This window comes from Kocuria sp. CPCC 205260, assembly GCF_040981045.1.
GTDB classification, from domain to species: domain Bacteria; phylum Actinomycetota; class Actinomycetes; order Actinomycetales; family Micrococcaceae; genus Kocuria; species Kocuria palustris.
The window spans coordinates 168,979-272,086 of sequence record NZ_JAVKPT010000003.1; the positions used below are offsets into that span (position 1 = coordinate 168,979).

A 103,108-nucleotide genomic window follows, 5' to 3' on the forward strand; every position below is an offset into this window, starting at 1 on the left:
CGTCAGCGCGGCCCACGGGCCTAGGATGTTGGATCGATGACACGAATCTTCGGAACCGACGGCGTACGCGGTCTGGCCAATGAGCTGCTCACGGCAGACATGGCCCTGGACCTCTCTCAGGCAGCGGCCATCGTGCTGGGCCACGACCATGCGGCTGATGGCCGCCGTCCCAGGGCTGTGCTCGCCCGGGACGGCCGGGCCTCGGGCGAGTTCCTGGGTGCGGCCGTAGCCGCCGGGCTCGCGGCCTCAGGCGTCGACGTCGAGGACGCCGGCACCGTGCCGACCCCGGCGCTGGCCTACCTGGTGGGCGACACCGAGGCGGACTTCGGCGTGATGATCTCCGCCTCGCACAACCCGGCCCCGGACAACGGGATCAAGTTCCTGGCCGCCGGCGGCAAGAAGCTGCCGGACGCCGTGGAGGACCGGATCCAGGCCGTCTACGACGCCAAGGACTTCCGTCGGCCCACCGGCGCCGGGGTGGGACGCATCCGCACCCTCACCGACGCCGAGGACCGCTACGTGATGCACCTGGTCGCGGCCATCCCGCACCGCCTCGAGGGGCTGAAGATCGTTCTGGACTGCGCCCACGGCGCCGCCTCCGGTCCGTCTCCGGACGCGTTCCGCGATGCCGGGGCCGAGCTGGTCGTGATCGGCGCCCAGCCGGACGGCCTCAACATCAACGACGGCGTGGGCTCGACGCACCTGGGGCCGCTGAAGGAGGCCGTGGTGGCCCACGGGGCGGATCTCGGCATCGCCCATGACGGCGACGCCGATCGCTGCCTGGCCGTGGACGCCCAGGGGCAGGAGATCGACGGCGACCAGATCATGGGCATCCTGGCGGTGGCCATGCACCAGGCCGGGCGCCTGAAGGACGACACCCTGGTGGTGACGGTGATGTCCAACCTGGGTCTCAAGCTCGCCCTGCAGGAGCGCGGCATCCGGATCGTCGAGACCAAGGTCGGGGACCGCTACGTCCTCGAGGCCATGGTCGAGCACGGCTTCAACCTGGGCGGCGAGCAGTCCGGTCACGTGATCATGGCGGACTGGGCTACGACCGGCGACGGCCTGCTCACCGGCCTCATGCTGGCCTCTCAGGTGGCGGGGACCGGCCTGCCGCTGTCCGAGCTGGGCACGGTCATGACCCGCCTGCCGCAGCGTCTGCTGAACGTGAAGGGCGTGGACCGCTCCGCCGCCTCGACCGACGAGGGCGTGGCGGAGGCCGTGGCGGAGTCGGAGAAGCGACTGGGGGAGACCGGCCGTGTGCTGCTGCGTCCCTCCGGAACCGAGCCCGTGGTGCGCGTGATGGTCGAGGCCGCCACGCAGGAGCAGGCCGACGAGGAGGCCACCGCGCTGGCCGAGGTCGTGCGGCAGCGGCTCGCCCTGGGCTGAAGCCCCGGCTGAGACCCGCTGCCTGCTCGACTGAAGCGGCGGCGCAGGATGAGGAGGAGCCCCGACGGCATCGCCCGTCGGGGCGCCTCCTGCTTCTGATCAGCGGCTCCGAGCGCAGAACAAGGCCCCTGCCGCGAGTCGCGGCAGGGGCCTTCTTCTCTCTCCCAGCGCCGCCCGGCGCTGTGCTCTCAGATCATGAGGTGAATGGGGGTGGTGGAGCCTGTGGGGCTCAGACGGACGGCGTGTCCTTGGGCGAGACGCTCTCGGCCTGGCCGGCGCCCGGGACGAGCGCGTCGCGGATCTCGGTGAGCAGGGCGACCTGCGGGTCGACCTCCTCCTCGTCCGGGTTGATGCCGAGGCGCAGGTTGCGGCGCTCGATCATCTTGTTCATCGGCATGACGACCACGAAGTAGAGGGCCGCGGCGATGATGAGGAAGTTGACGATGACGGTGAGCCACGCGCCCAGGCGGACGTAGTTCTCGGTGCCGTTGACCTGGATGGCCAGGAACTGATCGAAGTTGGGGAACCCGATCAGGCCCGAGATCAGCGGCATGATGACCGAGTCCACGAGCGTGGAGATGACGGGGGCGAACGCGCCGCCCACGATGACGGCGACGGCAAGGTCGATGACGTTGCCCTTCATGATGAATTCCTTGAAACCCTGAAGCATGACAGCAACAGTAGCGGTGAAGGACGTGTCAACCTGTTGCCGGGAAGCTTTTTCTCGGATCTCAGATGGTGATTTACGTCACACTGCTCTCCGGTCGCGACCCCGTCGTGACCTGGGGCGTCAGGAGTAGTCCGGTGCGGGGCCCGTTCCGTAGAACTCCTCGAGCGTGGCAGCTCCGGAGTCGGCGAACTCCTGGGCGCGCTCCTCGCCGATGTAGCGGAAGTGCCAGGGCTCGTAGGCGTAGCCCGTGACGTCCTCGCCGTCCTGGGGGTAGCGCAGCACGAATCCGTAGTCCTGCGCGTGCTCGGCGGCCCACTGGGCCGCTGCCGTGTCGGCGAAGCACTCCTGCAGGTCGCAGCCGGAGCCGTCGGCGATGTCCATGACCAGACCCGTCTGGTGCTCCGAGTGCCCGGGGCGGGCCGAGATGGTGTCGGCGGTCTCCTGGCCGTTGACGTCGACCCAGTGCTGATAGGTGGTGACCTGCTCGTCGTAGGGGCGGTAGGCCGAGGTGATGCTCACGGTGATGCCCTCGTCTCGCATGTCCGAGAGCATCTGCTGGGCGGCTCCGGCTGCGTCCTCGCGCAGCTGCTGGCCCTCGATGTCCTCGAGCGGCTCCGGGGCGTAGTCCTCCGGATCCAGCGGGCGCGCCTTGTTGACGACCACATCGGTCGAGGTGGAGGTGTCGACGTCGGCGTCGGACACGGCGGCCGCGCCGGATTCAGCCTCTGCCTCCGCGCCGCCGCTCTGGGCGGAGTCCGCGGCGGCGGAGCTGCTGGAGTCCTCCTGCGGCTGCTCGGATCCGCATGCCGAGAGGCCCAGAAGGCCCAGCAGGGTGACGGAGGCGGCCAGGCGGCGGGGGAGGGGGGTGGTCATGATCGGGCTCCGATGCTCGGGGGCGCGGTGCGGATGTTCGGGGGGTCAGTTCTTGCGCAGCAGGACGCGGCGGATCGAGTGGTCCGAGTCCTTGGAGAGGATCAGCTGCGCTCGGCCGCGGGTGGGCCGGACGTTGCGGACCAGGTTCGGCTCGTTGATGCGGCGCCAGATGTCGGTGGCGACCTCCTCGGCCTCCTCGTCGGAGAGGCTCGCATAGCGGTGGAAATAGGAGTCCGGGTCGGCGAAGGCGCCGTGTCGCAGCTGCTGGAAGCGCTCCACGTACCAGCGCTCGATGTCCTGGGTCCGGGCGTCGACGTAGATGGAGACGTCGAAGAAGTCGCTCAGGGCCAGGGCCGCGCGGTCATCGGGCCCGATCTTGGCGGGGGCCAGCACATTGAGGCCCTCGATGATCACGACGTCCGGGGCGGTGACCACGACCTCCTCGTCCGGGAGGATGTCGTAGGTGACGTGCGAGTACTTGGGCGCCCGGACCTCCAGCGCCCCGGACTTGATCTCGGCCACGAACCGCAGCAGCGCCCGACGGTCGTAGGACTCCGGGAAGCCCTTGCGGTGCATCAGGCCCCGGCGCTCGAGCTCGGCGTTGGGGTGCAGGAAGCCGTCGGTCGTCACGAGCTGGACGTTGGGCGTGGACGGCCACCGGGCCATGAGCTCGCGCAGCAGGCGGGCGGTGGTGGACTTGCCGGCGGCCACTGACCCCGCGATCGCGATGACGAACGGGGTGCGCGCGTGCTCCTGGCCCAGGAACTGATTGGTCGAGTTGTTCAGCGCGGTGGCGGCGGTGTCGTAGAGGGTGAGCAGCCGGGACAGGGGGAGGTAGACCTCGCGCACCTCGTCGGCGTCCAGATGATCTCCCAGGCCGCGCAGGCTCTCGATCTCCGCCTCATCCAGCGGCAGCTCGATCTCATCGGACAGGCGCGACCACGTCAGCCGGTCGAGCTCGACGAACGGCGACAGTCGGTGGATTCCGGGGGCTGTGCTCATCGGCGCCATCGTAGTCCGCCGAGGCGGCGCACCCCGATCCAGGCGGTCCGTGATGACCTCCTGCGAAGGATCGGGGGCAGCGCATCGGGATTAGGCTGGCTCGCATGATCATCGGCAGCGGCATCGACGTGGTGGACATCCAGCGGTTCGAGCGGCAGCTCGAGCGCACGCCCAGACTGCGCGAGCGGCTGTTCGTGCCGAGCGAGCGGGGTCTGGCGCTGCAGTCCCTTGCGGCGCGCTTTGCCGCCAAGGAGGCTGCCGCCAAGGCTCTGAAGGCTCCCCCCGGGATGATCTGGCAGCACTGCTGGATCGAAAAGACCGAATGGGGCGCCCCGATCCTGCGCACCGAGGGCACGGTGGCACGGGAGGCGGCCCGTCAGGGGATCGACCGGTGGCACCTGAGCATGTCCCACGACGGAGGCCTGGCCATGGCCTACGTGATCGCCGAATCGACGGGCTCAGCGGATCCGGAATCGCTCGGCTCGGCGGATCCCGACGACGCCGAGGCGGTGCTGTGATGCGCCCGGGGTTCTCGGGAGAGGCCGTGCGCACGGCCGAGCAGCCGCTGCTCGAGCAGGGCAGGGGCCCGGCGCTGATGGCGGTGGCCGCGCACGGCCTGCAGCTGCACTGCCGGCGCCTCCTGCGCACTCGTCGGGGGCGGGTCGCCGGATCCCGCGCCGTGGTCCTGGCGGGCAAGGGCAACAACGGCGGGGACGGGCTCTGGGCTGCCGCTGCGCTGCGCCGCGCCGGTGTGGCGGTGACGGCGATCCCCACGGCCGACTCGCTGCACGAGGACGGCGCTCGCGCTCTGCGGCAGGCCGGCGGAGTGGTGAACGCATGGCCGCTGGACGACGAGCACGTGGAGCAGGCCCTGGACCTGCTGCTCGGCGCGGACCTGGTGATCGACGCGGTGCTCGGCACTGGGGCCTCCGGCGGGCTGCGCGGTGCCATGGCCGAGCTCGCGCGATCCTTCGACCAGCGCTCGCAGGAGGCAGGGGGGCAGGGGCCCGTCGTCGTGGCCGTCGACGTCCCCTCCGGGCTCAGCGCCGACGGCGGGGCGCTCGAGGGTCCTGTGCTTCCCGCCGCCTCCACCGTGACCTTCGGCGCGGCCAAGACGGCCCAGCTCACCGCCCCCGGCGATCGGCTGTGCGGCCGTGTGGAGGTCGTGCCGATCGGCATCGAGGCGCACCTGCGATCCCCGGACGTCCTGCGGCTCGAGGATCGCGATCTCGAGGCGCTGTGGCCGCGCCCGGTCGGCTCGGACCACAAGTACACCCGCGGCGTCGTCGGGATCGTGGCCGGGTCCGAGGATTACCCGGGGGCCGCTCTGCTGACGGTGCGCTCGGCGCTGGCCGCCGGGACCGGCATGGTCCGCTACCTGGGCGATGAGTCCACGCGCAGGATGGTCAACCTGACGAGCCCCGAGGCCGTGGTCTCCGATGGCGCCCCCGCCGACGAGCATGTGCAGGCCTGGATCTCGGGCCCGGGCGCCGTCGACGAGGCGCAGCAGCAGCGCTGCGAGCAGGCGCTGGCCGAAGCGCTGCAGCGCAGGATCCCTGCGGTGCTCGATGCCGGAGCCCTGGAGATCGCCGGGCGCAGCCTGGCCGACACGCGGCTGCGGCCGTGGATCGTGCTCACCCCGCACGCAGGCGAGCTGGCCGAGCTGCTGCGCTGGTGCGAGGCCTGGGACCGTCTTCCGGAGGGCGTCGCGGCTGCCGAGCGCGAGCAGATCGAGGCGGACCCCGTGCACTGGGCGCGAACGGCCGCCCGGGCGACCGGGGCCACCGTCGTGCTCAAGGGCGCCACCACGACCGTCGCGGCTCCGAGCACCGCGGAGGGCGCGCCGGATCCGGACGACGACCGGGACGGCGCATCCTGCGTCCTGACGGCCGGAGACGGCAGCCCGTGGCTGGCCACCGCCGGCTCCGGGGACTGCCTGGCCGGCATGCTCGGAACGCTGCTGGCCCACGACTCCGCCCAGCCGCAGCGGCTCGAGCGCGCCCTGGGCCCGTGGCTGGCCGACAGCCCGCTGCCCGAGCATCTGCGGGGCGGTCTGCGCGACCGGCTCGCAGGCGACGGGCGCTGGTCGCTGCTGGCGGCGCTGGCCGTGGTGCTGCAGGGGCGCGCCTCGCGGCGAGGAGGAGAGGGCCCGCAGCCCTGCCGCCCCGAGGACATCCGCGCGGCCCTGACCCGCGGGGACGCGGGATCCGGGGCGGATCTGGGCAGCTGAGGGGGGCGAGCGCGAACGGACGGGGGCCGTCCGGCCCTGATGTCGGCACCTGCGCTAGGCTCGGTGCAGTGCGCCGACGCACCGGGAGGCCTTTCCGTCTGCGTCCCTCGAGGGTCAGGCGGCGGATCCCGAACCCCTACACCTTCAGGAGATCATCGTCGTGACCGAAGTCTGGCCCGGAACTGCTTACCCCCTCGGGGCGACCTTCGACGGAACGGGCACCAACTTCGCTCTGTTCTCCGAGGTCGCCGAGAAGGTCGAGCTGTGCCTGTTCGACGACCAGGGCACCGAGGAGCGCATCGAGGTCGAGGCCGTCGACGGCTATGTCTGGCACTGCTTCCTGCCCAACGTCGAGCCCGGTCAGCGCTACGGCTACCGCGTGCACGGCCCGTGGGACCCGTCGCAGGGCCTGCGATGCAACCCCTCCAAGCTGCTGCTGGATCCCTACGCCAAGGCCGTGGACGGCTTCGTGCGCGAGTGGGGCCAGCCGCTGTTCTCCTACGAGTTCGGTGACGAGGACTCCTTCAACGACGAGGACTCGGCCGAGCTGATGATGAAGGGCGTGGTGATCAACCCGTTCTTCGAGTGGCAGGGCGATCGCCCGCCCAAGCGCGAATACCACAAGTCCGTGATCTACGAGGCCCACGTCAAGGGGCTCACGCAGCAGCTCGACGAGATCCCGGAGAACGAGCGCGGCACCTATGCCGGCGTGGCCCACCCGGCGACCATCTCGCATCTGAAGAAGCTCGGCATCACCGCGATCGAGCTCATGCCGGTGCACGAGTTCGTGCAGGACTCCACGCTGCTGGAGAAGGGCCTGCGCAACTACTGGGGCTACAACACCATCGCGTTCTTCGCCCCGCACCACGACTACTGCTCGACCTCGACCCTCGGCGGGCAGGTCCAGGAGTTCAAGGCCATGGTCCGCGCCCTGCACCTGGCGAACATCGAGGTCATCCTGGACGTGGTCTACAACCACACGGCGGAGGGCAACCACCTGGGGCCCACGCTGTCCATGCGCGGGGTGGACAACAACGCCTACTACCGCACCGTCGAGGACAACCCGAAGTTCTACATGGACTACACGGGCACCGGTAACTCGCTCAACGTGCGCCACCCCCATGCGCTGCAGCTGATGATGGACTCGCTGCGCTACTGGGTCACCGATATGCACGTCGACGGCTTCCGCTTCGATCTGGCCTCGACCCTGGCTCGCGAGTTCTACGACGTCGACAAGCTCTCGACCTTCTTCGAGCTCGTGCAACAGGATCCGATCGTCTCCCAGGTCAAGCTGATCGCCGAGCCGTGGGACGTCGGCCCCGGCGGCTACCAGGTGGGCAACTTCCCGCCGCAGTGGACCGAGTGGAACGGCATGTACCGCGACACCGTGCGGGACTTCTGGCGCGGCGAGCCCTCGACCCTGGGCGAGTTCGCCTCCCGCATCACGGGCTCGGCGGACCTGTACGAGAACAGCGGACGCCGTCCGTTCGCCTCGATCAACTTCGTCACGGCCCACGACGGCTTCACGCTGCGCGACCTCGTGTCCTACAACGAGAAGCACAACGAGGCCAACGGCGAGGACAACAACGACGGCGAGTCGCACAACCGCTCCTGGAACTGCGGTGTGGAAGGCCCCACGGACGACGCCGACGTCCTGTCGCTGCGCGCACGGCAGCAGCGCAACTTCATCGCCACGCTGATGCTCTCCCAGGGCACCCCCATGCTCCTGCACGGCGACGAGCTCGGACGCAGCCAGGGCGGCAACAACAACACGTACTGCCAGGACAACGAGATCTCCTGGATCGACTGGGACGCCGCCGACGTCCCGCTCATGGAGTTCACCTCCGCGCTGATCCACCTGCGCCGGGACCACCCCACGTTCCGCCGCGCGCAGTTCTTCGACGGCCGTCCGGTCGAGATGGACGAGCGCACGGACGAGGATCCCATGCCGGACATCGCCTGGATCAGCACCGACGGCTCGGCCATGACGCCGGCCGATTGGGACGAGCCCCTGGCCCGCACGCTCGGGATGTGGCTCAACGGCCATGGCATCGCAGGCAAGGACGCCCGCGGTCGCCAGATCACCGACGTCGACTTCCTGGTGTGGTTCAACTCCTCCCCGGAGGACATCACGTGCACCCTCCCGCCCGCCGAGTACGGATCCACGTGGGAGGAGCTGCTGGACACCGCCGGCGAGCACGGCAACGGCTCGGTGCTCACGCACTCGACGGAGTTCGTGCTCAAGGCCAAGTCCATGGTGGTGCTGCGCCAGTGGGATGAGCCCGAGGACGAGCCGGACACCTCGGTGGCGGCCTCCGTCGCCGCCTACGCGTCCCAGGCCCAGCCGGACGAGTGAGCCGCGAGCCGGGTGATCCCGGCTCGCCTGAGACTGGGGCCGGTCCCGACCGATCGGGGCCGGCCCTCCCACCCAGGACCCGCAGCAGGAGAGGTGCTCCTGCACCAGCACACGAGGAGACCACGTGCGCATTCCCGCCTCGACCTACCGACTCCAGATCACCCCCGACTTCGACCTCACCGCAGCAGCCGAGCAGCTCGAGCGCCTGCAGGCGCTCGGCGCGGACTGGGTCTACCTCTCGCCGGTCCTGCGCTCCGTGGGCGGCTCGGACCACGGCTACGACGTGGCCGATCCCACCGAGGTCGACCCGGCCCGCGGGGGCAGGGATGCCTTCGACCGCTTCTGCCGCTCGGCGCACGAGCTGGACCTGGGCGTGCTGGTGGACATCGTGCCTAACCACCAGGGCGTGGCCTCCCCGCCGGAGAACCCGTGGTGGTGGTCGCTGCTGCGCGACGGACGCGGCTCCGAGCACGCGCAGGCCTTCGACGTCGACTGGGAGTCCTTCGGCGACCGGGTGATGATCCCGGTGCTCGGCGACGACGCCGACGAGGACGGCACTCCGCGCCCGGGTCGGGCCGACCAGGCGCTGGAGCAGCTCGAGGTCGAGCTGCGCGACGGGCAGCCGGTGCTGACCTACTTCGACAACGTCTACCCGGTGGCCGAGGGCACGGCGATGTTCGATGACGACGGCCGGGCCACGGAGCCTGCCCGGATGATCCACGAGCGGCAGAACTACGAGCTGGTCAACTGGCGACGCGGGGATGCTGCCCTGAACTACCGCCGCTTCTTCACGATCGCCACCCTGGCGGGGATCAGGGTCGAGGACCGCCAGGTCTTCGAGGACTCGCACGTGGAGGTCCGTCGCTGGATCGACGAGGGCCTGGTGGACGGGCTGCGCATCGATCACCCGGACGGGGTGCGCGATCCCGCGCAGTACCTCGGCTGGCTGGCCGAGCTCACCGGCGGGCGCTACACCCTGATCGAGAAGATTTTGGAGCCCGGGGAGCTGCTGCCGCGCGAATGGCTGGAGCAGGGCCTGACGGCCGGCACCACGGGCTACGACGCCCTGGGTGTGATCGACCGGCTGCTCGTGGACCCGGACGGGGAGTACCCGCTGACCGCTCTGGACGCCTCCCTGCGCGCCGGCTCGAGCGCCGAGCAGGCTCAGGAGGGCGACTGGGAGCGGATGATCCACGGGACCAAGCGGGCCGTGACGGACGGGTCCCTGCATGCCGAGGTCGAGCGCCTGGCCCGCGAGGCCTCCGTCGAGCCCGCCCTGGAGGGCGTCTCGCACGAGACCCTGGTGGACGCCCTGAGCGAGGTCCTCAGCTGCTTCGGCGTCTACCGCACCTACCTGCCGTGGGGCTCGGAGCACCTGGCCGAGGCGCTGGAGGCCTCGCAGGGCTCCCGTCCGGAGCTGGCCGAGGTGCTCACCGCTCTGGGCCCGGTCCTGGGGCTGGGGGTCGAGGACGAGTCGGAGCTGACTCCGGCGGCACGACGCTTCCAGCAGACCTCCGGCATGGTCATGGCCAAGGGCGTGGAGGACAGTGCGTTCTACCGCTACTCCCGTCTCACCTCGCTCACCGAGGTGGGCGGGGATCCGTCGTCGTTCTCGCTGTCCGCTCAGGAGGCCCACGACGAGTTCGCGCGTCGTCACCGCGACGAGCCGCTGGCCATGACGACCCTGTCCACCCACGACACCAAGCGCTCGGAGTCGGTGCGCGCGCGGATCAGCGTGCTCGCCGAGATCGGGGAGGAGTGGGCCGTGGCGCTCGCCTCCGTGGAGCGCGATGCCCAAGCCAGGGGCGTCGGTCCGCTGGCCGATCGCACGCTGGTGAACCTGGTGCTTCAGGCCATGGTGGGGGCCTGGCCCATCAGCCGCGAACGCGCCGTGGACTACGCCCTGAAGGCCGCCCGCGAGTCCGGGACCGCGACCGCATGGGTCGACGGCGACGAGGCCTTCGAGGCAGATCTCAGCGGGCTGATCGACCTGGTGCTGGAGGACCCGGCCGTGCGCGGCACGGTGGAGGGCATCGTGCGTCGAGTCCAGGCACCGGGCTGGTCGAACGCGCTGTCGCAGAAGCTGATCCAGCTCACCGTGCCCGGCGTGCCGGACGTCTACCAGGGCTCCGAGCAGTGGGCTCCTGCGCTCGTGGATCCGGACAACCGCTGCCCGGTGGACCACGCCGAGATCGCGCAGCGACTGGCCGCCCTCGACGAGCGCCGCGACGATCCCTCGGTGGCGCGCGAGCATTCCGTGCCCGCGGTGGACGAGACCGGCGATGCCAAGCTGCTGGTGACCTCGCGCGCGCTGCGTCTGCGCCGCGACCGCCCGGAGCTGTTCTCGGACTATGCACCGCTGCAGGCGGAGGGCGAGCAGGCAGAACACCTGTTCGCTTTCGACCGCGGCGGTGCGCTGACCCTGGCGACGCGGCTTCCCGTGGGGCTGGAGGCTGCCGGCGGTTGGGGCGAGACGAGCCTGGTGCTGCCCGACGGGCAGTGGAAGGATGCCCTCACCGGTGGGAGCTTCAGCGGCACCGTGCTGGTCGGGGAGGTGCTCGACCTGCTGCCTGTCGCACTGCTGGTCCGCGACTGAGCTGTTCCACCGTCATACCGAACGAGCATTCTCCGAGGCGGGCGCACGCATCGTCTCCCCACCGCAGAACGGAGGACGACATGTCCTACTCCGCAGGAAACGGCCGAGCCCCTCTGGATCGCTTCGACGTCTTTGCCCCGCATGCCGCGGGTGTCGTCGTGCGCATCGACGGGCAGGACCACGAGATGATCAAGGCCCTCGACCTGCCGGGGCACAGCCCGCGCGGGCTGGAGCCGGCTCCCGAGTACGCCTCCGGCGAGCACAGCCCCATGGGCTGGTGGACGCTGCCGGACGAGGCCGCCGAGTCCGTGCCGTCCACGACGGTGCGCTACGGCTACATCCTCTCCAAGGTCCTGGACCCGGGCACGCCCGAGGAGCGCACAATCGAATCGGCCGTGCTGCCGGATCCGCGCTCTATGCGCCAGCCTCAGGGCGTGCACGAGCTGTCATGCACCTACGACCCCGCCGACTTCGAGTGGACCGACCACGACTGGGGCGGGGCCGATCTCGAGGACACCGTGCTCTACGAGATGCACATCGGCACCTTCACCCCGGAGGGCACCTTCGAGGCCGCGATCGAGCACCTGGATGCGCTCGCCGAGCTGGGCATCGACGCCGTCGAGGTCCTGCCCGTCAACGGGTTCAACGGCTCGCGCAACTGGGGCTACGACGGCGTGGCCTGGTACACGACCCAGGAGGAGTACGGCGGGCCGATCGGCCTGCAGCGCTTCGTGGATGCCTGCCACGAGCGCAACCTGGCCGTCGTGCTGGACGTCGTCTACAACCACCTGGGCCCCTCCGGGAACTACCTGCCCGAGTTCTTCGAGGTCTTCACCGCCGGTGCCTCCTCGTGGGGAGAGCAGATCAACCTGGATGACTTCGGCTCCGACGGGGTGCGCGATCATATCCTCGACAATGTGCGCATGTGGCAGGAAGACTTCCACATCGACGGCTTCCGGATCGACGCCGTGCACGCGCTCAAGGACTCCCGCGCCCGCCACATCCTCCAGCAGATCTCGGACCGTGTGGCGGAGACCTCGCAGCGCACCCGTCGTCGTGCCTTCACGATCGCGGAGTCGGACCTCAACGACGTCCGCATGGTCGAGGACACGCAGCGCAACGGTCTGGGCATGGACGGTCAGTGGCTCGACGACTGGCACCACGGCGCGCACTGGGCGCTGTCGGGGGAGTCGCAGGGCTACTACGAGGACTTCGCCTCCCTGGGCGCGCTCGCCAAGTCGATGACCGGCGCGTTCTTCCACGACGGGTCGTTCTCGTCCTTCCGCGGTCGCTCCCACGGGGGGCCCGTCGACCCGCAGCGGCAGAAGCCGTGGCAGTTCGTGACCTACACGCAGAACCACGATCAGGTGGGCAACCGGGCGACCGGCGACCGCTTCCCGCAGACGCTGTCCACGGATCGCCTGATCCTGGCCGCGGCCCTGCTGCTGACCCAGCCGTACACGCCCATGATCTTCCAGGGCGAGGAGTGGGCGGCCTCGACCCCGTGGCCGTTCTTCACCGCGCATCCGGAGCCCGAGCTGGCCGATGCCGTGCGCAGCGGCCGCAAGGCCGAGTTCGCGCGCATGGGCTGGGATGAGGACTCCGTCCCGGATCCCCAGGCGCAGGAGACCTTCGACTCGGCGATCCTGAAGTGGCATGAGCGCGAGCAGGGCGATCACGCGAAGGTGCTCGCCGCCTACCGGGAACTGATCGACCTGCGCCGACGCACCCCAGAGCTGCGCGGCGGCTTCGAGACGATCCGCACCGAGTTCGATGAGGACGGCCGCTGGCTCGTGCTGCACCGCGGCCCGGTGTCCGCAGCCTTCAACTTCGGCGACGACGCCGTGGACGTGCCGCTGGGCGGTGCCGCTTCGTCGGTGCTGTGGAGCCACGGCGCCGAGGAGCCGGCCGGGGAGTCCATCCGCCTCCAGGGCAGCGGCGCAGCGGTGCTCAGGGCCTGAGAGGCTGTGCTGGACGGTCCGCCATGATCCAGCGGCCTCCGCTTCCTCCAGGGAGCGGAGGCCGCTTCGGCTCCGAAGCGGTGCGTCCTGCTGCTCCCATTGCGCTGTCGCCGGGCGGTGGAAGGATGGGCACATGCTGATCTACGGAGATGACACCCGCTGGACGCCCGCCGAGGACCGCTACGAGTCCATGCCCTACCGCACGCTCGGGACCTCGGGCCTGAAGCTGCCCGCGATCTCGCTGGGGCTGTGGCACAACTTCGGCGATGACAAGCCCATGGCCACGCAGAAGCAGATCCTGCGCCAGGCCTTCGACTCGGGCATCACCCACTTCGACCTGGCCAACAACTACGGCCCGCCCAACGGCTCGGCCGAGCTGAACTTCGGCCGTGTGCTCAAGGAGGACTTCGCCGACCTGCGCCAGGAGATCGTGATCTCCTCCAAGGCCGGCTGGGACATGTGGCAGGGCCCCTACGGCTTCGGCGGCTCGCGCAAGTACCTGATCGACTCGCTGGATCAGTCGCTCGAGCGCATGGGCCTGGACCGCGTGGACATCTTCTACCACCACCGTCCGGACCCGGAGACCCCGATCGAGGACACCATGCGCACCCTGGACCGCATCGTGCGCTCGGGCCGGGCGCTGCACGTGGGCATCTCCTCCTACAGCGCCGACGACACCGCCCAGGCCCAGCAGATCATGCGCGAGCTCGGCACGCCGCTGGTCATCCACCAGCCGTCGTACTCGCTGCTCAACCGCTGGATCGAGGAGCCCTCCGAGAACGCGGACGGCCCGGCCGGCGGCAAGAACCTGGTGCAGGTGCTGGGGGAGGCCGGTATGGGCTCGATCGTGTTCACCCCGCTGGCCCAGGGCATGCTCACGGACAAGTATCTGAACGGCATCCCGGAGGATTCGCGCGCTGCTGCCTCCAAGTCCCTGAACCCCGATTGGCTCACGGACGAGAACCTCGAGCGCATCCGCGGGCTGAACGAGATCGCTCAGCAGCGCGGTCAGACCCTGGCGCAGATGGCGATCGCCTGGACCCTGCGCCCGCAGGACGGCGGGCAGGTCACCTCCGCGCTGGTGGGAGCCTCCTCGGCCCGGCAGATCGCCGACAGCGCCAAGGCCGTGGAGAACCTCGAGTTCTCCCAGGACGAGCTCTCCCGCATCGACGAGCTCGCTCGGGACGCCGGGGTGAACATCTGGGCCAAGGCCACCGAGTCCACCAAGGAGTGATCGCGGAGCGCTGACGGGACGAGCGCCGGTCAGCGGCTCGGCTGCACGAAGGGACGCCTCCGTCCGGAGGCGCCCCTTCGTCGTGCCGTCACCCGTTGCGGCGACCGGACGCTCAGCGGATCGGCAGCCCGGCGCGCTCGAGCACGAAATCGGTCAGCGGCGCGTAGGCCTCGGGCGGGATGTTGTCGTCCATCGGCACGACGACCTCGATCAGGCCCTGCTGCTCGCCCACGAACGGGGCAGGGTCATTGCAGTCGGCGATCGCGATCACCCGCGCCCCGCGGGAGCCGGCGGCCCCGGCCATGCCGTGATCGGAGACCACCAGATCGGGCAGGAACGAGGGATCGCCCGCCTGCTCGGCGAGCCGGTCGAGAGCCAGTTCCATCGGCTCCGGGCGGTGCGTGTGCCGCAGTCCGCCGTACTGCTCGACCATCATCACGTCCGAGACCTGCCGCACCTGGCCGTCGTCCCAGGCGATGCCGCCGTGCATGTGCAGCACCTCGGCACCTGCCGCGCGGGCGGCCGCGGCCAGGCGGGAGTAGATCGGAGGCAGGGCCGCGGGATGAGCCGTGGCGAAGAAGATCGTGGCGCCGGGTCGCACGGCGTCGGCGAGCACCGCGGCGTAGCGCTCGAGCGCGGCCACGCACAGCTGGGCGCTGATCGTGTCCACGCCCTCGGTGAAGGACGGGTCGGCGCTGATGCCGACGCGCTCGACCATGAGGCGGAAGACATCGTCGTACGTGGTGCCCGGAGTCGGGGTGACGCCCATGTACTGGTGTTCGGAGGAGTCCAGGAAGCCCTGGATGTTCGCCAGATTCGCCTGCCGGGGCGTGGCCACCGGGCCGGTCGCGTGGAATCGGTCGAGGTGATCTGCCAGGTCCTGGGGGCTCAGCGCTGAAGTCGTCATGGCTGCCACTGTAGGTCCGGGCGTGATCCCCCTCTGCGACGGGGCATAGACCTGCTCGACGTGGGCCCGTGCTGCGGCCGCCCAGGAGAAGCCGCGGGCGCGATCAGCGGCGGCCCGGCCTCGCCGAGCCAGCTCGGCGGGATCTCCCAAGGCAGACCGCAGGGCTTCGGCCCAGGCCTCCGGCGTGCGGTGGCCGACGAGCCAGCCGGTGCGGCCGTCGTCGACCGCCGAGCGCAGCCCGCCCGCATCCGAGGCGAGCACCGGGGTCCCGCAGGCCTGCGCCTCCAGGGCCACCAGCCCAAAGGTCTCGGACGACGACGGCACCGCCCACACGTCCGCCCGGCGCATGGCTGTGGCCAGCTCGGCCACGGGCAGCGAGCCGAGCCACTTGATCCGGTCCTCGATGCCCAGGGCCAGGGCCTGCTTGTGCAGGGAGTCGGTGAAGGCGTCGTCGCCCACCCCGGCCAGCAGCAGGCGGGGGGTCGACGCCGGCCGGTTGGCGGCCAGCAAGCCGAGGGCTTCCAGGAGGACCTGCGGGCCCTTGAGCGGCTGCAGGCGCCCCGCGAAGCCGATCACCGGCTCGTGGTCTTGGCGGGCAGCGGACTGCGGCTCGGAGGACGGAGCATGGGGAGGCTGCGGGCCGTCCGGGCGGAACACCTCGAGGTCCACGCCCGGGGCGATCACGTGGGTCCGGGCGGGGTCGGCGTCGTAGAGCTCGCGCATCTGCTCGGCCTCGGCGGCGGTGTTGACCACCAGGGCAGAGGTCTCGCGGATCAGGCGTTGCTCGGCGCGCTCGCGGACCTCCGGCTCGAGGGACTCCCCGGCGGCCGCCTGCGCGTTCTTGCCGCGGGCACTGGTGTGCAGGGTCAGCGCGAGCGGGATGTCCCAGTCCTGCGCCAGATCCCGGCCGACCTCCCCGGAGAGCCAGTAGTGCCCGTGGAGGACATCGGGGCGGGGCAGCAGCTGCGCAGCGGCGGTCCGCAGAGCCGTGGCGACGGCGGGCAGGTGCCGCGGCAGCTCGTCCTTGGTCGCGCTCGCGGTCTCGGGCAGAGTCACGCTCACCAGCCGCAGCCCCGGCGGATCGCCGACGGGCTGGGCCGTGACGGTCTCCACCGGTCGGGCTTGCCCGGGGTGCTCGCTGTCGCGCCACAAGGTGACCAGGTCCACCGCATGGCCGAGCCGGGCCAGCTCACTCGCCAGGTGCCGGACGTAGACATTCATCCCGCCCGCATCTCCCTGGCCGGGCTGGCGCAGGGGAGAGGTGTGCAGGCACAGCATCGCAATGCGCAGGCACTTCTGCGACGGACCGGTCGGAGCGGCGCAGGGATCTTCGGAGGTGAGCACGCGAACACTCTAGGGCCGCTGGGCGCGCGACTACGGTGCCACAATGGTCCGGTGAGCATCGATCCCCAAGCCCCTGACACCCGCAGCCAGCCGCCTGCCGCGGCTTTCGTCGCGCAGGATGTCCATCGCCCAGGCGCGGCTGCCGAGCGCAGCGCCGTCGTGGACCTCGCCGCGATCCGCCACAACGTGCGGCTGCTGGCCGAGCTCGCCCATCCGGCTGCCCTGATGGCCGTGGTGAAGTCTGACGCCTACGGCCACGGCGCGGTGCCGGTGGCCCGTGCAGCGCTGGCCGCTGGGGCGCACGGGCTGGGCGTGGCGCATGTGCGCGAGGCCCTCGAGCTGCGCGAGGCCGGGATCCGCGCCCCGATCCTGGCCTGGCTGCACACCGTGGACACCGACTTCGAGACTGCGCTGCAGCGGGACATCGCCCTGGGGGTCTCCGGTCCGGAGCTCTTCGAGATCGCCGCGACGGCCCAGCGGATCGGGCGCACGGCTCGGATCCACCTCAAGGTCGACACCGGTCTGGGCCGCAACGGCTTCGCGCTGTCGCAGTGGCCGCAGGTCCTCGAGACCGTCCGCGGGCTGGAGCGAGGCGGTGCGCTGCGCGTCGACGGGATCTTCTCCCACCTGGCCGTGGCCGATCAGCCCGAGCGCCCGGAGACCGATGAGCAGGTCGAGGCCTTCGCCGCCGCCGTGCGGCAGGCACGGGAGGCGGGGCTCGCCCCGCGGTTCACCCACCTGGCGAACACGCCGGCGACCCTGTCGCTCGGGCAGCCGGGTGCGCTCGCGGATCCGCAGACCATGCGCGGGGACATCGTGCGCACCGGCGTGGGGCTCTACGGCGTCTCGCCGTTCGCCGATCGCAGCGCCCAGGAGCTCGGGCTGCTGCCTGCCATGACCCTGCGGACTTCGGTGGCCAACATCAAGCGGGTCCCCTCGGGCCAGGGGGTGTCCTACGGGCTGAGCTACCACACCTCCGAGGCGACCACCCTCGCGCTGATCCCCATGGGCTACGGCGACGGCGTGCCGCGCGTGGCCACCGGGGCCCCGGTCATGATCGAGGGCCGCACCTACCCGGTCGTCGGGCGGATCGCCATGGACCAGATGGTCGTTGACCTGCGGACCACGGAGGACATGAGCCATCTGCTGGGTGCGGAGGCGGTCCTCTTCGGCGGCGAGGGCGCCCCCTCGGTGCGCGAGTGGTCCGAGGCCGCCAGGACGATCGACTACGAGATCATCACCCGGATCTCCCCGCGCGTGCAGCGGGTGCACGTGGACACCCGCGCCGACCTCGCGTTCGACCGGGTGGCGCAGGAGCGTGCGGCCCACGCTCGGGCGAACGCATCCGAGACGGGCCAGGGCCGCGCCGATGACTGAGTCCGACGGCCGCCCGCCGCGCTGGGAGCGCACCGTGCAGGTCGGCTCGGCGATCGAGACCCAGCGCCTGGCCGAGCGGCTGGGACGCGAGCTGCGAGCCGGTGACCTGATCCTGCTGGACGGCCCCCTCGGGGCCGGCAAGACGACCTTCACGCAGGGCCTGGGTCGCGGCCTGGGAGCGGTGGAGGGGATCATCTCGCCCACGTTCGTGCTGGCCCGTCGCCACCCGAACGACGCCCACGGCCCCCGTCCCGGCGCCCCGGGGCTCGTGCACGTGGACGCGTACCGGCTGGCCGATGCGGCCCAGGTCGAGGACATCGACCTCGAGGAGACCCTCGCCGAGTGGGTGACGGTCATCGAGTGGGGGCGCGGCAAAGTCGAGGGGCTCAGCGACTCTCGGCTGGAGATCGAGATCGAGCGGCCGCAGGGAGGGCAGCGCTCGCTGTCGGACGTGCTGGCGGAGTTCGCCGCGGACCACGACGAGGACGAAGCTGCGGCCGTCGACGAGCCGCGGACGCTGCGGCTGCGCGGCATCGGCCCACGCTGGGACCGTGTGCCGAATGCGCTGCACGACTTCGCCGACCAAGACTGAGCTCACGCTGCCCGTGCGCGGGGCGGGTGCTCCGGCGGGCGTCGTCGTCGGCCGGGAGCAGCGTCGGAGCACACAGCGACCCCGGCAGCGCGCAGCGACCAGCGTCGAGGAACCGCCCCCAGGAGAAGCCCATGAGCGATCAGTCCGCCGTCTTCGACGCCCTGCCGGTCGAGGAGAGGACAGGGCTGGACTGCGCCTCCACCGAGACGACCACCGACGAGGACGGCCGCACCGTCCCGCTGATGCACGCCTGCGGCCATGACATGCATGTGGCCGCGCTGCTGGGCGCTGCCGGTGCGATGGCGGCGCGCCAGGAGGCATGGTCCGGGACGTTCATCGCGCTGTTCCAGCCCGGCGAGGAGATCGCCGCCGGCGCCCGCTCCATGGTCGACGGCGGCCTGATCGAGAAGGTCCCCGCCCCCGAGGTGGTGCTGGGCCAGCACGTCATGACCCATGAGGCCGGCACCATCGGCACCAAGGCGGGACCCATCCTCTCGGCGGGCGATTCGATCGAGATCACCCTGCACGGCTCCGGCGCCCACGGCTCCATGCCGCACCTGAGCGTGGACCCGGTGGTGCTCGCCTCCACGATCGTGATGCGACTGCAGACGGTGGTGTCCCGGGAGATCCCGCCGTCGTCGTTCGCGGTGCTGACCGTGGGCTCGATCCAGGCCGGGTCCACGTCCAACATCATCCCCGCCACGGCCACGCTGCTGCTGAACATGCGCACCTACGACGAGGATGTCCGCTCCACCATGATCACCGCCCTGGAGCGGATCGTGCGCGGCGAGTGCGAGGCGGCCGGCTGCCCCCAGGAGCCCGAGTTCCGCTACTACGACCAGTACCCGCTCACCGACAACGACGACGACGTCAGCGCCAAGGTCACCGAGGCCCTGCGCGCCCAGTTCGGCGATGCCGTGTTCGAGCAGAGTCCGCAGACCGCCTCGGAGGACTTCAGCATCGTGCCGAGCGCCTTCGGCGTCCCCTACACCTACTGGACGGTCGGCGGCGTCTCGAAGGGCCGCCTCGAGAGGGCCGAGTCCAGCGACGATCCCGCGGACCAGATCGCCCCCAACCACTCGCCGTACTTCTACCCGGACATCGATCCGACCCTCGAGTCCGGTACCAAGGCGCACCTGGCGGCCGCGCTGGCCTGGCTGGGCTGACCCGCTCTCCGACGAGGCCGCAGCTTCGCAGTCCCTCAGCACTGAGGGAATGCGAAGCTGCGGCCTCGAGCGTCCGGGTGGAGGAATCTCTGATCGGCCGACGGCACTGCGCAGGCGAGGACGGCCCGGGGACCCGCGCGATCTGAGCGGCCCCAGCCGATGCGTCGACGTCTTCAATCACTCGTGACCGGCAGGTCCAGGGGCATTCAGCGCCAGTTCGGGTACGGGAAACCTGAGGCGGGGACGGTGGGGCCTTCCCCCGCAACCCCCTCCCCACGAAGGACCCATGTCACCCACCACGGCCCCGCACACCCTGAACCGACGACGGCTCCTGGAGCTCGGAGGCCTGACCGGCACCGCGCTCGCCCTGGGCATCAGCGCCCCTGCCGAGGCGAGCGAGTCCGGGGAGGTAGCCGGGGCGACGTTCGGGCTGGGAGTCGCCAGCGGCGCACCGCGCCCCGACGGCGCCGTGCTGTGGACGCGTCTGGCCCCGGACCCACTGGCCGAGGACGGGCACGGAGGGATGCCGCTGCGGCCGGCGCCGGTGCGCTGGGAAGTCTCCCGGGACCCGGAGTTCACCCGCGTGGAGCGGCGGGGCAATGCCCTGGCCCAGCCCGAGCTGGCGCATTCCGTGCATCCTCGCGTGGAGGGGCTGGCTCCGGACACGCAGTACTGGTACCGGTTCCGATCCGGCCAGGAGGTCAGCCCGGTGGGGCGGTTCCGGACCCTGCCGGCCCCGGGACAGCAGACCGACGCGTTCTCCTTCGGCCTGGTCTCCTGCCAGGCCTGGTACCACGGGCACTTCACCGCGCACCGCCACCTGGCCCAGGAGGAGGACCTGGACCTCGTGGTCTTCGTGGGGGACTACATCTACGAGTACGGGATCACAGCGGACAACCTGTGGCGCCAGGGCGCGAGCGTCGCGCCGGCGTACGAGGTGGAGATCGAGACCCTCGAGCAGTACCGGCTGCGCTACAGCCTCTTCAAGTCGGATGCGCACCTGCAGGCCGTGCATGCACGGGCGGCGGCCGTGGCGGTGTGGGACGACCACGAGGTCCAGAACAACTACGCCGCGGCGGTCTCCGGCAAGGACGTGTCCCCGGAGGACTTCGAGCATCAGATCGCGGTGGCCTACCGGGCGTTCTACGAGAACATGCCCCTGGACCTCGAGGCCCTGCCCACCGGCCCGGACGCGGACATCACGAGCGGCTTCGACGTGGGCACGCTGGCGCGCTTCAGCCTCCTGGACTCGCGGCAGTTCCGCGATCCGGAGCCTGCCGATGCCCAGGAGCAGAACCGGGAGCAGCGAACGATCCTGGGAGCCCAGCAGGAGTCCTGGATCGAGGGCCGCCTGTCGCAGAGCACTGCGACCTGGGACGTGCTGGCCAACGGGGTCGTGCTCACGGCCGTCTCCGAGGACCGCACCGACATGTGGGACGGCTATCCGGCAGCCCGCCGACGCCTGATGGCGGCCATGTCCGAGGTCTCCAACCCGGTCATGCTCACCGGTGATATCCACAAGCACGTGGCCGCCGAGCTCAAGGAGGACTTCGCGGATCCGTCCTCCGAGACGATCGGCGTCGAGCTGGTCTGCACGTCGGTGGCCTCCGACGGGGACGGATCCGAGACCGATGCCCACACCGCGGACTGGACCCGCCACCCCTACGTGCGCCACTACGACGGGCGCCGCGGCTACGTCCACGTCCGGCTGACCCCGCAGGAGATGACCTCGAGCTTCTGGGTCGTGCCCTGGATCGAGGCCGATGACACAGCGCCCAAGGAGCTCTCGGCGCGCTTCAGCACCCGAGCAGGAGAGCCGGGACTCGCCCCGGCCGGAGAGGACCGAGCATGAGCCCGCGCCCGCAGACCGTCCAGGGCCTCGAGGCCGAGGCGGGGATCGGCCGCCTCGAGCTGCGGTGGCAGGCGCTGGCCTGGGAGCCGCTGATCGATCACTACCGGATCTACTCGGGAGCACCCCGGGGCAGGGGGCGTGAGCCGGACCCGGAGCACCTGGTGGGCCGGACCGTCTTCCCGCGTTTCGTGCTGGACGGGCTGGACCCCGCTGGGGAGCAGCACAGCCTCACGGTCATCGCCGTGAGCGATGCGGGGCGCCTGTCCCTGTCCAGCCGGCCGCTGATCGCAGCCTCGCAGGCCTCGGTCACCGAGACCGGCACGGAGCTGGCCGCGATCGGCTCCTTCGACGGGAGGACCCACGAGCTGCAGTTCGCCCCGAAGGACTACGCGAAGATCCCGAAGGCCTACCCGCAGGCGCTCATCGAGTTGCGCCAGGGCGACGACGAGCCCCGTCAGGCCTGGCCGTACCTGCTGCCCGGTCCCGGCGACGCCTGGGCGGGCCGGAAGTCCTATCGGGTCCGCTGGGTCGTGGAGCTCGACGAGGCCCCGGGCACGACTGATCTGGCGCTGTGGCTCGTGGACACGACCTCGCTGGGCGGGAGGCTGGACATCGCCGTCAACGGGACGTCGGTGCGCGGCATCGAGCTGCCGCGGGGGTCGAACAAGGGCTCGCGGCAGGGCGATGCCACGGCGACCGGCTCGCCGCTCAAGCGCTCGCGCCACGAGCTCGAGCTCCCGGCCGGGGCCCTGCGCGCCGGTGAGAACACCGTCGAGTTCGTCCTCGCCGAGGGCGGCTGGGTGGCCTGGGACGCTCTGGGCCTGTTCGCGCGCTGAGCGGGGACGTGAGGCGGCGGCTTAGACTGACCAGGTGCTTCTGCTGTGCCTCGACTCCTCCTCCGCCGCCTCCGTCGCGCTCCTGCAGATCGACGACGATCCAGGACCCCCTTCCGGCGACCACGACGCCTCGCCCGGGAAGGCTCGGGTGCTGGCCGAGTGGTCGACCGAGGACACCCGCAGCCACGCGGAGGTCCTGACCCCGGCAGTCCAGGACGTCCTGCAGCGGTCCGGGACGGCGCCCGAGGACCTGTCCGGCATCCTGGTGGGCACCGGCCCCGGGCCCTTCACCGGCCTGCGCGCGGGCCTGGTCACAGCACGGGTGCTCGGATTCGCCTGGGACCTGCCGGTCTGGGGCATGACGAGCCTGGCCGCTCTGGCCCTAGACGTCGCGGCGCTTCCGCAGCCGCCGTCGTCCTTCGTCGTGGCCGCCGACGCCCGGCGCCGCGAGGTCTACTGGGCGCAGTGCCGGCTGCAGGGCACGGGGGCGCCACTGCTGGTCGACGGGCCCCGCGTCGGTCCTGCCCAGGAGCTGCCCGAGCTGCCGGTCTACGGCCGCGGTGCCGGCCTCTACGCCGAGCAGCTGCCGCAGGCCGTCGTCGAGCCGGTGCCGGGCGGGCCGCAGCAGGCGCCGTCGCAGTGGCAGGCGAGCGCGGCGTCGCTGGGGATGGCCGCCGCCGAAGCGCTGGCCGCAGGCCAGCAGCTCTCGCAGGATCTCTCCCCGCTGTACCTGCGCGACTCCGATGCCAAGGTGCCCGGTCCCCGCAAGAAGGCCGGAGCATGAGTGGGACGTGGCAGCTGCGCACGGCCACGACCGACGACGTCGCCGCGCTGCACAGCCTGGAGCTCGAGCTGTTCCCGGGCGACGCCTGGTCCGAGGACATGCTCGCCGCCGAGATCTCGCATGAGACCCGCCGCTACCTGGTCGCGCTGCAGGACGAGCGGATCGTCGGCTACGCCGGCGTGATGGTCGTGGCGGAGACCGCCGACGTGCAGAACATCGCGGTGATCCCGCAGCTGCGCGGGCGCGGCCTGGGCTCCGCCCTGCTGCAGGCGCTGCACGAGATCGCGAGTCGGCGCGGTGCGCGGGAGGTCCTGCTGGAGGTGCGCGAGTCCAACGAGACGGCGCAGTCTCTCTACCGGCGCTTCGGCTACGCGGAGATCGCCCAGCGCCCGCGCTACTACCCGGACGGGGAGACGGCCGTGATCATGCTCGCCCCGCTGAGCGCCGACGGAGGTGCTTCCGAGCGAGTCGGCACTCGGCGCCCGCCGAGCACGACCGACCTGACGAGCCACATGGACCTGTCCGCCGCAGCGCACGACGACCCCCGGGAGGACCCGCGATGACCACGACCGACAGCCCCCTGGTCCTGGGCATCGAGACCTCGTGCGATGAGACCGGCGTGGGCATCGTGCGCGGGCGGCGCCTGCTGGCCAATGCCGTGGCCTCCTCGATGGACCAGCATGCCGTCTTCGGCGGGGTCATTCCCGAGATCGCCGCCCGCGCCCACCTGGAGGCCATGACGCCCACGATCGAGGAGGCGCTGCGCACCGCAGGGGTGCGCCTGCAGGATCTCGATGCGATCGCCGTGACCGCAGGCCCCGGTCTGGCCGGTGCCCTCATGGTGGGCGTCTCTGCCGCCAAGGCGCTCGCACTGGCCACGGGCAAGCCGCTGTACGCCGTGAACCACCTGGTCGCCCACGTCTCGGTGGGCCTGCTGGATCCCGACGACGACGGCGCCCCGACCCTGATCGCGGAGGACGGCTCCCTGGTGCCCGGTCTGGGTGCGCTGCTGGTCTCCGGCGGGCACACCGAGATCCTGGCCGTGCGGGAGATCGCCGAGGACGTCGAGATGCTCGGCTCGACCATCGATGACGCCGCCGGAGAGGCCTACGACAAGGTCGCCCGACTGCTCGGACTCGGCTACCCGGGCGGCCCCGTGATCGACCGCGCCGCCGCCGAGGGGGATCCGAAGGCCTTCCGCTTCCCGCGCGGTCTGGCCGCCGGCAAGTACATGGGCAGCGCGGAGGCGCCTGGCCCGCACCGCTACGACTTCTCGTTCTCCGGTCTCAAGACCGCGGTGGCCCGGGTGGTCGAGGCCTTCGAGGCCGAGGACCAGGAGGTCCCGGTCGCCGATGTGGCCGCCTCCTTCCAGGAATCGGTGGCCGATGTCATCACGTCCAAGGCCATGCTGGCTGCGCGCGAGCATGGGCTGTCCACCCTGCTGCTGGGCGGGGGAGTGGCGGCGAACTCGCGACTGCGCGCCCTGGCCGCCCAGCGCTGCACCGAGAACGGCATACGCCTGGTGGTTCCGCCGCTGAGCCTGTGCACGGACAACGGCGCCATGGTGGCGGCTCTGGGCTCGCGGCTGGTCTCGGTGGGGGCGCAGCCGACCGGGCTCGAGTTCACCGCCGATCCCGGGCTGCCCGTGGCCACGGTGTCCATGCCCGCAGCCGCGCTGCAGGCCTGAGCAGGACCGACGGCGCCCGAGCCCTCCCTGTCGGGAGAGCTCGGGCGCCGTCGTCGTGCGGGAGTTCGGCGCCTCAGCCCCGCCGGGCCCGCTGCACGACGTCGAGGGCGGCGGAGCGCAGGTCGCCGTCGTGGGCGGCCACGGCGGCGCGCTGATGAGTGGAGCCGGTGCCCTCGGCGATGATCCGGGCCACCCCGGCGAGCTCCTCGACGCAGCCCAGGTCCACGGCGATCGGCTGCAGGCGCTCGAGCATGTCGGCCAGGTCGTCGGTGACGAGCAGCTCCTCCAGGGCGTTGTCCCGGATGATGATCGCCTCCAGCCCGTAGCGGGCTGCGCGCCACTTGTTCTCTCGGATCAGCCACGGGCGCATCTGCTCGACCTTGCGCCCCGAGTCCACGATCCGCGAGGCCTCCTCGGCCAGGCACTGGGTGAGCGCTGCGATCGCACTCAGATCCCGCACGGAGGTCGGGGAGTCGCAGAAGCGCATCTCGACCGTGCCGTACTTGGGCACGGGGCGGACATCGAGGCGGGATTCGCTGATGTCGTCGATCACGCCGGTGGCCAGCAGATCGGAGACGCACAGCTCGAAGTCCGACCAGGTCTGGAACGAGTAGGGGATGCCCGCGGTCGGCAGCTGCTGGAAGAGCTGGGCGCGGTGCGAGGCGTAGCCGGTGTCGAAGCCGTTCCAGTACGGAGAGTTGGCCGACAGCGCCAGAAGGTGGGCGTAATGGGCCAGCAGGTGGTCCTGGACCGGCAGGGCCTTGTCCTGCGAGTCGACGCCCACGTGGACGTGCATCCCGAAGATCACCATCTGCCGCCCCCAGTACTGAGCGCGGTCCAGGACGGTGAAGTAGCGGTCCTTCTCCACGACCGACTGGTCCTGCCAGCGGGAGAACGGATGAGTTCCCGCGGGGTAGATCTCGATGCCCTGGGGGTCGGTCACCTGACGGATCTCGCCGAGCATCTGCTCGAGCTGGCCCACGGCCTCTCCGACGCTGCGGCACACCCCCGTGACCATCTCCACGGTGTTGTTCAGGAACTCGCCGGTCAGCACGGGGTGATCGCCGTCCTCGGCGCGCTGCGGAACCTGGCTGTGCACGGCAGCGAGGATCTCCTCGGCCCGGGGGACCAGGGCCCCGGTCTCAGCGTCGACGAGGGCGACCTCCCATTCGATGCCCAGTGTCGACTGCGGCGATGAGCTGAATTCGATGTTCATGGCACCTCGCTGGCAGGACGTCCGGGGATCTGCTCGGCGGCGACCGAGCGGATCCCACTGTAGAACAGCGCACGGCCCCAGCCGCACGGATCGCTACCCTGGTCGGCATGCCGCGTCATGAACTTCCCCCCGTCGACCGTCGCACCCCCGCCCTGCCGGACTCCGTAGCTGTCCGTGTACGCTTTCGCACCCGTCGCGCCGGGCTCGGCCTCGTCCTCGCCGGAGGGCTCGCGCTGAGCGCCTGTGGAAGCCAGCAGGCGCCGTCGGAAGGGACGACGGCCTCCGGGGCCGCCTCGGACGGGGCGAGTGCCGCGAGCCCGTCGGAATCCTCCGCCCGCTCCGAGGCCGGCTCCGGTGAGCAGGCCGCCGGAGTGCTGCCCGATGAGCGGACCCGTGCCGCGGCGGAGGAGGCCGTGTCCGAGATGACGCTCGAGGAGAAGGCCGGGCAGGTCCTCCTTGCCACGTGGAGCGGGGCCGATCCCGCCTCGGTCGATGCCCAGATCAGCCAGATCGGGGATCTGCACCTGGGCGGTGTGATCGTCATGGGGGCCAACGTCCCCACCGCCGACGGCCAGGGGATCACCGAGGAGGCCGGTGCCGGCGGCGGCGCCTCGAACGTGGATGTCGAGGCCATGCGCTCGCAGAACGACCGGGTCGGTGCGGCTCTGAGCCCCGAGGAGCGCAGCTGGCCCGGGATCATCGGGGTCGATCAGGAGGGCGGCTCCGTCGCCCGCCTGGCCGAGCCCCTGACCGTCTGGCCCTCCGCGCAGACCGTCGGCGCCGCGGACGATCCGGAGCTGACCCGCGAGGCGGCCGCCGGGATGGGTGCAGAGCTCGCCGGGCTCGGGTTCACCATGGACTTCGCCCCCGTGGCCGATGTGACCAGCCCCGACGACGCCGTCGTCCAGGACCGCGCCTACAGCGACGACCCCGAGATCGTCTCCGAGCAGACCGTGGCCGCCATGAGCGGACTCTCCGATGCGGGACTGATCTCCTCGCCCAAGCACTTCCCGGGCCACGGCTCCGTCAGCACCGACTCCCACGTGGGGCTGCCGGTCCAGCAGACCCCGGTCGAGACCCTGAAGGATGAGGAATGGGCACCGTTCCGGGCCGCGGTCGACGCCGGCGCCCCGACGATCATGATGGGGCACATCGCCGTGAGCGACTGGACCGACCAGGTGCCCGCCACGCTGGAGCCGAAGGCCTACCAGGCGCTGCGCGAGGACCTCGGCTTCCAGGGGGCGGTCGTCACCGACGCCCTCGACATGGGGGCCCTGAAGGACGTCGTGGGACCGGGCCGACCCGTCGACTCGGGGGTCACCACCCCTGCCGGTGCGGCCCTGCAGGCCGGCGCGGATCTGCTGGTGATGCCCGAGGACGAGGCCGCGGCCCACGCGGACATCGTGCAGGCCGTGGAGTCCGGTGCCATCCCGCAGCAGCGCCTGGATGATGCCGCCGCCCGCGTGGTGGCCATGCAGATGAGCTATGACCAGGCCCAGGGGTCGGCTCCGGTCGAGCCCGCGGAGCCGGGCTCGCACCGGGATCTGGCTGCCCGCTTCGAGGGCTGAGCCCGCTGCCCGCCGCGGCGCTGAGGCCGCAGATCGGCAGCTGATCGACGTCGACGACATGCGGAGCTGCGGCTTCGACGAACGGGAGCGCCGAGGCCGCAGGTCCGCAGCCGATCAGCAGCGATGGGGTGCGGTGGTGCGGCATCAGCTCATCGGCTCGACGACCAGGACCGCACGGCGCTCGCCGGTGCGGCCCTGGTCGTCGCTGTCCCACAGCCGCGTGACGATCAGCGTGGCGCGATTCGGCCCGGACGGCTTGAGCTGCCGGCGCAGCTGCTCGGGCGTGACGTCGGTGCCGCGCTTCTTGATCTCCAGGGTGCCGATCCGGTTCTGCTTCACCCAGGACTTGAGCACCTTGACGGTGTGGGGCAGGACCTCGCGCACGCGGTAGGCGCGGGCGAACGGGGTCGACGGGTCCTGGACGTCGGAGGCCGTCAGGTAGGCGATGCGGGGATGGACCAGGCGTGCACCCAGACGATCGCCCAGGTCCTGCACCAGTCCGGCGCGGATCACGGCTCCGTCGGGCTCCCAGACGACGTCGCCGGCGGCGATCGGCGGGACGGCGTCGTCGCTGTCCTCGGAGACCGTCAGGGGTGCGTCGTCGGGGTCTGGGAACGGCTCCGAGGAGATCAGCTCGTGGTGGCCCTGCTCGCCCATGACCAGGGCGGCGCGGCGGATCCCGGGGCGGGCCAGTGCTCCGAACCACAGCACGACCTCGACCACATCGCGGCGGTGGGAGATCCACTGCGTCTCGCACCCCTCTGGAACGGCCGCGTGCGGCAGGCCCGGACCCATCTTCACGCCCACCGGCATCCCGGAATCGGCCAGCGCCTCGACGAAGGACAGGGGAGGGGAGAAAGCTTCCGGATCGAAGATCCTCCGGGAGGCTCCGGCGGTCTCGCGGCGGGCCGGATCGAGCCACAGCGCCTCGGGGCGCCCGCCGGGCAGGCCGTCGAGGTCGAGGCTCTGGACGTCGGCCTGGACCACGCGGGTCTCGGGGAACGGCATGAGGTTCACCGTCGCCACGGCCGCGGTGGTCTCATCGAGCTCCACGGCGGTGACGTCGAGCCCGGCGGAGGCCAGGGTCATGGCGTCGGCGCCGATCCCGCAGCCCAGATCGGCCACGCGGCGCACACCGGCCTGGACGTACCGGCTGGCGTGGACGGCCGAGACGCCCAGCCGGGTGGCCTGCTCGAGGCCGTCCTGGGTGAAGAGCATGTGCTGGGCGAACTCGCCGAACTTGGCGGCCGCGGCGGTGCGCAGCCGCGACTGGGTCATGGCCGCCGAGATCAGCTCGGGGGCGAACCCCGCGGCGCGCAGCCGCGAGATCTGCTGGAGGACCTCGTCCTCCCGATAGGGCCCCAGCGCGTCGAGCAGCCGCATGCCCTCGGGCGTGAGCAGCGCGGCCAGGGACTCGGCGGCGGTCTCGGGGGAGGGGATCTCTTCCACGTCCTCGACCCTAGCCCCTGAGCAGACGGCGATCGACGGACCTGCGCGCCGACGCGAGGATCAGTAGCAGGAGGCGAGCCGGCCGTTGGGGCCGTCGATCACGGTGATGGGGGTGTCGAAGACCTCGGTGAGCACCTCGTCCGTCAGGATCTCCTCCGGGGTGCCGAAGCGGGCGATCTGCCCGTCCTTCACCGCGCAGATGTGATCGGCGTAGTGCCCGGCGAAGTTGATGTCGTGCAGCACGATGATGATCGTTCGGCCGAGCTCACGGCAGGCGGAGCGCAGGAACTGCATCATCTGCACCGAGTGCTTCATGTCGAGGTTGTTCAGCGGCTCGTCCAGCAGCACGTGATCCGTCTCCTGGGCCAGGACCATGGCCACGTAGGCGCGCTGGCGCTGGCCGCCCGAGAGCTCGTCCAGGTACCGGTTCTGCAGCTCGGTGAGGTGCAGGAAGTCCAGGTACTTCGAGATGATCCGCTCGTCCTCCACGTTCAGCCGTCCCCCGGAGTAGGGGAAGCGCCCGAATCCCACGAGCTGGCGCACCGTCAGGCGGGTGACGTAGTGGTTCTCCTGCCGCAGGATCGACAGGATCCTGGCCAGGTCCTTGGACTTCGTCCTGGCGACGTCCATCTCCGCGACCCTGATGACGCCCTCGTCGAGGGAGAGCAGCCGCCCGATCATGGTCAGCAGCGTCGACTTGCCGGCGCCGTTGGGCCCCACCAGCGCGGTCATGCCGCCGGTGGGGATCTCGAGGTCGACCGGGCCGATGCGGACCTCGTCGGTGTAGTGCTTGCGGACAGTGTTCAGGGTGATCACAGGCGTCCCTTTCGCAGGATGACGTACAGGAAGACGGAGCCGCCCACGAGCTCGATGATGATCCCGACGACGCCCTGGGCGTAGAAGACGTGGTTCATCAGGAAGTAGGCCCCGGAGAGCACCACGAAGCCGATGAGCATGGCGACCGGGAAGATCCGTCGGTGGTCGTAGGTGTCGGCGAACTGGTAGGCCAGGGTGGCCACCAGGAAGCCGAGGAAGGTCAGCGGGCCCACCAGGGCGGTCGAGACGGCCATGAGGATCGAGATCAGGAACAGGATCCGGATGGTCTCCCAGCGGTGGTTCAGCCCCAGGTTGTTCGAGACGTCGGCGCCCATGGCCACGACGTTCAGCCGCCGGGCCGACAGCCACAGCGCCAGCCCCGCGGCCAGGCACAGGGGGATCGCGATCGGCAGGAGGCTCGCATCCGCGTTGGACACGGAGCCGAAGAGCCGGGCGTTGAGGACGTCGAACTCGCTGGGGGTCAGCAGACGCTGCATGAAGGTCGACACTGAGCCCAGGCCGCCGCCGATGATGATGCCGACCAGCAGCATGACGTGCATGCTGCCTCGGCGCCCGGCGAGCAGCCAGGTGTACAGGGCGGTGGCCAGCAGGACCATCAGGGTCACCTGGACCACGAACTGGGTCATGCCGCTGAAGGCCACCAGACTGGCGGCTCCGGCGAAGTAGACCACGCCCGTCTGGATCGCCACGTACAGGGACTCGAAGCCCATGATCGACGGGGTGATGATCCTGTTGTTGGTGGCGGTCTGGAAGCTCACGGTGGCCATGGCCTGGCAGAACGCCACCACGCCCATCACGATCACATTGGTCAGCCGCAGCTCGGCGATGCGCCAGAACCCCGGCGTGCCGAACGGCAGCGGGTTGTCCCAGGCCAGCAGGCCGCCGGCGAAGAGCAGGGACAGCGCGAGCAGCACCACGACCACGATGACGTAGCGCCGGCGGGCGGCGGGGGTCGCGAAGGCCCCGGCGCTCGAGCGCTGGGCCTTGGCGGTCGTGGGTCTGGCGAGTGTCATCCGGGGGTCCTCCATCAGGCGCTGCGGCGCTGGCGCAGCAGCAGGGCGACGAACACGACGGCTCCGACGATGCCGAGGATCACGGAGACGGGGATCTCGAACGGGGCGATCAGCGTGCGCCCCAGCAGATCGCACACGGTGACGATCGCGATGCCCAGCAGGCAGACCCAGGGAAGGTTGGAGCGCAGGTCGTCGCCGCGGATCATCGAGACGATGTTGGGCACGATCAGCCCCAGGAACGGCAGATTGCCGACCACGACGGTCACCACCCCGGTGGCGATCGCGATCAGGATCGTGCCGAAGAGGATGATCCGGCTGTAGTTCAGCCCGATGCTCGTGGCGATGTCCTCGCCCAGCCCGGCGGCCGTGAGCCTGTCGGCCACGATGAACACCACGACCACGACGGCCGCCACGATCCACAGGACCTCGTACTGCCCGCGCAGCACCGAGGTGAAGCTGCCGGCGAACCACACGCCGAGGTTCTGCAGCATGTCGGTCTGCAGCGCCAGGAAGGTCGAGACGGAGCCGACCACGGCGCCGAGCATGATGCCGACGATGGGCACGATCAGCGACGAGCGCAGGGACACCCGGCGCAGGAAGAGGAAGAAGACCATCGTGCCGATGAAGGCGAAGAGGATGGCGGTTCCCATGCGCGTCATGAGCGTGGCAGACGGGAAGACGATCATGGCGGTGAGCAGGCCCAGCCCCGCCCATTCGGTCGTGCCGGTGGTCGTGGGCTCCACGAAGCGGTTCTGCGTCAGCAGCTGCATGACCAGCCCGGACATGGACATGGCCGCCCCGGCCAGCACGAGGGCGATCGTGCGGGGAAGGCGGGTGATGCCGAGCATCTCAGCGCCGCCCTCCGAGCCGAGGTCGTAGACCCCCGTGAACAGGGACAGGACCAGCAGCCCTGCGACCGCTGCGGTCGCCAGCCACAGCTTCCAGTCGAGCAGGGCTGCGGCGAGCCCGGATCGTCGGGTGCTCGCCTCGGCGCCGGTGCGGGCTTCGGTCATCGGGGTCCCCTCAGCATGGTCGGGCGGTGCGGAGGCATGCGCCTCGTCCCGGGAGGCCGGGCACGAGGCGCATGCCTCAGCGGCGGCACCTGCATCGGGCCTCGACGCCGGTGCCGCCGCTGACAGATCAGCAGGTCAGCTGCTCTTGGACTCGAAGGCGTCGGCCAGGCCGTTGAAGATCTCGGTGTAGGTCTGGATGCCCTCGTTGGTGTAGGTGTCCGCCGGAGCGTAGTAGATGTTGCCCTCCTTCACGGCGGTCACGTCCTGCAGCGCCTCGGACTGCTCGATGACCTCGGCGGCGGGGGTGGCGCCCTCCTCCGAGCTCACGCCGGCGTCGCGGTCCAGGACCACGATCCAGTCCGGGTCGGAGTCGGCGATGGCCTCGACGGAGATGTCGTCGCCCTGGTGGTCGTCCGAGGCGCCTTCGACCTCGAGGGCCGGGGTGAAGCCGAACTCGTCGAACAGCGGCCCGAAGGTGCGTCCCACGCCCGGGGCGATGTAGCCGATCTCGCCGCCGGAGACGTTGACGGCCATGACGGTGTCGCCCTCCTGATAGGAGTCGGACACGCGCTGGGCGGCATCGTCCAGGCCGCCGTTGAGCGAGTCGGCCTCCGAGGTCTTGTCGAAGATCTCGCCGATGGCCGAGGTCTGGCGCTTGAGCTCCTCGAAGAAGTCCTCGCCCTCGCGGGGCTCGAACTCCACGATCGCGGCATCCGGGACGAGCTCGGCGATCTGATCGTGGTAGTCGCCGAAGCGCTGGCCGTTGACCACCAGGCTGGGCTCCACGCCGGCGATGGCCTCGAGGTCCGGCTCGCGGTGATTGCCGATGTCGACGACGTCATCGCCCTGCCAGCACTCGACCGTCTCCGGCAGCAGGGGCTTGGGCGCCGCGGCCAGCTCGACGTCCCACTCGCACAGGGTCTCGAACGTGCGGTTGTCGGTGGCGACCACGTTCTGCGGCGGCAGCGCGACGGTCTCGGTGCCGAAGTTGTCCTCGACCTCGATGCTGTCGGTCTCCCCGGAGCTGCTCGGGCTGTCCGAGTCGCCGGAGCCGCCGCAGGCGGTGAGTCCGAGGGCCAGGGCCAGGGCCAGGGGCAGGGCGGCCAGTGCGGCGCCGGAGCGGCGGCTGGGTGCAGGCATGGGAGCATCCTCTTGTCTGTCGACGACGTGGTGGCGGAGCAAGGTGAGCCTCACCTTGAGTAGGTCAGGGTTACCTTACTGGCGACCTTAAAGGATTCTCCCAGCTGTTGCCAGGGCTTTCCTCGGAGCCTGCGGGCCGGCTGGGAGTCGTTCCGGGGCGTTCGTTCCTCCGCAGTGTGCAGTTGGCACTCGCCTTGACCGACTGCCAGCGCCGTCTCTAAGGTGGCTTTAGCACTCGCCCTCGGGGGGTGCTAAGGGATTCGGGCCGATCGGCACCGCGACGACGGTTGGCAGATCCTCTGGCGCACCAGCACCGGGGTCCTCGCAGCAGCGGGGAGCAGCACCTCGGCGGGGCGCCGTGACAGCTTCAGCAACACTTCGAATCCATGAGAGAAGGAGACATCGTGTCGATCTCCATCAAGCCGCTTGAAGACCGCATCGTCGTCCAGGTCGTCGAGGCCGAGCAGACCACCGCCTCCGGCCTGGTCATCCCGGACACCGCCAAGGAGAAGCCCCAGGAGGGCAAGGTCATGGCCGTGGGCCCGGGCCGCGTCGACGACTCCGGCAACCGCATCCCGGTCGACGTCAAGGAGGGCGATCTCGTGATCTTCTCCAAGTACGGCGGCACCGAGGTCAAGTACAACGGCGAGGAGTTCCTCGTCCTGCCGGCGCGCGACGTGCTGGCCGTCGTCGAGAAGTGAGCCTGACGACCCCCTGATCACCTCAGGCGGTCCGAGCAGAGGGCGCCCGCCGCGTGCCCCGCAGTTGCGCGGGTCCGCATGGCCGGCGCCCTCTCTCGTCGATCAAGACCCCAGTCATCCCGACGGGCCCGCGCCCGTCGATCCCGAAGGAGAATCCGGCCCATGGCCAAGCAGCTGCTCTTCCGCGAGGACGCACGCAATCAGTTGAAGGAGGGTGTCGACCGCCTGGCCGACACCGTCAAGGTCACCCTTGGCCCGCGCGGCCGCAACGTGGTCCTGGACAAGAAGTGGGGCGCCCCCGTCATCACCAATGACGGCGTGACGATCGCCCGAGAGGTTGAGCTGGACGACCCCTACCAGAACCTGGGCGCCCAGCTCGCCAAGGAGGTCGCGACCAAGACCAACGACGTCGCCGGCGACGGCACCACGACCGCCACCGTCCTGGCGCAGGCGCTCGTGGAGGAGGGCCTGCGCAACGTGGCCGCCGGCGCCGCCCCGGGCCAGATCAAGAAGGGCATCGAGGTCGCCGTCCAGGCGGTCGCCGATCGCCTGCTCGAGGACGCCCGCGAGGTCTCCGGCGACGAGGTCGCCAAGGTCGCTGCGATCTCCTCGCAGTCCGAGGAGATCGGCGAGCTGATCTCCCGGGCCTTCGAGGTCGTGGGCAAGGACGGCGTGATCACCATCGAGGACGGCTCCTCCACGGAGATCGAGCTCGAGGTCACCGAGGGCATGCAGTTCGACAAGGGATACCTGTCGCCGTCGTTCGTCAAGGACGCCGAGCGCCAGGAGGCCGTCATGTCCGACGGCCTGGTCCTGCTCTACCAGGGCAAGATCTCCTCGGCGCAGGAGCTCATGCCGGTGCTCGAGAAGGTCGTGCAGACCAAGAAGCCGCTGACGATCATCGCCGAGGACGTCGAGGGCGAAGCCCTGTCCACGCTGGTCGTCAACAAGCTGCGCGGCACCCTGGACGTCGTGGCCCTGAAGGCCCCGGGCTTCGGCGACCGCCGCAAGGCGATCATGGAGGACCTGGCGGTTCTCACCGGCGGCACCGTGGTGACCTCCGAGCTGGGCATCGCCCTGGACCAGGTCTCCCTGGAGCAGCTGGGCTCCGCCCGCACGGTCACCGTGACCAAGAACGAGACCACGATCATCGACGGCGGCGGCACCGCCGAGGCGATCTCCGAGCGCGTGGACTACATCCGCGGCCAGGTCGAGCGCACCGATTCCGAGTGGGACCGCGAGAAGCTGCAGGAGCGCCTGGCGCGCCTGGCCGGCGGCGTGTCCGTCATCAAGGTCGGCGCGGCCACCGAGGTCGAGGCCAAGGAGCGCAAGCACCGCATCGAGGACGCCGTCTCCTCGACCCGCGCGGCCCTCGAGCAGGGCATCGTGGGCGGCGGCGGCTCGGCGCTGGTCCACGCCTCTGCGGCGATCGACGACGTCAAGGCCCAGCTCGACGGCGACGCTGCCGTGGCCGCGGACATCGTGCGCCGCGCCCTGCGCCAGCCGCTGCGCTGGATCGCGCAGAACGCCGGCCAGGACGGCTGGGTCGTGGTCTCGCGCGTAGAGCAGATGGAGCTCGGGCACGGCTACGACGCCAAGGCCGATCAGTACACCGATCTGCTGGCGGCGGGCATCATCGATCCCGTCAAGGTGACCCGCTCTGCGCTGCAGAACGCGGCCTCGATCGCGGCCCTGGTGCTGACCACCGAGACCTTGGTCACCGACAAGCCCGCGGAGGACGATCAGGACGACCACGGCCACCAGCACTGATCCGGAAGCTGCGGCGCTGACAGCGGCCGAAGCAGGCCGAGGACAGGCCCGGGTCCCGTCGCACTCGCGGCGGGAGCCGGGCCTTCTGCGCACCTCGGACGATGCCGCGGGCGGGCAGCCTGCGCTGGTAGGTTGACGCCCGTATTTCCCCCGGAGGCTGCGCATGCATGCAGGCTTCCGCATGACCCGCTGCCGTGGCCGCAGCACGGAGGAGAAGCATGTCCGAGCAGCAGGAGACAGGCGGCACCGCGGACGACGCCCGCCGCCGGGAATCCGTGGCCAGGTACTCCGGCTTCCGCCCGGAGATCCAGGGGCTGCGCGCCGTCGCCGTGATCATGGTCGTGCTCTACCACGTCTTCCTCGGGCGGGTCTCGGGCGGCGTGGACATCTTCCTGCTGATCTCGGCGTTCTTCATGACGCTGTCGTTCGTGCGCAAGCTCGAAGGCGGGCGCCCGCTGCGGATCGGACGCTACTGGCTGCACACCTTCAAGCGGCTGCTGCCGCTGGCGGTGCTCACGGTGCTGGGCACCCTGGTGCTGGTCGCTCTGTTCTTCCCGGCCTACCGTGTCGAGGAGGCCCTGCGTCAGGCAGCGGCGGCCCTGACCTACACCGAGAACTGGGTCCTGGCTCTCACCTCGGTGGACTACTACGCCGCCGACCGCTCCACGGCCAGCCCGTTCCAGCACTTCTGGTCCCTGTCCGTCCAGGGCCAGGTCTTCCTGCTGTGGCCGCTGCTGTTCGGACTGACCTGGCTGCTGACCCGCGGCCGGTCCCGCCTGCGGCCCGTGCCTGTGCTCGCGGTGCTGTTCAGCGCCATCTTCGCCGCCTCGCTCGTGTTCTCGATCGTCACGACCGCCACCCAGCAGGAGTTCGCCTACTTCGACACCCGAACCCGGCTGTGGGAGTTCGCCCTGGGCTCGCTGCTGGCCTTGGCGCTGCCCTTCATCCGACTCCCGCGGTGGCTGCGCGTGGTGCTGGGGTGGGTGGGGTTCGTCTCGATGGTGCTGGTGGGCCTGCTGGTCGATGTGCAGGGGGCCTTCCCCGGCTGGATCGCCCTGTGGCCCCTGCTCTCGGCGGCCGCCATCATGGTCGCCGGGCAGACGGACTCGCGCTTCGGCCTGGACCGGATCTTCGCCGCCAAGCCGCTGGTGCGCCTGGGGGACTCCTCCTACGCGCTCTACCTCGTGCACTGGCCGCTGCTGATCACCTACCTGGTCATCCGCGACCGCCCGGAGGCGGGGCCGCGCTCCGGGGTGGTGCTGATCGTGCTCTCGCTCGCTCTGGCGATCCTGGCGACCAAGCTCATCGAGACGCCGCTGAAGAGCTGGAAGTGGCCCGAGGCCACCAAGCTGCGCCTGGCCGGAGCGGTCGTCGTGTGTCTGGCGGTCGGTCTGGGGCCGGTCCTTGCCTGGCAGCAGAGTCTGCGCGCGGACGTCGCCGAGGCCCCGGACGGCCCCACGGCCTCGAACCCGGGTGCGCTCGTGCTGCGAGACGACGTGCAGACCGCGCCGGATCCCGACGCCCCGACGATTCCGCTGGCCGCCCAGCTCGACGACCAGGCGCCGGACCGGGGCGCGGCATGCCCGAGCGAATGGGACATCCCCGTCGGATCGCAGCAGTGGTGCCGCGAATCGGTGCCCGCGGAGGACCCGTCGCAGACCGTGCTGCTGATCGGCAACTCGCACTCCGAGCACTGGCTGGACGCCCTGCGGCCGGTGGCCGAGGCGAACGGCTGGCGGGTGGTCAGCTACATCAGGCCCGGCTGCTATTGGACGAGCCACGAGGACCAGCTCGATGACGAGTGCGGCCCCTGGCTCGACGGCTCCATGCCCCTGGTGCATCAGATCGACCCCGATCTGATCATCACCCAGTCGACCTTCACCAACGCCGAGGGCGAGTACTACAAGCCGGACTACGACCAGCGCGTGCGCGAGGTCACGGGCGAGGGCTACCGCGTCCTGGGAGTGCGCGACATCCCGCGGTTCGATCAGGCTCCGCCGGAATGCGTCATGGAGGAGGGGTCCGCGCAGGCTCCGCAATGCCAGAAGACCCATCCCATGCTCGGACAGCCCGATCCCATGCAGCCGCTGGCCGAGGAGCTGCCGCTGTACGCCGAGATGGACATGACCGATCAGATCTGCCCGGAGGGGACCTGCCCGCCCGTCATCGGGAACATGTACGTGCAGTGGGACAGCGGGCACCTGTCCATTCCCTACTCGCGCTCGCTGGCCTGGACCTTCGGCGACCGCCTGGCCGCAGCCCTGGCCGGGGACGGCGTGGTCGTGGAGCACCAGCCCGCTCTGCCGCAGCTGCAGTGAGGGCCGCCTCGGCAGGCGGAGGGGCCGAGGGCCCGTGAAGGGTCCTAGACTGTCCTCTCGAAACCGCACCGCGCCCGGGAGCCGCCGGGGCGTCGGCCGTGCCGTCGATGGAAAGGTCCTCCCCGTGTCAGAAGCCCCCGTCCCGACCGCCCTGTCCGAGGATCCGTTCGGCTTCGTCGGACTCACCTACGACGACGTCCTCCTGCTGCCGGGCAGCACGGATGTCATCCCGTCGGAGGCCTCCACGCGCACGCGCCTGTCGCGGCGCATCGAGCTCGAGACGCCCATCATCTCGGCCGCCATGGACACGGTGACCACCGCCAAGATGGCGATCCAGATGGCCCGCCTGGGCGGCATGGGCGTCATGCACCGCAACCTGTCGATCGCGGATCAGGCCGAGAACGTGGACCTGGTCAAGCGCAGCGAGTCCGGGATGATCACCGATCCCGTGACGGTCAGCCCGGAGGCCACCCTGCGCGAGCTCGACCGCCTCTGCGGCTACTACAAGGTCTCGGGCCTGCCCGTGGTCGAGGACGGCACCCGCCTGGTCGGCATCATCACCAACCGCGATACCCGCTACCTGCCGGAGTCGGACTTCGACACCCGCATCGTGCGAGAGGTCATGACCCCCATGCCTCTGGTCACCGGGCGCGTGGGCATGCCCAAGGAGGAGGCCTTCAAGCTGCTGGCCTCCAACAAGCTCGAGAAGCTGCCCCTCGTGGACGATCAGGGTGCGCTGAGCGGGCTGATCACCATCAAGGACTTCACCAAGGCGGAGCAGTACCCGCGCGCCACCAAGGACGACGAGGGCCGCCTGCGGGTCGGTGCGGCCGTCGGCTTCTTCGGCGACGGGTGGGAGCGGGCCATGACGCTCGTCGAGGCCGGCGTGGACGCCCTGTTCATCGACACCGCCAACGGGCACTCCCAGGGCGTGCTGGACATGATCGCCCGGCTCAAGGCCGAGCCGTCGGCCGCCCACGTGGACGTGATCGGCGGCCAGGCCGCCACCCGGCAGGGCGCCCAGTCGCTGATCGACGCCGGGGCCGACGGCATCAAGGTCGGCGTGGGGCCGGGCTCGATCTGCACCACGCGCGTCATTGCCGGCGTGGGCGTCCCGCAGATCACCGCGATCAACGAATCCGCCAAGGCCGCGATCCCGGCCGGCGTGCCGCTGATCGCCGACGGCGGCCTCCAGCACTCCGGCGAGATCGGCAAGGCGCTCGTGGCCGGGGCGGACTCGGTCATGGTCGGCTCGCTGCTGGCCGGCACCGATGAGTCCCCGGGCGATCTGATCTTCATCAACGGCAAGCAGTTCAAGGCCTATCGCGGCATGGGCTCGCTGGGGGCCATGCAGACCCGGGCCGGGAACACGTCGTTCTCCAAGGACCGCTACTTCCAGGCGGACGTGGGCTCGAACGAGAAGCTGATCCCGGAGGGCATCGAGGGCCAGGTGCCCTACCGCGGCCCGCTGTCCTCGGTGATCCACCAGCTCGAGGGCGGTCTGCGCCAGACCATGTTCTACACCGGCGCCCGCTCGATCGAGGAGATCAAGCACAAGGGCCGCTTCGTGCGGATCACCTCCGCCGGGCTCAAGGAGTCGCACCCGCACGACATCTCGATGACCGTCGAGGCCCCCAACTACAAGCGCTGATCGGACCCGATCCGGCGCTGGAGACAAGGACGCTGACGTGAACCTGAACTACGACATCGAGATCGGCCGCAGCAAGCGGGCCCGTCGGACCTACTCCTTGGACGAGGTCGCCCTGGTGCCCTCGCGGCGCACGCGCGACCCCCGCGAGGTCTCGACGGACTGGCGGATCGACGCCTACACGTTCGAGACCCCCTTCCTGGGCGCGCCCATGGACTCGGTGACCTCCCCGGCCACCGCGATCGCGCTGGGGCGCATGGGCGCCCTGGGCGTCCTGGACCTCGAGGGGCTGTGGACCCGCTACGACGATCCCGAGCCGCTGCTCGAGGAGATCGCGTCCCTGTCGGGCGAGGACCTCCCGGCCGCCACGCGCCGCATGCAGGAGATCTACCGCGCGCCGATCCGCCCCGAGCTGATCACCCAGCGGCTGGGGGAGATCAGGGAGGCCGGCGTCATCGTGGCCGGCGCCCTGACCCCGCAGCGCACGCAGGAGCACTACCGCACCGTGCTCGAGGCGGGCGTGGACCTGTTCGTGATCCGCGGGACCACCGTCTCGGCGGAGCACGTGTCCCAGGCGGAGGAGCCGCTGGACCTCAAGCGCTTCATCTATGACCTCGACGTCCCCGTGATCGTCGGCGGAGCGGCCGGCTACACCCCGGCCCTGCACCTGATGCGCACCGGCGCCGCCGGCGTGCTCGTGGGCTTCGGCGGCGGGGCCTCCATGCGCACCGAGCAGGTGCTGGGCATCCACGCAGCCGGCGCCTCGGCCATCTCGGACGTGGCGGCAGCTCGCCGGGACTACCTGGACGAGTCCGGCGGGCGCTACGTCCACGTGATCGCCGACGGCGGCGTGGGCACGTCAGGGACCATCGTCAAGGCCCTGGCCATGGGCGCCGACGCCGTGATGCTGGGCACCGCCCTGGCTCGGGCCGAGGAGGCTCCCGGGCGCGGCTGGCACTGGGGTGCTGAGGCCCATCACGGCGAGGTCCCGCGCGGCGTGCGCACGCGCGTGGGCACCGCGGGGCCGCTGCAGGAGGTTCTGCACGGGCCCTCGAGCCAGGTCGACGGCAGCTCCAACCTGGTCGGCGCGCTGCGCCGGGCCATGTCGACCACCGGCTACCTGGACCTGAAGTCCTTCCAGCGCACCGAGGTCGTCGTCCACGGCTGAGCCGTCGGGAGCGCGGAAAGGGGCGCGCACCGCTGCGGTGCGCGCCCCTTCGCGCGTCCCGGGAGCGATTCGGCGGCGTCCGAGGGCGTCATTAGACTGAGGCGGTGCTTCGGACCGCCCTCAGACCCAGATCCCTGCTCGTGCTGGCGGTCTGCCTGGGCGTCGCCCTCGTCTTCGTCCTGCTGAGCCGCTGGCAGCTCGAATCCAGCCGGGACGCGCAGACCGTATACGACCCGGGCAAGGAGATCGTCCGCCCGCTGGAGGAGACCCTGGACCCCGGCGCCGCCTCGACCCTTGAGCAGGTCGACACCGCCGTGGAGGCCACCGGGACCTATCTGCCGGATTCGACCGTGCTGATCGAGGACCGCCTGCAGGACGGGCGCTCCGGCTGGTGGGTTGTGGCCGGCCTGCAGATCCCGGGAACGCAGGACGACTGGTCGGGTGCCGATGCAGACCTGGTGCTGCCCGTCGTGCGCGGCTGGACGGATGACCCCGAGCACATCCCGCAGCTTCCCGAGGGGGAGGTCTCCGTGGCCGGGCGGCTGCTGCCGCAGGAGGCCCCGGTCTCCACCCAGGACCAGGAGCCGCAGCGCTACGCCAGCCTGTCGCCGGCCCAGCTGTCCAACGTGTGGGACGTGCCGATCTACTCCGGATTCGTCACCGCCATGGCCGAGGCCCCTGCCGCGCAGCCCGCGCCCCAGGACGGATCGACCGGCCTGGCGGAGGACGACGGCACCCTGCCGGAGCAGGGCGGCCTGATGTCGCCGCAGCTGGAGGCCGTCTCGGTCGATCAGCAGCCCACGGACACCTCGCTGGATCCGCTGAACATCTTCTACGCGGTCGAGTGGGTGGTCTTCGCGGGCTTCGCGATGTGGATCTGGTTCTCCTCCGTGCGCGACGAGCACCGGCGCAGACAGGACCCTGCGGCCTGGTTCGAGCTCGACGGCGAGTCCCTGGCCTACGCCTGGGATCAGGAGGCTCAGCGCTTCTACTACTACGATCCCGTCGCCGGGGAGTACTTCTACTTCGACGACCAGCCCGCCGCGGACCAGAGCGTCCCGGCCGGTGCAGATGACCAACCGGAGGACCGCGGGCGAATCGACCCGCAGAGCGGAGAGCAGCGATGACCCAGGGAGCCCCGCAGGAGGGAACGCCCCGGCCCAAGCAGCGCACCGACGGCGTGCGCGTCACGGCGCCGGAGGGGGCGGATCCGTCGAAGGCCCGCGAGCCGGGCCAGCTGCCGCAGTACTCGGCGCTGCGCACGCGCCGGCGCTTCGGCGGGACCGAGTCCCAGATCAGGTGGTGGCTGAACTTCTACATGGTCTGGGCCTGGATCTCCGGCACGTTCCTGCTGCTGCTCGTGGCCGAGATGATCCTGCGCTACGCCATGGGCTTCGACGTCATTGCCGGGGGCACCATGGCGGGCACGGGGGAGTCCGTGGCTCTGGGCCTGCGCGACAACGAGCTGATGGACATCGAGGGCGGCGTCAACATCTCCACCTGGGTGCTGATCGTGCACGGCTGGTTCTACGTGGTCTACCTGTTCTCGTGCTTCCGCCTGTGGATGCTCATGCGATGGCCGTTCCCGCAGTTCATCGTCATGGCCCTGGGCGGCGTGGTGCCGTTCCTGTCCTTCATCGTCGAGCGCAAGATCCACCGCTCGACCGCCCAGGAGCTGGCCTCGTTCCCCAAGGCGGCCAAGCGGTACTGAGGCGCCGACCGGCCGCAGCCCTGCGGTGACCTAGACTGTCGGCCGTGACATCTCAGCCCAGCACCACGTCCGCATCCGAGACCGCCGATGCAGCCCACGGGTCCCAGGGCCCGGTCCTGGTCGTCGACTACGGAGCCCAGTACGCCCAGCTCATCGCCCGCCGCGTCCGCGAGGCGGACGTCTACTCGGAGATCATCCCGCACACGCTGTCCACGCAGGAGATCCTGCAGCGCAAGCCGTCTGCGCTGATCCTCTCCGGCGGGCCGTCGTCGGTGTGGGCCGAGGGCGCCCCGGTGCGCGATGCCGAGCTCTTCGAGGCCGGGATCCCGATCTTCGGCATCTGCTACGGCTTCCAGGTGATGGCCAACGCCCTGGGCGGGACGGTGGCCAAGACGGGCGCGCGCGAGTACGGCGCCACGATCGTCGACGCATCGCTGGGCGTCGCGGACACCGCGCCCGAGGGCCAGGACGTGCCGGGACCGGATTCGATCCTCACCGGCTCCCCGCGCCTGCAGAAGGTCTGGATGAGCCACGGGGACTCCGTGACCGAGGCCCCCCAGGGCTTTCGCGTGCTGGCGTCGTCCGGCGGCGCCCCCGTCGCCGCGTTCGTGGACGAGCAGCGGCGCCTGGCCGGTGTGCAATGGCATCCGGAGGTCCGCCACACCGAGCACGGCCAGGCCACGATCGAGCACTTCCTCTTCGGGATCGCCGGGCTGAAGCCCACGTGGTCCACCGAGAACATCATCGACGCCCAGGTCGAGCGCATCCGCGAGCAGGTCGGCGACGGCCGTGCGATCTGCGGGCTCTCCGGCGGCGTGGACTCGGCGGTGGCCGCAGCGCTCGTCCAGCGCGCGATCGGGGACCGCCTGACCTGCGTGCTCGTGGACCACGGGCTCATGCGCCAGGACGAGGTCGAGCAGGTCGAGACGGAGTACGTGGCCTCGACCGGCGTCAACCTGCACGTGGCGCGGGAGTCCGAGCGCTTCCTCGATGCCCTGGCGGGAGTCAGCGACCCCGAGACCAAGCGCAAGATCATCGGCCGCGAGTTCATCCGCGCATTCGAGGCCGCCGAGGAGGCGGTGCTCGTGGCCGCTGCGGATGAGGGCGCCAAGGTCACCCACCTGGTCCAGGGGACCCTCTACCCGGACGTCGTCGAATCCGGCGGCGGCGAGGGCGCGGCCACGATCAAGTCCCACCACAACGTCGGCGGGCTGCCCGAGGACCTCGAGTTCGAGCTCGTGGAGCCTCTGCGCGAGCTGTTCAAGGACGAGGTCCGCGAGGTCGGCCGCCAGCTGGGCCTGCCCGAGTCGATCGTGGGACGGCAGCCGTTCCCCGGTCCGGGGCTGGGCATCCGCATCATCGGCGAGGTGACCAGCGAGCGCCTGGAGATCCTGCGCCGCGCGGATGCGATCGCCCGCGAGGAGCTCACCGAATCCGGGCTGGATCAGGAGGTTTGGCAGATGCCGGTCGTCCTGCTGGCAGACGTCCGCTCGGTGGGCGTGCAGGGCGATGGCCGCACCTACGGCCACCCGATCGTGCTGCGCCCCGTGTCCAGCGAGGATGCCATGACCGCCGACTGGTCCCGCCTCCCGGAGGACCTGCTGGCGCGGATCTCCAACCGGATCACGAACGAGGTCCAAGAGATCAACCGCGTGGTCCTGGACGTGACGTCCAAGCCGCCGGGAACCATCGAGTGGGAGTGAGCGGCGGGGCCGCAACGGCCCTGCCGCCTCCCGCAGGCGGCGTCTTGCGCGCCGACTGAGCAGTCCCCGACGCCGCGGCCCGCCCAGGCCGCGGCGCTCACCCATTAGGAGAAGCATGTCCCCCTCGTCCGAGTCCGGAGCCCCCGTTCCGCACGGCTCCGCGTCCTCCCACCGCAGCGGCCAGGAGACCGTCTCGCTGCAGGCCTGGACGCGGCAGATGGACGCCTACACCGGCCCGGACACGCTGCTGGACTTCAACCAGGTCGACAACGTCTGCATCGACCTGACGGAGGCCAACTCCTCCGGGCAGGCGCAGCTGATGATGGGCCGCCCCACCCGCTTGTCCACGATCATGCGCGAGCAGGCGGGGCTGCAGCGGGCGTCGCGCGCGGCGCGGATCCTGCGCACCAAGATCCACGAGCTCTCCGCCCAGCACGGGCTCGATGCCGCCTACCTGGCGGCCGGCACCGCCTCCTGGCTGCAGGCGGAGCCGCGTCCCCGTGCGGAGGACTCCCAGGGCCCGCACGAGGCGGGGGAGCGCGGCCACGGCGACCGGCACTCGACGCAGCGGCGGTTCATCGCCCCGGTCCTGCTCGCCCCCGTGACCATCCGCCCGCGCTCGGACGGCGATGACTTCGATCTGCAGATCGTGGGCCCCGCTCAGCTCAACCCGGCCATGGTCCGGCGCCTGCTGGCCGATCACGGGGTGGACCTGACCACCGGCGAGATCTCCCGCCTGGCCTACGGCACGCGCCGACTGGATCCGGCACCGGTGCTCGAGTCCCTGCGCATGGTCGCCTCCGAGATCCCGGGCATGCACGTGGAGCACCGCCTCCTGGTCTCCACCTTCGCGGACCTGCACGACCGTCCCGCCGATGAGCACGTGCCCGCGCGCACCGACGTGATCCGCGACCTGGCCCGCCTGAAGTCCACGGCCGTCGGCAAGATCCCGCAGCCGCAGCCGCTGCAGAACCGCTCCGCGCCGCTGGATCAGCGCGATCCGGACTCCGAGCTGCTGCTGCTCGACGCCGACAGCTCCCAGCAGGAGGTCGTGGACCTCGCCACGCAAGGCGACTCCTTCGTGGTCACCGCAGCCCCCGGCACCGGGCAGATCGCAACCGCCGTGAACACCGTCGGCGCGCTCGTGGCCCAGGGCCGCTCCGTGCTCGTGCTGGGGGAGCGCCGGGCCGCCCTGGCCGATTTCCACCGAGGCTTCGAGATGCTCGGGCTGTCGTCGTCGGTGCTGCAGCTGGGCTCGCACCTGACGGGCGAGGACGTCGCCGGCCAGCTCGTCGAGTCGATCACGCGCGCCGAGCGCGCCCAGGAGCCGGACCTGCGCGCCCTGCACAACCGGCTGCGCTCCGTGCGCGACCTGCTGGCCGGGCACATGGAGGCCCTGCACCGCCAGCGCCCGCGCGTGGAGGCCTCCGCGTATCAGGCCATGCAGGCCCTGGCCGAGCTCACCTCCCGCCCGGACGGGCCCACCACCCGGGTCCGGTTCTCGCGCGGGGTGCTCGACGCCGCCGCCCACCGCGCCGAGATCACCCGCCAGCTCGAGAGGGCCGCGGAGCTCGGAGCCTTCGACGCCGCGACCCTCGACGGGCCGTGGGAGGGCGCGCGCCTGGTCAATGACGAGGAGACCCGGCAGGCCCGTCACCTGGCCCAGTCGCTGCTGCTCGAGCTGACCACCCTGGAGACCGGGATGCGCACGGTGATGTCGGTCTCGGGGATGCGCGCCGGGGCCACGATCCCCGAATGGGGCCAGCAGCTGCGCCTGCTGCAGGAGGTCGAGTCCTCCCTGCGCTCCTTCACCCCGGACATCTTCGACCGTCCGGTGACGGACCTGATCGCGGCCACGGCGGCCTCGTCCTGGCGGCGCGATCACGCGATCGAGATGTCCGGGCTGCAGCGCTCGCGGCTGCGCAAGGCGGCCAAGGAGTACATCCGACCGGGCGTCCACCTCTCGGACCTGCACGCCTCCCTGGTCAAGGTCCAGTCGGAGCGCGACCGCTGGCGCTCCTGGTCCACCACGATCGAGAAGCCCGAGATCTCGGACGCGGTCGACGACGTCGCCGAGATCCAGCAGCGCTTCATCGAGGACCTCGAGGGCCTGATGATCGCCCTGGAGGGCTCCCGCACGGGCGGGGGCCTGATGGAGCTCGACGTCGCCGAGCTGCGCGAGGTGCTCACCCAGCTGATCGACGATGAGGCCAATCTGGAGACCATCCCCGAGCGGACGCTGCTGCTCGAGGGCCTGCGCGATCGCGGCCTCGGCGAGTTCGTCGAGGACCTGACCTCTCGGCGCGTGCCCGGGCACCGGGTGGCCGAGGAGTTCGATCTGGCCTGGTGGCAGTCCTCGCTGGAGGCCATGGCCGCCGATGACGGCCTGCTGCCCATGACGGACGGCTCGAGCCTGCGCCGCGCCGAGCAGGACTTCCGCCGCGCCGACTCCGCGCACATCTCCTCCGGTCCGCAGCGCCTGATCTGGGCCCAGGCCCAGCGCTGGCGCCGTCTGCTGCGGGAGCAGCCGGAGGCCGCAGGGGAGCTGCGCGACATGCTGCGCCAGGGCAGCGCCCCGCTGCCGCAGCTGCTCAAGGCCTGCGGCGACCTCACCCGTGCGCTGGCCCCCGTGTGGACCGCGAGCCCGCTCGTGCTCTCGGCTGCGCTTCCCGATGACCTCGAGATCGACGCCGTCGTGGTCCTGGACGGGGAGTCGACGCCGCTGGCGGCCGTGCTGCCCGCCGTGACCCGTGCTCGCCAGGTCGTCGTCTTCGGCGATCCCGCCCTGGGCCGCCCGCAGCCCTTCACCGTGGCGCCCATGACAGGGGAGTCCTCCGGGCCGGTGACCGAGGTGGACTCCGCGTTCGACGCGCTCTCGCGAGTCGTCGATCGCCGTCAGCTGCGCGTGCTGTACCGGGACATGGACGCTCACCTGTTCGATCAGCTCAACGCGGACTTCTACGGGGGGCAGCTCACTCGCCTGCCCTCCGGCACCGCGCTCACCGAGGGCGATTCCCGCCTGGAGGTCGAGTACGTCGCCGACGGCTACGGCGAGCTGGCCGCCGGGCACGAGGGCGTGCAGTCCCCGAACGCCGAGGTGCGCCGCGTGGTCCAGCTCGTGATCCGCCACGCGCGCCTGCACCCGGAGCGCTCGCTGGCCGTCGTGACCCCGAGCGCCCGCCATGCCGCACGCGTCGCCCAGGGAGTGAGCGCCGTGCTGGGGCAGCGCCCCGAGCTCGCGGAGTTCTTCCGGCCCGGGCCCGAGTCCTTCCGCGTGGTGGATCTGCATCGGGCCGTGGGGCTGCAGCGCGACACCGTGATCTTCAGCGTGGGCTTCGGGCGCACCGATCACGATCGCGTGCTGCCCTACCTGGGGCAGCTCTCGGACCGTGACGGCCGCCGGGGCTTCGTCCTGGGGATGACGCGCTCGCGGCTGAACACGATCGTGGTCTCGTCCATCCGTCCCGAAGAGCTGGAGCCCAGCTCTCTGCACAACGGCGCTCGCGATCTGCATCGCCTGCTGCTGCGCATCGAGAAGGCCGGGCACATCCGCATCGGCGCCGCCGATGAGCCGCTGCTGGCACAGAAGGACGAGCGGCATGAAGATCTCCAGGACGCCGCCGGGACTTCGGAGGCAGGGGATGCCGGGGCCGAGGCCCCTGAGGCCGAGGCCGCCCACGAGTCGCCGGAGCCCGTCGAGGCCGCTGAGCGGCCCGAGACGCAGGACCGTCCCAAGCGCCCGCACCTCTCGCTGGTGGGGGCTCAGGAGCCCGCCCGGGCCGAACAGGACGACGAGCCCGCGGCCGAGCCGGCCACGCAGCCGATCCTGGTGCACGATCCCATGGAGCTGGCCGACGCCGCCGTCCACGAGGACGCCCTGGTGCAGGACCTCTCGCGCCGTCTGGTGCAGCGCGGCGCGGCGGTGCGCCACCACCACGAGGACGCGATCGACCTGATCGCCTGGTCCGAGACCGCCGAGTCGCTGTCGGCCGGAGCCGTGGTGGGTCAGCGCTCCAGCGGCGACCCGGTGCGCATCCCGGTGGCCGTGGTCTCCGACGGCACCGAGCAGGTGGCCCGCATGTCGGTGCGCGAGCGCTCGCGGCTGCGCCCGCAGCAGCTCGAGCGCAGCGGCTGGAACCACCTCACGCTGTGGACCATCGAGGTCTTCACCCAGCCCGACGCCGTGGCCGGCCTGATCTGCCGCTACCTGGGGCTGCCGGCTGATACCGGCACCACCGGCGTGGACGGGGCCGGGACGACGGGCCGATCGTGAGCCCGCAGGAGCCTCGGCGGCGCCCGCCGCGCGGCACGCGCCGAGCGGTCGGCGGCAGCCCGGCGCCCGGGCCGGATGCCGGGTCCGGCGGCGCTGAGCAGCGCCCTGCAGCCTCGGATCGAGCGCACGAGCCGATCCCCGAGACCCTGGACGAGGTCCCGGACGACGCCCAGCGCGACGACTGGCTCAGCGCTCAGCGGCCTCCGCACTGGGGCTGAGCGCCTCAGCATCCGCGGGCGCTGCAACGAGCACCGGCACGAGCTCGCCCTCCGGGGCAGCCGCCAGGCGCTCGGCCGTGGCGGCATCTGCGCCCACGACCAGAAGGTCGTCCTGGCTCTCCGGCGTGGAGGCCAGCAGGCCGTCGGCAGGCTCAGCCGGATCGGCCACCCAGAGCACCGGCAGCTGCGCGGCCACTCGCGCCGAGGTCTCGGAGGTACCGGTCTGCTCGGAGCCCTCAGCCCCGCCCTCGGACGCGTCGGCGGCATCGCCGTCGGTCCGGTCATCGGCTGCGGCGCTCGGCGAAGGAGCCGGGAGATCGGCATCGGAGCGGATGAGGTCCACGTGCTGACCGGGCCGCACGTGGGTCAGTGTGGCGGAATCAGCCACGCGCAGCGTGACGGCCGTGGTGCCGGGCGGCTGCCCCGAGAGCAGATCCGGTCCGAGCACCGACGGGCCGGTCAGCGGCTGTCCCTCGACGACCGCGCTGGCCAGGGTGCGCCCCACCCATGTCTCGATCTGCTGATCCGCTCCCGGGGAGTCCCCGGCCGCATCTGCGGCCAGTCCCTCGCTCGGGGTGCTGAGGGGATCCGTGCTTGGCTGCCGTGTCCCGACGGAGCTGCCCTGGTCGTCGGGGGCCGGGGCGGCTGCGGTGTCCTCGGCGCCTGCTGCGGACTCGCCGGGCACCAGATCAACCGGGTAGTCGGCCACCCGGAGGTCATCGGCGGACAGGACCGTGCCGGCGCCCAGGGAGCGGGCCGCCACCACCGTGGGCACAGTGCGCTGGGAGGCCGGGCTGATCTGCAGCACCGCGATGGCTGCGGCGATGCTCAGGAGCACAGCGGCGATCAGGCGTCGGCGTCGGGACAGGGCCGTGCGCAGCGTGATCCCCAGCGGATAGCGCGGTCGTTGTGGAGCGGAGCGGGGTCTCCTCCGCGCTGTGCCGCGGCCGCCGAGTCGTGCACGGCGGCCGGGGGAGGGGGCCGAGCCCCGTCGGATCGTCATGCCCGCACGCTAGGCGGGGCCTCGAGTCACGTGGCGCGGCTGCTGTGCCGGTGGGGGAGCGGCGGCCCGAGAAGGCGGTCCGATGCGCGGCTGTGGAGCCTCGGAGCGGCCGCACATCGGAGGCGCAGCCGCGATCAGCGGGTCAGTCCGACGAGCTCGAGGAGGCAGAGCTCGAGGAGCTCGTGCCAGAGGTGCTGGACTCCGAGGATGAAGCAGAGGACGAGGAGCTGCTCGCACGGGAGTCGTTGCGGTAGAAGCCCGAGCCCTTGAAGACCACGCCCACGGAGTTGAACTGCTTGCGCAGCTCGCCGCCGCACTGCGGGCACTCGCTCAGCGGGGCGTCCGAGAAGGACTGGCGGACCTCGAGCTGGTGGCCGCAGCTCTTGCACTTGTACGCGTAGACGGGCATGGAGGGACCTTCCGGACGACGGCGAGGCACGGTGCGTGCCGAGGGCGGGGCCGCGGCGGCCTCTGCTGAGGAGACGACGGCGGCTTCGGATCGGCCTCGATTCTATGCGCCTGTGCTCTCGGCCCTCGCCGCCGAGCCCTGCAGATCGACCAGCCCCGTCTCGGTCAGGGCGAAGTGAAGCCGGGCGTCCCAGGGCTCGCCGGGAACAGCGCCAGGAGGCAGCACCTCCCGGGCGAAGACGCAGGCCGCCGCGGGGGTCCCAGGGGCGAGCGACTGCAGGAAGGCGTCGTAGAACCCGCCGCCCATGCCCAGGCGCAGGCCCTCGGCGTCGACGGCCAGGGCGGGCACCAGGACCAGTCCGAGATCCTGCGGAGCCTCGCTGAGGGGCCCGACCGCCTCGGGCAGGCCCCCGGGCCCGGACGGGGCGAAGCCCGTGGAGTCCAGCCACGGCGTCCACAGCATCCTGCGTCCGGGCTGGGTCACAGGCAGCAGCAGGCTCCGATGCGCCATGTGCTCCCGCAGCGCCTCCGTGAGCGGGGGCTCCTCGGGCAGCGGCAGGAAGGCGAGCACGGGGCCGTCGGGATGCCGGGAGAGCAGCTGCTCGAGCCCGGTGGCAAAGCCGACGACCTGCCGGGAGCGCTCCTGCACGGAAGTCCCCGCACGGTCCGCGCGCAGACGTCGACGCAGCGCGCGCTTGCGCTCACGGACTGAGGGCACTGGCGTCTGAGGGGCGTCGGAGCCGGTCATGAGCCCCATCATGGCAGTTCATGAAGCCGACGCCTCTGTCCACACTGTGGCACCGGCCTCGATGAAATCCGATGTGCTGCTGGGCGCTGCGATGCCCCCTGGGGCGACGAGACGGCGCTGGCAGCGGGGCTGCGAAAGCGGCGGGCACAGCGCGACGGCCCACAGCCGGGAGGCCGGTCCGCCAACACGGCTCGCGGGGTGATGCGACCCATAAGGGGCCCGCAGGGGGCGTTCCGTTAGCCTTCAGGCATGAGCTCTGAGAACCCCAAGCGCACCGTCCGCAAGGCCGTCCTGCCCGCCGCCGGGCTGGGCACCCGCTTCCTGCCCGCCACGAAGGCCACTCCCAAGGAGATGCTGCCCGTGGTGGATCGCCCCGCGATCCAGTACGTGGTGCAGGAGGCCGTCGATGCCGGTCTGACCGATCTGCTCGTGATCACGGGCCGCTCCAAGCGCGCCCTCGAGGACCACTTCGACCGCATCCCGTCGCTGGAGGCCCAGCTCAAGGAGTCCGGCAAGGACAAGCTGCTCGAAGCCGTCGAGCACGCCTCCGAGCTCGGCGACCTGCACTACCTGCGCCAGGGCGACCCCAAGGGCCTGGGCCACGCGGTCCTGCGCGCCAAGACCCACGTGGGCGACGAGCCCTTCGCGGTGCTTCTCGGCGACGACCTCATCGACGAGAAGGAGGACCTCCTCTCCGAGATGATCGAGGTCCAGCAGCGCACCGGCGGCTCGGTCGTGGCCCTGCTCGAGGTCCCGCAGGAGAGCATCGGCGCCTACGGCTGCGCCGACGTCTCCGCGGTCGAGGGCGAGGACTTCGTCCGCGTCAACGGCCTGGTCGAGAAGCCCGAGCCCGCCGAGGCGCCGTCGAACCTCGCGGTCATCGGGCGCTACGTCCTGCACCAGGGCGTCTTCGAGGTGCTCGAGCACACCGAGCCCGGCCGCGGCCACGAGATCCAGCTGACCGACGCCCTGGCCGAGCTGGCCGCCCAGGAGGGCGAGGGCGGCGGCGTGTACGGCGTGGTCTTCCGCGGCCGCCGCTACGACACCGGCGACAAGCTGTCCTACCTCAAGGCCAATGTCACCATCGCCTCGGAGCGCGAGGACCTCGGCCCGGAGCTGCGCGCATGGCTGATCGAGTTCGCCAAGGGCCTCGAGGGCAAGGACGCCGACCAGGCGTGAGCCCGCGGGTTCAGTGGCCCGTGCGGCTGTCCTGGGGCGACCTGCGGCTGCGTCCCCTCGTCGCGCGCGATCGCGGCGAGTGGGATGCGGTGCGGTGGGAGAACCGGGAGTGGCTGGGCCCGTGGGAGGCCACGAACCCAGAGCCCTCCGAGGCGCTGCCGTCGTTCCGGCGCTTCGTGCGGGAGCAGGACCGGGAGGCGCGAGCGGGACGCAGCCTGCCGTGGGTCATCGCGGAGCGGCGCCCGGACGGCTCCTGGCCGATGGCCGGCCAGCTCGCCGTCTCGTCGATCACCGGCGGAGCCGCGCGCAGCGCCTCGATCGGCTACTGGGTCGACGCCACGTGCGCCGGACGCGGGATCGCGCCCATGGCGGTCGCGATGGCCGTGGACTACTGCTTCCAGCATCGTCGCCTCCACCGGGTCGAGATCAACATCCGCCCGCAGAACGCAGCGTCCCTGCGCATCGTCGAGAAGCTGGGCTTCCGCGACGAGGGGCTGCGGCGGGATTACCTGCACATCGCGGGGAGCTGGAGCGATCACCGCAGCTTCGCGCTGACGGCCCCGGAGCTCGCTGCCGGGGGCCTGGTCGAGCGCTTCACCGGCACCAGCAGGCCGATGGTCGTGGAGTCCTGAAGGTGCGTCGCGCGGCGCTTCGCTGCGACGCATTCCCGGCGGAGTATGGGATCATGGGCCGAGCACCTGAACGTGCCGCCGTTCCGCGCCGTCTTCGACCCGCAGCGGATCCGGCACCAGACGAACCGCCTCATCACCTTGAGAATCCGAGGAGCCCGGAAGATGCCGAGCAGCGACACCCAGCCTTCAGCCGGCGTCTTCGACGGCCTGGCGATCAGGTGGGATCGCACCTCAGTGTTCCTGCTGGGCGCCGTGAGCCTCGCGCTGGCCGTTGTGCTGGGTCTTCTGGCCCCCTTCACCGCCGTGACCTGGCCCTGGCCGGTCTTCCTGCTCCTGCTGGGCACGGGCAGCATCGCAGCCCTCGTGTACGTCGCGGATCAGGAGCGCGCCGCTGCGCCGGCTGCCAGCACCTCCGTGCGCAGCGCCCGCAGCGCGCTCGGTGCTGAGGCTGCCGTCGAGGGCCAGCCAGGGCGGGCCGAGGCGCAGGACCGAGCGCTGTTCGACAACGAGCAGCACGTCGCCCGGGAGGCCGAGCGCCGCGAGCAGGCGGACCGCCGGGAACTGGACCTTCCCGAGGATCAGGAGTTCCTGGACGACCTGCGCTTCGAGGACGAGGAGCAGGACGCCGTCCGCAGCGTCGTCCGCTCCTCCACGGCCGCCCCGTACGTCCCGCCGCGCGCCGACCTCCAGCGCTCCGCCGCGCGTCCGGCAGGCGTGCGCACCCAGGCTGCCGGTCAGCTCGTGCCCACCCACGAGGAGCTGAGGGCCGTCGCCCGTCGCGTGGCTCAGGAGTCCTCGCAGGATCGCGGGCAGACCTGGGAGCCCGTCGCGGTGCCCAAGCCCACCTATGCCCGCGTCGCGGTGGCGCCCCGTCCGGCCGTCGAGCCCATGCAGGCTCCGGCCGCACCCAAGTCCTCCGGACGCCCGCTGCGCGAGGCAGCCCAGGCTCCGCAGCCTCAGACCGAGCGCCCCGGCGTCTCGATCGACCTCGACGACGTCCTGTCGCGGCGCCGGGCCTGAGCCGGCCTGCCAGCCCGCATACCCTTCGAGAACGTCGTCGGCCGCATCGCCATCGGGCGAGGCGGCCGACGACATTCCGCTCCCACCCGCAGAAGCCACAGCACCTCCACGACCTCCCGAGAGGAGATCCGGCGATGACCCCCAGCACCCAGCCCGAGATCGAGCGCAAGTACGAGGTGCCCGCAGGGGCCGAGCCGGTGTGGGATGACATGCCGCGCCTCAAGGTGGAGCCGGAGCAGGATGTCCGCTCCCTCGAGGCCACCTACTACGACACCGCCACCGGCAGCCTGGCCGCCTTCGGGCTGGCGCTGCGCCGTCGTCGCGGCGGTCCGGACGAGGGGTGGCACCTGAAGTACCGGGCCGCCGGCGTCAAGCACGAGGTCCACGTCCCCCTCTTGCGCACCGCCGATCGGCTGCCGGCGCAGATGCGCCAGCTGATCTCGGGCCTGCTGGACGATCAGCCCCTCGAGCCTCTGGCCGTGCTGCGCAACGAGCGCCAGGTGCTGCAGGTGCACGACCCGGAGCACGGCCGCGTGGCCGAGATCTGCCTGGACGACGTCCGCGGCACGGAATCCGCCACGGGCATCACCCGGGTGTGGCAGGAGCACGAGGTCGAGCTGGTCAACGGGACCCAGGCAGATCCCCAGGCCGTCTTCGACGAGATCCAGACAGTGCTGCTGGCGGCCGGGCTGCGTCCGTCCGCCTCCGCAGCCAAGATCGCGCGCACCCTGGGCGCCGAGGACGACGCCGAGGCCGTCACGGTGATCGGCCCCGACGGCGAGCAGCTGCCGGGCACCCAGCCGGAGGATTCCTCCGAGGACCGTGCCGAGAAGGCCTCCTCGAAGGGCAAGAAGGGGAAGAAGGACAAGAAGGACGGCGGGAAGAAGGGCAAGAAGGGGAAGAAGGACAAGAAGGACGGCGGCAAGAAGGCGAAGCGGGCCGAGGCGGTCCCGGAGCCGGAGTCCGAGCCGAGCACCGGGCAGATCGTGCGGACCGCGCTGTTCGGAGCCGTCCGACAGATCCAGTGGATGGACTTTCTGGTGCGGATCGGGGCGGAGCCGGCCGTGCACGGCCTGCGCCGCGCGGCGCGCACCTGCGAGGCCCTGCTCATCGGGCTCGGCCCGGATCTGGCGAATCCCCAGGAAGCGGCCGAGGCAGGCCGGATCGTGCGCGAGATGAGCCAGGAGCTCTCCGCGCTGCGCGATGCCGAGGTCGTGGAGCAGCTGCTGCCGCTGCGCGCCGAGGACGCGGGGGAGGCCCTCTCCCGCTCCGCAGCGGCGCATCTGGAGACCATGGCCCGGGAGAATCGTGAGGCCCAGGCCGCCTCCGCGCGCCGTCGGCTGCTCTCGAGCGGTCACCAGCAGTCGCTGCGGGACCTGGCAGAGGTGCTGGGCCGGGCGCGGCTCAGCGACTCCGCCGCCGAGCGCTCGCCCAAGAAGCTCGGCTCCCGCATGGCCGAGCGGTGGCTCGAGACCATCAGGCAGCTGGGTCCCGTTCCCGTCGAAGTGGTGCAGCTCGACGACGTGCTGGTCCACGTCCACGCGGTGCGCCGTGCACTGCGCCTGTTCAGCTTCGGCGCCGAGGTCTTCGACGCCACGCCGCTGCGCGCCCGCAAGTCCCAGACGACGATCCTGCCGAGCGCGGAGGGCTACCTCGAGACCTGCGGCGATCTCATGGACTGCCGCGTGATGGACGTCTGGTACGCCTCCGCGGCGCGCTCGCTCGTGCGCAAGGGCGGCGATCGCTACGGCGTGGGCATCCTGCACGGCCGGGAGCGCGCGCTGCTCGAGGCATCGACCGAGGACAGCGTCCTGATCCTGGAGGAGCTCTTCGACCAGTTCGAGGACGAGGACTGAAGCCCCGCAGCGCGTGAGGCTCCCACGAGCCGTTCGCCCTCGGGGGACGCTCGAGCGGCCCCCGGGAGCAACTGCTAGCCTGAACACAGCCCCCACTACCGCCCTCGACTGCCCCACAGGACATATGCGGGCACAGGAAAGGATGATTGCATGAGCAATCCCATGCTCCGCGACTTCGGCGCTCAGAAGGGCGCCCGACCCCAGCAGGGTCAGTACGAGCAGAACGGCCGGATCTACGACTACGCTGGCGGGGCCGGTCAGACGGCCAGCGCGGACAAGCTGCAGGGCATGTACGACCAGCCCACGGCAGGCCCTGCGCAGACCGGCCGCATGACTATGACCGACGTCGTCATGCGCACCGCCATGACCCTGGGCACCGTGATCGTCATGGCGGTCGTGGGCTGGTACGTGCCGGCCCTGGCGATCCCCGGCGCGATCATCGGCCTGGTGCTCGGCCTGGTGAACGCCTTCAAGCGCGAGCCTTCGCCCGTGCTGATCATGGCCTACGCCGCGGCTCAGGGAGCCTTCCTGGGCGGGCTGTCCATGATCATGGAGGCCAGCGCCTACCAGGGCATCGTGCTCCAGGCCGTCATCGGCACCCTGGGCGTGGCCGCCGTCGTGCTGGTGCTCAACCAGCTGGGCATCCTGCGCTCCAGCCCCGTGCTGACCAAGATCGTGCTGGTCGCCATGCTCGGCTACCTCGTGTTCGGCCTGGTCAACCTGGGCCTGTCGGTCTTCGCCGGCTTCAACATGCGCTCGGACGTCAGCATCCCGGGCACCGACCTGCCGCTGGGCCTGCTCATCGGTGCGATCGCCATCCTGCTGGCGTCGTACTCGCTCGTGCTCGACTACGAGAACATCCGCAACGGCATCGGCCGTGTGCCGGCAAAGTACGCCTGGTCTGCGGCCTTCGGCCTGACGGTCACGCTGATCTGGCTCTACGTCGAGATCCTGCGCATCCTGGCGCTGTTCAACAGCAACGACTGAGACAGCTCGCGCCGCGGGAGACATCCTGCGCAGCACAGGGCCCGGCCCCCACCAAGCGATCCTTCGCCGGTGGGGGCCGGGCACTTCTCGTCGCTCGGGTCAGTCCAGGAATTCGAGCGGGGTCTGCGGCTCGGGCCCCGCAGCGGCCTCCCGCGCCTCAGCGGCCGGGACCCGGCCGATGAACAGCCACCCCAGGATCTCTTCGCGCTCCTGCAGGCCGTAGAAGTCGTGCAGGACCTCCTGGTCGGGCGACTCGCGCGGTGCCCACTGCACGCCCCAGCCGACGCCGCACAGCGCAGCCTCCAGAACGGTGTGCGCGGCCAGTGCCTCCATGCGCTGGCGCTTGCGGGACAGCTGAGCGTCCTCGGCGGGACGGAAGACGAGGGCCAGCGCCATGCCGCCTCGCATGGCGAAGGCCAGCGAGCCGCGGAAGGCCGCCAGACGGCGCAGCTGCTTGCCCTTCAGCGGTGCGCTGCCATCGCCGACGTCCGGCAGGGAGCGCAGCCCGGAGAGCGCGGCGGCCAGCTGCGGGGCCTGTGCGCGAGTGGTGGCGATCAGGCGCCAGGAGCTCGTGTCCTCGGAGGCCGCTCGTCCCGCGGCCGCCCGGACGATCTGCTCCAGCTCAGCGCGCGTGGGGGCCTCTGGGAGCAGAGCGATGGCGCGTCGACGCTGGGACAGGATTCTCAGGAACGGGGCGACCATGGAGCCATCATCCCACCTTCGGGACATTGCGCCCCTGTGCGTCGGAGAATCGGGGATGACGAGGTGAAGGCCACTGCCTGTCCTGCCCCTGTGCTGTCCCCCGGAGGTGCCATGATGAAGCCCATGACATCAACCACCGGATCCTCGCCCGATCATGAGCGCGAGCCAGATATCCAGATGCCCAGGAAGGGCGTGAGCGACGGCCAGAGCGTTCCGGCAGGCGTGCGGGTGGCCGCAGCCTGGTCCTGGCGCATCATCGTCATCATCGCCGGAATCTACGTGCTGGGGCGCCTGCTCGGGGCGGTGACCACCGTGCTGATCCCGGTGCTGCTGGCCGCCCTCGTGGCGAGTCTGATCGCCCCGCTGTCCCAGGCGCTGCGCCGCCTGCGGTTCCCGGGCATCCTGGCCTCTCTGAGCTCGATCGTGATCCTGATCCTGGTTGTCTTCGGCCTGCTGGCCCTTGCGGGGCAGCAGATCATCTCCGGCTTCAGCAAGCTCAGCGACTCGGCCATGGCCGGTGTGAACGCCCTGATCGGGCTGATCGAGGACCTCCCGATCGATGTGTCCACGGACCGGCTCAACGACCTGGTGGAGCAGGGCATGGGCTGGCTGCAGGACAACTCCGGGTCGATCCTCTCCGGGGCCGTGTCGTTCGGCTCGACGGCCGGCAACTTCGTGACCGGCTTCTTCATCATGATCTTCACCCTGATCTTCTTCCTCTCCGATGGAGAGCGGATCTGGCTGTTCATCGTGAAGCTGTTCCCCAAGCCGGCTCAGGCCGCGGTGAACGGCTCGGGCCGCAAGGCCTGGATCTCGCTGGGGCAGTACGTGCGGGTGCAGGGCTTCGTGGCGTTCATCGACGCCGTGGGCATCGGCCTGGGAGCGTTCATCCTGGGCGTTCCGCTGGCGGTGCCGCTGGCGATCCTGGTGTTCATCGGCTCGTGGATCCCGCTCGTGGGCGCTGTGGTCACCGGTGCGATCGGCGTGCTCGTGGCGCTCGTGGCCAACGGGCCGATGGCAGCCCTGGGCATGCTGGCCGTCGTCATCATCGTGCAGCAGCTCGAGGGCAACGTCCTGCAGCCGCTGATCATGGGCCAGGCGGTCTCCCTGCACCCGCTGGCGGTCTTCCTGGCCGTGGCCTCGGGATCCGTGGTCGCGGGCATCCTGGGCGCGCTGTTCGCGGTGCCGCTGCTGGCCATGGTCAACTCCGTGATCCGCTATCTCTCCAGCAGGGGATGGGAGCACGACCCGGACATCGCCTGGCAGCCCTATCTGTATCCGTGGGAGATACGCCGAAAGGCCAAGGCCAAGGAGCTCACCCGCGAGGAGGTGCTCCAGCAGTTCCGCCGCTTCAGCCGCACCCGCCGCAATGAGGAGGCCAAGTCCCGCAACAAGGAGGCCGAGAAGGACGTCACGCAGCGCGAGCGCGATCGCGCCCTCGAGGCCGCCGACCGGGTGTCCGAGGCCGAGCGCCGTCGTCACGCCCGGCAGAAGGAGCACCACGGCGCCGCCAAGGAGACCGACGTCTCGCAGCCCCGACCCACGCAGGAGGCGGGCGAGCTCGAGGAGGCGCAGGTGGCGCGCATGCCGCAGGGCCTGGGAGACGACGTCGGCCAGCCCACTCCCGGCGACCGGGTGGTCGCGGGCGTCGACGACGCCGATCCGACTCCGCCCGAGCAGGGCGGCTCCGAGGATGGTCTCGATTCCGAGGCGGACGGCCGCGGAGGCTCCCACCGGGTCTGATCGGCCGGGGCCGCCGCAGCGCAGTCGCCTCCGCTGAGGACGACGCGCCTCGTCGGGAGCTCGTCGATGGGTCGCAGCGGCACCGCAGACGGTGTCGGGGCGGCCCATCGTCGCGTCCTAGGATGGATGGCGGCCCGCACCGGGGTCGAGCACGTCCATCGGGTGCCGCAGCACCCAGGTTCAGGAGGACCCCATGTCGCTGTCCGAGCTACCCGTCCAGCTCGAGGACATCGAGCGCGCCGCGCGGCTGCTCGACGGCGTCATCGAGCGGACTCCTGTGGCGCATTCCCGGGCGCTTTCGCGGGAGCTGGGCTCCGAGGTCTGGCTCAAGGCCGAGAACCTGCAGCGCGCCGGCTCCTTCAAGGCCCGTGGGGCCTACGTGCGGATGGCCGGGCTGTCCGATCAGGAGAAGGCCCGCGGGGTCATCGCGGCCTCGGCAGGCAATCACGCCCAGGGGGTGGCGCTGGCGGCCAGCCAGCTCGGGATCCGGGCCAGGATCTACATGCCTCGGGTGGCGGCCCTTCCCAAGATCGCCGCGACCCAGGATCACGGCGCTGAGGTCGTGCTCTTCGGCTCGACCGTGGACGAGGCGCTGAGCGAGGCCAAGCGGGTGGCCGAGGAGTCCGGCATGGTCTTCATCCACCCCTTCGACAACGCGGAGATCGTGGCCGGTCAGGGAACGCTGGGCCTCGAGATCCTCGAGCAGGTCCCGGAAGTGGACACCGTGCTCACGGGTGTGGGCGGAGGTGGGCTCCTTGCGGGTCTGGCTGTCGCCCTGAAGGCCAGAGCCGCCAACGGCGGACGCCCGGTGCGGCTGATCGGCGTGCAGGCCGAGAACGCCGCCGCCTACCCGCCCTCGCTGGCCGGGGACGCCATCGTCTCCCTGGACAGGGTCTCGACCATCGCCGACGGCATCGCCGTGGGCAAGCCCGGAGAGCTGCCCTTCGAGATCATCCGCGACCTCGTCGACGACGTCGTGACGGTCTCGGAGGACCGCCTGGCCGAGGCGCTGATCTTCCTGCTCGAGCGCAACAAGCTCGTGGTCGAGCCGGCCGGTGTGGTCGGCGTGGCCGCGCTGCTCGACGGACGCCTCCAGGAGGTCCACGGAGACCTCGGCACCACGGCTGTGGTGCTTTCCGGCGGCAACATCGATCCCATGCTCATGCTCAAGGTGATCCAGCGCGGTCTGGCGGCGGCTGGGCGCTATCAGACCCTGAAGATGATGCTCGTGGACCGCCCCGGCGAGCTGACCCGCATCTCCGGGATCATCTCGGGCCTGGACGCCAATGTGACCGGCGTGGACCACACCCGCATCGGCGGCTCGCTGTCCATGGGCGATGTCTCCATCACTATCGACATGGAGACCAAGGGCCACGAGCATTCGCGCGCCGTGATCGCCGCCCTGGAGGCCGAGGGCTACGAGCCCGTCGTCGTGCACTGAGCTGAGCGCTCCCGCAGCCCGCACCCGCTGCGGGTCGGCATGAGGAAGGCGCCGTCTCCCGAACGGGAGACGGCGCCTTCGCCGTGTGCGGGGCTTCAGCCGCGGAAGGGCTTGGCCTCGAGGATCTCGACCTCGATGGACTTGCCGTTGGGGGCCTCGTAGCTCACCTTGTCGCCGGCCTTGTGGCCTGCGATGGCCGCGCCCAGCGGGGAGCGCAGGGAGTAGACCTCCAGGTCGGAGTCCCCGACGAGGTCCTCGGCGACCTCGCGGGAGCCCAGCAGGAAGGTCATCTCGTTGCCGGCGATCTTCGCCGTGACGATCATGCCGGCTTCGACGACGCCGTTGTCCTCGGCGAACTCGCCGACCGTCGCGTTCTCCAGGAGATTGGTCAGCTGCTGGATGCGGCCCTCGTTCTTGGACTGCTCCTCGCGGGCGGCGTGGTAGCCGCCGTTCTCCTTGAGGTCGCCCTCATCGCGAGCCGCCTCGATGCGGTCGACGATCTCCTGACGGTACGGCCCGGAGATGTGGTCGAGCTCCTTCTTGAGGCGGTCGTAGGCCTCCTGGGTGAGCCAGGCGCCCTCGGTCTCGGGGGTCTCGGACACGGTGCTCTTCTCTCTGTCTGCGGTGGTCTTGCCGGCACGGCACCCGACGCCGGGGCGCGGGGCCTCTGCGGTCTGCTCGGGCGGTGCCGCTGCCTGAGGGGGCTGCGCTGCGCATCGCTGGGATGCGGGCGCGGCGGAACAGGCAGGAGGCTCATCTTATCGGAAAGGGGTGCGATCTTCGGCACACCGATCCACGGCGCACGTGTCAGGCCGAGTGCTCGCGTCCGGGGCTCAGCCCAGGTTCCAGCAGCTGTCGACCCGGGCGGTGTTGGCCGGATTGGTGGTGCGGATGGCCAGGCGGTGGGCGGTCGTGCGCTCGGCCTGGGAGTTCGCGGGCAGCGAGATCTCCTCGTAGCCGACGACGGCCCAGTCCTCGTTCAGCGCCTCGACGCCGCAGCGCACCGCCTGATCGGGATCGCGGGTGACCTCGAAGTCGGCGGTGACCTGGGCCGAGGAGATGAGGTCGAAGCCCACGTCCTTGGAGCTCGGCGCTGCGGACCGGGCCTGCACGATCCACACGACGAACAGGGTGGCCACCAGCAGCGCGGCCCCGATCAGACCCCAGCGAGCACGAGGGCTCAGCCGGCGGCGGGGACGGAGGCCATAGCGCTGCTGCAGCACCGACGTCTCGCTCGCGGCTGCGGGCTGTCTCGTGTGCGGCATGCCTTCCAGTCTAGTGCCGGCCTCGGACGTCCCGGTCGGTCCGGGCACCGAGGGAAGGCCCGGCCGAGGCGCGTAGGATCGCAGGGTGTGCGTGCTGTCGGCCGGAGCCGGAAGCGCGTCGCCCGCTGATCACGAATGCTTCGTGCTCAGCGCCCCTCACCGGAAAGGATCTCAGGACCTTGCCCTCGTACTCCGACATGCGTCTGCTGGCCGTCCACGCCCATCCCGACGACGAAGCGTCGAAGGGCGCCGCCACGATGGCGCACTACCGCCGTCTGGGCGTCGACGTGATGGTCGTGACCTGCACCGGCGGCGATTCCGGCTCGATCCTCAACTCCGCCATGGAGTCCGTGCCCCACGCCCGGCGCGACCTGGCGGGCTACCGCCGCCAGGAGATGGACCGGGCGGCCAAGGCGCTGGACATCTGCCACCGCTGGCTCGGCTACACGGACTCCGGGCTGCCCGAGGGCGATCCGCTGCCGCCGCTGCCGCCGGCATGCTTCGCGCTGCAGCCGGTGGACCGAGCCGCCGCCCCGCTGATCCAGCTGGTCCGCGAGTTCCGCCCGCACGTGATCCTCACCTACGACGAGAACGGCGGCTATCCGCACCCGGATCACATCCAGACCCACAACGTCGCCATGCGCGCGTGGGAGAAGGCAGGGGATCCCGAGCACCTGCCGGAGCTGGGCGAGGCCTGGCAGCCGCTGAAGTTCTACTACGACCGCGCCTTCGACCTGGATCGCCTCCAGGCGCTGCACGAGGCCCTGACCGCCAAGGGCCTGGAGTCCCCGTTCGCCGAGCGCATCGCGCGTCGGCTCGAGGCCCGGGACACGGAGGGCAACGACTCCGCGCCGAACAAGCACGTCACCACGACCAAGATCCACTGCGCCGACTGCTTCCCGGTGCGCGACGAGGCCCTGCGGGCGCATGCGACCCAGGTGGCCCCGGAGTCGTGGTTCTTCGCCATGTCCCCACAGGACCAGGCCGCGGCCTGGCCGTGGGAGGACTACGTGCTCGCCGACACCCGCGTGGACGCCGAGCTGCCGGAGACCTGCGTGTTCACCGGGATCGTGGACGAGGTCCACCCGGACCCCGAGGACGCCCCCTCCTGGCAGATCTGAGGGGCCCGCACCCGCGGAGCCCCAGAACCTTCGAAGAGACGAGATCACCGCTTCCATGCTCAGCCTGCCGCTGCAGAACTACAACGATGCCACCGACCCGGGTGAGCTGCGCCCCGGCCTGGAGGCCGAGCAGGTCAGCCCCGGGCTGCTCGGCTTCCTGATCACCTTCGTGATGGTCGCCGTCGTCGTGCTGCTGATCGTCGACATGGTGCGCCGCCAGCGCCGCCTCCGCTACCGCGCCGATTACGCGCGCGCCCGCGAGGAGGCCGAGTCGGGGGCTGCGCTCCAGTCCCCGGAGGCGGCGCAGGAGGACGAGCCCGCCGGATCAGCCGCGTCCACGGGCACCTCCCGCGGCGGACCTCCGGGTGCCCGCGAGCAGGACGATGCGCGCGCCGAGAGGGACGCTCCGGGCGAGCGGCCCTGAAGCCGCCCGCGGAGCAGTCGTGCCAGTGCCGCTCAGGCGGACATCGCGACGACGATCGCGCTCCAGTGGCACACGAATCCGATCACGGTGCACGAGTGGAAGACCTCGTGGAAGCCGAAGTGCAGCGGCGCGATCGCCGGGCGCTTCAGCGCGTAGACCACCGCGCCGGCGATGTAGGCGATCCCACCCACGGACAGCGCCACGGTGGCCGCTGAGCTCACGGGCCAGAACACCGGGAGGTAGGCCACCGCGATGCAGCCCATGACGATGTACAGCGGCGTGTAGAGCCAGCGCGGGGCGCCCATCCACAGCAGGCGGAAGGCGATCAGGCCCGCGGCGCAGGACCAGATGATGATCAGCAGCGCCCGCGGATCCTCGAGCAGGGCGATCGCCAGCGGCGTGTAGGTCCCCGCGATCAGCAGGGCGATGTTGCAGTGATCGAACCGGCGCAGGAAGCCCGTGACCCGGGGGGACCAGTAGCTGCGGTGGTAGATGCCGGAGACCCCGAACAGCAGCAGCCCGGTCACGCCGAAGATCGCGCAGGCGAACCGCAGCTCCAGGCTCGGCGCCAGCAGCACCGCGATCAGGCCCAGCACGAACACGACAGGGGTGAACGCCGCATGGATCCAGCCGCGCATCAGCGGTTTGCGCTCGACCGGGGGATGCCGCTCCGAGAAGCCCAGCCGCGAGAGCAGACGGGACGCGGCCACGGAGCGGGTCACGGTGGGCAGCTCGAGCCGACGGCGCCTGCGCCCGCCCGAGGCCCGGCTCTCGTCGCGGTGATTCTGCACACGGCGTCCCTGCGGCGCCTCGGCGGTGTGCGGTGACATGGAGCCTCCCGGGGACGTCACTGAGGATCTGCGCAGCGGTGCGATGCGGATCCTGTCCATGCTAGGCCGACGGCCTGCGATCGAGCTGGGTGCATCGTCAGCCGAGAGAGGACGGGATGGGCGGCGCGGTCGATGCGCCGCTGCTCCAGCAGCGCCCGCGCTATCTTTGGGGCAGCGGCGTCACCGGTCCATGAGAGACCGTGCGGGGCCGGACAGGGGTGCCGGGCCGCAAGGCCCGCAGCCGAACCGCCAGATGGAGGGACTGCGTGTCCAAGACCCGCCCGCTGTACCGCCTGTACGAGCAGCGGCTCGAGGCAGGGTTGCCGCCCGAGCAGCTGCCCGGGCACGTGGGGGTGCTCGTGGACGGCAATCGGCGCTGGGCGGAGCAGTCCGGAGGCTCGACCGCAGACGGCCATCGTGCCGGAGCCGAGAAGATCATCGAGTTCCTGGGCTGGTGTCGGGATCTGGAGATCCCGCACGTCACGCTGTACGTCCTGTCCACCGAGAATCTCAAGCGCCCGGCCGAGGAGCTCGGACCGCTGTTGGAGATCATCGCTGAGCTGATGAGCTCGCTGCAGACCCGCAGCCTGTGCCAGGTCCAGGCGGTCGGCGCTCTCGAGATGCTCCCCGACGACCTCCGCGGCTCCATCCGCGAGCTGGAGCGCGCGACCGTGGGGAACGAAGGCCCTCACCTGAACATCGCGGTGGGCTACGGCGGGCGCCAGGAGATCGTCGACGCCGTGCGGGAGATCTTCGCGGGGGCGCTCGAGCGCGGCGAGGACGTGGCCGAGCTCGTCCAGCGGCTGAGCGTCGATGACATCTCCGAGCACCTCTACACGCGCGGGCAGCCGGATCCGGACCTGTTGATCCGCACCTCGGGGGAGCAGAGGCTCTCCGGCTTCCTGATGTGGCAGTCCGCCTACTCGGAGTACCACTTCTGCGAGGCCCTGTGGCCGGACTTCCGCTACGTGGACTTCCTGCGCGCGCTGCGCGACTACGCGAACCGCCATCGCCGCTTCGGCGGCTGATCAGCGCGGCTGACGCGGCCGGTCCGCGCCCGACGATCGCGGGAGCACCCTGTCCCGCTCCGGTGAATCACACACGTGCAATTCATGCTGCGTTCATGCCAGCGGAGTCCGGGCACTGCGCCGCTGTGCCACGTTGGAGCCAGGCGGACCGGAGGATGAGCCATCCGGGCGCCCCGACGGCAGGAGGATGCGGCGATGACGAGCACCACCACCCACCCCACTGGTCAGCAGGGCCCCGTGCAAGCGTCGGAGCAGGCGCCGCCGCGGCCTGAGCCGAGCGCTGAGACCCCGCGCGCGGGAGTGCGCTGCTACGTGGTGGACACCTCGGTCCTGCTCTCGGATCCCCGGGCCGTGCTGCGCTTCGCGGAGCACGACGTGGTGCTGCCGGTCGTCGTGGTCATGGAGCTGGAGGCCAAGCGCCACGACCCTGAGCTCGGGTACTTCGCGCGCAAGGCCCTGCGGCTGCTGGACCGGCTGCGCGTGGATCATGGTGGGCTGGATCGCCCGATCCCGCTCGGCGATCACGGCGGTCGGCTGCGCATCGAGCTGAACCACATCAGCGAGACCGTGCTGCCGCTGAGCTTCCGGCTGCGCGACAACGACTCGCGCATCCTGGCCGTGGCCCGGAACCTGGCCGATGAGGGCCACGATGTCTGCGTGATCTCCAAGGACCTGCCCATGCGCGTGAAGGCCTCTGCGCTGGGCCTGGACGCCGAGGAGTACCGCGCCGAGTGGATCGGCGACGACGAGCACGAGTGGTCGGGCATGGTCGAGCTCGACGTCGACGACGAGCTCGTGAGCCGCCTCTACGCCGACGAGGACGTCCGCGTCCCCGGCTCGGAAGGGCTGCCCTCGGGCGCCGGACTGATCCTGCACTCGCACCGCGGCAGCGCTCTGGCCCGGCTGCGCCCCGACGGCGGCACCCGCGTGGTGCGCGGGGACCGCGAGGTCTTCGGGCTCAGCGGCCGCTCCGCCGAGCAGCGCATGGCGATCGACCTGCTGGTGGATCCGCAGGTCGGCATCGTCTCCCTCGGCGGGCGCGCCGGCACGGGCAAGTCGGCGCTCGCGCTGTGCGCCGGGCTCGAGGCGGTCCTGGAGCGACAGGAGCACCGCCGGATCATCGTGTTCCGCCCGCTGCACGCGGTGGGCGGCCAGGAGCTGGGCTATCTGCCCGGTTCGGAGGAGGAGAAGATGAGCCCGTGGGGCCAGGCGGTCTACGACACCCTGGGCGCGGTGGTCTCCGAGAACGCGATGGCCGAGATCAGCGCGCGCGGGCTGCTCGAGGTGCTCCCCCTGACCCATATCCGCGGCCGCTCCCTGCATGACGCCTGGGTCATCGTGGACGAGGCGCAGTCCCTGGAGAAGAACGTGCTGCTGACGGTGCTGTCTCGCATCGGGCAGAACTCGAAGGTCGTGCTCACCCACGACGTGGCCCAGCGCGACAACCTGCGCGTGGGCCGTCACGACGGGATCGCGGCGGTCGTGGAGGCGCTGAAGGGCCACTCGCTGTTCGGGCACGTGACCCTGACCCGCTCCGAGCGCTCGCCGATCGCGGCGCTGGTCACCGAGGTGCTCGAGCGCACCGAGGTCTGAGCCGACCGCCTCAGCCCCGGCCGGAGCTCGTGCCGGGGCTCAGGCGTCCTCGGCCGATGCCCGCCGGGGCCGCAGCGCGACCCAGGCTCCAGCGGCCATGGAGACGAGCAGGGGGACGGTTCCGAGCCGCTCGAGCGCAGGGGGACCGTTGAAGACCACGTCGGCCCCGCGGTCGCCCAGGTACTCGGCGGCCATGACCGACGGATTGTCGCTGAAGGCCACCAGGATCATCAGCGCCAGCACCGCGGCCGCTGCCCATTCGGCAGGCGGTGCGCTGCGCGGGCGGTCCGGGACCAGGGCGAACAGCAGCGGCAGCACCCACACCCAGTGGTGCTCCCAGGAGATCGGGGAGATCAGCAGCATCACGAGCGCGCCCAGCACGACGGCGGAGAACGGGTCGCCGGCTCGCGCCGCGCGGCGGATGCCGAGCCCTCCGAGCATGATCACGGCGACCGAGAGCAGCAGCCACAGGGGGGTGACCAGGGCATCCGGCAGACCCCACAGATGCAGCATGCCGTTGAGCGACTGATTGGAGATCCGTCCGGCGTCGCCCACACGATCTGTCGAGAACAGCTGGTGCGTGAAGTAGTCGAGCACCTCGCGGGGCAGGACCACGGCCGCGCCCAGGACCGTGATCAGCACGCCGAGGACCATGCCGATGATCGTTTGCCACCGGCCCAGCACGAGCGGGACCAGGCCCATGGCCGCCGGGGTGATCTTCAGGCCGGCGGCCAGACCGGTGAGCACGCCCGAGCCGGCGCCCCCGCTGCGTCGACGGCCGAGATCCGCGAGGATCAGCACGGCCAGGAGGACATTGATCTGCCCGAAGATGAACGTGAACCAGACGGGGTAGAGGTGCCAGGCCAGACCCAGCGCCGTCGCATAGGCCAGCAGCGTGGGGACCGGGCGCAGCAGGAACCAGCCGCGCGAGATCGGGGCCAGGCGCAGCACGACTCCGACGAACACCCCGATCAGCCCCGCATTGACCGCCTTGAGCACGGACCACGCCGATTCCAGAGACATGGCCCCCAGCGGATGGAAGAGGATCGCGGCCGCGGGCGGGTAGGTGAACGGCAGCTCGATCTTCCCGGCCTCCACGAGGCTCGGGGCATAGAGGTAGTCAGTCGTCGGGTTCTGGCCGTGCAGGATCTGGGCCGCGCGCCAGTAGACCTGCATGTCCAGCCCGGGGGCCTCACGCTGGCTGTGGACCACCAGGATGAACACGGCGGTGAAGATCAGCAGCCCCGCCCACATCAGCAGGCGCTGGAGCACGGACGGGGCCGACGGGGAGGACTCGTCGGCGAGGACGGCAGGGGGCATGGGCGCGGCGCCTTCGGTGGGGAGCGGATCGTTCGGTGGAGCTTCCGGGCCGGCAGCTCTGGTCTCGGGCAGGCGTGCGGGCGACTCGGAAGTTGTTCAGCCCCGCAGCCTCCACGGCAGGTGCTGGGAGACGTCGGTGAGCCGGAAGGACACGGGGGTGAACAGGTCGTCGTTGAGGTAGTCGTCGACCGCCTCGATCCGCAGCCGGTGACCGGAGCCGGCCTCGGGGCCCTCGAGCACCTCCGACGCGGTGCAGATCCCGGTCTGCTCGTCGATGCTCACGGCGGTGGGTGCGGGAGCCAGCGGATGCCCGGGCTCCACAGGACGATAGCCCACGAGCGGGCGGACGACGGCCCGGCGCACGGGGCGGCCGTCGTCATCGACGGCGCTGCGGATCTCGGTGAGGGCCGCTGGGGCCCGCTCCGCGAGGTAGAGCGGCTGCGGGGCGGGCCCTGCCAGCTCGACCGGATCGAGGACGGCCTGCCACCGGCCGCCGCCGAAGACCGGGTCCCCGTAGGCCGCCTCCGGACGGCGCTCGACGAGCCCCGAGCGGGTGTAGATGGGGCTGAGCAGTCCAGGAGGCACGAGCCAGGACTCGGGGCGAGCGGAGACGTAGAAGTCGTCGCGCGAGCCCACGAGATCCGTGGAGGTGTACAGCGCGGTGCCGTCCAGTGCCTCCACGCGCAGATCCTCCGGGCGGCGGATCCAGCAGCGCACGGGGGCGGTCTCGGGGCCCAGCCAGCTCAGGGTGAAGCGCACCGTGCCCCAGCGCCAGGGGGAGGACCGGCACAGGGCGGCGAACTCGGCCGGATCGGTGGCGGGGGCGGCGCAGGGACGACCGCTCGCAGACGGGGTCATGCAACCATCCTAGGTCTTCGCAGCGTGGTCACTGCTGTCCACAGCTGCTCGCACGGCCTCCCTCGCAGCTGCCGCCTCGGCTAGCTTCGAGTCCATGGGGGCGATCCTGGGTGGAGTTCTGGACGGCGGGGCCGCGCAGTGGGCTGCTGCGGCTCTGCTGCTGCTCGTGCTCACCGGACTCGCCGTGGTGGGCACCTGGCTCGTGGTGGTGGACCTGCGCGAGCACCGTCTGCCCGGGGACATCGTGCGCCCGGCGTGGATCGCCGCCGCGGCGGGGCTGGCAGGAGCCGGGCTGCTGGCCGGGCAGCCCGCGCGGATCCTCGCCATGGTGATCGGGGCGGCTGCGCTGTGGGGGCTGTACTGGCTGCTGCGCCGCGGCTCGAGCGGGGCTCTGGGCGCCGGCGACGTCCGTCTGGCCGGGCTGCTCGGCACCGTGCTGGGCTTCGACTCGCTATGGCTGCTGCTGTGGGCCACCGCGGCTGCCTTCGTGCTCGGGGGGCTGGCCGCTCTGGTGGTCGTGGTGCGCGATCGCGGCGACCTGCAGACGCGCATACCGTTCGGACCGGCCATGATCGCGGGTGCTTCCGCCGCGCTCGTCGTGGTCTGAAAGCGCGGCCCGAGCGTACATCGCGGACGAGGCGCTGCCTCTCGGTCGGCGCCCGGGCTGCTGTGGGACGCTGAGGTGCTGCCGCTGCGCGGGCCGTCGTCGGGCGGCCCGCCACTGATCGAAGGAGGAGTCCGTGCCCACTCCCGAGTACATCCTGTCCCTGCGCGAGAAGATCGGTCATGATCTGCTCTGGCTTCCCGGAGCGACCGCCGTGGTCCTGCACGAGGGTCGGATCCTGCTGGGGCGGCGTGCGGACAACGGGAACTGGGCGCCGATCACCGGCATCGTGGATCCTGGCGAGGAGCCCGCGGCCGCTGCCGTGCGCGAGTGCCTCGAGGAAGCCGGCGTGGTCTGCGAAGTCGAGGGCCTGGCCGGTGTGAAGGCCGGGGGAGAGGTCGTCTTCCCGAACGGCGACCGATGCCGGTTCCTGGACCACACCTTCCGCTGCCGCTACGTCAGCGGCACCGCGCGCGTGAACGACGACGAGTCCACGGAGATCGACTGGTTCGACCTGGACGACCTGCCGCCCATGCGCGAGGACCTGCTGCGACGCATCCGCTGCGCCATGGACTTCGACGGCACCACGCGGTTCTCCACGGAGCCCGGTCCCTCCCAGGACCCCACGGGCGCCCACGAGCCGCCTCGGAGCTGAGAGCAGAAGAGCCGCCCCCGCCTCCGAAGAGGACGGGGACGGCTCGCGGTCTGCCGGTCGGATCAGCGCAGCGCGTTGATGTTGCGCAGGTTGGAGCGCGCCATCGAGACGGCCTCGCCGGCTCCGCCGTTCATCACGACCTTGCTGATCGCGGTCGCGAAGCCGAAGACCTGGTCCGAGGAGATCTGCGGCGGCATGGACAGGGCATTCGGGTCGGTGATGACCTCCACGAGCGAGGGACCCTGGTGCGCCAGCGCCTCGCGCAGGGCGGGCTCGACCTCCTTGGCCTTGACCACGCGCCGGGACTGGAAGCCCATGGCGGCTGCGACCTGGGAGTAGTCCGTGTCCGGGACGTCCACGCCGAAGTCGGGCAGCCCGTCCACGAGCTGCTCGAGCTTGACCATGCCGAGCGTCGAGTTGTTGAAGAGCACGACCGTCAGCGGCAGCCGGTAGGTGGCCGCCGTGACGAGCTCGCCCAGCAGCATGGACAGGCCGCCGTCGCCGGACATGGAGATGACCTGCCGGTCCGGGTAGGCGAACTGCGCGCCGATCGCATGCGGCAGGGCGTTGGCCATGGTGCCGTGCTTGAAGGAGCCGATGATCCGGCGGGTTCCCAGCGGGCGGATGTAACGGGCCTGCCACACATTGGTCATGCCGGTGTCGGCGGTGAACACCGCATCCTGCGCGGCGACCTCGTCCAGCACGCTGGCCACGTACTCCGGATGGATCGGGGAGAGCCTCTTGACGTTGCGGGTGTAGGCGCCCACGGCATGGTTCATGATCCGGTCGTGGCGCTTGAGGGTCTTCTTGAGGAAGGACCGGCTGCGCTTGCGCTTGAGCAGCGGAAGCAGCCCCTGCACGGTGGCCAGGGTGTCGCCGTGGACGGGGTAGTCGACCTGGGTGCGGCGCCCCAGCACGGAGGCGTCGCGGTCGACCTGGATGGTCAGGGTGTCCGGCAGGAACTGGTCGTAGGGGAAGTCGGTGCCGAGCATGACCATGACATCGGCATCCTCCATGCCCTCCGCGGCCGCGCCGTAGCCGAGCAGGCCGGTCATGCCGACGTCGAACGGGTTGTCGAACTGGATCGCGTCCTTGCCGCGCAGCGAGTGCCCGATCGGAGCGCCCAGCACATCGGCGAGCTCGATCACGGCGTCGTGGGCGTCGCGGACGCCGTCGCCGACGAACAGGGCGACGTTGTCGGCCTTGTTCAGGACCCCGGCCAGCTCGACCAGGCAGTCGGTGTCCGGGACCACGCTGGCGCCCATGACCGGCTTCCACTGCGGGGTCTCGGCGGTCGCCTCGAGATCGGCGACATCGCCGGGCAGGGTCACGACGGACACGCCGTGCAGGGTCGTGGCCTTCTGGATCGCCGATCGCACCACGCGCGGGGACTGGTCGGTCGTGGAGATCATCTCCGAGTACACGGAGCACTCGTTGAACAGGCGGTCCGGGTGGGTCTCCTGGAAGAAGGACTGCCCGATCTGCGCCGAGGGGATGTGCGAGGCGATGGCCAGCACAGGCGCCCCGGTGCGCTGTGCGTCGTACAGCCCATTGATCAGGTGCAGGTTGCCGGGGCCGCAGGAACCGGCGCACACGGCCAGCTCACCGGTGAGCTGGGCGTCGGCGGCCGCGGCCATGGCCGCGCCCTCCTCATGGCGGACGTGGATCCAGTCGATCCCGCCGTGGGCGGCACCTCCGGTGCGGCGCACGGCATCGACCACGGGGTTCAGGCTGTCGCCCACGATCCCGTAGATCCGGCGGACGCCGGCCTGCTGGAGCTGGGCCACGATCTGGTCTGCGAGCTTCATATCGTCTCCTTCGGGCGCGGTCGCTTCAGGGGGCGGCCCGCGCAGAGTCTGGAATGACACCATCGTAAGCACGCAGCGATCGGCGACGGGACGATCGTGAGGCGGCTGACATCACGCTGTCAGCGGACGACGACGGCCGCCCTTGCCTCGCGTGAGCGCGGCAGGGGCGGCCGTGGGGCTGCGCGGGTCAGCTCAGCGGGATGATCACTTGTACTGCCCGATCATGGTGGTGACGTCCAGGGCGGCATCGAGCTGGTCCTCGGTGAGCTTCTCGCCGTCCACGTAGCCGAGCTCGACGGTCGCCTCGCGGACCGTGACCTTGTTGGCCACCGCGTACTTGGCGATCTTGGCGGCGGACTCGTAGCCGATCGCCTTGTTCAGCGGGGTCACGATCGAGGGGGAGGCCTCGGCCAGGAAGCGGCAGCGGTCCTCGTTGGCGGTGAGGCCGTCGATCATCTTCTCGGCCATGACCGTGGAGGTGTTGGCCAGCAGGCGGATCGACTCGAGCAGGTTGGCGGCCATCACGGGGATGCCCACGTTGAGCTCGAACGCGCCGTTGGTGGAGGACAGCGACACGGTGGTGTCGTTGCCGATGACCTGGGCACTGACCTGGATCGCGGCCTCGCAGATCACGGGGTTGACCTTGCCCGGCATGATCGACGAGCCCGGCTGCAGGTCCGGGATGGCGATCTCGCCCAGACCGGTGTTGGGACCGGAGCCCATCCAGCGCAGGTCGTTGTTGATCTTCATGTAGGAGTACGCGATGTTGCGCAGCTGCCCGGAGGCCTCGACCAGGCCGTCGCGGTTGGCCTGCGCCTCGAAGTGGTTGCGCGCCTCGGTGATCGGCAGGCCCGTCTCCTCGCCGAGCAGCTCGATCACGCGCGCCGAGAAGCCGTCCGGGGTGTTGATGCCGGTGCCCACAGCGGTGCCGCCGAGCGGGACCTCGGCCACACGCGGCAGCGAGGACTGGACGCGCTCGATGCCGAAGCGCACCTGCGCAGCGTAGCCGCCGAACTCCTGGCCCAGGGTCACCGGGGTGGCGTCCATGAGGTGGGTGCGTCCGGACTTCACGATGCCCGAGAACTCCTCGGCCTTCTTCTCCAGCGACGCGGCCAGCGTCTCCATGGCCGGGATCAGCTCGTTGCTCAGCGCGGAGGTCACGGCCACGTGCACGGAGGTGGGGAAGACGTCGTTCGAGGACTGCGAGGCGTTGACGTGGTCGTTCGGGTGCACGGTGACGTCCGCGGAGGCCAGCTCGTCCGAAGCCAGCTTGGAGAGGACCTCGTTGGTGTTCATGTTGGACGAGGTGCCGGAGCCGGTCTGGAAGACGTCGATCGGGAACTGGTCGTCGAACTCGCCGGCGGCCACGCGATCCGCGGCGCTGCGGATCGCCTCGGCGCGCTGGGCGTCCAGGACGCCGAGCTCCTGGTTGGCCTTGGCGGCGGCCTTCTTGACCTGGGCCAGCGCCCGGATGTGCTGGCGCTCCAGGGTCTTGCCCGAGATCGGGAAGTTCTGGACGGCGCGCTGGGTCTGAGCGCTGTAGAGGGCGTCCGCGGGTACGCGGACCTCGCCCATGGTGTCGTGCTCGATGCGGTATTCGGACGTGTTCTCAGTCATGGGGCCAGTCTAGAGTCCCGCCGGGCCGCTCGCTGGGCGGAGCGGCCCGGCCGCAGATCAGCCCTGGTGCTCGACGCCGCCGTGCTCGGGGACGTCCAGCCACGAGCCGTGGCCGAAGGTGAGCTTGGCGCGGCCGTGCTGCAGGCTGTAGCACATGCCCACGATCGCGACCCGTCCCGTGGACACGGCGGAGGCGATCGAGCGGGACTGATCGAGGATGCGGTGGGCCACCATCTCGACATTGGCCTCCACGATCTCGTCGACCGAGTCCCGGCCCGCGCGCTGGCTGTCGAGGACGGCCGGCGTGATGCGCTCGACGAGCGAGCGCTGGAAGCCGCGCGGCATCTCGCCGCTGCGCACCGACTCGCGCGTGGCCGTGACGGCTCCGCAGCTGTCATGGCCGAGGATCACGATCAGCGGGACGTTGAGCACCTCGACCGAGTACTCGAGAGTTCCGATCACGGCGTCGTCGATGACCTGCCCGGCGGTGCGGACCACGAAGGTGTCGCCCAGGCCCAGGTCGAAGATGATCTCTGCGGCTACGCGAGAGTCCGAGCAGCCGAAGATCGTGGCGAACGGGTTCTGCGACTGCGTCAGGGACTCGCGTCGAGAGGCGTTCTGGTTCGGGTGCTCCGAGGTGCCCTCCACGAACCGGAGGTTGCCGGCCTGCAGCTTCTCCAAGGCCTGGCGAGGGGTCAGCTGCGCTGCGGCGGCAGTAGGCGCGGTCGCCGTCGGCTGCTCGGGGGCGGTCTGCGCGTCCGTGGGCGTTGCGGCGGTCATGGGATCCTCCTGGGTTGGATGGAAATAGGCGGGTGTAAGGGAAAGGGCGCGGCTCAGGCGCTGTCGTCGGCGGCGTCCGCGACGGCCTGGGCGGCGTGGTCGAACTCGGAGTCGGGGGCGGTGCCCTGCAGGATCACCGTGGTGCCCTCGACCTCGCCGATCCAGGCGGTGCGCTGCTCGTCGTCATCGTCCTCGCCGAAGTGCACCTCCCACTCGATGCCTCCGGCCTCAACGGTGTCCGCCTGCGGCAGCGAGTCGATCTGCTCGAGGGTCCAGGTGGGGTTGGCCTGATCGGTCTGGATCAGCCCGATGAAGCCGCCGCGCGGGGTCACCCAGCCGGCGTCCCAGGAGTCCACGCCGTCGGACTGCTGGCCCTCCCAGCGGGCGTAGTTGGGGCTCCAGCCCTCGCCGAGGTCGGGGACGAGGGGATCGAAGTCCGCGACGTCGGCCGCGTAGCCGGCCTCGCGCTGCACGTCGACGTCCGGGCGGTAGGTCTGGGCATCGGGGCGCGGCTGCAGGAAGAAGAAGACCAGCACGATCGCGATGAGCACCACCATGGACAGCACCATGGCCCGTGCCGGGGCATTGACGCGCTTGGCCTGCTTCTGCGTCAGCTGGGGGACGACCGGCGGCTCCTGGTCGGCGCCGCTGCTGCGGTCCTGGCCGGCCTGCTGCGGCTGAGCCTCCTGCGCCTCGGGCTCCGGGCCTGCTGTCTGCACGGGCCGCCCCTCGGGGGTCCGTCGGGGCGCGGGGTCGGTGGGGGCGGGGGCTGCGCTCGAGCCGGTCCTGCTGCTGTCGTCGATCTCCGTCACGCCCCCATTGTGCCCCGCCCGCGCGGCGCCGGGCGAACCGCCCCGGGCGCCGGGGCCGGTTCGCCCGCCCCGGCGTGATCAGCGCGCCAACCGGCTCGCGACCGCCGGTGCGCCAGGCGCTGCCGTAGTGGTGATCGGGCCGCTTCGCCCGCCGCAGCACGGAGGCGCGGACGGGGGCGGGCAGGTGCGCCTGCCGGTCGGCCGCCCTCCTGGCCAGGGTCGCAACCTCGGCCGAGTCCTCGTCCGCGGACTTCGTCGCCGTGCTCGTCCCCGCGGCATTCGTGGAGCTCCCGGCCGACGGCGACGTCGAGTCGACGGCCACGTCTCCCACGCGCGCGGTGGCGGGCCTGCGGGCTCGGCGCTTCACGGAGCCCGCCTTGACCCATCCTCCGCTGGGCTTGAAGGTGCCGCGCGGCTGGACCTCGAGCTCCTGCCCGACTCCGAGGCCCGTGAGGATTACTGTGCCGATCTCGCCCATGACCATGGCATTCATGGCGACCAGCGCGGCCAGACGGACGAAGAGCGTCAGGAACCAGAGCTCGCCCTGCTTCTCCTCTCCCAGCGCAGCATGGGCTCGCCGTTGCCGGACCTGCTGCCGTCCGGGACGTGGCTCCTCGGGCAGCCGTCGGCGCAGGTCCTCGGCCTGGCCCCACCAGCTCAGCCCCCGGCGGCCTCCGCTGATCTGCGCCCAGGCATCCAGCCCGGCCTGACTGCGCGGGTCGTGCTGCGAGCGATCCGGTGCAGGCTCCCCGGCCCCAACGCCCTTGACGGCGGTGTCCGGCGCAGGGGGAGCAGTCGGCGGTGCGTCATGAGGCGCGTCCTCGACGGGGGCGCCCCACCCGGGCATGCCAGGTTCGGCATCACCACCGGTCGCGTCCGCCTCGTCGCCTGGCGGGGGCTCGGTCTCGCCCTGGTCCGGGGTCTCCTGGAACAGGTCCTGGGGCGCGTCGTCCTCATCGCCCGAGACAGCTCCCCAGCCGTCGTCCCCGGGGGTCGCCCCAGCTCTCGGCGTCCTCGGAGACCTCGAGGATCTCGTGCAGCGTGGGAGTCGACACGGTGCTCCTGGTCCGGTGGTCCACAGCGATCGGATCCTGCCGCGAGGCCCGCGCGCAGCGCCGCCCTCGGACGGCACGCTGATCTGCCCGTCGGGCTGCAGGCACCGCGAATATGTCAGGGCGGCCTGCGACGGCACGGCCCTTCCTCGCCCGGGCCGCCGCAGGTGAGCATCAGGGGCGCGGACGGTCGCGGGCCTGCACCGAAGACGTGCCCACCCTCCTTCCAGCCCGTTTCGCGGCTACTCTGGGAGACGTATATCGATGACGACGACGTCCTACGAGTACTCGACGGTGAGGAACCCCAGTGGCAGATCAGACCACCACCCAGTCCGCCCCCGACCGCAACCTGGCGCTCGAGCTGGTCCGCGTGACCGAGGCGGCGGCGATCGCCGCAGGCCACTGGGTCGGCGCCGGTGACAAGAACAGCGCGGACGGCGCGGCTGTCGATGCCATGCGCTCGTTCCTGTCCACCGTCGACTTCAACGGCACCGTCGTGATCGGCGAGGGGGAGAAGGACGAGGCCCCCATGCTCTTCAACGGCGAGCAGGTCGGCGAGGGCACCGGCCCCGCCAGCGACATCGCCGTGGACCCGATCGACGGCACCCGCCTGACCGCCCTGGGCATGAACAACGCCCTGTCCGTGATCGCCGTCGCCGACGGCGGCGCCATGTTCGACCCCTCCGCGGTGTTCTACATGGAGAAGCTCGTGGTGGGCCCGGAGGCCGCCGACTTCGTGGATCTGCGCCTGCCGGTCAAGCAGAACCTCCACCTGGTCGCCCGCGCCAAGGGCGTGCCCGTCAATCAGCTGACCGTCTGCGTCCTGGATCGCCCGCGCCACGAGGGCCTGGTCGATGAGATCCGGGCCACCGGCGCCCGCACGCGCATGATCCTCGACGGCGACGTCGCAGGCGCGATCGCCGCCTGCCGCGCCGGCACCGGCGTGGACGTCATGATGGGCACCGGCGGGACCCCGGAGGGCATCGTGACCGCCTGCGCGATCAAGGCCACCGGCGGCGTCATCCAGGGCCGCCTGGCCCCCATCGACGACGACGAGCGCCAGCGCGCGATCGACGCCGGCCACGACCTGGACCGCGTCCTGACCACCGATGACCTGGTGACCACGGACAACTGCTTCTTCGCGGCCACCGGCATCACCGACGGCGACCTGCTGCGCGGTGTGCGCTACCGCGGCGACCGCATCTCCACCCAGTCCATCGTCATGCGCTCGCGCTCCGGCACGGTCCGCGTGGTCGAGGCCGAGCACGTGGCCGAGAAGTGGTCCAAGTACTCCCGCTGAGACCTTCCGCTCGAGGCCTCGTGAGGCTCGACACCACGGGGCCCGGACCGCTGGGTCCGGGCCCCGTGGCCTTAGAATGTGCTCGATCTCAGCCCCTGGCGTGCCGTGTCACACGAGCGCTTCAGGCACCGCCCACCAGCAGCGGCGCTGCAGCGCCCTGAGGGCACGCCCATCGCCCACGCCGCTAAGGAGTCCCCCCATCGTGGCTCTGTCCGTCACCTCCTCCCAGAACCAGAAGACCTGGGACGCCACCGTCCGCGTGACCGGAGGCCATCCCCTGCAGCTGTGGGGGATCGGCGAGTCCCAGGCCGCGGCGGAGCCCGGTCTGAAGCTGGATCGGGTGGTGGTCCGCGATGAGACCGATCGGATGGTCGGCTACGGGCAGCTGCAGATCCGCCGCGAGAACGTGGGCCGCGACGGCAAGGCGCTGCTGGTGGCCGAGTGCCTCAACGTGCACTCCAACCGGGCCAGCACCATCCCCGTCCTGCTGGATGCGCTGGCCGAGCACGCCGCCGAGCAGTGGGACGCCGCTCTGTTCAGCGTCGAGCTCGACGCCCCCGGCAGCCCCGAGCTGGTGGCAGAACTGCGCGAGCACGGCTGGCAGCGCACCGGCGAGACCCCCGAGGCCGACGACGGCCCCCGACGCCTGCGGGTGAACCTGGGCCGCAGCGAGTCCGATCTGTCCTCGCGGCTGTCCGAGTCCACACTCGACCGGTGCCGCTCCGGGCTGAGGGTCTCGGACGTCGCGGTCCGCGAGATCACGACCGGCTCCGGGGACCTGCGGGCGGCCGGGCTGCGGACGGAGCAGATCGGCCGGCTGCTGCGCGAGCTCGGCCAGGACTCCCTGCTGCTCGTGGCCACCCAGGAGCGCGAGGGCGAGGAGCCCGCCGCCCTGGGCTACCTCTGGTTCGTGCACACGGTCGGGCAGGCCATGCTCTACCGGGTCGGCTTCACCCGCACCGCACGAGAGATGGGCATCGACGATGCCCTGCTGCTCACTGGTGCGGTCGAGCTGCAGAAGCGCGGTGTCCAGCGCCTCGACGGCGGCGATGCCGCCGACCCCGAGGTCCCCACCGTGGTGCGCGAGCTCGCCGATGTGCAGCGCACGATCCTGGGTCCGTGGCGCAAGCCGCTGGGCGCGGAGACCATGGCCGCCGCTGACGAGATCCAGCGTGGGGCCGCAGCGGAGAAGCCCGGGAAGAAGGCCGACAAGCCCGGCAAGCGCCGTCGCGGGCTGTTCCGCTGGGCCCGGTCCCAGAAGCCCGAGCAGGTCGAGGCCGAGCCGCAGGCCCCGGTGTCGCCCGAGCCGGAGCGGACCGTGGCCATGGACGCCGACGCCGCGGCCGATCGAGCCGCTGCCGAGCGCCGCCGCGACGTCCGCCGACAGATCAGCTCCGACCTGGGGGTCGAGGTCACCGACCAGACTCCGGCGGTCACGGCCATCGGCGGGTCGGCCCCCGACTCCGCAGGTGCGGAGGCAGGGGCGGCCGATCACAGCGGCGCTGTCCGTGCCGCTGATCAGGATCGCAGCACTGGCAGCCGCAGCCCCAAGGCCGGGGGCAAGGCCGAGCGAAAGCGGGCCAAGGCCCGCAAGCGCCAGGAGGCCGAGGCCCAGTCCGAGAGGGCGGGCACCCCGGACGGGAAGCAGCCCGGCAGCCCGGCAGCGACCGGCGAGGAGGCGAGCACCGGTGCTGATGCTGCCGAACCTGCGACCGCGATGACCGCAGCCCGCAGGGAGGCCGAGGCAGGCCCCGCCGAGGACGCGGCCGCCGAGCCCGCGACCCAGCCGTCGCAGGACGCGCGGCCGGCCCACGAGCAGCCGGCCGAGGCGGCCACCGCCGCGGCCGTCGAGGAGGCCCCGGTGCGTCCCGTCGACGTGGACGTCCAGGCCGCCCGTCGCGAGCGCGAGTTCAAGGCAGAGCAGCGTCGCGCGGAGCGGGTCGCGCAGAAGGCCGAAGACCTCGAGGTCCAGCAGAAGCCCAAGCGAGAGCCGATCGGCAAGCGCCTGCGCCGCGAGGCCGGCGGAGCCATCCGCGACGCCATGGGGCGCTGACGGCCCCGGCCGAGCAGAGCATGACCAGAGGCCCCGAGCGCATCAGCGCTCGGGGCCTCTGTCCTGTGCCGCGTCACCGGCTCAGCGGCCGAAGCGCCCCCGCAGCCGATCGCGGATCGACGAGGCGCGCTGGGCGGCCGCGGCGGGTGCGCGCTTGAGGGACGAGGGCCCCTCCTCGCGCAGCGTGCTCAGGGCGGCGCGGCCGTCGGTGCGGGCAGCGCCGAGGCCCTCGCGCAGTGCGCGGGCGGTCGTGTACGTCGCGTAGCCGCCCTTGGAGACCGGCAGATCCCAGGTCCCGGGGTACTCGACGGGGCTGCCGCCGAAGGCCTTCTTGAACCGGGTGAAGCCGAACCACTCGTGCTCCGGGCCTGCGTCGTCCGGGGCGGTTCCGAACAGATCGAACGTGCTCAGCCCCTTCTCCTTCGCATCCAGGATCATCCGCACGACCAGGGGGATGCCCGCGGAGAGCTTCCGGTGCTCCACATCCATGGAGGCGTGCGCGTAGGTGCGGGTGTCGTCGGAGTCGTAGACCAGGGAGGCCCCGATCGGCTCGCCCTCCAGGCGAGCGATGTAGAGCACCGCAGCTCCCTGCGGCATGAGGACCTCGGCGGCGGTGCGCAGGTAGTCGTCGTGCTGGCGGTTGAAGCCCTTGCGCTCGGCGGTCTGCTCCAGGAACCGCAGCAGCACGGAGACCGTCTCGGGCTCCGTGTGGGCGGTGAACGTCACGCCCTTCTTGTGGATGTTGCGGTGCAGGTTGCGGTTGGTGGACTTCATGTCCCTGAGGATCGCGTCCTCGTCCTGCGTGAGGTCGATCAGCTGCGTGTGCCCCGGCTGCAGGTGTCTGGGGGAGGGGCGGAAGCCGCGCCGGCGCATGGCTCGGTCCTTGGACTCGGCACCGGTCTGGATGACGGCGAAGGCCGGCTCGACCCGCACGAACCAGCAGCCATGCTCCTGCGCCGCCCGGCGCAGGGAGGCCATGGCGGCCTCGAACGACTCGACGGAGTCGGCGATCGGCCCGTACGGCGCGTAGAGGTAGCGCCCGGTGCGTCCGCCCTCGACGGTGGCCTGCCAGGACCATCCCTGTCCGGATTCCTGGAGGACGGTGTGGCCCAGGGCGCGCTGGAAGTCCGCCCACGGCTGGGTCTGCAGAATATTCGTCACGCCGCCACTGTACCGGCCGAGACCACGGGCCCGGTCCGTGCCGGCGGGCGGCTCGGACCGGGCCCGTGAGGCCTGCGGGCGGGTCGGATCAGGGCACCGAGCAGGTGCCGTTGGGCGAGAGCTCGGGCGTGTCTCCGGAGGAGCCCTGGCCGTCGTCGGTGGTCTGGCCGGGCACCGTGACGAGGCTCGCGGAGCCCAGGGGGCCCGCACCGCCGACCGCCCCGGAGGCCTGCGGATCCTCGCCCTGTGCGGACTCCAGCATCTCCTGCACATCCGCGTGGAGCTGGTCGTAGTCCGGGTAGGTGGGGAACAGCTCGTCGTAGTAGGGCGGGCCGGCCGCATAGGTCACGAACTCGTGCTCCTTGGCCTTCACCGCCAGGTCCACGAACGAGCCCAGCGACGACTGCGGGATGTCCGTCTCGACCACCTGAGTGCCGGCGGCGGCCAGCTCCTCGAACTGGGTGACGACGTTCGCGGGATTGAGCTGATCCAGCATGGCCGCCTGGACGCAGCGCTGGCGGGCCTGCCGGTCGTAGTCCGAGGCCCCCTCGCGGGAGCGGGCGTACCAGAGGGCGTGATAGCCGTCGAGCTTCTGGACCCCGGGCTCGATGTAGCCCAGGACCTCGTTGGGTTCGCCCGTGCGGGAGTTCGTGCCGCCGCCCATCGGGACCTGGCCGCCGACGTCGATCGTGATGCCGCCCAGGGCGTCGATGAGCTGCTCGAAGCCGTGCATGTCGATCATGGCGTAGCCCTGGACCTCGATGCCCAGCACGCCGGTGGCCGCATCCTTCATGGCCTCCACGCCAGGATCCTCGACGTCATCGCCGTAGATGTCCTGGTGGTTCTGCATGACGTCCGTGTAGACGGCGTTGAGCAGGCACTCGTCGCCGCAGTTGTAGCCCTCCGGGTAGATCTCGTGCATGGGCGAGTCCTCCGGGAAGGGCACGTTCTGCAGGTTGCGCGGCAGCGAGATCGTGGCGGTCTGGCCGGAATCGGCGTCGATGCTCAGCACCGTCATGGAGTCGGGGCGCAGGCCCACCCGGTCTTCGCCGGCGTCGGCGCCCATGAGCAGGATGTTGTACCGCCCGTCGACGGGGCTGAACGGCATGCCGCCGGCGAAGATCTCGCCGACCGTTCCGCGGGTGACGTTGAGCAGGTGCGCGGAGTAGAGCAGCCCGCCGGAGGTCACGAACAGCAGCGCTGCCAGCCCGGCGCAGGCCAGGACCCTGGGGCGGGTCTCGAGCAGGCCGGGGCGGATCAGCCGCAGCGTGTCCAGGAAGAGCAGGCCCCACCAGATCGCGGCGAGCACCAGGGCGAAGGCGATGATCCGGCCCGAGAAGCCGTTGGTCAGCAGGAACACCAGGGGGTTGCGCCACACCAGCGCCAAGAGCAGCGCGATGACCAGCACCGCCCAGCACATGATGGTGATGGGCAGGGCGATGCGGCCCAGTCGGCGGTTGCCCGCAGCGATCTGCGCCGATCCCGGGAAGACGAGCGTGCCCAGGATCAGCAGCCAGGCGCGCCAGGTGCGTCGGCCGGAGGAGACGAACGACGGCTCCCGCAGGGCCCGAGCCCAGGACGCTGTGCCGTCGCGGCTGCTCAGGGCCGCTTCGGAGGAGATCTCGGCGGCGATGTCCCGGTCCTGCGGCTCGGGAAGCCCCTCGTGCTCGGGGCCCTCCTCCAGAGCGTCGCGGTCCAGGAGGTCTCCCTCCGTCCAGGCCCGCCGCGCCGGGGGCTCGGGAGCATGGGCTCGGGGCGTGCTGTCTCGGGGCGGTCGATCCTCTGCCGGGCCCTGATCGGCGGGGAGGCCGCGCTCGGGTGCCTCGTCGGTCCACTCGTCCTCGGCCCAGTGGCGACCGGCGGGGCGCCTGGTCTCCATCGGCTCCTCCGTCCGGCGGGCGCCGGGGGTCTCAGTGCCAGAGCGCTGGACGGAGGAGTCCTCGGGACGGGCCCGGCCATCGGAGACCGGCTCTTGACGAGGGGCTCGGGAGGCGTCGATGCGTCGCCGGCGGGGGTCGCGGGGAAGCTGAGGTCCGGTCACGGTGTCACTCGCTGGATCTGGGAGGCGGGGAAGATGCCCCTGGTGGGGAAGCGGCCGGGACCGGAGCAGCGGTCCTCGGCGGGGTCACTGGGACAGACGGCGACGCAGCGCGCGTCCCTTGTCCTGAGCGGAGACGTTGAGGTCGGCGGCGAAGGAGTTGAGGTCGCGGCGCAGCTGGCGGGCGCGGTCGTCGGTGCCGGAGGCCAGGATGCGAGCCGCCAGCAGGCCGGCGTTGCGGGCGCCTCCGATCGAGACGGTCGCCACCGGGACACCGGCGGGCATCTGCACGATGGACAGCAGCGAGTCGAGGCCGTCGAGCGTCTTCAGCGGCACGGGCACGCCGATCACCGGCAGCGGCGTGGTCGCGGCGATCATCCCGGGCAGGTGGGCTGCGCCTCCGGCGCCGGCGATGATCACGCGCAGCCCGCGCATCTCCGCCGAGGAGCCGTAGTCGAGCATCTCGGAGGGCATGCGGTGCGCCGAGACCACATCGACCTCGCAGGAGATGCCGAGCTCGTCGAGGACCTGGGCGGCGGCCTCCATGACGGACCAGTCCGAGTCCGATCCCATGATGACGCCGACATCGGGAAGCGCTTGGCTCACTGCACACTCCTGGAACTCGGGCCCGAGGCGGGGCCCTGGTCTGCTGGGGCGGCGCCGAGGGGCGCCGGTTGCGGATCAGCGCACACGGTACTCGCGAACCCTGGACGGGACGTGGAGATCGACGGACGGCGCCCCTGAGGAGGCGCTGCCGTCTCGGAGAGCCGTGCCCCGGAGCTCTCAGCGGCCGTCGCGCACCACAGCCGCTGCCGCCGAGGCCAGGGCGCGGACCTCGGCGGTCACGGAGCCGTCCGCCGGGTCCTCGCGCCGGGACAGAGCATTGACGTGCCCGACCTTGCGCCCAGGCTTCACGGACTTGCCGTAGAGGTGGATCTTGGCGCGCGGATGCTCGGACATCGCCTGGGTGAGGCCCGCGAAGAGGTTCGGCTGCTCGCCGCCCAGGATGTTCTTCATCACGGCGACGGACGCAAGGGGCTCGGGCGATCCCAGGGGCAGGTCCAGCACGGCGCGCAGGTGCTGCTCGAACTGCCCCGTCACGGCGCCGTCCATGGACCAGTGCCCGGAGTTGTGCGGGCGCATGGCCAGCTCGTTGACGAGCAGTCTGCCGTCGCGGGTCTGGAACAGCTCGACAGCCATCACACCGGTCACATCCAGCTGCTCCGACAGCTCCAGGGCGATGCGCTGGGCGGTCGCGATCTCGTCCGGGGCCAGGTTCGGGGCGGGGCTGATGACCTCGTCGCACACGCCGTCGACCTGGATCGACTCGACCACCGGCCAGCAGCGCTGCTCGCCGCTGCGGCGCCGTGCCACCTGAGCGGAGAGCTCACGGGCGAAGTCGACGGCCTCCTCCGCCAGCAGCGGGGACTCGGCGCGGCCGAACCATTCGGCGGCCGCGCCGGTGCGGACCTCGTCCTCCGAGCGGACCACCAGCACGCCCTTGCCGTCGTAGCCGCCCCGCGGCGTCTTGAGGATCACGGGCCACCGGCCGTCGGCGAAGGCCACGAGGTCCTCGGCGTCCGAGACCTCGGCCCAGCGCGGGTTCGGCAGGCCCAGGCGCTCGACGGCCCGGCGCATCACGATCTTGTCCTGGGCGTGGATCAGGGCGTGGGGGCGGGGCTCGACGACGACGCCGTCGGCCAGCAGCGCCTCCAGGTGGGCGTTCGGAACGTGCTCGTGATCGAAGGTCAGCGCGTCCAGGCCCTGGGCGAAGGCGCGCAGGGCCTCGAGGTCATCTCCTGGGCCCACCTGATGGGAGGCCGCGGCCGGAACGGCCCCGGCATCCTGCGACTCCGCCAGCACCCGCAGCTCGATGCCCAGCTCAGTGGCGGCCGGGCCCATCATGCGGGCGAGCTGGCCTCCGCCGACCACGCCGATCACGGGTCCGGTGGGGGAGAAGCGCCGGGAGTCGGCTGCGGGATCGGGGCTCTGGCTGCTGTCGTCGTTCATCACATTCCCAGGGTAGTCGAGGGCCGGGTTCGTTCCCCGTCAGGTTCGCAGTAGTACACTTCTGCAGGCCCTCGTTCCGTTCCGATGCGCGCGACCCGTGCAGCTGCGGGGCCGTCTCGAATCCGGAGTCCTCACGCCATGACCGTTCGCTTCAAAGCCCTCTGGCACCTGTTCATCGCGGAGCTGATGAAGTTCGGGACCGTCGGCGGGCTCGCCTTCCTGGTCAATGCCGGCGTCGTCGCTCTGCTCATGGCCACCGTCTTCCAGGACGGCGGCCACCTCAAGGCGAAGGCGATCGCCACGGTCGTGGCCACCCTGTTCTCCTGGCTGGCCAACCGCTACTGGACCTTCAAGGACAAGCGACAGGCGGACACCAAGCGGGAGGCCTGGCAGTTCCTGGTCGCCAATGTGATCGGCCTGGCCATCGAGCTCTCGTGCATCGGCGTGAGCTACTACGTCCTGGGCCTGACCAGCGGCACGGCCTCATTCATCTCCGGCACGATCATCGGCACCGTCCTGGGCACCGTCTTCCGGTACCTGGCCTACCGCTTCTGGGTCTACGCCAAGCCGCTGGACAGCGAGCCGGGCTTCGCTCCCTCGACCGCCTCGGAGATGGTCGCGATCACGGGCAGCCTCCCGGTCGTGGGGCAGGACCGGGCTCGTCGCCGCACCGGCAGCACCGCCCACGGGACCCCGGGCGCCCCGGAGCCGGCCATGGGCGATGACCGGCAGGGCCCGGAGGCCGAGGCATCGGATCTCAGCACCAGGTGAGTCCCACGTGCTCGGCGGCCAGATCCCGCTGCAGCGCCTCATCCCGAGGGCGGTCGCTGAGCACTGCTGTGCCCTCAGCGGCCCAGATCGCCAGCAGTCCCACCAGAGCATCGCGATCCCAGCCGTCGACGGCCACGTGCACCACTGGGGCGGAGCCCAGCTCGGCGGCCCGGGCCTCGGCCTGGTCCCGCAGCTCGGCGAAGCTCAGAGACCCGCCGCTCGTCTTGAGGGCGGCATCCGCGTCTGCGGGCCGGCTGGCCCCCGACCACCGGTCGCCGTGGGAGCGGATCTCGGCGCAGTAGTCGATGTCCCCGGGCTCGAGCACCGAGTCATCCGGCAGTCGCATGGCCAGCGCCGGGTAGGCCAGGATCAGACGATCCTCGGCCTCCGCCACAGCCGCTGCCGCTGATCCTTCGGGCGAGGGGAGCGCATCGGCTGCCGCGCCGGTGCGATTGAGCAGAGCGCTGAGCCGGACGTCGCCGACCGTGGGCTCCAGCACCACGCAGGCCCCGGTGCGCCAGGCCGCTGCGGCCAGCACCAGCGTGCGCCAGTGCAGCGCGGGATCCAGGACCACGCGGTCGCCGGGCATCAGGCCCAGATCATCCACCAGGAGGTTCGCGGTCTTGGCGATCCAGTTCTCGCTCACCCGACCGGACAGCTCGACCCGGCCTCCATCGGAGCCGTACCAGACCACGGCCGGAGTGGGGCGCTGGGCCAGCCGGGTCAGCAGACCGGTGATCTCGGCATCCGGTCGGCGTGCATCGGTGCGATCGTCCATGGTGATCCTCTCGACGGGGCTTGGACAGGGCGGTCTGGCGGGGAGGCGAAGGCAGATCCTGAGTGTGCCGCTGCGGGCATCATTCGAGGTCAGAACGGGGCTCGACGGGGCGTCAGGGGCCTGCGCGCACGGGATCCCCGCTTGACGCAGGACACTTACACACGTGTAATTAAGGCTCCGAGCAGGTGATCTCCCACTGAGGGGAGCTGATCTGCTTCCCCCGCACAGTCTTCGCCGCGATCCTACGGCTCGCGCGTCTTCGCCGCATGAGATGGCGCATGACGCCGCACGAGCCCCACAGATCCACGCGCACCGGAAGGACCGACATGGCAGAGCCCGCACGAAGTCGCGCTGAGCTGTCCGAGCCCGCCCGCCGCCGCCGCCGCGGCGCCCGCGCAGTGCCGCAGGACTGGTTCCTGGACCCGGTCGACGGCGATTCCGCCTCCGCGGCGCCCGCGCGGCGTCTGAGCGCGCTGTCGGATACGGAGAGCGCGGATTTCCAGGATGCCTCCGAGGTCCCCGGCTCCATCTGGCAGGCCGTGGCCGGCGTCTACGGCGTAGACGACGACGGGGGCGAGCTCACCTGGCAGACCGATGCCCTGTGCGCTCAGACCGATCCCGAGGCCTTCTTCCCGGAGAAGGGCGGCTCGACCCGCGACGCCAAGCGCGTGTGCTTCGCCTGCCCGGTGCGCGATGAGTGCCTGGACTACGCCATGGCCCACGACGAGAAGTTCGGCATCTGGGGCGGGCTCTCCGAGCGCGAGCGCCGTCGTCTGCGCCGCGCCGGGCGCTGACGCGCCCGGATGCCCGGGCGACGGATCGACCGGAGGGTAGCCTTCCTCGAATGAGCACCGCAGAAGCACCGCTGGATCGACTCTGCTCCCGGCAGAGCTGCCGTCGACCCGCGCGGACCACCCTGACGTTCGTGTACTCGGACTCGACCGCTGTCATCGGACCGCTGTCGGTGCATGCGGAGCCGCACGCGTACGACCTGTGCGTTCCGCACGCCCAGCGCATGACCCCTCCGCGCGGCTGGGAGATCGTCCGCCTCGAGGGCATCCCCGACTCCCAGGACGAGGAGGCGCCCGCGGCTCAGCGCGGTGACCTCGTGGCGGACTCCGCGCCGCTGGCGCCGCTGAGCACGCTGCCCGGTGCCGCACGGACCCACGTGCCTGCCGCGGACGCCGGATCGCAGACGCAGAGTCCGCAGGCCGATGACGAGGACGCCGCCGGGGATGATGCCCCGGGGAACCCCTTCGGCTCCGCCTCCAAGGGGTGGGGCCGCAGGCGTCGTTCCCGGCTGAGGGCCGTGAGCTCCTCGGGGCACAAGGAGCCGGCCGAGGAGTCCGTCGAGCACGGCGGCGAGGCATCGTCCTCCGCGCCGGAGGAAGCCCCGGTCGCTGCGATTCCCGAGCACCCGAGCGTGTCGGGCGGGCGCGCGGCTGGGCTGCGCGCCGTCTCCGATCCCGTGCAGGAGCGGGAGCCCGTCCAGGGCATCGACGATCCGGGCGAGGCGGGCTCCCTCCACGGCGAGGACGGTGCCTTCGACTCCCTGACGGATGAGATCTTCGCCAGCCACAGCACGGTGTACGTGCCCGCACGCCGAGCAGCGCGCCCCCAGCCCGAGGGGATGCGCCGCCCGCATCTGCGCCGCGGGCGCTCCTGAGCCGGACTCGGTGCCTGACCTGCCCCTACAATGGCCCACGGCGCCCCTCGATGAGGTCGCCGCGACCATGGTCCCCCCAGCCGAAGGCCTCCGCACATGACCAGCGCTCCTGGCTCCGATCCGTCGTCTCGACCCGCAGGAGGCTCGTCCCCTGACGGGACCTCCGAGTCGGATCTCCCCGCATCCCGCTCCACCAGCCGTCCGAGCACGGGACGGCTCCCATGGGTGCAGGATTCCGCTGCTCAGGAGTCGATCGAGCGCGTCCGCCACCGCGGGCGAGGGATCTCCGAGCTCTCCGCGGACCTGCTCGAGATCCTGCGCTGCCCGCTGACCCGCGGTCGGCTGCTGCCCCTCGACGAGCATCACCTCATGAGCGAGCTTCCGCACCTGGAGGGGATCCACCCCGTCTACGAGATCACCGACGGCATCCCGCATCTGCTGCCCGTTCAGGCGATGGCGGACCGAGGGCCCCGGTGAGCCGGTCGCGTCCGGCTCGCCCCCAGCAGCCGCTGACCTCCGGAGCGCAGTGGGCCCACCTGGGCCCGGCGGTCTCCGCGCAGAGCAGTTCCGAGCAGCTGGCCGCCTCCGGGAGGCCTGACGCTTCACGCGCTGCGGACGGCTCGACGAGCGGGCCCGTCGAGCCCTGGGGCGATGCTGGTCGGCAGAACGTCTCCCCGCACTCCGCCGAGCAGCCCCGCACACATGATCGATCGGAGCCGGAGTCTCCGGGCCGCGGCAGCACGGCGCATGCGCCCGAGGCCCGTTCGGGCGGCTCCCGTCGAGCGGAGGAGCAGGGCGGGCGACTGGGCGCACTGGGGGCGCTGACCCGCGTGCTCGTGGCACTCGCGGTGCCGCTGTCGCTGCTGGTGGTGAGCATCCGCCTGGTGGCCACGCCGCTGTTCCTGTGGATCGAGTACCACCGCCCGGGCTTCCCCGAGGATCCCTACGGGTTCCAGGCCGAGGACCGCATGATCCTGGGCTCCCAGGGCATGGACTACGTCCTCAACTGGGCCCCGGGGCCGTTCCTGGGGGAGGTGCGCACCTCGTCCGGGCGGCCATGGTTCACGCCGGAGGAGGTCTCCCACATGACCGACGTGAAGTGGGTCCTGCAGATCGGCCTGTGGGCGGGGTTCGTGGTCGTCCTGGCGGCACTCGTGCTGGGCCTGCTGCGCCGCCGCGACCGCGACGGCCTGCTCACCTCCGTGGCCGTGGGCGGCTGGCTGACCGTGATCGCCTCCGCCGCTCTGGCGGTGGGGGCGGCACTGGGCTGGCAGCAGTTCTTCGCGGGGTTCCACTCCCTGTTCTTCTCCGACGGCACCTGGACGTTCTCGAACGCCGACACCCTGATCCGGCTCTACCCCACGCAGTTCTGGATGGACGCGGCGGGGACGATCGCCGTGATCACCGTGTGCGGCTCGGTGCTGGCCGCAGTCCTGGCGCAGCGGGCCCGTTCGGGTCGGCGCGGGCGTCGTCGGGATTGATCCAGCAGACCCGGCAGACGAGCAGCCCCGCAGGAGCGCACAGCGCACCTGCGGGGCTCCGTCCTCCTCCGCTCAGATCCAATTGTCGAACCACATGCGGGCCCGCCAGTGGTCGTAGGGCAGGACCTGGGCGCTCCACAGGGGCCAGAAGAACACGGCCAGAGCCAGCACCGCGCACAGCCACAGGCCCACCACGGTCCAGCCGATCCGCGCCGGCCACGGCCGTGTGTGCGGCCCCGGCAGCAGCAGCCCGGCCACTCCGGCCAGGACGAGGACCAGGAACGGCAGGTAGGGCAGGGCGTAGAAGAAGAACTTGGTGCGCTCCGGGTACATCAGCCACGGCAGCCACCCGACCGCGATCAGGCTCAGCAGGCTCGCCATGCGCCAGTCGCGGCGCACCGCCACGACCACGACGGCCACGACGAGAGCGACGAGGCCCGCCCACCAGATCCCGGGGTTGCCCTGGTTGAAGATCTGCTGCGAGCACTTGGCGGCCTCGCAGCCGGACTGGCCCTGGCCCAGGGACTCGTAGAAGTACGACGTCGGCCGGCCCAGGAACATCCAGTCCCACGGCTGGGACATGTAGGTGTGCTCGGAGGAGAGCCCCTGATGGAAGTCGTAGGCGGAGACGTGGTACTCCCACAGCGAGCGCAGCGGGGCCGGAAGCCACTGCGGGCCGTCGTCGGGGTGCTCTGCGGCCCACTGCCTGCGGTAGCCGCCGGTGGAGCGGAACCAGCCCGTCCAGGTGGCCAGGTACACCGCCAGCGCCACGGGGATCATGGACAGGAAGGCCGGGATGCCGTCGCGCAGCAGCCCCGACGGCAGCCAGAGCCGCACACCAGCGGCGCGCCGTGCCGTGAGGTCCCAGATCACCGTGAGCAGGCCCAGGGCGGCCACGAAGTAGAGAGCGTTCCACTTCACGGCCACGGCGAGCCCGCAGGAGACGCCGGCGGCGATCCGCCACCAGCGCACGCCGAGCCCGGGGCCCCAGCGGACGCTCCGGGCGCTCATCCGTCGGGCCAGGCGCTTTCGGGCGTCCTGGCGGTCGAGCAGCAGCAGCACGAAGGCCAGCAGGACGAACAGCGCCAGGAAGATGTCCAGCAGGGCCAGGCGCGAATGGGCGATGTGCAGCCCGTCGACGGACAGCGCCAGCCCGGCGATGGCCGAGACGATGGGGGAGCGGAACAGCAGGGCGGCGGCGATCACCACCAGCACGATCATCAGCGTCCCCGCCACGGCGGAGGAGAAGCGCCAGCCGAAGGCATCGCCGGCGCCGAAGAGACGCATGCCCAGCCCGATCAGGATCTTGCCCAGCGGCGGATGCACCGCATAGGAGGGCGCGTCCAGCGGCTCGGGAGGGGTTCCGGCGGCGAAGCCGGCATCGGCGTCGTCGGGCCACTCGCGCTCGTAGCCCGAGAGCATGATCGCCCAGGAGTCCTTGACGTAGTAGGTCTCGTCGAAGGCGATGTCCTGCGGCTGTCCTAGGTGCCAGAAGCGCAGGAAGGCCCCCAGCAGGATGCTCAGCAGCGGCAGCAGCCACAGCCGGGACAGGCTCAGCGGAGTGCGCGGCAGCAGCCGTTCACGCAGCTCGGCCTCCGTGGGCGCGGACCGGCGCGGAGTCCAGGCGGCCGAGTCGAGGACGGCCATCGAGGTCGTGGGAGGAGGGGCCGGCGGCGGCGCTGAGTGCGAGGGGGACACGGAGATCATGCTAGGGGAAGCGAATGCCCGTGAGCCCCGGGATCTACAGTGGTCCGGTGAGCACCGATCGCAACGCCCCCGCTGACCGCCACGACTCCGCTCGGATCGCGGGGCTGCCCCAGGGCGGCTGCCTGGTCCTGGCCGCCACCCCGATCGGCAACCTGGGCGATGCCTCCGACCGGCTGAAGGCCGCCCTGTCCATCGCCGACGTCGTCGCTGCGGAGGACACGCGCCGCACCCGTCGTCTGGCCTCGGGACTGGGGATCGAGATCACGGGACGGCTGGTGGCTCATCACGAGCACAACGAGGAGTCCAGCTCCCAGCAGCTGCTCGACGAGGTGCGCAGCGGCTCGATGGTCGTGGTGGTCTCCGACGCAGGCATGCCGACCGTCTCCGATCCCGGCTACCGGGTCGCGGCCGCCGCCGCAGCCCAGGACCTGCCGGTCACGTCGCTGCCGGGTCCGTCGGCCGTGCTCACGGCGCTCGCGGTCTCGGGGCTGCCCAGTGACCGCTTCGCCTTCGAGGGCTTCCTGCCGCGCAAGCCCGGGGCCCGTTCCGCGCATCTGGTGGAGCTGGCCGGGGAGAAGCGCACGATGGTCTTCTATGAGGCCCCGCACCGGATCGCAGCGATGATCGAGGCGATGGCCGAGGCCTTCGGCCCGGAGCGCCCTGCGGCCATCGCCCGCGAGCTGACCAAGGTCTACGAGGAGGTCCTGCGCGGGAGCCTGGGCGATCTGCACGAGCGGATCCGCGAGGACGGTCTGCGCGGGGAGATCGTCGTGGTGGTCCAGGGAGCTCCGGCAGCCGAGCCTGAGGAGGCTGCGGATCTGGTGGGACTGGTGGAGCAGGAGGTCGCACGCGGGACCCGGCTCAAGGACGCCGCCGGTCAGATCGCCGCCGCGCACGGAGTCTCGAGGCGGGATCTCTACGAGGCGGTGCTCGCCGCTCGGTCCTGACGCGCACCGCCATCATTCGCCGCCCGGAGCCCTCGGAGATGACCGGGCCATCGGACCGGTGGGTGCGCAGTGGGGCCGATAGGCGTCGGGGCGACGGGCTAGCCTGGGCGGGATGAGAACCTCCCGCCTGAACCAGACGCTGTGGCCGGACCCCGCCCAGCGACCCGCGACCGTGCCCGGTCAGACCCCTGAGGCCTACCGCTCCGAGCACTATCAGCTGCCGGAGGACGCGCCGTCGGGCCCGGGGACCAGGCGCCGCGGCGAATCCGCCGAGACCGGGCACAAGCGCGACCTGAGCTTCCCGGAGGCTCCCCAGCCGCTGCCGTTGCCGATCGTGGACAACCACACGCACATCGACATCCAGGACGGCAGGGTGCACATCGGGATCCCGGATGCCCTGGATGTCGCCCAGGACCTCGGCATCCGGGGGATCGTGCAGGTCGGCTGCGACATCCCGTCCTCGCGCTGGGCGGTCGAGGCCGCAGAGGCCGACGAGCGCATCCTGGCCGCCGTGGCGATCCACCCCAATGACGCCCCCGCGCTCGCGCAGAAGGACGCGCTCGACGACGCCCTGACGGTGCTCGACGAGCTCGCCGGGCACGAGCGCACCCGGGCGATCGGAGAGACCGGACTGGACTACTTCCGCACCGGCAAGGACCGCCACGAGCTGCAGCAGGACTCGTTCCGCGAGCACATCCGCCTGGCCAAGAAGCACGGGCTGGCCATGCAGATCCACGACCGCGACGCCCACGCCGACGTCGTGCGGATCCTGCTGGAGGAGGGCGCCCCCGAGCGCACCGTCTTCCACTGCTTCTCCGGCGATGCCGAGCTGGCGCGGATCTGCAACGAGAACGGCTGGTACATGTCCTTCGCGGGCACGGTCACCTTCAAGAACTCCCACGGGGTCCAGGCCGGGCTGCGGGAGGCGCGCCGCGAGCTGATCATGGTCGAGACCGATGCTCCGTTCCTCACCCCGCACCCCAACCGCGGGCGGCCGAACGCGCCGTACCTGGCGGTGCAGACGGCGCGCTGGATCGCTGAGCACCTCGAGACCCCGCTCGAGCAGCTGTGCGAGCAGGTCGAGCGCACCTCCCGCGAGGTCTACGGCGAGCACTGAGGCGGTGGGCCGATAGCATGTCCGACGTGCAGAGCCCTGATGCCCCGGAACCCGCTGTCCTCCCCCTGCTCGGTCCCGCCGAGATCCGGGAGCTGGCCGCCTCCGCCGGCATCCGCCCCACCAAGACCCTGGGGCAGAACTTCGTGATCGATCCCAACACAATCCGCCGCATCGTCGCCGCCGCACGGCTGGAAGCCGCTCACGACGACGGTCCTGTGGCCACGGTGCTGGAGGTCGGCCCCGGTCTCGGCTCGCTGACCCTGGGGCTGCTGGATGCTGTCGAGCACGTGGTCGCCGTGGAGATCGATCCGCCGCTGGCCGCACAGCTGCCGCACACCGTCGCCCGCTTCCGCCCTGAGGCCGCCGACCGGCTCGAGGTCGTGCTGGAAGATGCGCTGCAGGTCGCCTCGCTGCCCCGGGAGCCTGAGGCGCTCGTGGCGAACCTCCCGTACAACGTCGCCGTGCCTGTGCTGCTGAACCTGCTGGCGCGCTTCCCCTCGATCCGCCAGGGGCTGGTCATGGTCCAGGACGAGGTCGCAGACCGCCTGGCGGCCCGGCCCGGGTCCAAGGTCTACGGCGTGCCGTCGGTCAAGGCGTCCTGGCATGCGGAGGTCGAGAAGGCCGGCGTGATCGGCACCCAGGTCTTCTGGCCGGCGCCGCGGATCAGCTCGGGACTGGTGCGCTTCCGCCGTCGCGCCGAGCCGCTGGCGCGCATCGGCGCTGCGGAGGCGCTGAGTCTGTCTGGTCGAGAGGGGGAGGGTGCCGAGCGCGATGCCGTCTTCGCCGTGGTCGATGCTGCCTTCGCCCAGCGCCGCAAGACGCTGCGGGCCGCACTGTCCGGCTGGGCAGGCTCCGGGGCGCTGGCCGAGGAGATCCTGATCGAGGCCGGCATCGCCCCGTGCGAGCGCGGGGAGAAGCTCGACGTGCTGGGCTTCGCGAGCATCGCCGCGGCCGGTGCTTCTCGCGGCATCATCGGGGGACCGCGGGCCTCGATCGGCGGGCAATCGTGAGCGGACCGGTCCAGGCCGTGGCCCCGGGCAAGGTCAATCTCTGCTTCCGGGTGGGCCCTCTGCGCGAGGACGGCTACCACTCGGTGGCCAGCCTGTACGCCGCGGTCGATCAACTCGAGACCGTGCAGCTCGAGCTGGACCCGCAGCGCCCGGCCGGATCCGTGGGCTGCGAGCTGCGGGTGGTCGCAGGCTCCCTGGTGGCCCAGCGGGAGGCTGCAGGCGCCTTCGACCCGACTCTCGTGCCGCTCGACGAGCGCAATCTGGCGATCCGGGCCGCCCAGGCGGTGCTGGCCGAGGCCCCGGACCTGCCCAGCGGTCTCATGCTGCGGATTGCCAAGGCCGTGCCGGTGGCCGGCGGGATGGGCGGAGGCTCCGCCGACGCCGCAGCGGCGCTGAGCGCGGCCGCCGAGCTGATCGCGCGGGAGACGGGCCATGCGATCGCGCGCGAGCGGCTGCTCGAGATCGGCGCGGGCCTGGGTGCCGACGTCCCCTTCGCCATGACGGGGGGAGCGGCGGTCGGGACCGGCAGCGGCACCGAGCTGCGCGCCGTGCCTGTGCGGGTCCGATGGCACGGCGTCCTCGTGGCTGATACCGGCGCGCTGTCCACTCCGGAGGTCTTCGCGACCCTGGACCGGATGCGCGCCGAGGGCGCTGCACCGACGGTGCGGGAGTCCGAGCTGGAGGTGCCCGCCGGGCTGCTGCGCGCCCTGGCTGAGGGCGAGTCCGCGGTCGGCGGGGAAGCGCTGGCCAATGATCTGCAGGCGCCGGCTCTGCAGATGTCGCCCGAGCTGCGGCGGCGCCTCGACGAGCTCGAGGAGCTGGACGCTCGAGCGATGGTCTCCGGCTCGGGGCCCACGATCGTCGCGCTGCCCCGCACGTCAGGTCATGACGACGGCGCGGAGTCGAGCCGGGTGCTGGCGGCACAGCTGCGCGAGCGCGGCCTGTGCGCCGTGGCCTGCACCATCGGCTGACACGCCCGGCTTCCCGCCCGGACACGCAACGCAGACCCGGGGCGCGATCGTGTGCCTGCAAAGTCATGAGGCACCCTTACTGAAGGGGACGTCTCGTCCGAGTCCCTGGAAGATGCTGTCGAAAGGCCTCATGCTGGATGGCTTGTATGCCCGTGCGCAGGGGGCGTGCGGTCGAACAGCAGGGGAGAGGCATGGCAGTGGACAGCTCCGTCGCCGCGACTGAGCATCGGGGCGGACCGGAGAGCGCGGCCTCGGCATCCGCACCGCGGCAGCGGTGGATCGACACGGTCAAGGGAACCGCGATCGTCCTGGTGGTGCTGGGGCACGCCTACGGGCTCCAGCAGGAGTACGGGTGGCAGGCCCACGGCCTGTGGAACGACGTCAACATCCTGCTCGGGCTGTGGCGGATGCCCGTCTTCATGGTCGTGGCAGGCTTCTTCGTCACTCGCTCGCTGGAGAAGTACGGCAGGCAGTACTGGCGTCGTCGTCCGCTGAACATGCTGTGGCTGTTCGTGGTCTGGACGGTCGTCTTCGCGGTCTCCTACCTGCTCATCGGAGCGGTCTCGGACACCCTGACTCCGGGGGCCAAGCTCGGCGAGTGGGTCCATGAGACGCTCACCTTCGACTCCTACCTCTGGTTCCTGATCGCCCTGGCGGTCTACTACGGCCTGCAGGCCGTGGTGGGGACGCGACCGCGGATCGGCGTCGTGCTGGTGGCGCTCGCGCTGTACGTGCTCTTCGTCCCGGGTCTGGTCGACAAGGTCTCCTGGGGCAGCAACGAGGTGCCCCAGCACTGGCTGTTCTTCCTGGCGGGGGCCTGGGGCAGCAGCGCCATCCGCACCCGAGTGCCGCAGATCCCCGTGTGGCAGGGACTGGCCTGGTGCGTCGCCTTCGCGGTCTCGCTGCTGCTGTGGATGCCCACCCGCGAGGTCCCCGTCCTGGAGCACTTCACAGCTGCGGTGCCGCCGCTGCTGGGGATTCCTGCGGGGATGTGGCTGCTGCACCTGCTCGACGGGCGCCGCGGCATGGGCTGGGCGCGAGCGGCGGGTTCGCGCAGCCTGCCGATCTACGTGCTGCACGCCATCATCCTGCAGCTGCTGCTCGGCCTGATGACGCGCGTGGCCTGGCCGGAGGCCATGGGCACGGTGATGCTCTGGGCGGGTCCGGTCCTGCTCACGGTCCTCACCGTCGTCGTGGCGCTGGTCATCCACCGGGTCACCGGATCGGTGCCGCTGCTGTGGGGCCTGCCGCAGCCGGCCGATCCGCGGGTCTCGCGCGGTCGCCACGCGGTCTGAGGCGGCTCAGACCTCCTGCGCGGCGCGCAGCGCCTGCCGGGACTGCTGCAGGCGCCGCGCTGCGGCCTCCTCGCCTCCCCGACGGGCGGCCGAGGAGACCAGGGAGAGCAGGACGCCGCTGACGCGCACGCGCAGGGACGCGGGATCCACGATGCCGTCGAAGGCCTCGAGCACCGGCGCGATCGCCGGCGCGGAGAGGGGAGCGCGGTCGTCCCGGGGGTCGTCCAGCTGCGCGCAGCGGTGCGCCAGATAGCAGGCCAGGTCATCGTCCAGGCGACCCGGACCCACGGAATCGAGATCCAGCAGGCCCGTGATCGGCCCCAGGGACGGCTCCAGCAGTCGGGGTCCCACCATGACGTTGCCGGCGTGGAAGTCACCGTGGCTCGGGACCAGGTCAGCGTCCTCGCACGCGCACCGCGCGGCATCCACCGCCTCCGCGTGGGCGAGCACCTCCTCGGCCGATTCCGGCAGGGAGGCCGCAGCTGAGCGCGCGTAGTCCAGGACGCGATCCGTCCACGACGGACGCCGGGCCAGGTCCATGACCGAGCACGGAAGCCGGTCCAGCAGGGCGAGCAGATGCTCCGCCTGCAGCGGCGATTCCGGGTGGTCGTGTCGCTTCCGCGAGGCGGGGTGCCCCGGAACGTGCGCCAGCAGCACGCCGCCGTCGCCGGAGACCGCCAGGGGCTGGGGCACCGGGACGCCCGCCTCCCAGAGGCTGAGGTGGCGCTGCACGAGCTCGTGCTGACGGGCAGGCCGCACGACCTTGAGCCAGGCGGCGGGGTCGTCGAGTCCGTCGGCGTCCAGGCGCAGCACGGCGCGCCGGGTGGGGCGATAGGACAGAGGCGCCGGAGACAGCGCCTCTGGATCCGGCAGGCCCAGTCCCAGGCTCGGATCCAGCAGAGATGTGGAGCTGCGAAGCCCCGGCAGCCAGGGGTCCTCGGGCCACAGCCACCCGATCAGGGCGCAGCCTTCGGCCTCCACCGCGACGGGGCCGGGGTCACCCCAGGAGGAGTCCGAGCCCGACTTCGGCAGCGCCGGCATGGCCCCGGTCGACAGGCATACGACGACCTCGTCGGGGTCCTGCGACGGCAGCCTGCCGGGCCATGTGGGCGCCCCCTGCAGATCGTGGCGCAGCCGCAGCGCGTACACGCCGGTGACCCCGGCGCCCGGGCGGTGGTGCAGGCCGATCCGCCGCCACGGCCGCCCGTCCGATGCGCAGAGCCGACGACGCCCCAGCTCCAGCCCATGGGCGGCCAGCACGGAGTCCAGGGCCCGGCGCAGACCGGAGCCGCGCAGCACCTCGACGGCCGCCAGCTCCGCGGCGACGCCGTCGGCGGGTGGGGCAGGGACCACGTCGTCTCCCCTCGGGATCTCAAGCCGGCGGCATCCTCACCGCGCGATCTCCCCGACGATAACCCGAGGTGCGCGCGGGCGCCCGCAGTCGTCGGCGAGCGCTCAGCGGATGATCAGGCAGGTCGTGGTGGCGTGAGCGATGAGCCGTCCGCTCTCGTGATGCACCTGGCCCTCAGCGGTCGCGGTGCGCCCGCCCACGTGGATCGTGGTGCCCTCGGCGCGCAGCCGCATGCCCTTCACGGACATCACGACGCGGCCTGCCTCGACCTCATCGAAGCTCATCCCGAGCAGCCGGCGGATCGACGGGACGGCGTCGGAATCGTGGTCCTTGAGCCAGCGCAGGGTCTCCAGCCCGGTCATCGACGACCAGCCCGCATCCTGGGTCTTCCCTACAGCCTGTGCGGCGCCGGTCTGCTCGGCGGGCTCTCCCTCGGTCATGGGCGTCTCCTCCGGGGGTGGGGCCGCATCAGCCCTCCAGCTGCTCGGAGAGCTCGAGCCAGCGCATCTCGAGCTCGTCGATCTCGTCCTTGGCGGCGTTCATGCGGGCGGTGATCTCGCCCAGGCCCTCGAAGTCGGTCTGGTCGTGGTCGGCCAGCTCCTGCTCCCGGTCCGCCACCGTCTCGCGCAGCTTGGACAGCTTGCGCTCGATCGACCCGACCTCCTTCTGCATGGCGCGGGACTCGGCCCCGGACAGGGAGGAGCCCTGCGAGGACGCGGAGGCGGCCATGGGGTTCGACTCGGAGGTCTGCAGCGCGGAGCCGTCGGCCAGGCGCAGGTACTCGTCCACGCCGCCGGGCAGATGCCGGAAGCGGCCGTCGAGCACGGCGTACTGTTGATCGGTCACCCGCTCGAGCAGATAGCGGTCGTGGGAGACGACCAGCAGGGTGCCCGGCCAGGTGTCCAGCAGGTCCTCCATGGCCGCGAGCATGTCCGTGTCGAGGTCGTTGGACGGCTCATCCAGCACCAGGACATTGGGCTCCTCGAGCAGGATCAGCAGCAGCTGCAGGCGCCGCTTCTGCCCGCCGGAGAGATCCTTCACGGGCGTGGCCAGGTGCTCGTTGGTGAAGCCCAGCCGCTCGAGCAGCTGCCCGGGCGTCATCTCCTTGCCGCCGGTCACGTAGGAGGTCCGGTAGCGCCCGACCACATCCGAGACGCGGTCCTCGGCGACCTCCTCGAGCTCGCGCAGCTGCTGGGTCAGCACGGCCAGCTTCACGGTCTTGCCCCGCGTGACGGTTCCGGAGGTGGGCTGGACGTCGCCGGTGACGAGTCCCAGAAGAGTGGACTTGCCGGCGCCGTTGCGGCCCAGGATGCCGGTGCGCTCGCCGGGGGCGATCAGCCACGTCACGTCCTTGAGCACCGTGTGCTCGCCGGCCTCCCGGTGGCCGGTCTCCTCGTCGTCGTGGGCCCCGGTGTAGGTGACCCAGGCATCCTCGATGTCGACCACGCGCTTGCCCAGCCGCGAGACGGCCATCCGCGACAGCTCCACGGTGTCGCGCGGCGGCGGGACATCGGAGATCAGCTCGTTGGCCGCCTCGATGCGGAACTTGGGCTTGGAGGTCCGGGCAGGGGCGCCGCGGCGCAGCCAGGCCAGCTCCTTCTTCATGAGGTTCTGCCGCTTGGCCTCGGTCACAGCGGCTTGTCGGTCGCGCTCGACGCGCTGCAGGACGTAGGCCGCATAGCCGCCCTCGAAGGGATCCACGATCCGGTCGTGGACCTCCCAGGTGGCGGTGGAGACCTCGTCCAGGAACCAGCGGTCGTGGGTGACCACCACGAGCCCGCCCTGGGATTTGGGCCACCGCGAGTTCAGATGCCGGGCCAGCCAGGTGATGCCGTCGACGTCGAGGTGGTTGGTGGGCTCGTCCAGGAACAGCACATCCCACTCCTGGGCCAGCAGCGCGGCCAGGGCGGTGCGGCGGCGCTGGCCGCCGGAGAGCTCGCCCACCGGCGCGTCCCAGTCCAGATCGGCCACGAGCCCGCCGATGACGTCGCGCACCTTGGGATCGCCGGCCCATTCGTGCTCGGGACGATCCCCGACGACGGCCTGACCGACCGTCAGCGACGGATCCAGGACGTCCGCCTGGTCGAGCATCCCGATCCGGGTCCCGGAGCGCGAGGTCACGCGTCCCTGATCAGGGTCGATCCGTCCTGCGAGGACCTTCATGAGGGTCGATTTGCCGTCGCCGTTGCGCCCGACGATGCCGATGCGGTCGCCGGCGTCGATGCCGACCGTCACGCCCTCCAGGACCGTGCGGGTGGGAAAGGACAGGTGCAGGTTCTCCCCGCCGAGTAGATGAGCCATGATCCGCTCAGCCTATCGGCCGCGGCGGACGCCGGAGGGCCCGCGGCATCACCAGGAGCCTGAGTGCCGACTGGTAGTGTGGGCCAGCACGCGCGGTGCCCGCGGCAGCCGCGAGAGAAGCGGTCCCGCACCTGCCGCGCCACGGTGCGATCCGCCTTGGTGTAATTGGCAGCACCCCGGCCTTTGGAGCCGTGGAGTCTAGGTTCGAACCCTAGAGGCGGAACCGACGGGACGCGGCAGCCCACCGACTCGTCCCGCCCCCTCGACATCCCATCCCAGAGGAGCACGACAGTCGTGAGCACAACGGAATCCGCCGGGGCGATGGTGCCGCCGGCCGCAGTGATCGTCCTGGCCGCGGGCAAGGGCACGCGGATGAAGTCCAAGACTCCCAAGATCCTGCACGAGATCTGCGGGCGCTCCATGGTCGAGCACTCCTTGGCGGCGGCGCGCTCGCTGGACCCGCAGCGCCTGGCCGTCGTGGTCCGACACGACCGGGACCGCGTGGCCCAGCACGTCCTGGCCTTCGACCCGGAGGCGATCATCGCCGATCAGTCCGAGGTCCCGGGCACCGGCTCCGCCGTGCTGGCCGGGCTCGAGGCCCTGGACGCCCAGCACCGGGTCGAGGGCACCGTGGTGGTCACCTACGGCGACGTCCCCCTGCTGACCCCGGACACGCTGGCCGATCTGGTGCGCACCCACCAGGACAACGGCAGCGCGGTCACGGTGCTCACCGCCCAGCACCCCGAGCCCGGCAAGTACGGGCGCATCCTGCGCGATGCCGACGGCTCCTTCGCCGATATCCGCGAGTTCAAGGACGCGACCGAGGCCGAGCGCGCGGTCGCCGAGATCAACTCGGGGATCTTCGCCTTCGACGCCGACGTCCTGCGGGACTCGCTGGCCGCGGTCACCACGGACAACGCCCAGGGCGAGATGTACCTGACCGACGTCCCCCGCATCGCCCGTGAGGCCGGCGGCCGCGTGGACGCCGCGCTCATGGAGGACTACATGGAGCTGGAGGGTGCCAACGACCGTGCGGCGCTGGCCGAGCTCGGCCGGCACCTCAACCAGGTCACGGTGCGCCGCCACCTGCTCAATGGCGTGACCGTCGTGGACCCGGCGAGCACCTGGATCGACGTCGAGGTCGCGATCGGGCAGGACGCCACGATCCTGCCGAACACGCAGCTGCACGGCGTCACCTCGATCGGCGAGGACGCCGTCGTGGGCCCGGACACCACCCTGGACGACGTCCAGGTCGGCCGCGGGGCCAGGGTCGTGCGCACGCACGGCTCGGACTCCCGGATCGGCGCCGGCGCCTCGGTGGGCCCGTTCGCCTACCTGCGCCCGGGCACGGAGCTGGGTGCCGACGGCAAGATCGGCACGTTCGTGGAGACCAAGAACTCCACGATCGGCGAGGGCTCCAAGGTCCCGCACCTGTCCTACGTGGGAGATGCCACCATCGGCACCGGCTCCAACATCGGCGCCGCCTCCGTGTTCGTGAACTACGACGGCGTGAACAAGCACCGCACCACAATCGGCGATCACGTCCGCATGGGCTCGGACAACATGTACGTGGCCCCCGTGACGGTCGGCGACGGCGCCTACTCGGGTGCGTCCACCACCGTGCGCAAGGACGTACCGGCAGGGGCCCTGGCGCTGACCGAAGGCCGTGCTGTGATCGTGGAGGGCTGGGTCGAGCAGCACCGCGCCGGCACCGCAGCCGCGGAGGCCTCGGCACGGGCCCGCACGGGTTCAGCTGAGTCTGGTACAACCGAAGGCACGTCCGCGGGGCAGACCGCGGACGGCACCGCGTCGGCCCGTGAGGCCGGAGAAAGCGAGTCACGATGACCGGGATCCTCAACAACGGATCGAGCCGCCTCGTCCTGCTCTCGGGCCGGGCGCACCTCCCGCTGGCTGAGGACGTCGCGCGTGAGCTCGGCACGGAGCTCGTGCCGACCGACGCCTACGACTTCGCCAACGGCGAGACCTACGTGCGCTTCAGCGAGTCCGTGCGCGGCGCCGATGCCTTCCTGATCCAGTCCCACCCGGCGCCGATCAACCACTGGATCATGGAGCAGCTGCTCATGCTGGACTCGCTCAAGCGGGCCTCGGCGAACTCGATCACCGTGGTCTCGCCCTTCTACCCGTACGCGCGCCAGGACAAGAAGCACCAGGGCCGCGAGCCCATCTCCGCTCGCCTGATCTCGGATCTGTACAAGACGGCAGGCGCCGACCGCCTGATGTCCGTGGACCTGCACACCGCCCAGATCCAGGGCTTCTTCGACGGCCCCGTCGATCACCTCATGGCCATCCCCATCCTGGCCGATCACGTGCGCACGCTCGTGGACGACGTCGACAACGTCACCGTGGTCTCCCCGGACACCGGCCGTGTGCGCGTCGCCGAGCAGTGGGCCGAGCGCCTGGGCGGCTCGCCGCTGGCCTTCGTGCACAAGACCCGCGACATCACCGTGCCGAACCAGGCGGTCTCCAAGGAGGTCGTCGGCCAGGTCGCGGGGCGGACCTGCGTGCTGATCGACGACATGATCGACACCGCCGGCACCATCACCGGGGCGGTGAAGGTCCTGAAGGCCGCAGGGGCCAAGGACGTCATCATCGCCGCGACCCACGCGGTGTTCTCGGACCCCGCGGTCGAGCGCCTGCAGAGCTGCGGCGCCCGCAAGGTCGTGGTCACCGACACCCTGCCCGTCCCGCCGGAGCACCGCTTCGAGGGCCTCGAGGTCCTCTCGATCGCCCCGCTGCTGGCTCGGGCCATCCAGGAGGTCTTCGAGGACGGCTCGGTCACCAGCCTGTTCAACGGCCGCTCCTGACACCCGGCTGCCGCCGATCCTGAGATCGCCGCGGCGGACAGACGACGACGCCCTCGCTTCCGTGCGGAAGCGAGGGCGTCGTGCTGTGCCGGACCCGGAAGGCGGGTCAGGACGAGTAGCGCTGCAGGAAGGCGGCCATGGCGTCGCGGTGGGTCTGATCCAGCGGGCGGAAGGTGCCGTCGTTCCAGCCGGTCGTGATGCCCTGGGCGCTCATCCAGTGGATCTCCTTGTAGAAGGC

86 protein-coding genes and 1 tRNA gene are annotated in these 103,108 nt (G+C 71.2%); 54 read left to right on the forward strand and 33 right to left on the reverse strand.

Annotated features, from left to right (window positions below; translation table 11 throughout):
* The first annotated feature begins 36 nt into the window (after nucleotides 1-36).
* The gene (gene glmM, locus RF645_RS08020) at nucleotides 37-1,389 is read left to right on the forward strand and encodes a phosphoglucosamine mutase (protein ID WP_058871797.1); all 1,353 of its coding nucleotides are present in this window, start codon (nucleotides 37-39) and stop codon (nucleotides 1,387-1,389) included.
* 229 nt (nucleotides 1,390-1,618) lie between these two features.
* On the opposite strand, the gene mscL is transcribed toward glmM, so the two are convergent.
* The 3 genes from mscL to coaA form a co-directional block, all read right to left on the reverse strand.
* Complete coding sequence (gene mscL / locus RF645_RS08025; RefSeq protein ID WP_051990381.1) at nucleotides 1,619-2,059, reverse strand: large conductance mechanosensitive channel protein MscL; 441 nt, start codon at nucleotides 2,057-2,059, stop codon at nucleotides 1,619-1,621.
* A gap of 120 nt (nucleotides 2,060-2,179) precedes the next feature.
* The gene (locus RF645_RS08030) at nucleotides 2,180-2,932 is read right to left on the reverse strand and encodes a M15 family metallopeptidase (protein WP_006213474.1); all 753 of its coding nucleotides are present in this window, start codon (nucleotides 2,930-2,932) and stop codon (nucleotides 2,180-2,182) included.
* A gap of 45 nt (nucleotides 2,933-2,977) precedes the next feature.
* Nucleotides 2,978-3,934 carry a type I pantothenate kinase gene (coaA, locus tag RF645_RS08035; RefSeq protein WP_006213473.1) on the reverse strand — a complete coding sequence of 319 codons (957 nt, stop codon included), beginning with the start codon at nucleotides 3,932-3,934 and terminating at the stop codon, nucleotides 2,978-2,980.
* Nucleotides 3,935-4,038: 104 nt separating this feature from the next.
* On the opposite strand from coaA, the gene RF645_RS08040 reads away from it, so the two are divergent.
* The 6 genes from RF645_RS08040 (at nucleotide 4,039) to mgrA (ending at nucleotide 14,311) form a co-directional block, all read left to right on the forward strand.
* On the forward strand, nucleotides 4,039-4,452 hold the full coding sequence (locus RF645_RS08040; RefSeq protein ID WP_058871796.1) for a holo-ACP synthase: 414 nt from the start codon (nucleotides 4,039-4,041) through the stop codon (nucleotides 4,450-4,452).
* Nucleotides 4,452-6,164 carry an NAD(P)H-hydrate epimerase gene (locus RF645_RS08045; protein WP_058871795.1) on the forward strand — a complete coding sequence of 571 codons (1,713 nt, stop codon included), beginning with the start codon at nucleotides 4,452-4,454 and terminating at the stop codon, nucleotides 6,162-6,164. Before RF645_RS08040 ends, RF645_RS08045 begins: the two co-directional genes overlap by 1 nt.
* A gap of 160 nt (nucleotides 6,165-6,324) precedes the next feature.
* Nucleotides 6,325-8,520, forward strand: a complete 2,196-nt coding sequence (gene glgX, locus RF645_RS08050) for a glycogen debranching protein GlgX (RefSeq protein ID WP_006213469.1) — start codon at nucleotides 6,325-6,327, stop codon at nucleotides 8,518-8,520.
* 124 nt (nucleotides 8,521-8,644) lie between these two features.
* The gene (gene treY, locus RF645_RS08055) at nucleotides 8,645-11,116 is read left to right on the forward strand and encodes a malto-oligosyltrehalose synthase (RefSeq protein WP_058871794.1); all 2,472 of its coding nucleotides are present in this window, start codon (nucleotides 8,645-8,647) and stop codon (nucleotides 11,114-11,116) included.
* Between the two features lie 80 nt (nucleotides 11,117-11,196).
* A complete protein-coding gene (treZ, locus tag RF645_RS08060; protein ID WP_058871793.1) occupies nucleotides 11,197-13,077 on the forward strand; it encodes a malto-oligosyltrehalose trehalohydrolase in 1,881 nt (626 codons plus the stop codon).
* Between the two features lie 133 nt (nucleotides 13,078-13,210).
* Nucleotides 13,211-14,311 (forward strand): L-glyceraldehyde 3-phosphate reductase, encoded by a 1,101-nt coding sequence (gene mgrA / locus RF645_RS08065; RefSeq protein ID WP_368818905.1) that lies wholly within the window; start codon nucleotides 13,211-13,213, stop codon nucleotides 14,309-14,311.
* A gap of 112 nt (nucleotides 14,312-14,423) precedes the next feature.
* On the opposite strand, the gene RF645_RS08070 is transcribed toward mgrA, so the two are convergent.
* Nucleotides 14,424-16,562: a phosphatase gene (locus tag RF645_RS08070; RefSeq protein ID WP_368818906.1), complete on the reverse strand. Its 2,139-nt coding sequence runs from the start codon at nucleotides 16,560-16,562 to the stop codon at nucleotides 14,424-14,426.
* A 51-nt stretch (nucleotides 16,563-16,613) separates the two neighbouring features.
* On the opposite strand from RF645_RS08070, the gene alr reads away from it, so the two are divergent.
* From alr to tsaD, 8 genes are all read left to right on the forward strand, one after another.
* Entirely contained in the window at nucleotides 16,614-17,939 is a 1,326-nt protein-coding gene (alr, locus tag RF645_RS08075) for an alanine racemase (protein ID WP_368818907.1), read from the forward strand.
* The gene (gene tsaE, locus RF645_RS08080) at nucleotides 17,932-18,531 is read left to right on the forward strand and encodes a tRNA (adenosine(37)-N6)-threonylcarbamoyltransferase complex ATPase subunit type 1 TsaE (protein ID WP_368818908.1); all 600 of its coding nucleotides are present in this window, start codon (nucleotides 17,932-17,934) and stop codon (nucleotides 18,529-18,531) included. The genes alr and tsaE overlap by 8 nt, the downstream gene beginning before the upstream one ends.
* 131 nt (nucleotides 18,532-18,662) lie before the next feature.
* Entirely contained in the window at nucleotides 18,663-19,697 is a 1,035-nt protein-coding gene (locus RF645_RS08085; protein WP_368818909.1) for an amidohydrolase, read from the forward strand.
* A gap of 286 nt (nucleotides 19,698-19,983) precedes the next feature.
* Complete coding sequence (locus tag RF645_RS08090; protein WP_368818910.1) at nucleotides 19,984-21,549, forward strand: alkaline phosphatase; 1,566 nt, start codon at nucleotides 19,984-19,986, stop codon at nucleotides 21,547-21,549.
* On the forward strand, nucleotides 21,546-22,385 hold the full coding sequence (locus RF645_RS08095) for a polysaccharide lyase family protein (protein ID WP_368818911.1): 840 nt from the start codon (nucleotides 21,546-21,548) through the stop codon (nucleotides 22,383-22,385). The genes RF645_RS08090 and RF645_RS08095 overlap by 4 nt, the downstream gene beginning before the upstream one ends.
* A 34-nt stretch (nucleotides 22,386-22,419) precedes the next feature.
* On the forward strand, nucleotides 22,420-23,169 hold the full coding sequence (gene tsaB / locus RF645_RS08100) for a tRNA (adenosine(37)-N6)-threonylcarbamoyltransferase complex dimerization subunit type 1 TsaB (protein WP_368818912.1): 750 nt from the start codon (nucleotides 22,420-22,422) through the stop codon (nucleotides 23,167-23,169).
* Nucleotides 23,166-23,732 (forward strand): ribosomal protein S18-alanine N-acetyltransferase, encoded by a 567-nt coding sequence (gene rimI / locus RF645_RS08105; RefSeq protein ID WP_368818913.1) that lies wholly within the window; start codon nucleotides 23,166-23,168, stop codon nucleotides 23,730-23,732. Before tsaB ends, rimI begins: the two co-directional genes overlap by 4 nt.
* Entirely contained in the window at nucleotides 23,729-24,856 is a 1,128-nt protein-coding gene (tsaD, locus tag RF645_RS08110; RefSeq protein ID WP_368818914.1) for a tRNA (adenosine(37)-N6)-threonylcarbamoyltransferase complex transferase subunit TsaD, read from the forward strand. Before rimI ends, tsaD begins: the two co-directional genes overlap by 4 nt.
* Nucleotides 24,857-24,929: 73 nt before the next feature.
* Here tsaD and RF645_RS08115 read toward each other — a convergent pair whose 3' ends face one another.
* Nucleotides 24,930-26,072, reverse strand: coding sequence for a glutamate--cysteine ligase (locus RF645_RS08115; protein WP_368818915.1), 1,143 nt, complete (start codon nucleotides 26,070-26,072; stop codon nucleotides 24,930-24,932).
* 422 nt (nucleotides 26,073-26,494) lie between these two features.
* Between RF645_RS08115 and RF645_RS08120 the strand changes: the two genes are divergently transcribed.
* Nucleotides 26,495-27,640 (forward strand): glycoside hydrolase family 3 protein, encoded by a 1,146-nt coding sequence (locus RF645_RS08120; RefSeq protein WP_368818927.1) that lies wholly within the window; start codon nucleotides 26,495-26,497, stop codon nucleotides 27,638-27,640.
* A 144-nt stretch (nucleotides 27,641-27,784) separates the two neighbouring features.
* Here RF645_RS08120 and RF645_RS08125 read toward each other — a convergent pair whose 3' ends face one another.
* The 5 genes from RF645_RS08125 to RF645_RS08145 all read right to left on the reverse strand — a co-directional run bounded on the left by RF645_RS08125 (nucleotide 27,785) and on the right by RF645_RS08145 (nucleotide 33,092).
* Nucleotides 27,785-29,089 (reverse strand): SAM-dependent methyltransferase, encoded by a 1,305-nt coding sequence (locus RF645_RS08125; RefSeq protein ID WP_368818916.1) that lies wholly within the window; start codon nucleotides 29,087-29,089, stop codon nucleotides 27,785-27,787.
* Between the two features lie 60 nt (nucleotides 29,090-29,149).
* Nucleotides 29,150-29,905 (reverse strand): ABC transporter ATP-binding protein, encoded by a 756-nt coding sequence (locus tag RF645_RS08130; RefSeq protein ID WP_368818917.1) that lies wholly within the window; start codon nucleotides 29,903-29,905, stop codon nucleotides 29,150-29,152.
* Nucleotides 29,902-30,939, reverse strand: a complete 1,038-nt coding sequence (locus tag RF645_RS08135; RefSeq protein ID WP_368818918.1) for an iron chelate uptake ABC transporter family permease subunit — start codon at nucleotides 30,937-30,939, stop codon at nucleotides 29,902-29,904. Before RF645_RS08135 ends, RF645_RS08130 begins: the two co-directional genes overlap by 4 nt.
* Before the next feature lie 14 nt (nucleotides 30,940-30,953).
* Nucleotides 30,954-31,952 carry an ABC transporter permease gene (locus RF645_RS08140; protein WP_024289960.1) on the reverse strand — a complete coding sequence of 333 codons (999 nt, stop codon included), beginning with the start codon at nucleotides 31,950-31,952 and terminating at the stop codon, nucleotides 30,954-30,956.
* Nucleotides 31,953-32,087: 135 nt separating this feature from the next.
* Nucleotides 32,088-33,092: a siderophore ABC transporter substrate-binding protein gene (locus RF645_RS08145; RefSeq protein ID WP_368818919.1), complete on the reverse strand. Its 1,005-nt coding sequence runs from the start codon at nucleotides 33,090-33,092 to the stop codon at nucleotides 32,088-32,090.
* 404 nt (nucleotides 33,093-33,496) lie between these two features.
* Here RF645_RS08145 and groES point away from each other — a divergent pair, with 404 nt between their 5' ends.
* The 10 genes from groES to RF645_RS08195 all read left to right on the forward strand — a co-directional run bounded on the left by groES (nucleotide 33,497) and on the right by RF645_RS08195 (nucleotide 48,602).
* The gene (gene groES / locus RF645_RS08150) at nucleotides 33,497-33,793 is read left to right on the forward strand and encodes a co-chaperone GroES (protein ID WP_024289962.1); all 297 of its coding nucleotides are present in this window, start codon (nucleotides 33,497-33,499) and stop codon (nucleotides 33,791-33,793) included.
* A 162-nt stretch (nucleotides 33,794-33,955) separates the two neighbouring features.
* Nucleotides 33,956-35,563 (forward strand): chaperonin GroEL, encoded by a 1,608-nt coding sequence (gene groL, locus RF645_RS08155; RefSeq protein WP_368818920.1) that lies wholly within the window; start codon nucleotides 33,956-33,958, stop codon nucleotides 35,561-35,563.
* Between the two features lie 218 nt (nucleotides 35,564-35,781).
* Entirely contained in the window at nucleotides 35,782-37,881 is a 2,100-nt protein-coding gene (locus RF645_RS08160) for an acyltransferase family protein (protein ID WP_053447797.1), read from the forward strand.
* A gap of 124 nt (nucleotides 37,882-38,005) precedes the next feature.
* Nucleotides 38,006-39,532 (forward strand): IMP dehydrogenase, encoded by a 1,527-nt coding sequence (gene guaB, locus RF645_RS08165; RefSeq protein WP_368818922.1) that lies wholly within the window; start codon nucleotides 38,006-38,008, stop codon nucleotides 39,530-39,532.
* A gap of 43 nt (nucleotides 39,533-39,575) precedes the next feature.
* Nucleotides 39,576-40,697, forward strand: a complete 1,122-nt coding sequence (locus tag RF645_RS08170) for a GuaB3 family IMP dehydrogenase-related protein (protein ID WP_024289966.1) — start codon at nucleotides 39,576-39,578, stop codon at nucleotides 40,695-40,697.
* Between the two features lie 104 nt (nucleotides 40,698-40,801).
* Nucleotides 40,802-41,824, forward strand: coding sequence for an SURF1 family protein (locus tag RF645_RS08175; RefSeq protein WP_082330999.1), 1,023 nt, complete (start codon nucleotides 40,802-40,804; stop codon nucleotides 41,822-41,824).
* Nucleotides 41,821-42,408, forward strand: coding sequence for a DUF3817 domain-containing protein (locus tag RF645_RS08180; protein ID WP_024289968.1), 588 nt, complete (start codon nucleotides 41,821-41,823; stop codon nucleotides 42,406-42,408). Before RF645_RS08175 ends, RF645_RS08180 begins: the two co-directional genes overlap by 4 nt.
* A gap of 116 nt (nucleotides 42,409-42,524) precedes the next feature.
* Nucleotides 42,525-44,111, forward strand: a complete 1,587-nt coding sequence (guaA, locus tag RF645_RS08185) for a glutamine-hydrolyzing GMP synthase (protein WP_040560354.1) — start codon at nucleotides 42,525-42,527, stop codon at nucleotides 44,109-44,111.
* Nucleotides 44,112-44,226: 115 nt separating this feature from the next.
* Nucleotides 44,227-48,384 (forward strand): hypothetical protein, encoded by a 4,158-nt coding sequence (locus RF645_RS08190; RefSeq protein ID WP_368818923.1) that lies wholly within the window; start codon nucleotides 44,227-44,229, stop codon nucleotides 48,382-48,384.
* Nucleotides 48,381-48,602, forward strand: a complete 222-nt coding sequence (locus RF645_RS08195; protein WP_368818924.1) for a hypothetical protein — start codon at nucleotides 48,381-48,383, stop codon at nucleotides 48,600-48,602. Before RF645_RS08190 ends, RF645_RS08195 begins: the two co-directional genes overlap by 4 nt.
* On the opposite strand, the gene RF645_RS08200 is transcribed toward RF645_RS08195, so the two are convergent.
* From RF645_RS08200 to RF645_RS08210, 3 genes are all read right to left on the reverse strand, one after another.
* Complete coding sequence (locus tag RF645_RS08200) at nucleotides 48,571-49,605, reverse strand: SAF domain-containing protein (RefSeq protein WP_368818925.1); 1,035 nt, start codon at nucleotides 49,603-49,605, stop codon at nucleotides 48,571-48,573. The genes RF645_RS08195 and RF645_RS08200 overlap by 32 nt on opposite strands.
* 142 nt (nucleotides 49,606-49,747) lie before the next feature.
* Nucleotides 49,748-50,014, reverse strand: coding sequence for an FmdB family zinc ribbon protein (locus RF645_RS08205; RefSeq protein WP_053447792.1), 267 nt, complete (start codon nucleotides 50,012-50,014; stop codon nucleotides 49,748-49,750).
* Between the two features lie 102 nt (nucleotides 50,015-50,116).
* Nucleotides 50,117-50,761 (reverse strand): 5-formyltetrahydrofolate cyclo-ligase, encoded by a 645-nt coding sequence (locus RF645_RS08210; protein WP_157796605.1) that lies wholly within the window; start codon nucleotides 50,759-50,761, stop codon nucleotides 50,117-50,119.
* A gap of 249 nt (nucleotides 50,762-51,010) precedes the next feature.
* On the opposite strand from RF645_RS08210, the gene galU reads away from it, so the two are divergent.
* The 5 genes from galU (at nucleotide 51,011) to RF645_RS08235 (ending at nucleotide 56,435) form a co-directional block, all read left to right on the forward strand.
* The gene (gene galU / locus RF645_RS08215) at nucleotides 51,011-51,940 is read left to right on the forward strand and encodes a UTP--glucose-1-phosphate uridylyltransferase GalU (RefSeq protein ID WP_058871776.1); all 930 of its coding nucleotides are present in this window, start codon (nucleotides 51,011-51,013) and stop codon (nucleotides 51,938-51,940) included.
* Complete coding sequence (locus RF645_RS08220) at nucleotides 51,937-52,572, forward strand: GNAT family N-acetyltransferase (protein ID WP_006213429.1); 636 nt, start codon at nucleotides 51,937-51,939, stop codon at nucleotides 52,570-52,572. The genes galU and RF645_RS08220 overlap by 4 nt, the downstream gene beginning before the upstream one ends.
* Before the next feature lie 162 nt (nucleotides 52,573-52,734).
* Nucleotides 52,735-53,592: a hypothetical protein gene (locus RF645_RS08225; protein WP_137802118.1), complete on the forward strand. Its 858-nt coding sequence runs from the start codon at nucleotides 52,735-52,737 to the stop codon at nucleotides 53,590-53,592.
* Between the two features lie 134 nt (nucleotides 53,593-53,726).
* Nucleotides 53,727-55,448: a CYTH and CHAD domain-containing protein gene (locus RF645_RS08230; RefSeq protein ID WP_006213427.1), complete on the forward strand. Its 1,722-nt coding sequence runs from the start codon at nucleotides 53,727-53,729 to the stop codon at nucleotides 55,446-55,448.
* A 150-nt stretch (nucleotides 55,449-55,598) separates the two neighbouring features.
* A complete protein-coding gene (locus RF645_RS08235) occupies nucleotides 55,599-56,435 on the forward strand; it encodes a Bax inhibitor-1/YccA family protein (protein ID WP_006213426.1) in 837 nt (278 codons plus the stop codon).
* Between the two features lie 99 nt (nucleotides 56,436-56,534).
* Here RF645_RS08235 and RF645_RS08240 read toward each other — a convergent pair whose 3' ends face one another.
* Nucleotides 56,535-57,137, reverse strand: coding sequence for a hypothetical protein (locus RF645_RS08240; RefSeq protein WP_006213425.1), 603 nt, complete (start codon nucleotides 57,135-57,137; stop codon nucleotides 56,535-56,537).
* Nucleotides 57,138-57,260: 123 nt separating this feature from the next.
* Here RF645_RS08240 and RF645_RS08245 point away from each other — a divergent pair, with 123 nt between their 5' ends.
* Both RF645_RS08245 and ilvA read left to right on the forward strand, forming a co-directional pair.
* The gene (locus tag RF645_RS08245; protein WP_235044707.1) at nucleotides 57,261-58,880 is read left to right on the forward strand and encodes an AI-2E family transporter; all 1,620 of its coding nucleotides are present in this window, start codon (nucleotides 57,261-57,263) and stop codon (nucleotides 58,878-58,880) included.
* 193 nt (nucleotides 58,881-59,073) lie between these two features.
* A complete protein-coding gene (ilvA, locus tag RF645_RS08250; RefSeq protein WP_006213423.1) occupies nucleotides 59,074-60,321 on the forward strand; it encodes a threonine ammonia-lyase in 1,248 nt (415 codons plus the stop codon).
* Nucleotides 60,322-60,416: 95 nt separating this feature from the next.
* Here ilvA and greA read toward each other — a convergent pair whose 3' ends face one another.
* On the reverse strand, nucleotides 60,417-60,923 hold the full coding sequence (gene greA, locus RF645_RS08255; protein WP_006213422.1) for a transcription elongation factor GreA: 507 nt from the start codon (nucleotides 60,921-60,923) through the stop codon (nucleotides 60,417-60,419).
* Nucleotides 60,924-61,154: 231 nt separating this feature from the next.
* Nucleotides 61,155-61,586, reverse strand: a complete 432-nt coding sequence (locus tag RF645_RS08260; RefSeq protein WP_058871773.1) for a DUF4307 domain-containing protein — start codon at nucleotides 61,584-61,586, stop codon at nucleotides 61,155-61,157.
* A gap of 197 nt (nucleotides 61,587-61,783) precedes the next feature.
* Between RF645_RS08260 and mca the strand changes: the two genes are divergently transcribed.
* Both mca and RF645_RS08270 read left to right on the forward strand, forming a co-directional pair.
* Nucleotides 61,784-62,707, forward strand: coding sequence for a mycothiol conjugate amidase Mca (mca, locus tag RF645_RS08265; RefSeq protein WP_051990387.1), 924 nt, complete (start codon nucleotides 61,784-61,786; stop codon nucleotides 62,705-62,707).
* A gap of 55 nt (nucleotides 62,708-62,762) precedes the next feature.
* Nucleotides 62,763-63,131 carry a hypothetical protein gene (locus RF645_RS08270; RefSeq protein WP_006213418.1) on the forward strand — a complete coding sequence of 123 codons (369 nt, stop codon included), beginning with the start codon at nucleotides 62,763-62,765 and terminating at the stop codon, nucleotides 63,129-63,131.
* A gap of 32 nt (nucleotides 63,132-63,163) precedes the next feature.
* On the opposite strand, the gene RF645_RS08275 is transcribed toward RF645_RS08270, so the two are convergent.
* Nucleotides 63,164-63,961, reverse strand: coding sequence for a hemolysin III family protein (locus tag RF645_RS08275; RefSeq protein ID WP_006213417.1), 798 nt, complete (start codon nucleotides 63,959-63,961; stop codon nucleotides 63,164-63,166).
* 266 nt (nucleotides 63,962-64,227) lie between these two features.
* Between RF645_RS08275 and RF645_RS08280 the strand changes: the two genes are divergently transcribed.
* Entirely contained in the window at nucleotides 64,228-64,989 is a 762-nt protein-coding gene (locus RF645_RS08280) for an isoprenyl transferase (protein ID WP_006213416.1), read from the forward strand.
* A 195-nt stretch (nucleotides 64,990-65,184) separates the two neighbouring features.
* Nucleotides 65,185-66,582 carry a PhoH family protein gene (locus RF645_RS08285; RefSeq protein ID WP_006213415.1) on the forward strand — a complete coding sequence of 466 codons (1,398 nt, stop codon included), beginning with the start codon at nucleotides 65,185-65,187 and terminating at the stop codon, nucleotides 66,580-66,582.
* A gap of 39 nt (nucleotides 66,583-66,621) precedes the next feature.
* On the opposite strand, the gene RF645_RS08290 is transcribed toward RF645_RS08285, so the two are convergent.
* Together RF645_RS08290 and RF645_RS08295 are read right to left on the reverse strand one after the other, a co-directional pair.
* The gene (locus RF645_RS08290) at nucleotides 66,622-67,902 is read right to left on the reverse strand and encodes a glycosyltransferase 87 family protein (protein WP_006213414.1); all 1,281 of its coding nucleotides are present in this window, start codon (nucleotides 67,900-67,902) and stop codon (nucleotides 66,622-66,624) included.
* 96 nt (nucleotides 67,903-67,998) lie between these two features.
* On the reverse strand, nucleotides 67,999-68,760 hold the full coding sequence (locus RF645_RS08295; RefSeq protein ID WP_006213413.1) for a hypothetical protein: 762 nt from the start codon (nucleotides 68,758-68,760) through the stop codon (nucleotides 67,999-68,001).
* Nucleotides 68,761-68,854: 94 nt separating this feature from the next.
* Here RF645_RS08295 and RF645_RS08300 point away from each other — a divergent pair, with 94 nt between their 5' ends.
* Nucleotides 68,855-69,367 carry an A24 family peptidase gene (locus RF645_RS08300; protein WP_006213412.1) on the forward strand — a complete coding sequence of 171 codons (513 nt, stop codon included), beginning with the start codon at nucleotides 68,855-68,857 and terminating at the stop codon, nucleotides 69,365-69,367.
* 133 nt (nucleotides 69,368-69,500) lie between these two features.
* Nucleotides 69,501-70,019: an NUDIX domain-containing protein gene (locus RF645_RS08305; protein ID WP_024289988.1), complete on the forward strand. Its 519-nt coding sequence runs from the start codon at nucleotides 69,501-69,503 to the stop codon at nucleotides 70,017-70,019.
* Between the two features lie 62 nt (nucleotides 70,020-70,081).
* Here the strand turns inward: RF645_RS08305 and RF645_RS08310 are convergent, their stop codons facing one another.
* From RF645_RS08310 to RF645_RS08325, 4 genes are all read right to left on the reverse strand, one after another.
* A complete protein-coding gene (locus tag RF645_RS08310) occupies nucleotides 70,082-71,827 on the reverse strand; it encodes a pyruvate dehydrogenase (RefSeq protein ID WP_058871772.1) in 1,746 nt (581 codons plus the stop codon).
* 204 nt (nucleotides 71,828-72,031) lie between these two features.
* On the reverse strand, nucleotides 72,032-73,444 hold the full coding sequence (locus RF645_RS08315) for a class II fumarate hydratase (protein WP_006213409.1): 1,413 nt from the start codon (nucleotides 73,442-73,444) through the stop codon (nucleotides 72,032-72,034).
* Nucleotides 73,445-73,501: 57 nt separating this feature from the next.
* Entirely contained in the window at nucleotides 73,502-74,224 is a 723-nt protein-coding gene (locus RF645_RS08320; RefSeq protein ID WP_235586797.1) for a carbonic anhydrase, read from the reverse strand.
* Nucleotides 74,225-74,277: 53 nt separating this feature from the next.
* On the reverse strand, nucleotides 74,278-75,036 hold the full coding sequence (locus RF645_RS08325) for a DUF4245 domain-containing protein (RefSeq protein WP_058871771.1): 759 nt from the start codon (nucleotides 75,034-75,036) through the stop codon (nucleotides 74,278-74,280).
* A gap of 1,359 nt (nucleotides 75,037-76,395) precedes the next feature.
* Between RF645_RS08325 and glpX the strand changes: the two genes are divergently transcribed.
* Entirely contained in the window at nucleotides 76,396-77,388 is a 993-nt protein-coding gene (glpX, locus tag RF645_RS08330; RefSeq protein WP_006213404.1) for a class II fructose-bisphosphatase, read from the forward strand.
* Between the two features lie 202 nt (nucleotides 77,389-77,590).
* Entirely contained in the window at nucleotides 77,591-79,441 is a 1,851-nt protein-coding gene (locus tag RF645_RS08335; RefSeq protein ID WP_058871770.1) for a hypothetical protein, read from the forward strand.
* 81 nt (nucleotides 79,442-79,522) lie between these two features.
* Here the strand turns inward: RF645_RS08335 and RF645_RS08340 are convergent, their stop codons facing one another.
* The 4 genes from RF645_RS08340 to RF645_RS08355 all read right to left on the reverse strand — a co-directional run bounded on the left by RF645_RS08340 (nucleotide 79,523) and on the right by RF645_RS08355 (nucleotide 84,650).
* Nucleotides 79,523-80,602 carry a peptidoglycan bridge formation glycyltransferase FemA/FemB family protein gene (locus RF645_RS08340; RefSeq protein WP_058871769.1) on the reverse strand — a complete coding sequence of 360 codons (1,080 nt, stop codon included), beginning with the start codon at nucleotides 80,600-80,602 and terminating at the stop codon, nucleotides 79,523-79,525.
* Nucleotides 80,603-80,690: 88 nt separating this feature from the next.
* Entirely contained in the window at nucleotides 80,691-82,481 is a 1,791-nt protein-coding gene (locus tag RF645_RS08345) for an LCP family protein (RefSeq protein ID WP_058871768.1), read from the reverse strand.
* A 246-nt stretch (nucleotides 82,482-82,727) separates the two neighbouring features.
* On the reverse strand, nucleotides 82,728-83,213 hold the full coding sequence (purE, locus tag RF645_RS08350) for a 5-(carboxyamino)imidazole ribonucleotide mutase (RefSeq protein ID WP_368818928.1): 486 nt from the start codon (nucleotides 83,211-83,213) through the stop codon (nucleotides 82,728-82,730).
* 210 nt (nucleotides 83,214-83,423) lie between these two features.
* Complete coding sequence (locus tag RF645_RS08355) at nucleotides 83,424-84,650, reverse strand: 5-(carboxyamino)imidazole ribonucleotide synthase (protein WP_058871767.1); 1,227 nt, start codon at nucleotides 84,648-84,650, stop codon at nucleotides 83,424-83,426.
* A gap of 138 nt (nucleotides 84,651-84,788) precedes the next feature.
* Here RF645_RS08355 and RF645_RS08360 point away from each other — a divergent pair, with 138 nt between their 5' ends.
* Nucleotides 84,789-85,421, forward strand: a complete 633-nt coding sequence (locus tag RF645_RS08360; protein ID WP_058871766.1) for a GtrA family protein — start codon at nucleotides 84,789-84,791, stop codon at nucleotides 85,419-85,421.
* On the opposite strand, the gene RF645_RS08365 is transcribed toward RF645_RS08360, so the two are convergent.
* On the reverse strand, nucleotides 85,408-86,199 hold the full coding sequence (locus tag RF645_RS08365) for a TIGR03089 family protein (protein ID WP_058871765.1): 792 nt from the start codon (nucleotides 86,197-86,199) through the stop codon (nucleotides 85,408-85,410). The genes RF645_RS08360 and RF645_RS08365 overlap by 14 nt on opposite strands.
* A gap of 326 nt (nucleotides 86,200-86,525) precedes the next feature.
* On the opposite strand from RF645_RS08365, the gene RF645_RS08370 reads away from it, so the two are divergent.
* From RF645_RS08370 to RF645_RS08385, 4 genes are all read left to right on the forward strand, one after another.
* On the forward strand, nucleotides 86,526-86,993 hold the full coding sequence (locus RF645_RS08370) for a WhiB family transcriptional regulator (protein WP_235586796.1): 468 nt from the start codon (nucleotides 86,526-86,528) through the stop codon (nucleotides 86,991-86,993).
* A gap of 50 nt (nucleotides 86,994-87,043) precedes the next feature.
* Nucleotides 87,044-87,865, forward strand: coding sequence for a DUF3499 family protein (locus RF645_RS08375; protein ID WP_058871763.1), 822 nt, complete (start codon nucleotides 87,044-87,046; stop codon nucleotides 87,863-87,865).
* Between the two features lie 225 nt (nucleotides 87,866-88,090).
* Entirely contained in the window at nucleotides 88,091-88,342 is a 252-nt protein-coding gene (locus tag RF645_RS08380; RefSeq protein WP_006213394.1) for a Trm112 family protein, read from the forward strand.
* Nucleotides 88,339-89,346, forward strand: coding sequence for a DUF1461 domain-containing protein (locus RF645_RS08385; protein WP_153005719.1), 1,008 nt, complete (start codon nucleotides 88,339-88,341; stop codon nucleotides 89,344-89,346). Before RF645_RS08380 ends, RF645_RS08385 begins: the two co-directional genes overlap by 4 nt.
* 72 nt (nucleotides 89,347-89,418) lie before the next feature.
* Here RF645_RS08385 and RF645_RS08390 read toward each other — a convergent pair whose 3' ends face one another.
* Nucleotides 89,419-91,044, reverse strand: a complete 1,626-nt coding sequence (locus tag RF645_RS08390) for a dolichyl-phosphate-mannose--protein mannosyltransferase (RefSeq protein WP_235586795.1) — start codon at nucleotides 91,042-91,044, stop codon at nucleotides 89,419-89,421.
* A gap of 56 nt (nucleotides 91,045-91,100) precedes the next feature.
* Here RF645_RS08390 and rsmI point away from each other — a divergent pair, with 56 nt between their 5' ends.
* The 5 genes from rsmI (at nucleotide 91,101) to RF645_RS08415 (ending at nucleotide 96,393) form a co-directional block, all read left to right on the forward strand.
* Nucleotides 91,101-92,000: a 16S rRNA (cytidine(1402)-2'-O)-methyltransferase gene (gene rsmI, locus RF645_RS08395; protein WP_006213391.1), complete on the forward strand. Its 900-nt coding sequence runs from the start codon at nucleotides 91,101-91,103 to the stop codon at nucleotides 91,998-92,000.
* Nucleotides 92,001-92,112: 112 nt separating this feature from the next.
* On the forward strand, nucleotides 92,113-93,117 hold the full coding sequence (locus RF645_RS08400; RefSeq protein ID WP_058871761.1) for a TatD family hydrolase: 1,005 nt from the start codon (nucleotides 92,113-92,115) through the stop codon (nucleotides 93,115-93,117).
* 17 nt (nucleotides 93,118-93,134) lie between these two features.
* Entirely contained in the window at nucleotides 93,135-94,127 is a 993-nt protein-coding gene (rsmA, locus tag RF645_RS08405; RefSeq protein WP_058871760.1) for a 16S rRNA (adenine(1518)-N(6)/adenine(1519)-N(6))-dimethyltransferase RsmA, read from the forward strand.
* Nucleotides 94,124-95,098 (forward strand): 4-(cytidine 5'-diphospho)-2-C-methyl-D-erythritol kinase, encoded by a 975-nt coding sequence (locus RF645_RS08410; RefSeq protein ID WP_235586794.1) that lies wholly within the window; start codon nucleotides 94,124-94,126, stop codon nucleotides 95,096-95,098. Before rsmA ends, RF645_RS08410 begins: the two co-directional genes overlap by 4 nt.
* A 191-nt stretch (nucleotides 95,099-95,289) precedes the next feature.
* Nucleotides 95,290-96,393 carry an acyltransferase gene (locus tag RF645_RS08415; protein ID WP_058871759.1) on the forward strand — a complete coding sequence of 368 codons (1,104 nt, stop codon included), beginning with the start codon at nucleotides 95,290-95,292 and terminating at the stop codon, nucleotides 96,391-96,393.
* Nucleotides 96,394-96,399: 6 nt separating this feature from the next.
* Here RF645_RS08415 and RF645_RS08420 read toward each other — a convergent pair whose 3' ends face one another.
* From RF645_RS08420 to RF645_RS08430, 3 genes are all read right to left on the reverse strand, one after another.
* Nucleotides 96,400-97,746 (reverse strand): phosphotransferase, encoded by a 1,347-nt coding sequence (locus RF645_RS08420; RefSeq protein ID WP_058871758.1) that lies wholly within the window; start codon nucleotides 97,744-97,746, stop codon nucleotides 96,400-96,402.
* A gap of 102 nt (nucleotides 97,747-97,848) precedes the next feature.
* Nucleotides 97,849-98,184: a PaaI family thioesterase gene (locus RF645_RS08425; RefSeq protein WP_235586793.1), complete on the reverse strand. Its 336-nt coding sequence runs from the start codon at nucleotides 98,182-98,184 to the stop codon at nucleotides 97,849-97,851.
* 28 nt (nucleotides 98,185-98,212) lie between these two features.
* Nucleotides 98,213-100,045, reverse strand: a complete 1,833-nt coding sequence (locus RF645_RS08430; RefSeq protein ID WP_058871757.1) for an ABC-F family ATP-binding cassette domain-containing protein — start codon at nucleotides 100,043-100,045, stop codon at nucleotides 98,213-98,215.
* Between the two features lie 150 nt (nucleotides 100,046-100,195).
* Between RF645_RS08430 and RF645_RS08435 the strand changes: the two genes are divergently transcribed.
* The 3 genes from RF645_RS08435 (at nucleotide 100,196) to RF645_RS08445 (ending at nucleotide 102,870) form a co-directional block, all read left to right on the forward strand.
* Nucleotides 100,196-100,268 (forward strand) — tRNA-Gln (locus RF645_RS08435).
* A gap of 98 nt (nucleotides 100,269-100,366) precedes the next feature.
* Complete coding sequence (gene glmU / locus RF645_RS08440) at nucleotides 100,367-101,890, forward strand: bifunctional UDP-N-acetylglucosamine diphosphorylase/glucosamine-1-phosphate N-acetyltransferase GlmU (protein ID WP_058871756.1); 1,524 nt, start codon at nucleotides 100,367-100,369, stop codon at nucleotides 101,888-101,890.
* On the forward strand, nucleotides 101,887-102,870 hold the full coding sequence (locus tag RF645_RS08445; RefSeq protein ID WP_006214192.1) for a ribose-phosphate diphosphokinase: 984 nt from the start codon (nucleotides 101,887-101,889) through the stop codon (nucleotides 102,868-102,870). The genes glmU and RF645_RS08445 overlap by 4 nt, the downstream gene beginning before the upstream one ends.
* Nucleotides 102,871-102,976: 106 nt before the next feature.
* On the opposite strand, the gene RF645_RS08450 is transcribed toward RF645_RS08445, so the two are convergent.
* On the reverse strand, nucleotides 102,977-103,093 hold the full coding sequence (locus RF645_RS08450) for a hypothetical protein (protein ID WP_368818929.1): 117 nt from the start codon (nucleotides 103,091-103,093) through the stop codon (nucleotides 102,977-102,979).
* Nucleotides 103,094-103,108: the final 15 nt, after the last annotated feature.

Bases quoted from the DNA above. Each gene is read 5' to 3' on its own strand.
- RF645_RS08090 (WP_368818910.1), top strand. From the start codon at position 19,984: ATGTCACCCACCACGGCCCCGCACACCCTGAACCGACGACGGCTCCTG.
- RF645_RS08260 (WP_058871773.1), bottom strand. From the start codon at position 61,586: ATGCCGCACACGAGACAGCCCGCAGCCGCGAGCGAGACGTCGGTGCTG.
- mgrA (WP_368818905.1), top strand. From the start codon at position 13,211: ATGCTGATCTACGGAGATGACACCCGCTGGACGCCCGCCGAGGACCGC.
- RF645_RS08270 (WP_006213418.1), top strand. From the start codon at position 62,763: ATGCTCAGCCTGCCGCTGCAGAACTACAACGATGCCACCGACCCGGGT.
- RF645_RS08145 (WP_368818919.1), bottom strand. From the start codon at position 33,092: ATGCCTGCACCCAGCCGCCGCTCCGGCGCCGCACTGGCCGCCCTGCCC.
- RF645_RS08240 (WP_006213425.1), bottom strand. From the start codon at position 57,137: ATGGTCGCCCCGTTCCTGAGAATCCTGTCCCAGCGTCGACGCGCCATC.
- rimI (WP_368818913.1), top strand. From the start codon at position 23,166: ATGAGTGGGACGTGGCAGCTGCGCACGGCCACGACCGACGACGTCGCC.
- RF645_RS08120 (WP_368818927.1), top strand. From the start codon at position 26,495: ATGACGCTCGAGGAGAAGGCCGGGCAGGTCCTCCTTGCCACGTGGAGC.
- mscL (WP_051990381.1), bottom strand. From the start codon at position 2,059: ATGCTTCAGGGTTTCAAGGAATTCATCATGAAGGGCAACGTCATCGAC.
- RF645_RS08275 (WP_006213417.1), bottom strand. From the start codon at position 63,961: ATGTCACCGCACACCGCCGAGGCGCCGCAGGGACGCCGTGTGCAGAAT.
- galU (WP_058871776.1), top strand. From the start codon at position 51,011: ATGAGCTCTGAGAACCCCAAGCGCACCGTCCGCAAGGCCGTCCTGCCC.
- RF645_RS08030 (WP_006213474.1), bottom strand. From the start codon at position 2,932: ATGACCACCCCCCTCCCCCGCCGCCTGGCCGCCTCCGTCACCCTGCTG.
- RF645_RS08310 (WP_058871772.1), bottom strand. From the start codon at position 71,827: ATGAAGCTCGCAGACCAGATCGTGGCCCAGCTCCAGCAGGCCGGCGTC.
- RF645_RS08140 (WP_024289960.1), bottom strand. From the start codon at position 31,952: ATGACCGAAGCCCGCACCGGCGCCGAGGCGAGCACCCGACGATCCGGG.
- RF645_RS08225 (WP_137802118.1), top strand. From the start codon at position 52,735: ATGCCGAGCAGCGACACCCAGCCTTCAGCCGGCGTCTTCGACGGCCTG.
- RF645_RS08415 (WP_058871759.1), top strand. From the start codon at position 95,290: ATGGCAGTGGACAGCTCCGTCGCCGCGACTGAGCATCGGGGCGGACCG.
- RF645_RS08160 (WP_053447797.1), top strand. From the start codon at position 35,782: ATGTCCGAGCAGCAGGAGACAGGCGGCACCGCGGACGACGCCCGCCGC.
- RF645_RS08315 (WP_006213409.1), bottom strand. From the start codon at position 73,444: ATGACTGAGAACACGTCCGAATACCGCATCGAGCACGACACCATGGGC.
- glmM (WP_058871797.1), top strand. From the start codon at position 37: ATGACACGAATCTTCGGAACCGACGGCGTACGCGGTCTGGCCAATGAG.
- RF645_RS08300 (WP_006213412.1), top strand. From the start codon at position 68,855: ATGGGGGCGATCCTGGGTGGAGTTCTGGACGGCGGGGCCGCGCAGTGG.
- RF645_RS08115 (WP_368818915.1), bottom strand. From the start codon at position 26,072: ATGAACATCGAATTCAGCTCATCGCCGCAGTCGACACTGGGCATCGAA.
- RF645_RS08355 (WP_058871767.1), bottom strand. From the start codon at position 84,650: ATGAACGACGACAGCAGCCAGAGCCCCGATCCCGCAGCCGACTCCCGG.
- glmU (WP_058871756.1), top strand. From the start codon at position 100,367: ATGGTGCCGCCGGCCGCAGTGATCGTCCTGGCCGCGGGCAAGGGCACG.
- RF645_RS08345 (WP_058871768.1), bottom strand. From the start codon at position 82,481: ATGGAGACCAGGCGCCCCGCCGGTCGCCACTGGGCCGAGGACGAGTGG.
- RF645_RS08295 (WP_006213413.1), bottom strand. From the start codon at position 68,760: ATGACCCCGTCTGCGAGCGGTCGTCCCTGCGCCGCCCCCGCCACCGAT.
- RF645_RS08400 (WP_058871761.1), top strand. From the start codon at position 92,113: ATGAGAACCTCCCGCCTGAACCAGACGCTGTGGCCGGACCCCGCCCAG.
- RF645_RS08135 (WP_368818918.1), bottom strand. From the start codon at position 30,939: ATGACACTCGCCAGACCCACGACCGCCAAGGCCCAGCGCTCGAGCGCC.
- RF645_RS08190 (WP_368818923.1), top strand. From the start codon at position 44,227: ATGTCCCCCTCGTCCGAGTCCGGAGCCCCCGTTCCGCACGGCTCCGCG.
- RF645_RS08290 (WP_006213414.1), bottom strand. From the start codon at position 67,902: ATGCCCCCTGCCGTCCTCGCCGACGAGTCCTCCCCGTCGGCCCCGTCC.
- RF645_RS08180 (WP_024289968.1), top strand. From the start codon at position 41,821: ATGACCCAGGGAGCCCCGCAGGAGGGAACGCCCCGGCCCAAGCAGCGC.
- RF645_RS08320 (WP_235586797.1), bottom strand. From the start codon at position 74,224: ATGACCGCCGCAACGCCCACGGACGCGCAGACCGCCCCCGAGCAGCCG.
- RF645_RS08230 (WP_006213427.1), top strand. From the start codon at position 53,727: ATGACCCCCAGCACCCAGCCCGAGATCGAGCGCAAGTACGAGGTGCCC.
- tsaD (WP_368818914.1), top strand. From the start codon at position 23,729: ATGACCACGACCGACAGCCCCCTGGTCCTGGGCATCGAGACCTCGTGC.
- purE (WP_368818928.1), bottom strand. From the start codon at position 83,213: ATGGGATCGGACTCGGACTGGTCCGTCATGGAGGCCGCCGCCCAGGTC.
- RF645_RS08085 (WP_368818909.1), top strand. From the start codon at position 18,663: ATGAGCGATCAGTCCGCCGTCTTCGACGCCCTGCCGGTCGAGGAGAGG.
- RF645_RS08095 (WP_368818911.1), top strand. From the start codon at position 21,546: ATGAGCCCGCGCCCGCAGACCGTCCAGGGCCTCGAGGCCGAGGCGGGG.
- RF645_RS08235 (WP_006213426.1), top strand. From the start codon at position 55,599: ATGAGCAATCCCATGCTCCGCGACTTCGGCGCTCAGAAGGGCGCCCGA.
- RF645_RS08445 (WP_006214192.1), top strand. From the start codon at position 101,887: ATGACCGGGATCCTCAACAACGGATCGAGCCGCCTCGTCCTGCTCTCG.
- RF645_RS08200 (WP_368818925.1), bottom strand. From the start codon at position 49,605: ATGACGATCCGACGGGGCTCGGCCCCCTCCCCCGGCCGCCGTGCACGA.
- RF645_RS08205 (WP_053447792.1), bottom strand. From the start codon at position 50,014: ATGCCCGTCTACGCGTACAAGTGCAAGAGCTGCGGCCACCAGCTCGAG.
- groL (WP_368818920.1), top strand. From the start codon at position 33,956: ATGGCCAAGCAGCTGCTCTTCCGCGAGGACGCACGCAATCAGTTGAAG.
- mca (WP_051990387.1), top strand. From the start codon at position 61,784: ATGCGTCTGCTGGCCGTCCACGCCCATCCCGACGACGAAGCGTCGAAG.
- RF645_RS08210 (WP_157796605.1), bottom strand. From the start codon at position 50,761: ATGACCGGCTCCGACGCCCCTCAGACGCCAGTGCCCTCAGTCCGTGAG.
- ilvA (WP_006213423.1), top strand. From the start codon at position 59,074: ATGTCGCTGTCCGAGCTACCCGTCCAGCTCGAGGACATCGAGCGCGCC.
- RF645_RS08040 (WP_058871796.1), top strand. From the start codon at position 4,039: ATGATCATCGGCAGCGGCATCGACGTGGTGGACATCCAGCGGTTCGAG.
- RF645_RS08375 (WP_058871763.1), top strand. From the start codon at position 87,044: ATGAGCACCGCAGAAGCACCGCTGGATCGACTCTGCTCCCGGCAGAGC.
- RF645_RS08425 (WP_235586793.1), bottom strand. From the start codon at position 98,184: ATGACCGAGGGAGAGCCCGCCGAGCAGACCGGCGCCGCACAGGCTGTA.
- RF645_RS08430 (WP_058871757.1), bottom strand. From the start codon at position 100,045: ATGGCTCATCTACTCGGCGGGGAGAACCTGCACCTGTCCTTTCCCACC.
- RF645_RS08365 (WP_058871765.1), bottom strand. From the start codon at position 86,199: ATGGACGATCGCACCGATGCACGCCGACCGGATGCCGAGATCACCGGT.
- RF645_RS08045 (WP_058871795.1), top strand. From the start codon at position 4,452: ATGCGCCCGGGGTTCTCGGGAGAGGCCGTGCGCACGGCCGAGCAGCCG.
- treZ (WP_058871793.1), top strand. From the start codon at position 11,197: ATGTCCTACTCCGCAGGAAACGGCCGAGCCCCTCTGGATCGCTTCGAC.
- tsaE (WP_368818908.1), top strand. From the start codon at position 17,932: ATGACTGAGTCCGACGGCCGCCCGCCGCGCTGGGAGCGCACCGTGCAG.
- RF645_RS08285 (WP_006213415.1), top strand. From the start codon at position 65,185: ATGACGAGCACCACCACCCACCCCACTGGTCAGCAGGGCCCCGTGCAA.
- RF645_RS08370 (WP_235586796.1), top strand. From the start codon at position 86,526: ATGGCAGAGCCCGCACGAAGTCGCGCTGAGCTGTCCGAGCCCGCCCGC.
- rsmA (WP_058871760.1), top strand. From the start codon at position 93,135: ATGTCCGACGTGCAGAGCCCTGATGCCCCGGAACCCGCTGTCCTCCCC.
- coaA (WP_006213473.1), bottom strand. From the start codon at position 3,934: ATGAGCACAGCCCCCGGAATCCACCGACTGTCGCCGTTCGTCGAGCTC.
- RF645_RS08360 (WP_058871766.1), top strand. From the start codon at position 84,789: ATGACCGTTCGCTTCAAAGCCCTCTGGCACCTGTTCATCGCGGAGCTG.
- RF645_RS08245 (WP_235044707.1), top strand. From the start codon at position 57,261: ATGACATCAACCACCGGATCCTCGCCCGATCATGAGCGCGAGCCAGAT.